A 115,343-nucleotide genomic window follows, 5' to 3' on the forward strand; every position below is an offset into this window, starting at 1 on the left:
GCATGGGGGCGGCACCTTATTCCCCACCCCTCTCCCCTCCAAGGGGTTTCACGTCGGGGTGTCGTCCGGTGGCACTTCCGGCGTCACCGGCGCGGGGGTGGCTGTCCCCTCCTCGGGGGTGGGGGCCTGGCCCTCCTCGGGGCCCGGAGGCGGACTGGCGGCGGCCTCGCGCTTGAGGCGCTCCAGGGTGACCTGGGCCGCGCACTGCTCCGCCTCCTTCTTGCTGCGCCCCGAGGCGCGGGCGAAGGGCGCCTCCCCCAGCGACACCTCCACCTCGAACACCTTCGAGTGCTCCGGGCCCGCCTCGGACACCACGCGGTAGCGCGGCGACACCTTCAGCTTCTCGTGGGCCATCTCCTGCAGCAGCGTCTTGTAGTCCAGGCGCCCCTGGCCGCTGGAGACCTCGTCCAGCAGCTCCGCGAAGCACTTGTCCACCAGCTGCGCGGCGGTCTCCAGGCCCGCGCACAGGTAGATGGCGCCGAAGACGGCCTCGAGCGCGTCCGCCAGCACGGAGTTCTTCTCGCGCCCGCCCGACAGGCTCTCGCCCCGGCCCAGGAGCAGCAAGTCACCCAGGGGGACGCTCCGGGCCACGCGGGCCAGGCCGTCCTCGTTGACGATGCGCGCGCGCAGCTTGGTGAGGTCGCCCTCGGGCATGCCCGGGAAGCGGTCCATCAGCCGGTGGCTCACGGCCAGGTTCACCACCGAGTCCCCCAGGAACTCCAACCGTTGGTTGTCCTTGAGGTCCTTGTCCCGCGTCTCGTTGACGTAGGTCTTGTGGGTGAGCGCCTCGAGCGCGACCTCCCTGCGCGAGAACACGAACCCCAGCCGCTTCTCCAGGGCCTCCACCCGCTCCGACGGACTGAGCTTCTCCACGGACGTCTCTCACTCCTGCGGCGCGTCAGGGCCCACCAGCCTCACGGCCTCGGGACGCACCTTCAACAACGACGCCACCATCCGGACGATGCCGGGGAACTCATCCAGCTCGAACCGCCCCGCCCACACCTTGCCCTGGGCCCCCGCCAAGAGGCCCCGGAAGGTGCGCCCCGCGATCCTCGCGGCGGCGAAGCGGTACGGCCGGCCCTCCACCTGCAACTGCGCCAGCAACTCCAGGCTGCTCCGGGGCGGAACCAACGACTCCGCGCCGAACTTCTCCACGATGTCCGAGAAGCGCACCAGCCCCGCGCCCGTGGGCGTCGGTGGGGGACGGCTCGCCGGCTCGCCCAACAGGGCCGCCAGGTAGCCCGTCAGCGCCGCCCGCTCCCGGAACTCCGACAGCTCCAGCGTGTGGCCCGCACCGCCGGCCACGTCCACCTTCTCCCGCTGCACCCGGGCGATGCGGAAGTTGCCCAGCCGGTCCGCCGCGAGCAGGACCGACAGGTCCCCCTCCACCACGTCCGTCGTCAGCTCCAGCGTGTCCGGGTCCACCTTGGGCGACAGGCCCAGGACCTGGAGCTCCGCGGAGCGGCGCTGCACGTGGAAGATGTGCTCGTTGAACGCGTCCGACAGCAGCGCCTCGATGTCCGCCACGTCGCTCAGCGCGCCGATGAGGATGGGCGCGAGCCCCACCACCGCCGCCGGGGAGATGGGGATGAGCCGGTCCCCCATCACCTGGAAGGTCACCTCGGCGATGAACGCCTTGGTCACGGGATTGACGAGCGGCGACGACTCCAGATCCAGCACCGCCTCGGTGCCGGCCACGTCCTCACGGACTTGCAGCCCGAGTCCCTCCAGCCGTGCGGTGTCCATCAAGCCCCTTTGAAGGTCTCTCTCGCGATGATGGTGCGTTGGATCTCGCTGGTACCTTCGCCAATTTCACACAGTTTGGCGTCGCGGAGGTAGCGTTCAACCGGGAATTCACGGGTGTAGCCATAGCCCCCGTGGATCTGCACGGCCTTGGCGGCGGAGCGGGTGGCCGTCTCGGAGGCGAAGAGCTTCGCCATGGAGGCCTCCCGGGAGTACGGCTGGCCCGCATCGGCGAGCCTCGCGGCCCGGTGGACGAGCAGCCGCGCGGCGTCCGTCTCCGTCTTCATGTCCGCCATCATCCAGCGCAGGGCCTGGAAGTCGGCGATGGGCTGACCGAAGGCGGTGCGGTCCTTGGAGTAGCGCGCGGACTCCTCCAGCGCGCCCCGGGCCAGTCCCACCGCCAGCGCGCCGATGGTGATGCGGCCCTTGTCGAGGATCTGCATCGTGTCGATGAAGCCGTGGTCCACCTCGCCCACGCGGTTCGCGTCGGGGACCTCCACGTTCTCCAGCACCAGCTCCGCGGTGTCCGAGGAGCGCATGCCCAGCTTGCCGTGGATGGCGCGCTGGCTGAACCCGGGCATCCCCTTCTCCAGGAGGAACGCGGTGATGCCCTTCTGGCGCTTCTGGGGGGACGTCATCGCGAGCACCACGAACACGTCGCCCACGGTGCCCTGGGTGATGAACATCTTGGCGCCGTTGAGCACCCAGCCGTCGCCCTTGCGCACCGCCGTGGTCTTCATGCCCGACGCGTCCGAGCCGGAGCCCGGCTCCGTCAGGCCCCAGGCGCCCAGGAACTCGGCGGAGGCCAGCTTCGGCAGGTACTTCTCGTGCTGGGCCGGGGTGCCGAAGACCCGCAGGTGGCTGGTGCCCAGGCCGTTGTGGCTGGCCACGGTGAGGGCGAGCGAACCGTCGTAGCGGGCGATCTCCTCCACGGCCACCGCCACGGCGAGCGAGTCCATGTCCGCCCCGCCGTACTTCTCCGACACCAGGATGCCCATGACGCCGAGCTGTCCCAGCTCCCGCACCACGTCCATGGGGAACTTCTCCTCGCGGTCCCAATGGGCGGCGTACGGCTTCACGCGGGCCTCGCAGAAGTCGCGAAGCGAGGACTGGAGGGCGCGGTGACTGTCGGGAAGTTCGAAGTCCATGGGGGGCGGATCTATCGCAAAGGGTCCCCGCGCGGCGACCTTCTCGCACCGCCTGGAGGCCCGGGAAGCGCCCGGCGACATACCAGAAAGAGCCAGGGCTGGCTGCTCCCTCTCCGAGGGGGTGGGCCTGGGAGTGCGTCCAAACGGCGACGCGACGAACGACCCCCAGGGCGCGGGGGGTGGCGGCACGGGCTCCCCTGCCTACCTTCAAAGCACCAAGGGGTCTCGGCGCGCCCGCGACGCGGCCCCGACCACACTGGCCCTGGAGGGATGCATGTTCGCGAAGAAGAAGGCGAAGTGGACGGCGAAGGGATTGGCCAAGAGCGAGCTGTACCGCAAGTGGGTGGCCCACAAGCTCCTCGACGAGCTTCCCCGCGTGGCCAAGGACCGCTGGGATGACTTCGAGCCGGATGATGCGCTGCGCCACATCGGCCTGACGACGTACAAGCCGGCGCGCTCCGGCCTGGGCGGCCTGGGGCTGTTCCTCATCGGCGCGGTGGCCGGCGGCGTGGCGGCGCTGCTGCTCACGCCCAAGACGGGGGATGACCTGCGCACCACCGTCAAGGACAAGGCCATGGGCTACATGAACAAGCAGAACATCGGCCTGGCGCCCGAGAAGAGCGCCAGCGCCTGAGCCGGTGGCCGCGGGCCCCTCGCGAGCGGGGGGCCGGCAGCGGCCCGGCACTTCATGGGGCGGGGTCCGCGGACAACACGCGGGCCGCCGCCCTTCGTGCGTCCCGGCGGGCGTTGGCTGAGCGGGCGCGCCTCGCGTGGGGCCCGGCGCCGTGCGGGGCGGAGCGCGCGGGGGCCCTTCGCGCGCCGTCACCGTCCCTTGTAGATGGGAGCGCGCTTCTCCGCGAAGGCGCGCAGGCCCTCGAGGCGGTCCTCCGTCTTGAGGATCTCCTCGTACTTGCGCAGCTCCAGCGCGAGCGCGTCGTCGAGCTCCAGGCCCGTGCCCTCGTCGATGGCGTGCTTGGCGGTGGCGACCGCGAGGGGGGCGTTGTCCACCACGGACTCGGCCAGCGCGTGCGCCACCTCGAGCAGGTGTCCCTCGGGCGCGAGCCGGTTGACCAGGCCGATGGCGAACGCCTCCGCCGCGTTGAGCCGGCGCGCGGTGAGGATGAGGTCCTTGGCCCGGCCCGGGCCGATGAGGCGCGACAGGCGCTGCGTGCCACCACCGCCGGGGATGATCCCCAGCTTCACCTCGGTGAGGCCCAGCTCGGCCGCGGGGGCCGCCACGCGCAAGTCGCACGCGAGCGCCAGCTCGGTGCCTCCGCCGAAGGCCGCGCCGTTGATGGCGGCGATGAAGACGCAGTCGCTCTTCTCGATGGCGCGAAAGGTGCGGCGCAGGCCGTCGAGGAACGAGCGCACCTCGTCCTCCTTCATGCCCGCGCGCTCCTTGAGGTCCGCGCCCGCGCAGAACGCCTTGTCGCCCGCGCCGGTGATGACCACCGCGCGGACCTGATGACCCGACGACACGCGCTCGACGAGCGCGCCGAGCTCCTGGAGCATCGCGCGGCTGATGGCATTGCGGCGGCCCTCGCCGTCGATGGTCCAGATCTCGATGGCACCGCGTGCGTCGACCTTGAATTCCGGCATATCCGCTCCCCTTCCAGGGCCCGCCCGGCGGGCTGCCCTGGGACGCGGCAGAGTGCGGTGGGAAGGCGGGTCTGGCAAGGCGGAAACGGTTAACATTCCCGCATGCCTTCGCCACGCAACCTGCTCCGACAGCTCGCCCCGTGGGCGCATCATCTGCCCTCGGCACTCGCCCTGGTGGCCCTGGCCCTCGTTCCCCTGGAGGCCCTGGCCCGGGGAGGCGGTGGCGAACACTACACCCGAGGCAACTCCGACAGCCGGGATCGCGGCGGCGACGGCCTGCCCCTGTGGCTGCTGTTCGAGGCGTTCCGCCTGGTGTTCCGCTACCCGAAGGTGATGATTCCGCTGCTGATCATCGGCGGCGTCGTGTACTGGCTCTACAAGCGCAACCTCCACCCGGACGCCACCACGCGCAAGGCGTTGGACCAGTACGAGGCGCAGCAGCGCACCCAGGTCAGCTCCAGCGACGTGGCCGGCTGGGTCAACGCGCTGAAGCTCAAGGACCCCGCCTTCGAGCCCGGGCCCATGCTGGACCGGACGCGCCGGCTGTTCCTCGACCTGCAGCAGGCCTGGTTCCAGCGCGACATGACGCCGGTGCGGCCGTTCCTGTCGGACGCGACGTGGCAGCGCTTCGGCGTGCAGCTGAAGCTGCTCGAGGCCCAGGGCGTCCGCGACGCCATCACCGACATCGAGGTGCTGGACCTGCAGATCATCGGCCTGGAGCAGAGCGAGTGGTTCGACAGCGTCCAGCTTCGCGTGCACGCGCGGATGCGGGACACGGACGTGTCGGCGAACGACTCGGATGCGCAGGCCCTCCAGGCCGCGCGCAAGGCGCCGTTGGAGGCGTTCACGGAGGTGTGGACCTTCGTGCGCAAGCCGGGCGCGCAGACGCGCATCGGCGCGGACCTGTTCCAGGGCAAGTGCCCCAACTGCGGCGCGCCCTTCCAGGGTGGCGCGGCGAACAGCTGTGAGTTCTGCGGCGCGGTGGTCAACTCCGGCAACTACGACTGGACGCTGGCGGAGATCACCCAGGGCGTGGAGCACTCGCGCTACCACCGCTCCGTGGAGGGGCTGATGCAGGCGCGGCAGGACGACCCGGCCCTCAACCTGGAGATGCTCGAGGACCGCGCGTCGCTGCTGTTCTGGAAGTGGATCGACGCGCAGAGCCGGGGCGACACGACGGGGCTCACCAAGGTGGCCACGCCAGAGGCGCTCGGGGCGCTGGACTCGGAGCTGCAGGGCCTGCGTCAGCAAGGACGGCGGCGCGTGTTCCTGGAGTGCGCGGTGGGCTCGGTGGACGTGCGCACGCTGGAGGTGGACCCGCGCGGACATGACAAGGCGCAGGTGGAGATTCGTTGGAGCGCGCGCATGGGCATCGGCCCCGTCAACGAGCGCCCGCCCCAGCTCCCCACGCTTCCCCAGCGCTTCGTCTTCACGCTGGTGCGCAAGCACGGGGCGAAGACGAACACCGCGAACGGCATGTCCACGGACCGCTGCCCCCAGTGCAACGCCCCGCTGACGAACAGCGCGGCGACGACGTGCGAGTTCTGCGGGACGCAGCTGGCCAACGGTGAGCGGGACTGGGTGCTCGCGTCCGCGCTGCCGTTCGAGTCGTGGAACGCACGCGAGGACGCCAGCCACCGTGACAGGCCTCAGCGCGCGTCGGTGCCCCGGCCTCCGAGCGTCAACCGTCCCTCGCCCGCGGCCCCCGCGGCGGGTGCGGACACGGTGATGGACCTCCAGGAGCGGCAGCGGCTCATCTACATGATGGCCGCGATCGCCGCCGCGGACGGCACCGTCACCCCGGCCGAGCGGCGGCTCTTGAAGCTGTGCGCGGAGCGATGGAACGTGGAGTGGTCCCAGGTCGAGATGGCGCTCAACGCGGGGCCGCAGCTCTTCGACCGGCTGGTGGCGCGGGGCAGCCCCGAGGCCGAGGTCTTCCTGCGCAACATCGTGGAGATGGCCTTGGTGGACGGGCGCATCGACCGGAAGGAGCGGCGGATGCTGGAGTCCGCCGCCGCCCACCTGGGGCTCCAGGAGAAGCTGGCGTCGATGATTGGCGACCGGTGACGCGGCGGGGCGCCCATTCACCCTGAGCGCCGGTGCCCCTCGAAGTGCCCGCGGCTCCTCGCCCCCTCCGGGAGGAGCCGCACCGAGCCTCGGGATGGCTGGCGACCCCCACCCGCACAACCATCACTCAGAGTGAATCGCCTGCTCGCGCCGCTCCGGTGAACGCGGATCACCCCGGCCGTCGCATCAGGCACTGGAGCGAGAGCTCACCCGAGACGGCCGGGGCGGCCCGAACAGGCGCCTGTCCGCACGCTGACCCACACCCCGATCAATGATTACTGAGAGTGAAGTCCTCGACCCCGGACCCTACCTGCGGGAGCGCCTCAGGTCTGCGCGCGGCGAGACGCCTTCTTCTCGCGCTCGCCGAGGGCGGCCTGGAGGAACTTGCCGGCCAGCTTCCGGCCGATCAGCTCCTGGGCAATCTCCCCAGCCTCCACCAGCCGGTCCAGGTTGATGCCGGTCTCCACGCCCATGCCATGGAACATGAAGACGGCGTCCTCGGTCGCGAGGTTGCCCGCGGCGCCCGGCGCATAGGGGCAGCCCCCCAGCCCGCCGATGCTCGCGTCGAAGGTCGTCACGCCCGCGGACAAGCCGACGAGCGAGTTGGCCAGCGCCGTGCCCCGCGTGTCGTGCAGGTGCAGCGCCAGCTTCTCCACGGGGATGTGCTTGAGCAGCGCGTCGAGGATCTCCTCGGTCTGCCTCGGCGTGCCCACGCCAATCGTGTCCCCCAGGCTGAGCTGGTAGATGCCCGCGTCCACCAGGTGCCGGCAGATGTCCACCACGCGCTCCACCGGGACGTGGCCCTCGTAGGGACAGCCCCACACGGTGGAGAGGTAGCCGCGCACGCGCATGCCGGCCTGGAGCGCCGCCGAGGTGACCTCGCGCGCGCCGGCCATCGCCTCCGCGATGCTCTTGTTGATGTTCTTCTTGGAGTGGGCCTCGGACGCGGAGATGAACACCGCGGCCTCCTCCAGCCCGGCCTCCTTCGCGCGCTCCAGTCCCTTGAGGTTGGGCACCAGCGCGGAGAACACCACGCCCTCGCGACGCCCCACCAGGCGCAGCAGCTCCTCGGCGTCGGCGAGCTGGGGAATCCACTTGGGCGAGACGAACGAGGTCACCTCGATGCGCTTCTCGCCCGCGTCCACCAGGGCATTGATGAGCCGCGCCTTGTCCCGCGTGGGCAGCGTGCGCAGCTCGTTCTGCAGGCCGTCGCGAGGACCGACCTCGTACACGTCCACCCGCTTCGGCAGCTGGCCCAGCAGGTTCCCGCGCGCTCGTGAATGGGAGGTCTCAGGCATCTCGCAGCACCGCTCCAACAATCAGGTCGGCCGACAGTCGCGTCAGCGGCTCGCCATCGAGTCCGCCATGCACCCAGGAGATCGAAAACCCGGTGCTTTCCAACAGCGCGGTCAGTTCCGCAAGGGGATAGTAACGAATGGCGTAGGACGCAGACAGGACACGGCCGTCTCTCAAGGTGAGGGTCCGCCGCCCCTCGTCGCGCCCCGTCGCCACATCGAAGCGACTCTCCTCCGCCAACACGCCCCCGTCCGGAAGGGTCCGCTGGAACGCGGCGCCCGGTGACGCGGCCAGTCGCTCGTGCGGCACCGTGTGGAACACCAGGAGCCCTCCCCGCCTCAACGCCCGCGCCACCTGCCGGAGGATGTGCACATGCTCCTCGTCCGTGAAGGCGAACAGCGTGGAGTACCACGCATACGCCCCCGCCAGAGAACCCTCCCGGAAGGGCAGTGCCCGGAGGTCGCCGCGCACCACGGGGAAGCCCGGACGTCGCATCGCCAGCGACAACGCATCCCGCTCCAGCCCGATGACGCGCCCCGCCAGGGGGCCCGAGGCCTGGAGTCGCGCGGCATGGCGGCCATGGCCACAGCCCAGGTCCACCACGGGCTCGGGGCCGGGCACGTCGGCGAACACGCGCGCCAGGTAATCCGCCTCCCTCGCCGTCACGCTCTCGGACAGGAAGGGCAACGTGCTGCGCAGGTACAGCTCGCCGAAGAAGTCCACGCGCGCACGTCGGCGGCCGGGAAGCACGGCACCGCCCTCCTCTGCCGGGGGATGTAGCAACCCCGTCCCGCCGTCGCAACGCGGGGCGCCCGCCCTTTCAGCGCCCGGGCCCGAGCTTCGCGCGCAGCCGGCGCACGGCCTCGTCCAGCACCGCGTCCGTCTTGCAGAACGCGAAGCGAGCGAGCCCATGGCCCAGGTGGCGGTGCTCGGGGCCGTAGAAGACGCTCGGAGGGATGGCCGCCACGCCGACCTCCGACACCAGGTGCCGACAGAAGGCCACGTCGTCCGCGAAGCCCCGGCCGGAGATGTCCGTGAGGATGAAGTAGCTGCCCTCCGGGACATGCGCCTTCAGGCCCGCGTCGCGCAGCCCGGACAACAGCCGCTCCCGCCGGGCGGCATAGGCCGCCGACAGCCCGTCGAAGTACGTGTCCGGCAGACGGAGCGCCGCCGCCATGGCCGCCTGGAAGGGGGACGCGGTGGCGAAGGTGACGAACTGATGCGCGCGCTGGATGGCGTCCCGCAGCGCGGGCGGGGCAATCACCCAGCCCACCTTCCAGCCCGTGAGGCTGAACGTCTTGCCGCCGCTGCTCACCGTCACCGTGCGGTCCGCCAGCGAGGGCACGGTGGCCGGGCGCACGTGGCGCGCGGGGGCGAAGGTGATGTGCTCGTAGACCTCGTCGGACAGCACCTTCACGTCATGCTCGGCGCACAGCGCGCCGATGCGCTCGAGCTCCTCGCGCGTGAAGACCTTGCCCGTCGGATTGTGGGGCGTGTTGAGGATGAGCAGCCGCGTGCGCGGGGTGAAGGCCGCGCGCAGCTCGTCCCAGTCGAACCACCACTGCGCATGCGCCGCGTCCGGCGGCCTCAGGGGGACCCAGCGCGCCGTGGCGCCGACGAAGGTGATGTTCGCGTCGTACGAGTCGTAGAACGGCTCGAACGCGATGACCTCGTCCCCCGGGTCCACCAGGCCGAGGATGACGTCGAGGATGGCCTCCGTGGCCCCGCTCGTCACCGTCACCATGGTGTCCGGGTCCACCGTCTGGCCGTAGAAGCGGGCCGAGTGCTCGGCGATGGCCACGCGCAAGTCCCGCGCGCCGGTGCTCATGGCGTACTGGTTGACGCCGTCGTGGATGGCCCGCCGCGCGGCCTCCTTCACGGCCTCCGGCCCGTCGAAGTCGGGGAACCCCTGCCCCAGGTTCACCGCGCCGTGCTTCTGGGCCAGCGCGCTGAACTCGGAGAAGACGGTGGTGCCGAACCGCGACACGCGCTGCGACGACACGGACCTGGACATGGAGCGCTCCCGACGCGGCCGGCCTCGAGGGCCGGAACGTGCTCAGGGGCGCAGGATAGCGTCCACCGGGACGGAGCGCGCGGCCCTCTCGCTCTCGCGCTGCCGCGCCGCCCGCGTGAGCGCCGTGGCCATGCCCACCACCACCATCACCAGCGGCACCGCGCACAGCAGGTCCGTGGCGTAGTGGAAGCGCCCCGCGAGCGTCGCGAAGATGAGCCCCATGCCCGGCAGCAACATCACCCAGAACACCTTCCGGGAGAACCGCCACGCATAGAAGAGGACCAGCAGCGTGGTGCCGGTGTGGCCCGACGGGAAGCAGTCCCGCGCGAAGACGGGCCGGCGCATGATCGAATCCAGCCACGGCGTCAGCGTGCCCTGCAGCGGCCCATCGAACGCGTCGATGAAGAAGTAGCGCGGCCCCACGGCCGGCACCAACGAGTACGCCGAGTAGTTCAGGATGAACAACAGCCCCAGTCCCAGCAGGTACTCGTCGAACTCCGGCGAGGCCCCATGCGCGCGGCGGTACAGGCCGATGCCCAGCACCAGCGGCCACACGAAGTGGCCGTAGTAGCAGAGGAGCAGCACGTCGTTGAGCCAGCCGGGGATGACGTTCGCCAGCACCACGGAGGCCTGGAACCCGAAGATGCGCTGGTCCGCGGCCACCAACTGCGCGTCCCGCAGGAACGGGTTGAGCGTGTCCACCACGGGGGTGAGCCAACCGTGCGTGAGCACCGCCGCGGGCAGCAGCCAGAAGTCCGCCAGGATGGTCAGCCACCGCTGATGCGGGAAGCGGGACTCGAGCGTGCGCAGCACCAGGGGACCCGCCGCCATGGAGGCGAACAGCCAGACATGGTGCAGCGAGCCCAGCGTCCACCGCCCGGGGCCGAGCAGCACCAGCGCCGCGAGCGAACAGGCGATGACGATGATGAGGTCCACGGGCCCCAGACGGACCTGTGCCTCACGGGAACCCTTCACCGGGGCGGCGCCACGCAGCCCCTGGGCATTCGAGAGACTCACGCCGATTTCCGCTCCCCCGACGACCCAGCCTCGGACTCGGCCGCGTCGAGATCGAGACTCCGGACGACCGCGCCCTCCCGCGTGACGAGCAAGCCCTTGCGCTCCTTCCAGCGCTCCAGGAGGGCAAGCAGCGCGGGGAAGAAGACCGTGGTCCCCAGAAAGGTGCACACGACCCCGAGGAGCGCAATCTGTCCGATGCTCCGCAAGCCCTGGTGGTTGGCGATGAGCAGCGCGCCGTACCCGGCCGCGTTCGACAGCGTGGCGACCACGGCCGCCAGCCCCGTGTGCCGCACCACCTTGCCGAGCGAGCCGGGGCCCTCCTCCTCGTACCGGTGATACAGGTGCACGGAGTTGTCCACCGCGATGGCGAGCAGGTTCGGCAGCACCACCGCGTTGATGAAGTTGAGCTGCACGTCGAACAGGTACATGCCGCCCGCCAGGCACGTCATGCCCAGGAACAGCGGCCCCGTCACCAGCAGCGTCCGCTTCAGGCTGCGCAGGCTCACCAGGATGACCAGGAACACCGCCGCCGCGGCCGCCCAGAGGATGAGCGGACCGTCCGCGCTCACCAGCGCGAAGATGCGCGAGGCGATGCGGTTGCTGTCCAGCACCGACATCTCCACGCCCACCGCCTTCGCGCCCTCCACCACCTGGTCGATCTGCGCCGCCCAGCGCGTGAGGTCCTTGGTGTCGTAGTTCGACACGGAGGGGAACAGCAGCAGGAAGGTGCCCTTCCCGTCCGTCGCCTCGAAGCGGCGGCGCACCTCCACGGGCAGCGCGTCCAGGCCGTACGGCTTCGCCTCCACCATCCCCTGGAACTCCTTCAGCCGCGGGTCCTCGTACGCCGCCTCGGGCAGGCCGCGCAGCAGCGTGCGGATGCCGGTGATTTCGACGCCCCGCCGCTCCACGTCTCCGGGCACCAGGTCGTTCAGGGAGGTGGTGCGCAGGAACACGGAGTCCGCGCCGTTCTTCTGCTTCACCTCGGCGATGATCTGCTCGACCTTCGCCGCCTGCCCCAGGTCATCCACCAGGAAGATGGCGGGGTTGAGCGGCTGCCCCAGCTGCTCGGTGACGTGGTCATCCAGCCGCGACGCCGGGGAGTCGCCCTTCAGCTTGCGCATGTCCGTCTCGAAGCCCAGCCGGGGCGCGATGGAGACGGAGAACGCGGCGAAGCCCACCACGGCGAGCGCAATCAAAACCAGGACCGACGTGGGCCACCGGCGCCACTCCCGCTCGGGCTTCGGCGGGGCGACGGGGGCCGCCTCCGACGCGGGCGCCGCGTCCACGCGGGCTGGCCGCAGCCGCTCCGCGATGGCCAGCAGCGACGGCCCCAGCGCATAGGCCGCCAGCACCGCGAGCAGCACGCCCAGCCCCGCCAGGAAGCCGAACTGATTGAAGGCGTGGAACTGCGCCAGCATCAGCACGAAGAAGGCCGCCGCGTTCGTCACCGCGGACGTCATCGCGCCGCTGAAGGTGCCACCCACGGCCGTGGCCAGCGCCTCGCGCGCGGACCGGGTGCGCCGCTCCTCCCAGTAGCGCATGCACAGGTGCACGCCGTACTCGATGCCCAGGCCGATGAGGATGGCAACCAGGAAGCCCGTCACCACGTTCAGGTGGCCGATGGCCAGCCACGCAATGCCGAACGTCAGCAGGATGCCCACGACGACGGGCAGGCCCACCACCGCCAGCGCCGCGATGCGCCGGGTGGCCAGGAGGATGAGGCCGATGGCGATGAGCGCGGACAGCGTGCCGGCGCGCGACAAGTCGCCGCGCATCACCGCGTCCTCTTCGATGCGGTTCTGGAAGTTGCCCGTCGCCTCCAGCGTCACCGCCGGATAGCGCTCCGACGAAAGCGTGCGACCCGTGCCCAGCGCCAGCTCCACGAAGCGGCGCGCGAAGTCCAGGTCACCCGCGGTGCCCATGGGCTTGAGCATCAGGTAGACCTCGGTGCCGTCCGCGTTCGCCAGGGACTCGTGCACCGGCGCGTTCGGCGAGTGCTTCTGTGCGATCTCCTCGAACGTGGGCGGCGGAGGCGTGGCCCCCAGGTCGATATAGAAGGGGTTGGCCTGCTGTCGCTCGTAGCGCACGCGCGCCGTCAGATCCGCGCGCAGCTCCGCCAGCGTCTCCGCGGGCAACAGCCACAACGCGTGCCGCTTGAAGAACTCCACGTCGTAGCTGTGCTCGACGTAGCGCACCTCGGGCAGGGCCTCCAGCCGCCCCTTCAGCTCGCGCGCGTAAGCCTTCAGCCGCTCGGGTGTGTCTCCCTTCGCGACGATGACCAGGTACCCGTCCCCACCCGCCTTCTGCGACACGCGTGTCAGGTCCTGGACTTCGCGGGCACCCTGGGGCAGCAGCTCCACGAATGAACCACGGAACTCCAACCGCGACGCCAGTGCCATACCGCCGGCGGCCAGCAATGCAGAGATCAGCAGCACGTACCAGGGCCGGGAGACCGCCGTCTGGATGAACCCCTCGAACCACCGTTGCCGCAGAGACCTGGCCACCGTCCACTCCTCGATTTTCGCCGGGCTTAGCAAATTCCCGGCCAGTCGTAGCCCCCTCAAACAACGGGCCTTCACAAAGCCTTCCGTCCCTCGGTCGACTGCTCACGCACGGAGGCGGGCGAGCGGCCATGTTTCCCATTATCCACTGGAAGACGATCTGCGTCGGCGGGGTGCCACCAATGCAACGGTGCTGTCAAGCCAAGGGGGCTTCGGGCCCCTCTCGCAAGGGTTCCAAGCAACGGTCCGCGCCTTGACACTGCCCCTCGGCCTCTTTATTCACGGCCCCGCGTCCCCCGAGGGAGGTCGACGGGCGCATGGTTGCCCCCGGCTCGGGAACGAGCCCTGCAAGGTGAGTGGCGACCGGCAGTGCCGCAAAACGCCTCTCTTGAAGAGGCCCCAAACCCTCCCCCGACGCAGACCTACAGAAAGAGCACCATGAGCGACGTCTTCGACAAGTGCAGCAATTGGAAGGACTACCGCATCGCGAAGGCCACCGGCCTCTACCCCTATTTCCGCGTCATCGAGGCGTCGCACGGCGCCACCGAGGTGGAGATCGAGGGCAAGCGGGTGATCATGGTCGGCTCCAACAACTATCTGGGCCTGTCCGCGGACCCGCGCGTCAAGGAAGCGGCCATCAAGGCGACGGAGAAGTTCGGCACCACGTGCTCGGGCTCGCGTCTGCTCAATGGCACGCTGGCGCTGCACGAGGAGCTCGAGGGACGGCTGGCGAAGTTCCTCAACCGCGAGGCCGCGGTGGTCATCTCCACCGGCTTCCAGACGAACCTGGCGCTGTCCTCCATCCTGGGCCGCCACGACATCGTCTTCAGTGATCGCCAGAACCACGCGTCGCTGGTGGACGGCATCCGGCTGTCGTTCTCGACGGAGCGCAAGTTCCGCCACAACGACATGGACCACCTGGAGCAGCTGTTGTCCCAGGCCGACCCCAACGCCGGGAAGATCATCATCACCGACGGCGTCTTCTCCATGGAGGGAGACGTCTGCAACCTGCCGCGAATCGTCGAGCTGGCGAAGCAGTACAACGCGCGCGTGATGACGGATGACGCCCACGCCATGGGCGTGCTGGGCGAGAAGGGCCGGGGCACCTCCGAGTACTTCGGCCTGGAGAAGGAGACGGACCTGGTGATGGGGACGTTCTCCAAGAGCTTCGCGTCGCTGGGCGGCGTGCTGGCCGGCCCCTTCGACGTCATCAACTACATCAAGCACAAGTCGCGCTCGGTCATCTTCTCCGCGTCCATGACGCCGGCGTCCATCGCGTCCGCGCTCAAGTCGCTGGAGATCATCGAGGCGGAGCCCCAGCGCCGCGCGCGCCTGCTCGACATCGCGGAGAAGATGCACAACGGCTTCCGCGCCATGGGCTTCGACACCGGCGTGTCCGTGACGCCCGTCGTTCCGGTGCACATCGGCGACCAGACGAAGTGTTTCCGCTTCTGGCGCGCGCTGCACGAGGCGGGCGTCTTCGCCAACCCGGTGATTCCGCCGGCGGTGGAGGCGGGCCACGCGCTCATCCGCACCTCGTTCATGGCCACGCACACGGACGCGCAGCTGGATCGCGTGCTGGACACCTTCGAGACCATCGGCCGCAAGCTGGGCGTGATTCCGCAGACGCGCCCCACCGTGTACGAGCCGGTGCAGATCGCCCGCCCGGGCACGTCCGTGCGCTCCAACAAGGCGAGCGAGAAGTGGGCGGCGGGCTCCGCGGGCATGCTGGCGGACAAGGGCGGCATCACCCTGGACCAGCTGTCGCGGATGTCGTCGCGCGAGGTGGCCGGGAAGATCTTCGACGCGGTGGAGCAGCTCACCTGGCGCGCGGCGAACCTGCAGCCGGAGGACCTGCGCCAGCTGCGCGCGGCGCCCATGAAGCTCTGGGAGAAGCGCGGCGAGCTGCCCGGCTTCCTGTTGGAGAAGGGCGCGCACTTCTTCCTGAAGAACGGCACCGACGGCAACTCCGCCGAGAGGACCTGATTCCACCATGGCCCTGCCCGCCGAGCCGCCCGCAGTACAGCCCGCCCTTCCTCCCCTCCCCTCGGACGTCCTGGTGACGCCCGTGCGGGACGCCGCGGCGCGGATGACGTTCATCCGCTTCCCGTTCTCGCTCTACACGGGCGACCCGAACTGGGTTCCTCCGCTGGAGATGGAGCGCAAGGACTTCCTGGACCCGAAGAAGAACCCCTTCTTCGAGTACGGCGAGGTGGAGCTGTTCCTCGCGTGGCGAGGCCAGGACGTGGTGGGCCGCATCGCCGCCATCCGCAACCCCCGGCACCAGGAGATCCACGGCACGAAGGAGGGCTTCTTCGGCCTCTTCGAGTGCGTGAACGACGCGGGCATCGCGCGGCTGCTGCTGGACGCCGCCGCGTCGTGGCTGAAGGAGCGCGGGCTGGACAGCATGATCGGTCCGGCCAACTTCTCGTCCAACCAGGACTGGGGTCTGCTGGTCGAGGGCTACGAAGTCCCTCCGGCCATCATGATGCCGTACAACCCGCCCTTCTTCTCCACGCTGATGGAGGCGTGCGGGTTGGTGAAGGCGAAGGACCTGCTCGCCTTCGATTTGTCCTCGTCCGCGGAGCCGCCGGAGAAGGTGGTGCGCATCGCGGAGAAGATGCGGCAGCGCGAGGGCATCACCGTGCGCCCGGTGAACCTCAAGGACTTCCCCGCGGAGGTCGAGCGCATCCGGGAGATCTACAACTCCGCCTGGGAGAAGAACTGGGGCTTCGTGCCCTTCACCGACAAGGAGTTCGACCACCTGGCCAAGGAGATGAAGACCATCGTCCGGCCGGAGCTGGTGCTCATCGCCGAGGTGAAGGGCGAGCCGGTGGCCTTCTCCATGACGCTGCCGGACGCCAACGTGGCCCTCAAGGCCGCCAACGGGCGCCTCACCACCTTCGGCCTGCCCATCGGCCTGACGAAGATGCTGCTGGCCTCGCGCCGCATCCATCGGCTGCGCCTCATCACCCTCGGCATCAAGGAGGGCTACCGGCGCCGGGGCCTGGACGCCATCCTGTACCTGGACACGCTGCGCACCGCGCACCAGTTGGGTTACTCGGGTGGAGAGATCTCCTGGACGCTCGAGGACAACCACCTCGTCAACCGCGCCATCGAGTCGATGGGCGGCAAGCGCTCGAAGACGTACCGCCTCTACCAGCGTTCGCTGTAGCGCCCAGGGAGTCCTCGCCGTGCGTTTCCTGCTCACCGGTGGCACCGGGTTCATCGGCCAGCGGCTCGCGAGCCGCATCATCGAGCGAGGCGACTCGCTCACCGTGCTCGTGCGTCCCAGCTCTCGCCGCGAAGCCCTGGCGGCGCTCGGCGCCCACTTCGCCGTGGGGGATTTGACCACGGGCGAGGGGCTCACCCAGGCCGTGCGCGACGTCGACTGTGTGCTGCACCTGGCCGGCGTCACCAAGGCCCGCGAGCCCGCGGGCTACTTCGAGGGCAACGCCAACGGCACCCGCCGCCTCGCGGAGGCGATGGCCGCCCTGCCCCACCCGCCCCGGCTGGTGTACTGCTCTTCGCTCGCCGCCGCGGGCCCGTCCACGCCCGAGCGTCCTCGTCGCGAGGAGGACCCACCGGCCCCCGTCTCCACCTACGGCCGCAGCAAGCTGGGGGGCGAGGAGGCCGTCCGCGAGCTCGCGGACAAGGTGCCGTCCGTCATCGTCCGTCCGCCCATGGTCTACGGCCCGGGCGACGTGGAGTTCATCCCCTCCGTCATCCCCATGGCGAAGCGCGGCGTCGCGCTCAAGAGCGGCTTCGGCCCCAAGCGCTACTCGCTCATCCACGTGGATGACCTGAACACCGCGCTGCTCGCCGCCGCCGAGCGCGGCCCGACGCTCGACAAGGCCGACGCGGCGCGGGGGGTGTACACCGTGTCCGACGGGCACGAGTACACGTGGGAGGAGGTCTGCGCCGCGGTGGCCCGGGCCCTGGGCCGCGCGCCCCCCACCGTGCTGCCCGTGCCCGACACCCTCGGCTATTTCCTGGGCCTGGGCTCCGAGGCCATGGCCCGCCTGCGCGGCACCGTCCCCATCCTCAACCGCGACAAGGTTCGCGAGATGACGTGCGCCGCGTGGACATGCACCACGGAGCGCGCCTCGAAGGAGCTGGGCTTCGCGCCCACCATCCCCCTGGACCAGGGACTCGTCGGGACGCTCCAGTCCTACGGCCACCCGGCCGCCGCCCGCTCCTGAGCCCTGGAACGACGAAGGCCGAGGCCCTCTCTCGAGGAGCCCCGGCCCGAAGCCACGTCGGCGTGGGTTCAGCTCACTTCGCGGGCGCCGCGGAGCCGCCGGTGCCCTTGGCGGACTGGGCCGCGTTCTCCTTCTCCAGCTGAGCCCGCTTGGTCTTCAGCGTGGAGAGCAGGCCATCGAACCCCTTGGTGCTCAGCAGCTTCTGGAACTGGCCCTTGTACGTGTCCACGAGGGACACCTCGTCGGTGACGACGTCGTAGATGCGCCACTCGCTCTTCGCCTTGTAGAGGCGGTAGTCGACGGGAATCTGGTCCTTCTTGAGGGTGAGCGTCGTGTCGACGGTGGCCTCGGAGTCCTTGATGGTCTCCTTGCCGTACTTCACGTCCGCCTGCGCCTGGCCGATGGCCTTCTGGGCGTAGGAGGCGCGCAAGAGGCCCGTCATCGTGTCGGAGAACTCCTTGCGCTGGGCGGGCGTGAGCGAGTCCCACGTCTTGTCACCCAGGGCGCGCCTGGCGAGCTCCTGGAAGTCGACGAACTTCTCGACGACGGTGGCGAGCGACTCGACGGTGGCGCCGGGAGCGTTGGCGGCCTTCTGGACATCCGCGTTCCCGGACTTGACGACGGTGAGGGGCGTGGGCGCCGCGGCCAGCAGGGTTGCGGCGAGCAGGGAAGCAATCATGGTTTTCGGCTCCGTGCAGAAGGTCGGTACAGCGGACAGGCGCGTGGCCCCGATTATTCACCCAGGGCCGGGGGCGTCCCGGTGACACGTGAGAGGGCCGCCATTCCCAACCGGACGTCGAACCAGCTCTTCGCCCGGTCGCCTGTAACCTGCGCATAGGCGGTGAAGGCGTCCACCAGGTCCCTCGTTTCGCCGGTGCCCAGGTCGAAGGCGGCGAAGGCGGAGGTCACCCAGCGACGGGCGCTCTTCTCCGCGTCGGTGAAGGCCTTGGCCTTGGCCCACGCGGCCACCAGCTCGCCGTGGACCTTGGTCACCTCCAGGCGGATGGCGGCGTGGATCTGCTTCTCCTGGGCGCGCAGCTTGTCGAGCTCCGCGCGCGCCTGATCCAGCTGCGCGTCCTTGATGGGGATGTCGAACGTCCCCCGCATCACCAGGCCGATGCCCGCCGTCCTGTCGTTGTACGGGTCATAAGCGAAGGGGCTGCGCTGCCGCGTCGCGCTGGTCGTGAAGCGGAAGTCGTAGAAGCCCGCGAGGCCGAAGTCCGGGAAGTAGCTCCGCTCGCGAATCAACACTTCGGACTCGCGCGCGACGATGCCCGCGGCGACCGCGGTGAGCTCGGGGCGGTACTGCTCGGCCAGCTCCAGCGCGCGCTCCAGCGAGGGGGGCTGCACCTCGTCCTCGAGCGGCAGGTCCTCCTCGACGACGGCGACCTCCTCGCCCGGCGGCGCGTTGGCGAGCAGGCCGATGGCCGTCATCGCGAGCGCGCGTCCCTGGATGACGTCCGCCTTGCGCGCCTCCACCACCTGCCGGAAGAAGCGGACCTTGTACGTGTCCACCTGGGATACCTGCGGCGACTCCTCCTTCAGGAGCGCGGCGATCTTCTCGGCGGCGTCCTCCAGGCGCTTGGACACGTCCTCCATCTGCTGGAGACCGGAGCGCGCCAGCTGATAGCTGAAGTACGCCTGCGCGGCCTGGAAGCCGACCTCGTCGCGCACGCGCTCACGCAGCGCCGCGCCGAGGATGGGCCCCTGGGCCCCGGCCTTCTCCAGCGCGGACAGCTTGCCGAAGGTGTAGAGGGGCAACACCGCGTTGCCGTTGGAGAACACCGTCACGCCCACCTTGCCGAAGTCGAGGTCTCCCTCGAGCGAGGCCTTGGTGGTGGGCGGACCGCCGAGGCCGTCGTTGCGCGCCTCGGGGATGGGGCCGCCCATGCCCACGGTGATTTCGAACTTGGGGAACCAGGCCCACCGCGCCTGCTTGTAGAGCGCCTCGAACTTGCGCAGCTCCGCGGAGGCCTCCTCCACCCGCAGGTCCGACGTGCGCGCGCGCTCCACCAGCTGCGCCAGCGTCAGCGGACCGGCCTTCTGCGGGGCCTGCGTGTCGGGTGCGTTGGCGACGTCCTGCTTCACCTGCTGCGCCTCGCGCGCGGGCTCCTTCATGGGAGCCGGAGACACCGTCCGTCCACCCGAGGGCGTCGTCGACGAGTCCACCGACTCGGGAGCAATCGTCGGAGGCCCGGGGGGAAGCGTGCCACCTCCGGAGCCCGTCGTCGGCGCGGGCGACTGCGGCCCCGAGACTCCAGACGTCGAGGAGCCAGGCCCCGGCGCCGGTGTCGAGCTCCCCGTGGTCGGCGTTCCGGACGTGCCACCGGCGGTCCCCGTGCCGGAGGTCCCGGATGTCGTTCCGGTCCCCGTGGTCCCTGGCGTCGAACCGCCACCCTGCCCCGCTGAGCCCGGTGTGAACTGCGCGGCCGACATCCCGGCCGCGAGCACCAGCGCCACTGTCACGCCTCGATCCAGGTGTCTGCGCATCACTCGGCCTCGTGCGGGCCCCATATCCGAGAACCCGGCGACGGCGCAGCATCTTCGTTCGCCGACGCACAGTCATTGACCAACTTCGTTCGCTGTCGAGAGTCGTCCGGCACACGCATCCCTGTCCCGCACCACGCCGTCGCACCGACAGATGCGTGATGCAGAAAAACGCAGCGGCGATTTCTTCAGGAGCTCCGGACCGCGGAGACACGAACGGACCGGAGGTCTCGGCGAGGTCCGGGGCCTCGAAAACGAAGGGCCCGCGGATCCGCGTCGCGTGACGGGAGGGACTCCAGCGCGCGCGCCGTCGACGGCGCCTCGTGACACCCGCCGGAAAAGCAGAAGGCCCGCCGGGTTTCCCAGGCGGGCCTTCCTTACTTCAGAGTGGAGCTAACCGGGATCGAACCGGTGACCTCTTGAATGCCATTCAAGCGCTCTCCCAGCTGAGCTATAGCCCCGTCTTTTGCTACCGGCCACCTTGGGGAGCGGCCCGACGTCGAAAGTGGGTGCCTTCTACCGCCTCTTGTTCCCAGGGCCAAGAACTGTTTGCGGCTTCGGTGCGTTTTTTCCAACCTTCAACCGCTCAGCGACTTCTTCCCCTTCCCGGAGGATGTCCGTCAGCTCGCGCGCGTGCGCCTCGGCCGCCTGCTCAGCAGCCTCGATGGCCTTGAGCGCGGACGCGAAGCTGGCCGGCAGCTCCAGCCTGCCCTTCTGGATCTGCCGGTAGACGAGCTCACCCAGCTCCTTGAGGGCGCGCTCCTTCTGGTCCTTCAACACGGTGGCCTTGGCGTTCGCCCGGGCCAGGTCCGAGTTGCGCTCCACCGCCTCACGGAGCTGCGCCAGACGGGCCTGCGCCGCCTGGAAGGCCTCGTTGATCTGCTTCACCACGTCGGACTGCTTCGGGTCGGCCGGCACGTCGGTGACACCCCTTGAAGAACCTACGGTGGCGTAGCGTGTGGCCTCGTGGACTGTCAACCCTGCCCGGTCCGCCGGAGCCTCGCCGCGAAGAAGCCGCCACCGGGAACGCGCGGAGGCAGCGCCTTGAGGTACGGCCCCTGCGCCGCGAGCGCCGCCCGTTCCGCTCCGAGCACGTCCGCCACCGGCTCCAGCGTGAACTCCGGGTGCTTCGCGAGGAAGCCCTCGACGACCGCTTCATCCTCGTCCGGCAGCACCGAGCACGTGGCGTAGACCACCAGCGCCCCGTGCTTCGCCTGCCGGCTCACCTCGTCGAGCAGCTCCGACTGGGTCGTCTGGTACTTGGCGATCTCCGCCGCGTTCAGCTTCCACTTCTGATCCGGCTCGCGCGCCAGCGAGCCTGTCCCGCTGCACGGCGCGTCGATGAGCAGCACGTCCGCCTCGGACAGCGGCAGCGGATGCGGGAAGGCCACCTGTCTCAAGGAGAAGTGACGCACGCGCTCCCGGGCCTCGGCCAGCCGGCGACGGGAGCGATCTCCCGCGAGCACCCGCCCCGAGGGGCCGACGAAGTCCGCCAGCGCCAGCGTCTTGCCGCCCGCGCCCGCGCAGACATCCGCCACGGTGAGCCCCTGCAGCGAGCCCCCCACCGGACGACACACCTCCGAGATGAGCTGGCTGCCCACGTCCTGGACCTGAAGACGCCCGGTCTTCATCATCCGCGTCTCGAAGATGCGGTGGCTCGCGTCCACCACCCGCACCGCGTCCGGCGACGCGAGCACCGCCTCCACGGCGACGCCTTCCTCCTGGAGCGCGGCCAGCACCGCGTCGCGAGTCCCCGGCGGCCGCACCCGGAAGTGCAACCCGGGCTCCTCGTCGAGCGAGGACAACAGCCCCTCGAGCACCGACTCCGGATAGGCCTGCGCCAGCTTCTGCACCAGCCAGTTGGGGAACGAGTAGCGCACCGCCAGCCGCTCCGCGTGGGTGTCCGGCAGCGGCGCCTCGGGCAGCGCGGACTCCACCACCTTCTGGAGGACCTCGTCCTTGAGGGTGCGCGGCCTCACCGGCCCGGGGAGCCGGACCTCCGGACCGATGCGCGTCCAGCCCTCACCACAGAAGATGCGCCGCCAGAGCGCGTACCGGACCAGCGCCTGGTCCTCGGTGAGCACCAGCTTCCCCGGGGGATGGCCCAACAGCTTCGCCGCCAGGTCCAGCAAACGTTGATGCCGGGACAGCTCGCGCACCACGAGCGCGGCGAACCGGCGCTCCTGGCCTCCGAGCCCGTCCGCGTCGCGCAGCGCATTGGCCAGCGCGGCCTTCAAGGGTTCGCCGCGCAACACCGCGATGTGCGCCTCGAGCGCCGCCGTCGCTCCCCGCCTCGAAGGACGACCGAGTCGCGCCGCCTCCAGCGGATGTGTGGGCCAGACAGTGTCCACGGATGCCAACCTGCCCTTTCAACCGTCCAGGCCGAGCGTGATGACCAGACACCCGGTGCTCGTACGCACCTCGGGAGAGTCCTCCGCGCCCACGAAGAATGCCGCCGGGGCCACGAACCGCGTCCCCTCGACGTCCAGCTCGCCCTCGAGCAACAGCGCCGCCTCGCGTCCCCTCGGCCGCGCCGCCCAGGCCCACTGGCCGCCCGCCACCAGCCGCACCCAGATGGCGCCACCCGCTCCGCCACCCGGCGACGCCAGGTGCACGCCGGGCGAGCACTCCACCCAATCACCCTCCGAGGGAACCGTCGTTCCCCGGGAGGCCGCCTCCACGCCCCGGTGCACGGCGAGGAAGCGCTCCACCAGTCCGAGGATGTCCTCGATCTGGAAGGGCTTCACCAGGATGCCGTCGGGCACATAAGGACGCAGCGCCCGCGCCACTTCCTCCGGGGACGCCGCGCTGACGATGGCCACCGCCTGGCGCCCCTTCCGAGCCGCCTCCAGCACGGCCCGCCCGCCCGCCTCGCTGCCGCCGATGCGCAGGTCCGTGAGCACCAGCTCGAAGCGCTCCTGGGAGAGGACCTCCAACGCCTGGGCCACGTCACCCACCGAGCGGACCTCCGCCAGGTCGGCGATCAACTCGCCCATTCCTTCCCGGAGGCTCGCGTCGTCCTCGACCAGCAGAACCTTCATCTCGGGGTTTCTCCGACGCCCCTGACGGGAGCACGTCCTCCACACTCCCGGGCAGGGGGGCCGCCCAGCGGATGCTGGCAGCCCGCCCCTCGCGGGAAGTGGCCCTCCCCGGACTCGAACCGGGACGCGGGGTCAGCCGCAGCGGATTTTGAGTCCGCCTCGTCTACCAATTTCGACAGAGGGCCGTTTGTTGCTGAAGCGGCCAGACGTATACCGCGATGGCCGCGCGGATGCATCCGAAGATTGCGGTGCTGCACGTACATCGCTATGAGGGCCCCCGCATGTACAACCTTCTTATCTCGCTGGCAGTGGGAATCGTGGTCGCGCTGCTGGTGAAGCTCGCCAACTTCTCCATCTGGGCCGGGCTCGTCCCGGGCCTCATCGCGGCCGTCGTCACCTTCTTCTTCCTGGGTCGCCGGGTCGCCGGGCAGATCCAGGCGCTCATGACGACGGTGCAGGCGGACCTCCAGTCCCAGCCCACGAGCAAGAAGGACGCCGAGGGCCGGGTGGATCGCGCGGTGAAGACGCTGGAGAAGGGCCTCGCCTTCGACAAGTGGCAGTTCATGGTGGGGCCGGAGATCCACGCGCAGATTGGAATGTTGAAGTACATGGTGAAGGACCTGGACGGCGCGCTGGTCCACTTCAAGAAGGGCAGCTCGCGCAACTACATGGCCAAGGCCATGGAGGGCGCCCTGTACTTCCAGCGCAATGACACCCCGGCCATGAAGGCGGCCTTCGAGGCGGCGGCCAAGAGCGGGAAGAAGGAGGCCATCGTCTGGGCGGTGTACGCCTGGTGCCTCCTGCAGAAGAAGGAGAAGGACGAGGCCCTCCGGGTGCTCGGCCGCGGGGTGGAGGAGAACCCCAAGGACGAGAAGCTCAAGGCCAGCCTCGCCCAGCTCCAGAACGACAAGCGCCTGAAGATGAAGCCCTACGAGCCCATGTGGTGGCAGTTCGGCCTGGAGACCCCGCCGATGATGCCCCCCATGGGTGGCGGTGGCGGCCGGCGCATGCAGTTCGTTACCCGACGTTGATCCGCGGCGACCGGACAGGAGTGGAGGGTGCTCCCACCCTCCTCCGTCCGGGAATTCCTACCGGTTCTCCACGACGCACGCTGGAACGACTTCCGCCCTCCTCCCCCTGGCGGCGCCGCGCGCGCGTGCAACCCCCTGAAATGACGTCCGCTCGGATGCCCTCCCCGAGGGCATGCAGCTTGCTCCTCGCCCACGCGCGTCGATGGGGGTGACTCCCCGTCGGCCAGGGCGATGGGCTTGGCGGCCGGAGGTCTCGGGTGAAGGTTGCGGGAGGCGGTGGGTGCTCGCGGGACCGGGAGGCGGCGGATGCGCCCGGGGCGCAAGGGCGGCGGGAGCACCTGGTGGGGCGTGGCGGCCGGGACCTCGGGTCCGCCAATCATCAGGAGCGCAACGAAGCGGAGAGGTTCATGCAACGGCGAGGGCGCACCTCGGAGCGGTCCCTCCTCCTGGTCATCGAGGACGACGCGAGCGTGCTGGAGAGCCTGTCGGACCTGCTCGCCTCGCGTTTCGACGTGCTGGGAGCGGCGGACGCGGGCGTGGGGTTGGAGCTGGCGAGGGAACATCGGCCGGACCTGGTCCTGCTGGACAGGTTCCTGCCCAGCGGGGATGGGCTGGCGGTCCTGGAGGCGCTGCAGGAGGACTCCCGGACGGAGTCCACCCCGGTCATCTTCCTGACCGGGGACGCGGACGAGGCCACCCTGGAGCGCTGCCTGGAGATGGGCGCCGTGGACTTCATCCACAAGCCGGCGAGCGCGAGGGAGCTCATGGCACGGATCGACCGGGCGCTGCGGCAGAGTGAACAGCAGCGGCGGCTGCAGATCCTCGCCCAGACGGATGCCCTCACGGGGCTGGCGAACTTCCGGGCGCTCACCGTGCGGCTGGAGGAGGAGCTCCGGCGGGCCCAGCGCTACGGCTATCCGTTGAGCGTGGTGGTCATCGACCTGGACCACCTGAAGGCCATCAACGACGGCATGGGCCACGACGTGGGCAACCGGGCCATCCTCGCGCTGGCCAACCAGCTCAAGGGCAACCTGCGCGAGTCGGACTTCGCGGCGCGCTTCGGCGGCGACGAGTTCGTGGCGCTCCTCCCCCACCAGACGGCGTTGGAGGCGGCGGTGTTCGCCGAGCGCATCCGCGCCGGGCTGCGCTCCGTGGGCGTGCAGAAGAGCGACGGCCGCCCCGCCTCCTTCGGGTTGAGCGTGAGCGTGGGCATCGCGGACCACACATTGGAAACACCCCGGGACGACACCGAGGGGCTGATGAAGGCCGCCGACGCGGCCCTCTACGAGGCCAAGCGCGAGGGGCGCGACCGGGTGGTGGTGTTCGGCCGTCCGGCCATGGCGCCTTCCGTGCAACGACACTGAGCGCGGGCACGACGCAGCAGGCGACGGCGGGAAGCAAGAGGGCGCGGATGATTCTGGGCAACAGGCTGACGAGCGGTTCGAGGGTTGCGGTCGTCGGAGGCGGTATCGCGGGTGCGGGGCTGGCGGCCTCGCTGCTCTTCAATGGCAGGGCGCGGGGGCTGACGCTCGATGTGCGCGTCTACTCGGGTGGCCTGTCGGAGCGCACCGCGCCGCCCGCCGTGCTGACGCCGGAGTGTCGCTCGCGGCTGGCCGCGCTGGGCTGTCGCATCCCCACCGAGTGGCGCGCCCACGAGCTGCGCGGCGTGGAGATCATCTCCGAGGGGCGGCGCGAGCTGCTCCCCTCCGCTCCCGGTGGCCTCTGGGTGGTGGACGGCTGGCCGCAAGGACAAGGCGGCCTGGCGCAGGTGCGGGACGTGCTGGCCACGGCGGCCAGCGCCCAGGGCGCGCGCTTCCTCGAGCGGCACGTGGACCGGGTGGAGCGTCAGCCCGCGGCCCCCGATGCGCCGGCGTCCGTGCGAGGCGCGGGCCCCCTGGTGGTCCGAGCCCAGGGAGGCGGCGAGCGCTTCCACGCGGTGGCCCTGGCGGGGGGCGCGGGTCCCCTGATGGGCGACAACTTCTTCCCGGGCTTCCGGCCGGCGCCGATGATGCCCGCGGTGCAGGCGCGGCTGCGGCATGCGTCGTCGCGGCTGGAGATTGCTCCGGTGGCGCGCCTCTGGGTGGCGCCGCTTCCCACGGTGGATGGGTTGTTCCTCCTGCCGGGCGCGGACTCCGTCTATGCGCTGGCCTTCGGGCCCGCGGTGACGCCCGCCGACCTGTGCCAGGCGCTGATGATGGCCTCGCGGGATGGGCTGCTCGAGGAGGGCTTCGAGCTGGCGGCGCTGGAGACCACGCGGCTGCCCTTCGGGCCCGGGCGCACGCTGGTGGCCCCGGGACAGATTGCCGTGGGTCCGGCGGCCTTCGGGCATCCGCTGCAGGTGGGGCTGTCGGAGACGCTGGCCTCGTGCAGCCGGGCCGCGGTGGCGCTGCTGGACGGCGGGCTGGATGCGGGGGCCCTGGAGCGCCGGTATGTGCGCGAGGGCCTGTGCGAGTTGATGGAGGACGCGTCGGCCGGAGCCCGCGCGGTGGGCTGGCTGCGACGCGCCGGCAAGCGGGCGCCCTCCGCCTTCGTGGCGGCGAAGGGGCGGCGCACGTCGGTGGGTGTCTATGGCGGTGGCGTGCTGGGATTGAACGCGCCCACGCCGCTGGCCCTGTTGGGCGCCGTGCGCTGGGCGGGCCTGCGCGAGACGATGAGCAACTGGCTGCGGATGTCGCTGGAGCCGGTGCCGCTGGCCATCCCGGAGCTGGAGCCGGACCTGTACTACGTGGTGGATGACGACGCGGATGCGCGCGAGGCGCTCACCGCGCTCCTGGAGAGCACGGGGGCCAAGGTCGTCTCCTTCGCGGATGAGCTCGCGTTGTTCTGCGCGGTGGCGCGGAGGCCTCCGACGGCCATCGTCCTCGACGTGGTGCTGCACTGGGTGGATGGGCTGCGCCTGTGCGAGGGCTTGAAGCAGCATCCCCTCACGCGCAACACGCGGGTGGTGGTGATGAGCGGGTTGAACCGGCCGCACGTGCGTCAGCGCGCGCTCGACGCGGGGGCGGAGGCCTTCCTGCCCAAGCCCGTGGACCCGGAGCTGCTGCTGCGCATCCTCACGGGCCGCCTCACGTCGTCCACCAGCGCGAACGAGGTGCTCACGCCCCTGCCCCCGAGCGACACGGGCGCATCGGACCGCTACGCCGCTTATTAGTCACGCGAGGCGTCGGCGCGAAACAAGAGGGCACGGCGACCGGGAGGTCACCGTGCCCTTTCGATTGAGATTCGGCGTGTCGGGTCTCAGGACGAGACGGTGGCGCCGCGCATCGCGCGACGCAGTTCCAGGGAGCCCGCCATGAGCGCGATGCCGCGCATGAGGATGGAGATTCCCACCAGGGTGCCCACCAGCCACACCGCGGAGATGGGCCACTGGGCCATCACGATGACGCCCAGCGCGATGGAGATGGCGCCATAGGCGAAGTCCCAGCCCCACCTCGGATAGCGGTCCATCAGCGACGTCACCACGTGGAAGATGCCGCTCGCGAAGAAGTACCCCGCGAGCAGGAGCGTCAGCGCCCCCAGGCCCGCGGCGGGTTTCATCAGGACGAAGATGCCGACCACGGTGGAGAGCACACCGTTGAGCAGGTAGAGCCAGAACGGTCCGCCCGACTTCCGCACGCGGAAGGACGAGACGATCTCCGCGATGCCAGTCCCCGCGAGCAGCGCGCCGAAGAGGATGACGGAGACCAGGCTGGTGATGAACGAGGACCCCAGCGCCACCAGGCCCAGAATCGCCATCAGCACGCCGAGGACGAAGGGAGGACCCCAAGCCGCCGAGGCAGCTCTTCCCCCTTCGCCTGAGAGGGTGTCACGTCTGAACTGTGTCTCCATGTCGCTCCGCTCCCGCGTCGAGAAAGGATTCAGCGGCGAACATGGGTGCCTCACGTCATGGGGACAACATCGCGCCTTCCCGTCCCCTCCCCTCCTCGTCTCTCCCTTGGAGGCAGGCTCCACCTACAGGGTCCGAGACACCGAGGCCTCACCCGGGTGACCGCGGCGCGAAGTCGCGGAGCGCGGCATACGGAGGCTGGACGAAGACGGCGCCCACCTCCTTCCGGAACCAGGTGAGCTGACGCTTGGCGTACCGGCGGGTCTCCTGCGCCGTGTCGTGAATGGCCTCCGCGACGCTCATGCGTCCCTCCACCACCGCGCGCGCCTGCACGTAGCCCACGCTGCGCATGGGGGCCGCCTCCGCGTAACCCCGCTCCATCAACGCGCGCGCCTCGTCCACCAACCCCGCGGCGAACATGGCCTCGGTGCGTGCGTTGATGCGCGTGTACAGGTCCTCGCGAGGAGGCTCCAGGACGAACAGGCGGAAGGGATATCGGTCCGGGAGGAAGGCGTGGGCCTTGCGGAACTCCGAGGCGGGCACGCCCGTCTGCGCGTGGATCTCCAGCGCCCTGACGACTCGCACCAGGTCCTGGGCCGGTAGCTTCGCGGCCGTCTCCGGGTCCACCGCCGCCAGCCTTCGGTGAACGGCCTCCCGTCCCTGCTCGGCCGCGAGCGCCTCCATCTCGGCACGCAGCGCGGGGAGCGCCCCCGGAGCCTCCACCACGCCATGCAGCAGGATGCGCAGGTACAGCCCCGTCCCGCCCACGACGACGACAGGCCGCCCACGGTCCGTGATGTCCGCGATGGCCGCGTCCGCGCGGCGCTGGTACTCGGCGGCCGAGAACGACTCCTGAGGGTCCACCACGGACAGCAGGTGGTGCGGCACCGCCGCGAGCTCCTCCACGGAGGGCTTCGCGGTGCCGATGTCGAAGTGCCGGTACACCTGCTGCGAGTCGGCGCTGACAATCTCCGCACCCAGGCGGCGCGCCAGCTCGATGCCCAGCGCCGTCTTCCCAGATGCCGTCGGCCCCGCGACCACCGTCAACACCGGCCCCTCACCCATGTCGCGATGCTCCCAACGCAGCCCTCACCACGGTGACAGCGGAGTCGTCCCGCGAGAACACCAACCGCGCGGACTCTACCTCGGACAACAACCGTCCCGCGGACGCCAGCATCGCGGCCCTGCCCGCCGGGGAAGCCTCGGGCAGCAACACATTGTGCACCAGCATCCGCCCCGTCTCTCCCCCACCCTGACGCTCCCACCGTGAGCTCGAATCCCACGCCAGCGTCCCCACCGCCCCCAGCCTCGCCTCACCAGGGAAGCCCACGTTCCACGGCGTCCCGGCGGCCCGCCACGTCCCAGGGGACTCCGGCCATATCGCGACCAGCTCGTCCGAGAGCAGTGACTCCCCCGCCCCCATCCACAGCCCCCCCAGCGTGCTCTTGCCAGCGCCCGAGTGCCCCGTGAACAGCGCCGCGACCCCGTCATGGACGAGCCCCACGCCGTGCACCAACAGGCCTCCACGCCGGGCAAGCTCCGCCGCCAGCATCACGCGAAGGACCACCTCCACGGGGAACCGCCCCGCGCCCACCACCGTGCCTCGCGCGCCACTCGCATCGATGCGGGCCGAGTAGTCCTCACCCTCGAGCACCAGCACGCCATCCTCCGCGCGCCAGGGTCTGGGAATCTCGCGCGTCACCGGCTCCGCGGACGGCACTTCGGGCGGACGCACCTCCAACCGGGAGGCGCGAGCCCCCACCGGAGGCTCGTCGACGATGAAGCCCGCGAGCGAGCGCCGGAGCAGCTCCTGGACGCGGGCTTCTGGAACATGAAGTCCCACCGTCCAGCCCGCCAGCGTGAGCCAGGGGCCGGACGTCTCCTGCGAATCATTGAGGCGGCCCGAGCGCCGGGGACCGGACGGGCCGGCTCCCGACGAGCTCAGGGCGTGCACTCCGACTCGCCGGGGATGTTGCACTGGGACATCGCCGCGAGCGCGACGAAGGGCTGCTCCCACAGGATGGCGGGCGCCTCGTAGCGAGGCGTGGCAGCGGACGCCGAAGACGTCTCCACCGCCGGGGACTGCGTGGCCGAGGGGGTCGAGGGATTGTTCACGGGAACGGTACCGGGAAGGCGCAGATGCGGCCGTCCTGAGAGCCGACGTGCAGTCGGGAGACAGTGGTGTCGATGGTCGGCGTGCCGATGAGCTGCGTGCCACCGATAGCAACCTGGCCGGAGTCCACGCCAGCAATCATCTCGAGCTGGTGCACGCGGCCATCGGAGCTGCCCGCGTAGATGCGGACCACGCCGGCCTGGTTGAGGGTGAACGTCCCGGACGGGTTCGCGATGGGCGTGGTCCACACGCGCGTGGGCGACGGCGCGCCGGGCGCCGAGTAGTCCCAGAACTCCACCGCGCCACTGGCCAGACTCGCCACGAAGCCGCCGCCGAGCGGGCGCACGAAGCTGGTGAACGCGGGCGTGCTCGGCGAGGGCCGGGTCCCCACACTCACATTCCACACGGCTTGCAGGGTGTTGCCGTCGACGGCATGCACCACGCCGTCGCTGTTCGTCGCGAAGATCTGATTCGCCACGCCGTTGCGCACCAGGCTGTGCTCCAGATCCCCCAGCGACAGGCGCCCCACCTCGGCGCCGTTGAGCGTGTTGAGCACGCGGAACGTGGCCGCGGCGCCGTTCGCCTTCGCGCCGATGAACAGCCGGTTGGTGGTGTAGTCGACCACCATGCCGCCGCTCACCATGCCCAGGTCTCCCGGCTGGTACGTGAAGACAGGCACGCCCGTCCGCGCGTTGAGCGCGACCACGCGGTTCTGCGCGGCGTTCGCCAGCCGCGTCGCGAAGAACGCCAGGTCCGTGTTCGGACGCGCGGCCTTGTACGCCGCGTTCGCGTAGTCGTGGAGCTGCGTCACCGGGAACGACTGGATGGTGCCGATGGGCGAGCCGTTGTTGTTCCAGCGCCACAGCACCGTGCCCGTGGTGGCGTTGAGCGCATAGGCCACGCCGCTCTGGTCCGCCGTGAGGATGTACTGACCCGCCAGGCCGTTGAGCGGCACCACCGGGAAGCGGCTGCCGATGAGCCCCGACAGGGGCAGCGGACGCCAGCGCTCCGCGCCATCCTCGGAGGGGTTCGTGACGTTCGTCAGGTTGGCGACGACCGAGTCATTGAAGGAGCTGAAGATGCCCACGCCCAGCTCGGTGATCGGCTGGAGCCGCGCGTCCAGGCCCACCGAGTAGCACCACAGAGGCGCAGAGCCCACGGGAGCCCGGGGCGTGGCCAGCAGCGCCACCGAGGCCGTGGGGCGATTGCCCGCCGAGTACAGCCCCACGTCATCCGAGTTGTAGACGCGGTAGTAGTACGTCGTGCCGTTGACGACGCTCGTGTCCGTGAAGGACGTCGCCGCACTGAACGACTCCGACAAGACGACGGTGGCGTTGCCCAGCGTCGCACCCGCCGCATACGTCCGGCCCGCGACGGGCGCCGTGTTGGGCGCGGCCCCCACCGAGCGCAGGATGAGCACCCCGTTGTGCACCGAGGGGTTGTCCCATGTCACCGTCACGCTGGCATCACGAGCCACCGCGGTGAGGCGCTCGACCTCCGGCGCCAGGCCCGTGGCGAGCACCATCGGCGTCTCGATGCGAGCGGAGGCGTCCGACGCGTAGGCCCCCGGGAGGTGCACGCGGTGACGGAACGCGGTGGGCGCGGTGACGTTGCCCACCGCGGAGTACGTCACCGTGAAGGTGCGCTCCTGGTTGGGCATGATGCGAACGGAGTTCAGCAGCGCCAGCCACGTGTAGCTCGCCGAGGCCGTGTCGTAATAGACCATCCACCCAGAGGGCGCGGGCGGGTTGCCATTGATGGCGAAGAAGTTCACCGGCGGCCGGAGCAGCTTGACCTCGTCGAGCGGCATCGTGCCCCGGTTCTGCACGGTGTACGTCACCGTCTGGTTGCCCTGTCCGGGCACCAGCACCGACGGGCTGGCAATCACCCGGTGCCTGACGACACGGCCCTCGGCCGAGCGCACCACCGGCGTCGAGACCGTGGCGCCGTTCAGCGTCGCGTCCGCCTGGACATCGAACGCATAGGAGGAGAACTCCTCGCCGGTGACGGTGTAGCTCCAGATGAAGTGCGCGGAGGCCCCCGGCGCCAGCCGCGCCACGCTGGCCGGGCTGGGACCCGACGCGAGCACCGCCTGCGCCGAGCCGACCAGCACCGGCGCCCGAGGCGTCACGTTCAGATACGAGCTCGTGGGCGACGAGTTGGTGACGCTCAGGCGGACCTTGACCGTGTCCCCCGTGAAGGCCTGGGTGCTGTCCACGTCGCCCGCGGCGGCCAGCGGCCCCACGTTCACCATGGGCGTGTCCGCGACGTTCGACGTGACGGAGGCCGAGCCGTTGCGCCCGCGGACGCTCGCCACCATGGTTCCAGCCGTCAGCGTCGTGGCCCTCGCGACGAGGATTCCCGCCCCGCGCTGGGGGATGGTCACCGCGAAGTTCCCGGGCTGCACCTCGACGACCTGGTACGTCACGCCACCCGCGCCCGCGCTCGGGCCCTCGGCCGTGATGTTGGTCTGGTTCGCGGTGGAGGTGCGGTTCTCGATGACCAGGCGCGCGGTGAGGTCCTCCCCCACTCCCATCGCGCGCGGGGTGATGTCCACGCGGGTCGACAGGCCCACGCGCTGCCACTCCGCGGCGTCCGCGGTGCGATTGGTGCCGAACGACAGGTTGCCGCACGCCTCGTGCGCGGAGAGCGCCGTCGTGAACTGCTGCCCCGTGGCGTTCGTCGCGCTGATGTTCGGAATCATCCGCAGCGTGAAGGTCGCCGTCTCGTTGTACATCAACCCGGCATCCGCGCCCGCGCAGTTGACCGGGAGGTTGTAGCGGACGTTGCGCGTCGCCACGTTGTGGGTGGCGATCCATCCATCGGGCGCGGGGCTCTCCAACAGCGTGTACCCCGTGGGCAGCACGAAGTTGACCTGGTTGATGGGACGGAACTGCGGCGAGTTGGCGCGCGTGTTGTTGCGCACCTGGACGCGCAGCTCGGACACCTCGTCCATCACCACGGTGGCCACCGCATCCCCCGGTCCGGGGAGCGTGGTGAAGACGGCGGCGCGCGTGGTGCTCTGCGCCAGCGCGGCCGAGGGCAGCACCAGCGCGGCGAACAGCGCGGCGAGGCGGGCGTGGACGGACTTCATGGGGGCGGGGCTCACGTCACGGCTCCAGGGTGAAGGCGGCCGTGGTCAGCGGCGCCCCGTCGAAGAGGAAGCGCACCTGCCAGGTGCCATGCATGGCGGAGGTGGCCACCGTCGTCCCGGCCACGGGCAGCGAGAAGCGCAGTGTCCTCGTCACCTCCGGCTTCGCCACCACCACCGTCGTCCGTCGCTCGTACGGGTGGCCGGCGGGTGACACGAACTCCACCTCCACCGTGCCCTTGTTGCGCACGCCCGTGAGCGTCAGGTCCACGTCCACCTGGGACACGTCGGACAGGCCTCGCGAGCCCCCCTCCACCACCTCGGCATGCCCTGTCAGGGGCGCGGGCATCGGCTCACCGACGACGGGCACCTCCGCCGCGGGGGGCCGGGCCGCCACGTCCTCCTCGCCCAGCACATCCGTCGGAGCCACCGGCGGCACCTCCCGAGAAGGCGCGTCCGTCCAGTCCGACACCTTGGGCGCCACGCCGCCCTCCGTACAGGCCGCCAGCAGCAACGCCGCCGCCGAGAAGCCCGCAATGCGCGCTCGCATCACCGTACCTCCTGAAGCTCTTCGATGAGGCCCATGCGGGCCAGTTCCGTCAGAAACCGCAACGTGTCCGCGAGCACCGCGCCCACGTCCATGGAGAACTCACGGGCCACCACCTCGGCCACCGAGCGCGCCGAGCGCGTCCCGTCACTGAGCTCCCAGATTCGCACCGCCGTCGCGTTGAGGCCCCGCAGCGTGCGGCCCTCCGCGTCCAGCAGCAGGAAGTCCGCGCCGAAGCGCTGCCCCTCCGCGCCCGCGCGACGCCGGGGATGACTGTCCCCTCCGAAGTCGCCGCTCATGCGCGCCCTCCCCGCCCCAACCACCGCGCCACCCGCCCACGCACCACGGCGCGCAGCCGCCCCAGCCGCGACGGCCCGCCATCCCACGCCGAGCCCAGCTCCACGCCGCGCCTTCGCACGCGCGCCACGCACCCGAGGATTCGCGACGCGGCGATGGGAGGATCCTCCCCCGCGGCGTTGTCCCCACGCAGCGACAGCACGCCCTCGCGCACCGCGCACACCCGATGGAGCACCAGCGCTTCGTCGAACCGCGCCAGCACCACCTCACCGAGGCGCGGCTCGCGAGACAGCGGCTCGACCCCCGCCACGTCTCCATCCCGCAATGACGGCCACATGCTGTCTCCCCGAACGGGAATCCAGCGCAAGGCCCGAGGCGGAGCGGAGTTGGGGGACTCACTCGACATTGACGGCGGAAGTCTACCGCACCAGCCAAGGTCACGCGACTGAGTCGCCCGGACTTCTCCCTGAATTTCCCGGAGGTTACAGAGCACCTCCGGGACTCAGCGGGATGTCAGGGATTCAACAAAATCCCTGACTGATACATCATGTCTTGATGATGCGCTGCACCACCTCGACGGCCGAATGCTCACGCACTGCGGCGGCGATGGCGTCCAGCTTCACGGGGATGGACGAGCCATCCGCCATCCGCTTGAGCTTCGCCTCGCCCGAGGTGCGCTCCTGCTCACCCAGCACGAGCGTGAAGCGGGCCCCGCTCTTGTCGGAGCGCTTCATCTGGCTCTTGAGGCTGCCCCCTCGGGTGTCGAAGTCGACGCGCAGGCCCTCGCGCCGCAGCTTGCTGGCCAGGGTGAAGGCCGTGTCCTGCGAGCCCGGGTCCGCCACCGCGATGAACAGGTCCGGTGACGCGCCGAACTTCCGGGTGCCTTCCTTCAGCAGCAGCACCAGCCGATCCAGACCGCACGCGAAACCCACGGCGGGCACGTCCGGTCCGCCCAGGCTCTTCACCAGCTTGTCGTAGCGGCCACCGCCGCCCACCGTGCTCGCGGTGCCGAGCGCCGGGTGAGAGGCGATGAACTCGAAGACGGTGCGCGTGTAGTAGTCCAGGCCGCGGACCATGCGCGGGTTGACGACGTACTTGATGTCCAGCGCCGTCAGCTTGCGCTGCACGTCGTCGAAGTGCGCCTTGCACGGCTCGCACAGGAACTCGAGCACGTTGGGCCCCTTGCCGGCGACCTCCTGGCACTTGGGGTTCTTGCAGTCGAGCACGCGCAGCGGGTTGGTCTCCATGCGGCGGTGACAGTCGCCGCACAGCTCCTCGATGTGCGCCTTGAGGTACTCCACCAGCTTCGCGTGGTACGCGGGCCGACAGGCCTCGTCCCCCAGCGAGTTGAGGTTGAGCGCGATGTCCTGGAGCCCGAGCGCCTGGAGGAACTGGGCCACCATGTCCATCACCTCGACGTCCTGGGCCGGCTCCTTCGAGCCGTAGGCCTCCGCGCCGACTTGATAGAACTGCCGGTAGCGGCCCGTCTTCATCCGCTCGTACCGGAACATCGGCCCCGTGTAGAACCAGCGCGTCAGCGGCTCCTGGTTCAGCATGGAGTGCTCGATGTACGCGCGCGCCGCCGGGGCCGTGCCCTCGGGACGCAAGGACAGGCTGCGGCCCCCCTTGTCGTCGAAGGTGTACATCTCCTTGCCGACGATGTCCGTCTCCTCGCCCACGCTGCGCACGAAGAGCGCGGTGTCCTCCACCATGGGCGTGCGGATCTCCCCGTAGCCGAAGCGCCCGAACAGCTCCCGGGCCAGCCCCTCCACGTGCTGCCAGATTTCAATCTCCCCTGGCAGGAGATCATTCATGCCCTTCACGGCGGCGAGCGTCTGACTCACGGCACCACTCCGATGCGCTGGCCCAACCGCAGCACGGCGTCCTCCTGCAGCACCGGGTCCCACTTCACGCGGCCCGGTTCGAACAGCAGGATGACGGTGGAGCCCATCTCGAAGCGGCCCAGCTCGCCGCCCTTCTCCACCTTGTAGCCCTCTTGATAGCGGTGCACCTTGCCCGGCTGGCCCGTGTGCGTGGTGACGTCGTCGTACGCCGCCTTGATGCGCGACACGCACGTGGCGCCCACCTTCACCACGGCGCACTTGCCCGCGGGCGTCTCCAGGTACGTCACCAGCCGCTCGTTCACGCAGAACAGGGACTGCTTGTTGAGCACCGACGCCGGGTTCACCGGCCAGAACTCACCGGGGATGTACGCATAGCCGGTGATGGTGCCCGCGAGCGGCGAGTGGATGCGGTGATAGTCCCGCGGCGACAGGTAGATGGTCGTCCAGGCGCCACCGTGGAACGGCTTCGCCACCTCGGCGTCACCCAACAGCTCGTCCACCGTGTACTCGATGCCCTTGGCCTGCAGGCACCGGCCCAGGTCCGAGTAGCCCACCTGCGACACGCGGCCGTCCACCGGCGACACCACGGACTTCGCGTCCGCGTCGATGGGGCGCAGCCCCGTCTTCAGGCCGCGCGTGAAGAACTGGGCGAACGTCGGGTAGTGCTCGATGGGGTGCTCGGCCTCCGCCATGTCCACGTTGTAGGAGCGGGCGAACGCGCGCATGGCCGCCTGGTGCACGGGCGCGGGCAGCGGGGCTCGAGTGGCCATGCCCACCACCGTCGACAGGGCCGACTTGGGCAACAGGCGCATCAACTTCATGAAGGTCTGGTCGTTCATGGGCGTCTTTGACTAACGGCCGGCGTCCGTCCCCGCGGGGGGCACGGTCCCAGCGTCCAGCGTCCGCGTCACCGTCGTCACGGAGCTCTTGGGCAACAACATCAGGACCCGACCTTGTTCGGTCAGCAGCACCGTGCCCACGTGGCCCGGGTACTCCAGGCGGCAGGCCGTGCTGTCGGTCATCTCCCACGCGTCCCGGATGCCCCGCCCCTCCACGTCGATGGGCGTGCCGCGCTTGAAGCAGCCGCGGAAGCCAGCCACCAGCTCGCTCGCCGGAGAGCCGACCTGGGGACCGCTGATGGGACCCGCGTCCGGGGGACCCGCGTCGGCGGGCTCCGCAGGAGGAGGCGGCGGCGGGGGCGCCAGCGTGGTGGAGGGCGCGCCGGGCGGAATCTCGCGGGCGCTGGCCACGGCCTTCTGGCGCGCGGCGACCTCGGCCTGCATGCGGGTGCGCTCGCGCTGGATGCGCTGGAGCAGCTCCTGCGCGGAAGGGGCGTCCAGGCTGTCCTGCGGCACGCGCTGGAGCTGCGCCTCGATGGGACCCATCTGCGGGTCCAGGTAGGCCTCATCCAGCTTCTGCGCGTACAGCTCGCGGAACTGGCGCGTGGCCTGCTGATACTCCGGCGACGACGGCTGCGGCTCGCGGCGGCAGGCCGACAGCAGCAACAGGAGGGAGGACAGCAGGGCCGCGAAGGGCCGGAGGGACACTCGGAGGACCTGGGGGCGCACGGACCCGGTTTATTTCATGTCCCCCGGCCCGTGCACAGTTTTCCGAAGGCGGTGCGTCAAACGCCGAGGAACAGTCGCTTGCCGAAATTGAGCGCCAGGTCCGCGTCGAAGATCTTCTGCGCCGCCGTCTCGATGTCGTACTCCACCCGGAGGTACTCCACCGTGCGCGCGTCCGTGTCGCAGATGACGAAGCAGGCCCGGTTGTCGTAGTCGCGCGGCTGGCCCACGCTGCCCACGGAGATGATGTACTTGTAGCCCTTGCGGATGCCGAACTTCTGGGCCACCACGTCGTTCACCTCGCCATTGCCGATGGCGAACGCGCGGCACAGGTGGCTGTGCCCGATGAACGTCACCTCGGGCAGCTCCTCCACGTAGGGCGTCAGCTCCCGCGCCTGCTCGAGCGCGAAGATGTACTCGTACGCCTTCGGGTCGATGGGCGAGCCGTGGCAGAAGCCCACCTCGCCGATGCGGTACGTGTACGGCAGGCTGCGCAGCCAGGCCATGTTCTCGTCCGTGAGGACGTTGGCGGACCAGTCCAGCGCGTGCCGGGCGGCGTCGTAGTAGTACGAGTAGTCCATCCGCCCCGCGACGGCGGCGTCGTGGTTGCCCAGCAGCGTCACCTCCGCCACCGAGCGCACCAGCTCACAGCAGGGATTCGGCGACGCGCCGTATCCGACGATGTCACCCAGGGACACGATGCGGTCCACCTTCTGCTGCTCGCAGACCCGCAGCACCTCGGTGAGCGCCTCGATGTTGGAGTGGATGTCGGAGATGACGGCGATGCGCATGGATGCCTCGGCTGGTGGGAGCCCGGCACTCAGCCGGCCCAGACCGCCTTCACGGGGTTCTTCTGCTGCTGAGAGATAATCCGCCGGAGCCGTCCCAGGGTTTCCGCGTCCACCGACTCGAACCGCAGGCCCATCCCCGGCGGGTAGGCCCGGTCCTCCTCTTCCCGCAGCCATACCACCGTGGCCGCCGTCTGCACCTCGGGATCATCCCCCGGGGTCAGCCGGAGCACCGCCTTCGCCCCTCGCTTCAGCGGCGTGCTCGTCCGCAGGAACAGGCCACCCTCGCTCAGGTTGGTGATGCGCGCGTACAGGGTGACATTGTCGGTCTCGCACCAACAGCGAAGCAAGGTCGGCACCCGCGCGGACTTTCGGTTATCGCTCAACCCTCTTCCTTCCCCGAGCACCCAAAAAGGAGGAAAGCCTAGGGACGGCCTGAATCCACCGTCAAGTTCGTGGGTGAGGCCGGACCCCACCCTGCCCGCCCGCCGCTCAGCGCTTCAGCGGCCCCAGGTCCTCGAAGTGGGTCAGCTTCTTGAACTCCGTGAAACGGGCGTGGATCTCCGGCTTGGTGACGTCCCGCAGGCGCTCCAGGCTGAACTTCTCCACCGTGAAGGACGCCATGACGCTGCCCATGACCATGGCGCGGCGCAGGACGGCCGAGTCCACCCCGGACGCCGCGGTGGCCACGGTGCCCATGAAGCCACCCGCGAAGGTGTCTCCGGCGCCCGTGGGGTCGAAGACCTCGGCCAGCGGGAAGGCCGGGCAGGCGAAGACGTGGTCCTTCTCGAAGAGGAGCGCGCCGTACTCACCGCGCTTCACCACCACGCGCTGGGGGCCCATGCCGAGGATGGCGCGGGCGGCCTTCACCACGTTGTGCTCGCCGGCCAGCTGCCGCGCCTCCGCGTCGTTGACGAAGAGCAGGTTGACCCGCTGGAGCGTCTTGAGCAGCGCGTCGCGGCTGCCCTGGATCCAGAAGTTCATCGTGTCCGCGGCCACCAGCTTGGGGTCGCGGACCTGGTCCACCACGCGCGCCTGGAGCTCCGGGTGGATGTTGCCCAGGAAGACGTAGGGCGTGTCGCGGTAGGACGCCGGCAGGTCCGGCGAGAAGGTCTGGAAGACGTTGAGCTGGGTGTCGAGCGTCTTCGCCTCGTTCAGCTCGTAGCCGTAGCGGCCCTTCCAGCGGAAGGTGCGGCCGGACTCGCGGGTCAGGCCCTCCAGGTCGATGCCGCGGCCCTTGAGGAAGCTGACGTGGGCCTCGGGGAAGTCCTCACCCACCACGGCGACGACGCGCACGGGGGAGAAGAACGACGCCGACGTGGAGAAGAACGTGGCGGAACCGCCGAGGACATCCTCCTTCTGTCCGAAGGGGGTTTCCACCGAGTCCAATGCGACGGAGCCGACGACGAGCAGGGACATGCGAGCTTCCTGGAAATGGCCGAGAAAGCACGGCTTCCCACCAGGACCCCGTGCCCATGCCGGGTACGTGGTTTCACGGCCGGCGTCAAGCTCGCCGCGCGCTGACGACGCTCACGGCGTGGGCAGGCCGGTGGCCGTGATGATGGCCTTCAAGTCGTCGTCGGTGAAGAACAGGCCACCGCCCACGAAGAAGTCGCGGCCGGCGATGAGCCGCTGGGTGACGACGTCGCGCTGCTGCGCGTTGAGCATGTCGTCCATGCCCGCAACGACGAAGAGGTGGTCGAAGGCCTGGGCCCGCAGCGTGGCGCGCAGCCGGGGGTAGCGCAGCTCGTCCGCCGCGAAGTTGAAGGCGTCCATCTTCAAGGTCAGCGCGTCGTCGAACAGGTGCAGGTCCGCGCCCACGCCGCCGGTGGACTCGATGAGACCCACGCGCAGGGTGGTGAAGTACCAGCGCTTGGCGAACTGGGCGCTGATCTTCAGGCTCTCCTTGGTCACCTTCTGGGTCTGGATGACCGGGTCGCCCTCCGACGGCGGGTTGGTCTGCACCACCTGGGTGGTGACGGTGCCGCGCGGGTCGTCGACAATCTCCAGCAGGTAGTACTTGTCCGGCCGGGGGATGAGGCGCAGGGACAGCATGTTCTTCGAGCGGCCCTGCGCGGCCAGGTAGGTGCTCTGGATGCCCACCTCCGTCTGGAGCTCCGTGAGGCGGGAGACCAGGTTGGACACGTCGCGCACCGTCTCGCGCACCTCGCGGCCCACGCTCTCGTCGGTGAGCAGCATGCCGGCGGTGCTCTCGCCGTCCTTCACCTTCTGGGTGATCTCCTCGAGGTTGCCCAGGGAGTTGTCCAGCTTGGTGAGCGTCTGCTTGAGGCTGGCGACGCTCTCCTTGAAGTCCCCTTCCCCGCTGCCGACGATGTTCTTGACGCTGGCGAGCACCTCGCGGACGTCGCGGGTGATGAACTCGATGTTGTCGACGATGCGGCCCACGTCGGCCTGGTTGCTCTGGGTAATCGTCCGCACGTCGGACGACACGCCCTCGAAGTTGGCCAGGATGACGTCCAGGCGGTCCGCGTTGCGGCGCACGGTGGCGTCCACCGAGTCCGACAACCGCACCAGGTTCTCCACGATGCGCTGGAGCGAGCCCGCGCCGCGCTCACCACCGAGCACCTCGCGCAGCGCGCCCGTCACCTGCTGGATGTCGGAGGTGATCTGCGACAGCGACTCGAAGATGGCCTCCATGCCCTGGCTGTCGATGACGCGGCGGATCTGCCCCTGCGACTCCAGCTTGGGCGCGTTCTCCGTGCCGGGGTTCAAGTCCAGCAGGTAGTCGCCCAGGAGCGACTCCGAGCGCTTGGTGAGGACCGCGTCCTCCCGGAGGTCCACGTCGTTGCGGATCTTCAGGAACACCCGCGCCCGCGTGCCCTCCAGGACGATGTCGTCAATCTCTCCCACCCGGATGCCGGCGATCTGCACGCGCCCGCGCACCGCGAGGCCGGAGGCATCCCGGAAGTAGGCCCAGACGCGCGTGGAGTCACTGTCGCTCAGGCCGCCCTCGCGCGCGAACAGCACGAAGCCGACGAAAAAGGCCCCCGCGGCGATGACCAGCAGGCCAACACGGAAAGGCGTAACGAGCTTCTTCACCTGATGTGACTCCGAGGGCGACCGGCCGGGCGCGACTCTAACGTTTTGCATCCGGAGTGCCACATTTTCCTGAAACCGGACCCGGCGGGGGCGACCCTGTCAATTCTTCCCGAACCACGTCTCCAGGAACACCTTCACCGCGGGGTGCTGGGACATGCGCAGCTGCTCCGGGGTGCCGTTCTCCACGATGACGCCCTTGGACAGGAAGGCGATCTGGTCCGCCACGTTGAAGGCGGAGGAGATGTCGTGGCTGATGACCACGCTGGTGACGCCCAGCCCCTTTTGAGCCGCGAGGATCATCTCGTCCACGGAGTCCGTGGTGATGGGGTCCAGGCCCGTGGTCGGCTCGTCGTAGAGGACGATCTTCGGGTCCAGCACCACCGCCCGCGCCAGGCCCACGCGCTTGCGCATGCCGCCCGACAGGTCCGAGGGGAACTTCGACTCCACCTCCCGCTTCAGGTCCATCAGGTCCAGCTTGGCGCGGACCTTGGCGTACAGCGCGTCCTCGGACAGCTTCGTGTGCTGGCGCAGCGGGAAGGCCACGTTCTCGAACACCGTCATCGAGTCGAACAGGGCCGCGGCCTGGAACACCATGCCGAACTTGTTGCGCACCCGCTGCAGGTCCTCGACACCCATGGGGACGATGTCCTCCCCATCGATGACCACCTGGCCGCTGTCCGGGCGGAGCAGGCCGATCATGTGCTTCATCAGCACCGTCTTCCCGGAGCCGGAGCCCCCGAGGATGACGCACGTGCTGCCTTGCGGCACGGAGAGGTTGATGCCGGTGAGCACCTTGTTCTCACCGAACGTCTTCTGCAGGTCCACGATTTGAATCATCGGCTTCGTGGACGCGCCGGCGTCGGGACGCGGAGGAGGACCGGAGGCAGCCATCAGTGCATCACGATGCCCACGAGGAAATCGAGGATGAAGATGGACAGCGCGCTCGCCACCATCGCCTCCGTCGTCGCCTGACCGACGCCCTTGGCGCCGCCCGAGGCGTTGAAGCCCTTGTAGCAACAGATGAGCGCCACCGAGAGGCCGAAGACCGCGCCCTTGATGACACCCTCGTACACGTCCGCCGGCTCCAGCCACGCCTGGGTGCGGGTCAGGAACGTGCCCGGGGAGATGCCCAGCCCGCCCACCGCGACGAAGTACGCGCCCGACATGCCCGTCGTGTTGAACAACATGGTGAGCATGGGGACCATGAACAGGCCGGCCAGCACCCGGGGGACCAGCAGGTACTGGACCGGGTTGACGGCCATGGTCTCCAGGGCGTCCACCTGCTCGGTGACGCGCATGGTGCCCAGCTCGGTGCACATGGCGGAGCCCGCCCGCATGGTGACCATCAGCGCGGAGAACACCGCCGCCAGCTCCCGCGTCAGGGTCAGCGCCACCGTGGGGCCCACCAGGCTCTCCGCGTCGAACATGCGGAAGGCCTCGGAGGTCTGCAGGGCGAACACCATGCCCGTGAAGAGCCCCGTCAACCCGACGATGAAGATGGAGCCCACGCCCACGAAGTCCAGCTGGGCGAACAGGTTGTGGAGCCGGTAGGGGGGCCGGACGCTCCACCGGGCCACGTCGAAGGCCAGCGTCACCACGCCACCAATGGAGCTGACGACGTCGATGAGGCCCTTGCCGAAGCTGGTCACCGTCTGGGTGAGCATCCCGGGCTCGCGAGCCGGCTTGCTGGGGGTCTGCGTGGTCATGCGTTCAGGCGCCTACTCTTACGTGGTGCGAAGGGGGGCACAAGCGAAGTGTTCCCGTGCGCGCGGACGACGAAGGGACTACCTCACTTCGAAGCGTTGCGTTTATGTTCCGCGCCCCTTTCCTTCATGCCCGGCTCCCCGTCAGGCGCGCCGGGCCGAGAACTCAGACGAACATGGCAACTCAAAAGGTCGGCGGCGAGGTGGACGCGTACTGCACCCGCTGCAAGCTCACCCTCGCGCACACCATCCTGGCGATGGTGGGAACGAAGATCGCACGGGTGCGCTGCAACACGTGCAACGGGGACCACGCCTACCGCGGGGCTCCGGGCACCACGGACCGCCCCACGTCCTCCAGCAGCAGTGGCAGCACCCCGCGCGCGAGCCGGGCGTCGTCCAGCGGCATCTCCAAGGCGGAGAAGATCATCATCTCCTTCGAGGAGCAGCTGGCGGGCAAGGACGTCGCCAACGCGCCCCGCTACAGCCCCAAGGACACCTACGCGGTGGATCAGGTCCTCCAGCACCCGACGTTCGGCGTGGGCTTCGTGACGGCGGTGCGGGGCGACAAGTTCGACATCACCTTCCGCACGGACACCAAGACGCTGGTGCACGGCCGGGGCGGCGCTCCCACCGAGAAGCCCACCTTCAGCCCGCCCGTCCGGCAGGCCTCCGGCCCCGCGGACAAGCCCCAGGCCGCCGCGCTGGACACCCCCGCCGAGGACGCTCCCGTCAGCGAGGGTTGACCAGAAAGAGCCTGGAGGGCGAAGTTCGGCGGAATCGCTCGTGCGCACCCGCTCACCGCCCTTCCTGGCTTTTCTGGTCTTGGCCCTGGCCGCGTCGTCGGCCATGGCCGTCCCGGTTTCGGGGAGGCCCGGGTTGGAGGTGCTCGCCTCCCCCACCCAGGTCGTCCTTGGGAGGGACAAGACGGTCTCCCTGCAGGTCAGCGTGCCTCCGGAGACGGGGGTGCTGCGGGTGGCGGCCTCCTCCGGACACTTCGCCGAGGAGCGGCTGTCGCACGGCGCGGTGCGCACCTTCCTGTGGACGCCGCCGTCCGTCCGTCATCCGCTGGTCGCGGTGTTCCTGTTCTGGGTGGAGGCCGCCGAGGGCCCGCCCGATGTCACCGTGCTGCGGCTGGCCTTGCTCGGGCAGACGACGCTCGACGTGGCGACCTCGCCCGGGGCCTCCGTCACGGTGCTCGTGGGGGAGACGCACTTCGGTCCGGTCCAGGCGGATGGGCGGGGCAAGGCGCGCGTCCCGCTGGAGGTGCCTCCGGGAGTCGATTCGGCGCGGGTGCTCGCCACGCGGGGTGAGCTGCACACGGATGCGTCCGCTCCGTTGGATGTCCCGAGTGTGAGTCCCCATGTCGCGGCCCTCTCCCCCGCACCCATGCCCGCCCAGGGCGGGTGGTTGCTCGTCGCGGGTGAGGGACCGCTGGATGTGGCGCGGTTGAAATTGCGCATCGAGGGCGGTCGGGCCGAGCCCACCGAGGTGGGTGACATCGCTCGGTTCCAGGTGACTCCGGATGATGACGCCGCCTCGGTGACGGCCGTCGTCCAGGGCGACGGGGGCGACGTGCGTGCGCACGCGGAGATCTTCCGGGTCCTCGTGACGAAGCCCGCCGTCGCCGTGGCGCCCCCTGCTCCCGTGGTCGACGCGTCGTGGCGTCCCGCGCTCCAGGTGCTCGCGGGAGGCGTGTTCGCGCGAGGCGACAACTCAGGGCCGTTCGGCGCGCTGGGGGTGGCGTTCACCGCGCCCTGGTGGGAGCGACGACTGGCGGGGGAGTTCGAAGTGGGCGTGCGGGCCGCGTCATTCCAGGGGACGGTGGGCGCGCTGGGCGCGGTGCGTTCGCAGGTGCTCGCGGTGCCGCTGCTCGTGTCGGCGCGCGTCGAGTTGTTACGCGGCGCGGCGCTGTCCCTGTACGGCCGAGCAGGAGGAGGAGTGGCGCCTTTCCGTCACCGACTCCAGAGCGACTTCCCGGCCGAGGTGAAAGAGAGCAAGCTTTCCGGCATGGGGTTCCTGGCCATCCAGGGCGCGTACCGATTCGGGCGCTGGAGCGCGCTGGGAGAGCTGCGGGGTGCGTGGGCTCCGGCGAGCACGCCGTGGTTGGACGCGCAGCTCGGCGGTGTTTCGGCGCTGCTGGGGATGAGGTTCGAGCCATGACTCGCGGGCTCGTGCTCCTGGCGCTGACGCTGTTGTCCGCCTGTGGCTCGAGCACGTCGCTGCCCGCGCCACGCATCGTCTCCATCAGGCCCGCCTCGGACACCGTCGGACGCACCGACCCCATTCTCTTGCAGATCGATGCGGCGTACCCCATCCGCCTGGACTACGCAGAAGGAGAGGTGCAGATCCAAGGCCGCATGCGGGTGTGGATCGGCGAGCACGAGGCCAGGGTGATCGCGCTGGACGCGCAGAGCCTCTTCGCGGTGGACCTCCCCGCGAACCTCGGCGCCGCGGGCTATGACGTGCGCGTGGCCCTTGCCGATGGGCGTGAGACCACCAGCCCCCAGGGATTCACGCTCTTGAGTCAGGACGCGGGCACACCGGACGCGGGCCCGGACGGCGGCATCCCTGACGGAGGCATCTACGTCGCGGACGGAGGACCCGAGCCGGAACCCGAGCCCGACGCGGGGCCGGACCCGACTCGTCCGATGAGCGAGGGAGACATCACCGGCTACGAGTTCGAGCCCATCTCGGACCAGACCATCGGCCAGCCGTTCGCCATCACCGTCCGCGCCGTGGGCCCGCGCGCCGCGGACTTCACGGACAAGGTCGACCTGTCCATCAGCAAGAACAACGGCGACGTGAGCCCCACCTCGTTGGACAAGTTCGTCGGGGGCATCTGCGTGCAGAACATCGCCATCGACGCGCAGGGCGCCAACGTGGTGCTGACGGTGACGGACCGCTTCGGCGTGCAGTCGTCATCCAACGCCTTCAAGGTGAAGTAGTCGCCTCGACCTGGCAGGGCGCTGGCCGAGGCTGCCTGCGTGCGCCATGTCTCCGGCAGCGGCGCATGCGCCTCACGCGGCATCACCGGCGCGGACGGACGTGCGCCACATCCGGCCTCGGCGCCACCCGCTCAGCCCAGCGTGCGCCGGAGCAGGTCGCGCGCGCGCACCATGTCCTCCGGCAGCGGCGCGTCCACCCCACGAGCCACCACTCCAGGCAGCGCGGGCCACTCCACCCGCGCGGCATGCAGGGGCGTGCGCTCGAGGACCACGCCGTCCCCCTCCCCTCCCAAATCCTTCTCCGTCAACGCCGTGTCGCGGCCGTACTGGTGGTCCATCAACAGCGGATGTCCCAGCGACAGCAGGTGCACGCGAATCTGATGCGTGCGCCCCGTGAGCGGCTCGGCCTCCACGAGCGTGGCCTGGTCGAAGCTCTCCACCGGTCGCACCCGCGTGCGTGACGGCTTGGCCTCCGCCTCCCCGGGCCTGGCCACCCGCATGCGCCCCTTTCGCGCGGCGATGAGCGGCGCATCGACGAGCGACGGCGCGTCGATGCGGCCCTCCACCAGCGCGAGGTAGCGCTTGCGCACCTTGCCGGCTTCGAACGCGATGGACAGCGCGCGGTGCACGGCCGCGTCGAGCGCGAAGACGAGCGCCCCCGACGTGTCCCGGTCCAACCGGTGCACCACGAAGATCTTCCTCCCGCGCTGCGCCTCCAAGGCATCGCGCAGCGAGGGCCCGCCGTCCCGCCCGGGGATGACGGGCACCCCGGGCGGCTTGTCCACCACCAGCACCCCTCCCCCTTCGAAGAGGATGCGAGGCTCGGTCACTCGTACTCCGACGCCGGCACGACGGTGATGGGGCCCAGGCCCTTCAACTGCTTCTTCACCGCGGCCGCGTTGCCCAGCACGACAATCGTGGGCGGCTCCGCGAAGCAGTACTTCTTCGCCACCGCCGCCACCTGCCGAGGCGTCACGGCCTTGAGCCGATCTCTGAACCTCAGCACCCAGTCATCCCCCAACCCGTTCAACCGGATGTCGGAGATGGCGCTGGCGATGGACTCGTTCGTCTCCGTGCGCAGCGGATACAGCCCGCCCATGTACGCCTGCGCGTCGCGCAGCTCGGCCGGCTTGAGGCCGGCTTCGCGCACCTTGGCGATCTCCCCCAACGACACGTCGATGATCTCCCGCGTCGACTCCGTCTTGGTGAAGGTGGACAGCGCGAAGATGCCGGCCGCGTGCATCGCGTCGAACCAGCAGCCGATGCCGTACGTGAGGCCCCGGTTGACGCGGACCTCGTTCATCAGGCGCGACGTGAAGCCGCCCCCCAGCGCGGTGTTCATCACCGCCGCCGGGAAGTAGTCCTCGTGCCCCGTGCGGTAGCCCGGGCCGCCCATGCGCACCTGGGACTGCGTCTGGTCCGGCTTGTCCACCACGATGACCCGGCCCGCCTTGGCCACCTTCTCGAGCGGCGGGATGACGGGCGCCTTGTCGGGGCCCCCCGTCCAACCGGCGAAGGCCTCCTCCGCCGCCGCGGCCACGCGCGCCGGGTCCACCGAGCCCACCACGACCAGCATGGCGACCTTGGGCCCCAGCCGCTCCTCGTGGAAGCGCACCACGTCCTCACGGGTGAAGGTGCTCACCGTCTTCACCGAGCCGCTCACGTTGTGCCCGTAGGGGTGCTTGCCCCAGAGCGCACGCACGAGGGCGCGGTCGGCGATGACGGACGGCTCATCCAGGTCGTTCGCGAACTGGGCCAGCGTGCGCTCGCGCGCATCGGCGACCTCGGACTCCGGGAACGTGGGCTCCCTCACCAGCTGGCCCATGACGCCCAGCATCTGCGCGAAGTGCTCCGCCGGGGTGGTGATGGCGACCGACAGCGTGTCCTCGCCCACGCCCACGCCCAGGCTGGCGCCGACGAACTCCACGGCCTCGTCGATGGCCTGCGCGTTCAGCCTCCGCGTGCCCCGCCGCAGCAGCTGGCCCGCGAAGTCCGCGATGCCGTGCTTGCCCGCGGGGTCCGTGGAGCTGCCGGCGCGAATCACCAACCGCATCGACACCAGCGGCAGCGGGCCACGCTCCGCGGCGATCACCTTCAGGCCGCTGGACGTGGTGACCTCATGCAGCGTGGGGAACACCAGCTCCCGGCTCGTCGACGCGACGGCGGCTGCGGTCTTCCGGGAGGAGGACTTCTTCTTCGCTGCCCGGGCCGGGGCCTTCTTCACGGCGCGGCGGGGGGCGGCGGACTTCTTCGAGGTGCGGCTCTTGCGAGAGGCCATGGAGTCTTTCTGGAGTCGGTCCGGGCTCACGCCTCGGAGGGCGCGGGCAGCAGCGTCACGACGGAGCGGCGCTCGGGGAGGAGGTACTTCTTCACCGCGGCCTGCACCTGCTCGCGGGTGATGGACGCGTAGGCGGACGGCAGCGAGAGCACGTGGCGCCAGTCACCCAGGAGCGCCTCGTAGTTGCCCATGGCGTGGGCGCGGCCGTTGTTCGTGCCCAGCTCGCGCAGGTGGTCCGAGCGCAGGTTGTTGAGGGCCTTCTGCAGCTCGCGCTCCGTGATTCCGTCACGCGCCAGCTTCTCCAGCTCCGCGTACAGCGCGGCCTCCGCCTTCTGCGGATCGGAGTCCGGCATCAGCTCCAGGAAGAAGAGGATGGTGCCCGGGTCGATGCGCCAGGACCAGTCCAGGCCCACGCCCACCACCACCTTCTGCTCGTACAACAGCGAGCGCGTCAGCCGGCTCCCCTCGCCCTTGGTGAGCACGTACTGCGCGACATCCAGCGCCAGCGTGTCCTCGTCACGGGCCGAGGGGCCCTTGTAGCCGATGACGACGGCGGGCGACTGCGCGGGGTGGCGCACCGTGGAGCGGCGCTCGCCGCGCTGCTCCGGCTCCGCGTTGATGACGGGCTGGGGCGCGGGGCCCCGGGGGATGTCGCCGTAGTAGCGGCGCACCAGCGCCAGCGTCTTCTTCGGGTCGATGTCCCCGGCGATGTAGAGGATGGCGTTGTTGGGCGCGTAGTAGGTGCGGAAGAAGTTCTGGCAGTCCTCGCGGGTGATGGCCTCGATGTCCGCCATCCAGCCGATGACGGGCCAGCGGTACGCGTGGGCCTTGTAGACGAGCGAGCCGAGCTCCTCGTCCATCATCCCGCCGATGTCGTTGTCCATGCGGACGCGGCGCTCTTCCTTCACCACCTCGCGCTCGCTGGTGAGCATCTCCTGGGAGATGCGCAAGGAGCGCATCCGGTCCGACTCCAGGTCCAGCACCGTCTCCAGCGCGTCCGACGAGAAGTCGTCGTAGTACACCGTCATGTCGTGGGACGTGTACGCGTTGGAGCTGCCGCCGTTGGACTCGAGCGTCTTGTCGAACATCTTGGGGCCGTACTTCTTGGCCCCGTTGAACATCATGTGCTCGAACAGGTGGCTGATGCCGGTGATGCCGGGGCGCTCGTTGCGGCTGCCCACGTTGAAGAAGGTGTAGAGGCTGACGACGGGGGCCAGGTGGTTGGCCAGCAGGCGCACCTGGAGGCCATTGGGCAGCGTGGCCTCATGCACGTCGAACAGCGACTGGAGGGACGGGTCCGCGGCGCGGGCGGGAGCCGACGTCTTCGAGGGGGCCTTGCGCATAGACCCCCACCGTATACAGGGCGCGGCTACAGGTCCACGACGCCTTCACGCAGGGCCATCACCACCGCCTCCACGTGGGAGTTGACCCCCATCTTCCGGTAGATATGAGACAGGTGCGTGCGCACCGTGCGTCGCTCCAGCGTCATCACCTGCCCCACCTCCGCGTTGGACAGGCCCTTGGCGACGTAGCTGAGCACCTCGAACTCGGTGGGCGTCAGCTTCCAGGGGTTGTCCGCCTTCTTCTCCGGCGTGGCGGGCTTGCCCTGGATGGACTGGAAGTAGTTCCAGAAGCGCCGGGCGATGATGGGCTCCAGGACGGTGCCGCCCCCCATCACGTCGTGGATGCCGGAGCGGATCTTCTCCGGGCCCACGCGCTTGACCAGGTAGCCGGACGCGCCCGCCTGGATGGCCTCGTAGACCTTCTGCTCGTCGTCGAAGGACGTGAGGATGAGGATCTCCACCTCGGGCGCCTGGCGCTTCACCTTCTGCGTCACCTGGATGCCGTTGATGCCCGGCAGCTCCAGGTCCAGCAGGACGAGCTGGGGCCGGACACGGACGATGTCCTCGACGGCGGCCTCCCCTTCCTGGCTGCTGCCCACCACCTCCAGCTCGTCGAAGGTGCTCAGCACCTTGAGCAGGTTCTTGAGCAGCTGCGGCTGGTCCTCGACGACGAAGATGCGGGTGCGGTCCATGGAGTCAGTCACCGTCGGGGCGCGGGGCGGAAGTCGACCACGATGAGGGGGGTTACCTTCCCTCGTCGGATCTGAACGGACAGGGGCATGCGCTCGCCCGTGGCGCGCGCGACCAGCTCCAGCTCGTGCTCGCCCACGCGCAGGGGGTAGCGCTTGAGGGGCGTGGTCCTGCTGATGAGCTTCCCGTCCAGGTACACCCTGGCGGGCTCGTTGGTCGTGAGGGTCAGGTACCCACGCTGCGAGGTGGGAATCGCCTTCACGGGGGCGACGTCCTCCTCGGGCTCCTCCGCGCGCAGCTCCGGCTCCCGCTCCACCACCGCGGGCTTCGGCGGAGGCGCGGGCCGGGGGATGGGGGTGGCGGGCGACGGCCCCGTGCCGAGGGGCTCGGCGGTCTCCTCCTCGGAGGGGGTCTCGGAATCGCCCAGGCGCCACGCGGCGACCAGGAACGTCGCGAACCCCACCAACGCCAGCACCCCGGCGATGGCGAGCCAGCGTCCCCGGCGCGCCTCCGTCGCGAGGATGAGCCGCGCGCGCGTGCTCGGCCGAGCCGGCCCGGAGCTCACGGGAATGTCCTGGGAGGTCGACGCCGGGACCGCCATGTCGGCGCGATGGCCCGGCTTCACCACCGCGGGCATCGGGTCCGGCAGCGTCTGCGGGCCCTTCTCCACGGGCGGCGGCGGACGCTTCGCACGGGCCGCCGCGCGACGACCGGCGACGGAGAACTCCTCGTCGTCATCCGACAGCGGCGAAGGCGCGGAGAAGTCCTCCACCACGCGCATGCGGGCGTTGCGCGCCGGCGGACGCCCACCGGCGGCTGCTCCTGTGCCCTGCTGCCCCTGCTGACGCCGAGGCTTGGGCGGCGCGGCGCCCGGAGGCGCATCCCAGTCCTGCTCGACCGCCGCGGTGTGCGTCCCCTCCGTCCAGTCCTCACCCTGCGCCGGGGCCTGTGCCTCGGGGGCGTCCTTCACGCGGGTCTGCGTGGAGGCGATGTCCTGCTCGTACTCCTCGGGTCGGTACTCGTCGAAGCCGGGGACGGACTCCTGGGTCTCCGCGCCGGCCTCGGACTCGGTGAGCGCGCGGGTGTACGGAGCGCGCTGGACGATGGAGGCCTCGGGCTCCTCGGCGCCCAGGTCGTCCATCTCCGCGCCGGAGATGGGCTCCAGCTGGAACGGCTCCTTGAACGGCGGGGCCGCGCTGGCGACGCTGACCTCGTTGGGGAACAGCTCGTTGACGAAGCGGCGCACGTCCTCGATGCCCGGCATGCCGCCGCTGGCCGAGAGGAAGTTGCGGAGCGCGTTGGAGAACTCGCCGCACGAGCGGAAGCGCCGCCCGGCGTTGGGCTCCAGCGCGCGGAGGATGAGCGGATCCAACCGGCTGTTGATGCGCCGGTCCAACCGGCTGGGCGGGGGCAGCGACTCGCTGCGCCGCGTGGAGACGCCGCCGCTGCCCGGCACCACCGGCTCGCGCTGGGTGAGCAGCTCGTAGGCGATGGCGCCCAGCGAATACACATCCGCCACCTCGGTGGCGGCCTCCCCTCGCGTCACCTCGGGCGCGCGGTACGTGCCTCGGCCGCGGCCCGCGAAGGACTTGCGCAGCTGGGGCACCGCGAGCAGCGCGCGCATGGCGCCGAAGTCACAGACGGCGGGTGTGCCGTTGCGCCCCAGCACCACGTTGCCGGGCGTGAGCGCGCCGTGGAGCACGCCGGCTTCGTGCGCCTTCTGCACGGCATCCAGCAGCTGGATGACGACGTAGAGCGCCACCGTGTACGGGAGGACGACCTCCTTGGTGTGCAGCCGCTGGAGCGCGGTGCCCAGGAGGTAGCCGTCGACGTCCTCGCGCACCACGGCGAGCCGCTGGCGCACGACGCCCATGTCCACCACGTGGAGGATGCCCGGGTGGCGCACGGGCTGGAGCAGGCGCGTCGTCTCGGCCAGGTCCAGCGCGTAGGCGGGGTCCGACGTCTTGGGGTGGAAGAGCTTCACCACCACTTCGCCCGAGGGAGCCTGGACGGCCTCGTAGAGCTCCGCGAGCTCTCCGGACTCGATGCGTCCCGTCAGACGGTAGGTGGCGCTCATCGCTTCTTTCGTGCCGGGCGGCGCCGACTCACGGCGGAAAAGACGAAGCCGCACCAGACGCACGACTCGCCGCGTCGGCCCGGGGGCAGCTCGAGAGTACAACCCGGACAGCGGGGACGCGCGCGTCGGGACGCGGGCGGCGAGGGCTCGGTCGCTCGTCGGGGCGACGCGCGGGGCGCGGGGCGGGCGGACGCGGCGCGCAGGCGGGCCTCGAGCCGACGCACCCGGTCCTCGAGCGCGGCGACCCGGTGGGCCAGGCGCGCATGGAGGTCCTCGGGCGCTTTCGAGGGCTGACGTCGGGCGGGCGAACGCATCGCGGTCCGCCAGCGTGCCATGGCCCAGCGGTGCCCTCAAGGACCGAGCCGTGGGCCCGTACGCGTGTTATGTGTCGACGTCCCGTGGCTCCAACCCTGTCACCCTTCCGTCCGATCCCGGGCGGGCCCTCGCCGGACCCGCTTCACGGGAGTTTTCGTTCTCCACTCAACCGCGCGCGCGCCGAGGCCGCCGAGCGCAATGCCCAGCAGTTGCTCGAAGATGAGACGCTGGCGCGGCTGCTCACCACCCGGCGCGAGCCGAGGGACTCGGTTCCGAGGGCGCGGGAGGTGTTCGTCAACCGCAACCTGCGCATGTCCGGCGTCGAGCTCATCGGCTTCGACATGGACTACACGCTGGCCATCTACCACATGCGCCGGCTCGAGCAGTTGTCGTTCGACATGACGCTGGCGAAGCTCATCGCCGAGTACCACTACCCGTCCGTCGTGGGGCACCTGCTCTACGACCATCACTTCGTGATGCGTGGGCTGGCGGTGGACCGGGTGAACGGCAACATCCTGAAGATGGACCGCTTCGGCCATGTGGGCCGCGCGTACCACGGGCTGCGTCCGCTCAAGCCGGAGGTGTGGCGGGAGCTGTACCGCAACAAGCGCGTGCGGCTGCGCAACCCGCAGTTCGCGTGGAACGACACGCTCTTCGCGCTGCCGGAGACGTGCCTGTTCGCGGGCATCATCGAGCTGCTGGAGTCGCTGGGCCAGAAGGTGGACTACGGCAAGCTCTACGACGACATCCGCGAGGCCATCGACGCGGTGCACCGGGACAACTCGCTCAAGCGCGAGGTGCGCAAGGACCTGGGGCGCTACGTGTTCCTGGACCCGGAGCTCGGGCCCGCGCTGCACAAGCTGCGCTCGGGTGGCAAGCGGCTGTTCCTGCTGACGAACTCCGCGTGGGACTACACGGACGCGCTGATGAAGTACCTGCTGGACGGGCAGCTGCCGGAGTACCCGAGCTGGCGCAACTACTTCGACGTGGTGGTGACGGCGGCGGGCAAGCCGGGCTTCTTCACGGATGGCCGGCCGTTCCTGGAGCTGGACCCGTCGACGGAGGAAGGACGTGTCCTCGGCGAGGCCACGACGTTGGACCGCGGCAAGGTGTACTCGGGCGGCAACCTGGCGCGCTTCGAGGAGCTGACCGGGTACCGTGGAGAGAACATCCTCTACGTGGGCGACCACATCTACGGCGACATCCTCAAGTCGAAGAAGTCGTCGCTGTGGCGCACGTGCATGGTGGTCCAGGAGATCGAGGACGAGATCACCTACACGGCCACGCGCCTGGAGGAGATCGGCACGCTCACGCAGATGGAGATCCTCCGCGAGCGCCTGGACGACGAGGTCAACCACCACAAGACGCTGCTCAATCTCCTGGAGCGTCGGTTGGACCGCGAGCCGCTGACGCCGGAGGAGCGCGAGTCGACGGAGGAGCAGCGCCGTCAGCTCAAGTCGGAGCTGGACAGGATGCGCCGCGCGCTGAAGGAGGCGACGGACATCGCGGACACGCTGGAGGAGGACGTCGAGGAGGGCTTCAACCCGTACTGGGGCCTGCTGTTCAAGGAGGGCAACGAGAACAGCCGCTTCGGCTACCAGGTGGAGCAGTACGCGTGTCTGTACACCAGCCGCGTGTCGAACTTCCTGCACCACTCGCCCATGCAGTACTACCGCTCGCCCAGAGACCAGATGCCCCACGAGCAGGCTGGAGCGCTCTCCGCGCGCCTGTCGCCCATGGGCGGCGAAGGACCTCCGAAGGGCGCGGGGAAGGACTGAGGCTCACTCCGCCTGGGGCAGCGCGGCCACCCTGCCCCAGGTGACCTCCGAGAAGCGCGAGGTCGGCTCCGGAGTGATGCCCAGCTTGCGCAGGTCATCCGAGTAGCGCGAGCCCTTCACCACCACCCAGCGGCGCGCCACGCGCCGGGCCTCCTCCAGCGCCTCCGCCGTCAGCGGCGCGTGCTCCGCGAAGCGCCGCAGCACCTCGAACGCGGGCTGCGCCTTCTTCGGCTTGCCGAACATCGGGTCGAAGAACACCACGTCGAACGACGCCGAGGGCAACCCCTTCAAGTACGCGTGCGCGTCCGCGTGGTGCACCTCGATGGCGCACGAGTCCGGCCCGCGCTCGAAGTGCCGCAGGCCCTCCGCCGCCACCGCGCACAGCGCGACGCTCTTCTCCACCCCCACCACGCGCCCGGACGGCCCCACCGCCAGCGAGGCCACCAGCGCGTCCTGCGCCAGGCCCAGCGTGCAGTCCAGCACCGCGTCCCCGGCGCGCAGTTCCGCCACCCGCACGAAGGTGTCCGGCTCCCCCGCGGCCAGCCGCATGCGTCGCAGGTGCGCCATGCCCGCATGGAACCCGAAGGAGCCTCCCGGCTCCCAGAGCGTCACGCCGTCGCCCCCCACCACCAGCAGGGCCTGCGCCTTGACGCCCAGCCACGGGGTGATGCCCTCCTTCGGCTTGCGCGGCATCCACGGCAGCCCCCAACGAGCCGCCACCGCCCGCGCCTCCTCGCGCAGGGCCTCGTCCACCTTGCTGCTCGTCGTCACCGCCAAAGGCACCGGTTGCATGAACGCCGCGCATCCTGCCCCAGGCCCACCTCAACGCAACGCATCAGGACGCAAGTCCGTCCTCTCGCGAATGTCGGGATTTAGACCCTAGTAGCTAAAATTTCCGAACATCATAGGAATTCTTGTCTGACCGGCCTAAACCTCTACTTCCTTCGGATGGTGGAGAAAGCCGAAGCCACCATGCGGAGGTTCCCCCTGGAGAACGCGCATGCGTAACAGAGCAACAGGAATGGCCGTGGCATTGCTGTTGGCGGGCCTCGCGGCGAGCACCGCGAGCGCCGCCACCTATGGCGCTCAGCCGTCTGGCTCGTCCGCCATCTTCTTCATCGACACCACGTCGTGGGCCGACATCCACTACAAGGTGAACAACGGTGGGCAGCTCAACTTCCGGATGGCCGTGACGAACGGTCGCAACCAGTACACGGTGGGCGGGCTGAACACCGGCGACGTCGTCGACTATTCGTTCACGTACTGGGACGTGGCGTGCAACTGCGCCTACGACACCGCCTGGGCGCGCTACACGCACTCCGGCACGCAGACACCGGACGCGGGCTCCGGGCCACAGGACGCAGGCCCTGGGCCACAGGACGCAGGCCCCGGGCCTCAAGACGCCGGCCCTCCCCCCGACGTGGGGAACATCGTCCCGCTCTTCAACAGCGGCACCGCGCAGGAGCCCGCCACCACACAGAACACGACCGCCGCGCTCATCACCCGCGTGGGCGACCGGGTCCGCGACAGGCACGCGCGCGAGTCGCAGTACCAGGCGTATGACCACTACCTCGGGCGCTACTTCGAGAACCGCACCTTCTGGCTCGAAATCATCGACGAGGTCGCCAAGGGCGGCAGTCAGATCAAGGTGAACCTGCACACCGTCTACCCCCACGACGGCACCAACTTCCGCGCCTTCTTCCGCGGCCTCAACACCGTGGCGGAGTACTTCCACAACGGCACCTTCGAGCGGGTGAACGACTTCCAATACACCGCCAGCGTCAACTTCAACGCCAAGGAGGGCCGCGCCATCCGCGTCGGCGACCGGATGGAGATCGAGGCCGGCGTCTTCCTTCGGCAACCGGTGGAAGGCCGCTTCAACTACTACGGCCGCGCCCTGCTCTACATCGTCGGCACCGCCGGCATCGTCCCGTTCGAGGGTCAGGGCGCCATCCTCGACTCGTTCCCCCTGCCGGAGACGGCCTGGCTCGGCGGCCGCACCACGCTGAACTACCCGTACTCCAACGAGCCCAGGAACCGGTTCCTCCAGATGGCGCTCAACATCGCGCCGGTGAACGCGCAGCCCTTCGTCGAGGGACGTCGCCTGCACCACACCGACTTCGGCGACGGCAGCCACTCGGAGCCGGGCAACCCGCTCTTCACCGCGCACGCGAACAAGCTCGGCCCGAACTACATCTCCCGCTCCTGCATCGCCTGCCACACGCAGAACGGCCGGGGCCTGCCGCCCGCGGTCAACACCACGCTGGGCAACTACGTGGTGAAGGTGGGTCGCGTCAGCGGCACGACGGTGACGGCGGACCCGTTCCTCGGCTTCCGCCTCCAGCCGCGCAGCACCAGCGGCACGCCCGAGGCGGACGTGCGCATCGCCAGCTGGACGACGAGCACCGGCACCTTCGCGGACGGCACGCCGTACGAGCTGCGCAAGCCGAACTTCAACTTCCTCAACGTCATCCCGACGAACCACTCGGCCCGCATCACCCCGCAGCTGGTGGGCCTGGGACTCCTGGAGGCCATCCCGGAGACGGCCGTGGCCGCGCTCGCGGACCCGAACGACACCAACGGCGATGGCATCTCCGGCCGCATGCAGGCCGTCGTCGACCCGGAGACGGGCCAGACGCGGCTGGGGCGCTTCGGCTGGAAGGCGGGCATCGCGCGGCTCAAGCACCAGGTGGCCGAGGCCCTCAACCGGGACATCGGCGTCACCAGCGCCGTGTTCCCCACCCTGGACTGCGGCCCCTCGCAGCAGGGGTGCTCGGGCTCCAGCCAGGAGCTGAACGCCACGGACCTGGACAAGATGGTCCGCTACGTGGCGCTGCTCGGCGTGCCCGCGCGGCGCGACCTGCGCGACACCCAGGCCCAGCGCGGTGAGACGCTCTTCCAGAACGCCGGCTGCGCGAAGTGCCACGCCACCGGCTTCACCACCAGCGCCTTCCACCCGAACGCGGAGCTGCGCGGCCAGACGATTCGTCCGTACACGGACCTGCTCCTGCACGACATGGGCGCGGGGCTCGCGGACAACCTGCCCGAGGGCATCGCCAGCGGCGCCGAGTGGCGCACGCCTCCGCTCTGGGGCATCGGCCTCACGGCGGGCGTCAGCGGCGGCGAGGCGTACCTGCACGACGGCAGGGCCCGCTCGCTCACCGAGGCCATCCTCTGGCACGGCGGTGAGGGACAGGCCGCGCGCAACGCGTTCGCGGGCATGAACTCCGCGGACCGCGCCGCGCTGCTGCGCTTCCTCCAGACGCTGTAGCCAAAGCACCACCCCGGGCTCGGGGAGTCCGCCACACGCGGGCTCCCCGGGCTCGAGGGACTCAGCCCTCGACGGCCTGCAGCTTCCGTCCCCCCTGCATGATGGCCACGGTGACGGACTGGTTCCGGCCGTTGCGCTTGGAGTGGTAGAGGCACTGGTCGGCCAGGTCGATGAGCTGCTGCTTCTCCATCCCGTTGTCCGGGAAGGTGGCGATGCCCAGCGACATGGTGATGCGCAGCGGGCCCATCTCCGTCTGGAAGACCTCCGCCTTCACCGCCTCGCGGATGCGCTCGGAGATGGTGTACGCGCCCTTGGCGTCCGTCTCCGGCATGACGATGACGAACTCCTCGCCGCCGTAGCGGGCGACGATGTCCGTGTCGCGCGCCATGGACTTGATGATGCGCGCCACGCCCTTGAGCACCTGGTCGCCCGTCGGGTGGCCGTAGGTGTCGTTGACGCTCTTGAAGTGGTCCACGTCCGTGAGGATGACGGAGCACTTGCGCTGGTAGCGCCGCGCCTGCGCCAGGATTTCGTCCGCCTTCGTCTGGAAGGTGCGGTGGTTGAACAGGCCCGTGAGGCCGTCCGTCGTCGCCATCCGCTCCATCTGCTCGTAGAGCTGCGCGCGCAGCACCGCCTGCGCCGCCTGGATGGCGATGACCTCAATCATCCGCAGGACGTCCTGCTCGAAGTTCGCCTTCTTGCGCGAGCCCGCCACCAGCGTGCCCAGGATGCGGTCACCCGCCACCAGCGGGAAGATCTTCAGCGCGCCCAGGCCGCGAATCTGCGTCTCGTCGTCGAAGATGACCTGGCGGTCCATCGCCTTCAGGTCGCGGCCCGGCAGCGGCGCGCCGTAGCGCACCACGTTGGCGACCAGGCCGTTGTTGTCCTGGAACGAGCGCCCCTCGAGCGCCTTGCCCTGCGCCGTGACGCCCGTCATCCGCGCCACGCGGTGCATGCGCTTGCCCTCCACTTCAGACACCAGCGTCACCGCGCAGAAGTCCAGGCCCGCCAGCTGCCGGGTGCTCTCCAGCACCGCGACGAAGACCTGCTCGGGGCTGCCCGCGCGGTTGAGCTCCTCGATGGCGCGGAAGAACCGGTCCTTCTCGTCGCGCGTCTTGCGGATGTAGCTCATCACCCGCTCGACCTCGATGGAGCGCAGCACCTCGCCAGCGATGGTGCAGAGCAGCTTCTCGTCCTGGTCGCTGAACGGCTCGTTGCCCAGGCGGTCCGCCACGAGCACGCCGCGCACCAGCCCGCTGCCCTCGATGATGGGCACCGCCAGCAGCGCCTGCACGCCCGGGCCACCGCCGTCGTAGTACGAGACGCCCTTCAGACCCTGGGGCGAGTTCATCCGCACCGGCGCGCGGCGCTTGAGCACGCCGCCGATGATGCCCTCCCCTGCCCCGAAGCGATCCCGCTGCACTCGGTCCGAGCCGGAGCGGCAGTCGTAGAGCTTCAGGCTCCGGTCATCCGACGTGAGCAGGAACGCCGCGCAGGTGTGCGTGCGCAGCCCCGTCTCGGCGATCTCCAGCGCGGCGTGCACCGCGCCTTCAATCTCCTTCACCGAGGCGACGAGCCACTTCTCGTCGGAGCTCATGCCGCTGAAGCTGTCCTGCGTGCCGGAGCTCACCAGGCGGAAGGTGCGCGCGCGCTCCTCCACCTCGCGGATGCGCTTCTGCACCGCGTCGCTCTCCGCCCGGCGCGCCACGGCGATGCGCGAGGCGAGCACCAGGTGGTACAGACCCGCGAAGAGCACGAGGAACGCCGAGTGCGTCGCGAAGCTGGCCGGGTTCGGCCACGGGCCGCCCATCGTCACCAGCCCATCGAACACCAGCGCCACGCCCAGCAGCGTCAGCCCCGCGTTGCGCGGCAGGAAGGCGACGAGGAACGCCATCAACAGGTAGACGATGGGGAACAGCTCGCCGCCGCCGATGGCCACGACGATGAAGGCCGCGGCGATCAACCCGCCGCCCAGCTCCAGGTCGTCGCGCAGGTCGATGACCGCGCCCACCGAGCCGCGCATGGCCCGGCGCCACGCCGCCACGCCGATGCCCACCAACAGGAACAGCACCAGCCCGGCCTCGGTCCACTCCAGGGTGTGCAACCCCCGGAAGCCTCCACGCGACAGGTGCACGAAGGTGGACAGGCCCGCCACGGCGGGGATGAGCCGCACGACGTGACGCAGCAACTTCCCGGGCGACGGAAACGTGCTCAGCGACGTCATGGGGACTCCAGATGAAAGACGAGTTCGCCCGGCTTCACGTAGCCAAGCTCTTCACGGACGGCCCGCTCCAGCGCGGCGGGGTCCTTGCGCAGGGCGGCGATCTCCTGGCGCAGCGCCTCGTTCTGCGCGTCCAGGGCGGCGTTGCGCTGCTGCAGCGCGCTCACGTCCTGACGCAGGGAGAGGTAGCGACGGAAGCCCTTGGCGTCCGCCACCGACAGCAGGCTCAAGGCCCCCGCCACACCCACCGCCACACCCAGGAGCTTTCCGCGAGCCGTCATGAACGCCACGGACGGTACCAGCGAGCCTTGCCCCCGCAAGTAATCCGCTCCAGCCCTGTAGCAGCCGACGCGGCGTCACTCGCGCGCACCGCAAGCCGCGCGACTCGGAGCCGTCAGTCCTGCTTCAAGAGCTTCTCGATCGCCTTCGCCACGTCCGCGTGCCCCTCCACGCCCTGCCACCCGGCCACCGCGCGGCCCCGCCTGTCGAGCAGCACGGTGGTGGGCAGGCCCTTGATGGGGCCGAACGGACTGCGACCATCGATGATGCGCTCGGACGCGAGCAGCACCGGGTACGGCGACGCGTAGTGGTCCGCGAAGGGCTGCAGCACCCGCGCGCCCTCCAGGTCCATGCCCACGGCCACCACCTGGAAGCCCTGGGCGCCGTACTCGCGCTGGAGCGACTCCAACGTCGGCATCTCCGCCAGGCACGGGAAGCACCACGTGGCGAAGAAGGAGACCAGGACGACCTTGCCGGACAGCTTGCGCACGTCGTGACGCGTGGGCCCTACCGACGGCAGGGCCAGCGCGTGCAGGAAGGCCGGCCCCGCGTCCACCGGCCGCGACCCAGCACAGCCCGCCGACACGAAGGTCAGCAGGACGGCACAGGCCGCGACTCGGAGGACGGCCCGCATGTCACGCTTCCGAATCAGGTGGGCCGGCACCGCGCTGACACTCACGACACAAGCCGTACAGCTCCATCTTGTGCGACGTCACCGTGAAGCCGTGCTTGCGGGCCACCGCGTCCTGGAGCGTCTCGATGCGGTCGTTCTCGAACTCGACGATGGTGCCGCAGCGGGTGCAGATGAGGTGATCATGATGGTCCCTGCCCGCCGCCGCCTCGTAGCGCGTCTGGCCGTCACCGAAGTTGCGCGCATGGGCCAGGCCACACTCGTTGAGCAGCTTCATGGTCCGGTAGACGGTGGCCACGGAGACCTTCGCGTCCTGGGAGCGGACCTTGTTCCACAGCTCCTCCACCGAGAGGTGGCCGCCGACGGCGAAGAAGGTGTCGATGATGAGGCTGCGCTGACGCGTGCTCTTGAGGCCGTGTTGGGCCATGTAGCGGGCGAGCACCTCGTCCTTGTCCTTGATTTCTTCGTGGCCCTGCATGGAAATCCCTCGGTAGGAGGCCGACCTTGCGGTGCCCCTCCTCATCCTTGTTGTAACCGCGCCGAGCGAATCGCGCGCTTCCCGCCCCGCCCCAGGCTTCGGTCATCCTCGAAGTAAACTGTCAGCGACGACTGTTGGTCTCCGGACGTGGGGCATCTGATACCTCCAGCCCATACTGCCGGCAACGTCCGGCAGCCGGCGCCAGCAAGCCCTCCCCCCTCCGCTCGCCCCCCATCGCGACTTGCAACCGCCACAGGCTGTTTAGAATGGAGTCGGACTGGCTCATTGACACCTGTCTGGCCGCGAAGATAGAGGCATCCGCCCTCGTAAACGAGCATTTTTCCGCACCTTTCCAATGACCAGCCCCTGGCAGAGAAGACGACAGCCCGACGACGTTCCCACCCCCGTGGCGGTTGCCGTCTCGGATTTCTGCCGGCGCGCGAAGTCGCCGGCCCCCGCTCCGGAGGTCCGGGAAGCGCTCGCCTTGTTGGCCGAGGACGACGACTTCCGGGTCCGAGCCCTCACCGACGGTGAGCCCGAGACGTCCCCCCTCGGCCCCTTCGCCGTGGTGGACATCCTCCAGGGCACCGCCCCCGCCGTCGCCGCGCAGCGCCAGTCCTGCGGCTTCTACGACGTGGCGCGGGAGCTGGCCTACGTGCGCGAGCAGAAGACGCCCAAGCCCGCGCCCGCCGCCGACCCCGCCATCCCCACCTTCGCCACCCCCGCCCCCCAGCCCTCGGGCGACGGCGCGGCCAAGGCGGCGAAGAAGGGCGCCAAGGCCGAGGAGCCCTCCATCCTGGAGCGCATCGCGCCCAAGAAGCGCGTCGCCGTGGACGAGGAGACGACCTCGCCCATGGATCAGGACGAGGGGCACAGCTTCCTGCGCCGCGACCTCCCCCGCCCCCGCGGCCGGTTCACCCGCGTGGAGGCGCCTCGCACGCCGTTCATCGAGCTGACGCGCCAGAGCGGCAAGGACGTGCTGGAGGCCTCGCTGGAGGGCTCCGAGCACCGCTTCGCCCTGCTGCGAAATCTCTCGCACCGCTTCAACGGCTCGCGGGGAGACCTGTCCCTGGTGGATCTGGAGACGGTGCTGCGCGATCACGGCCTGATGGAGGCGCTGCAGGAGAAGGAGCGACTCCAGCTCCTGGATGCCTACACGCAGCAGCGCGGCGCCACGGGCCGGGTGGGCTGGGCGCTGGGCGTGAGCCCGCCGGAGCTGAACCGGCTGGTGTCCGCGGTGGGGCTGACCGAGGAGGTCGAGGCCCTGCGCGAGCGCTTCCGCCGGGAGGCGCTGGCCACGACCCACCTGACGCACCGGTTGGATCTGCTGGGGCGCGAGAAGTACCTCGCGGACCTGGGCATCCAGCGCAAGTTCAACGACTCGCTCCGCAAGGAGCTGGAGCGGCTGCTGCGGGACGAGGTCCCCACCGCCACGGACCTGCACGGCCTGGCCGAGGCCGTGGGCCGCAAGTATGGCTCGCCCGGCGAGCTGGTCTTCCGCGCCATCGAGCGCCTGGGGCTGGCGGAGGGCCTGCGCAAGCAGCTGCACTCCGGTGGCCCTTCCTCAACACCCTGAAGAGGCAAAGCACCCATGCCCATCTACGAGTACGCCTGTCAGAGCTGTGGAAAGATCATCGACGTGCTGCAGAAGATCTCCGACCCGACGCCCGCGGCCTGCACCGCCTGCGGCGCGGAGGGCTCGCTGACCAAGGTGGTCAGCCGCTCCAGCTTCGTCCTCAAGGGCGGAGGCTGGTACTCGGACCTGTACAGCTCCACGAAGAAGGACGGCGACTCGTCGTCCTCGTCCAGCTCGTCCTCGTCCAGCAGCAGCGCGTCGTCGAGCAGCACGCCGTCCAGCAGCGCCCCCGCCGCGTCGAGCCCCGCCTCCACGCCGGCGGCGGCCTCCAGCGACAAGAAGTAGTGCGCCAGGACGGGAGGGGCTGAAAATTCGCGCGGGGTCCGGGAGCGACGCACACTCGCGTCCCGTGCCCTTCCCTCCCTCCAAGCGTCCTCCCCGTCGCTGCGCCCTGTGTGGCCACCCGGAGCTCACGGATACGCGCGGGCTCGGCCGCTTCCTGCTCGTGCCGGACCCGCATGGCCGAGGCCCCGTGTGCCCGTCGCAGCGCGGCTGCCGTGGCGGCAAGCGGGACAGCTCGGCCGAGTCCACGCTGACGCAGGCCTCGCGCTGAGCTAAACCGGGACCTCCCGCGCCCTGTCGCGGAAGGTGCCCCGATGCTCGCTCGACGCCCCCCCTCCCTCCTGGCTGTCCTCGTGCTGACCGCGCTCGCGGCCGGCTGCGGCAACTACACCCGCATGGCGCCGGACGCCCGCACGTCCCTCCAGCGGACCCTCACCGGCCCCGACGCGGAGCAGTACCTGCGCCTGTCCGGCAACGTCCTGCCCTTCTTCGGCGACGGCACCAAGCGGCTGCTCACGCCCTACGCCCCCGAGGACGTGTTCCTGCTGGATGACAGCAGCGGCAAGCCCATCTCCCCCGGCGCGGTGGAGCGCACCCTGCCGGTGGGCACGAAGCTGCGCATCACCAAGGTGGAGTTCCCCACCGCGTGGGTGGTGGCCGAGCGCGTGCTCTACACCCCGCGCACCTGGCCATGGGTGTACCTGGCCGAGGACGGCGCGAAGCCGGACGCCCCGCCCCTCATCCTCGTGCTGCCGCCCAACCTGGAGCAGCCCAACGACTTCCGCGCGGAGCTGGAGAAGTACCTCTCCTCGCAGAACCCCAAGACGGTGTTCGAGGCGCTCGCCGTCCCCGTGCGCGACGCCATCCGGGAGAAGCGCCTGGTCGCCAACATGTCGGCGGACGCGGTGCGCATGGCCTGGGGTCCGCCGGAGCGCGTGCACCGCTCGCTGGAGGGCACCGCCAAGAACGAGGAGTGGACGTACCCGGGTGGGCGCCGCAAGGCCTTCCTGTCGGACGGCCGGCTCGCTCGCGCCGAGGAGGCCCGGGCCTCCGTGCTGCCCTGAGACGAGGCCGGGGCCTCCGTGCTGCCCTGAGACGAGGCCGGGGCCTCCGTGCGGCCCTGCCGCCGAGGCCGGGGCCTCCCGAGCCGCCCTGAGCCGCTGAGAGCCCCTACCGGCGACCGCCGCCGCCACCACCGCGGCGGCGCTTGCCACCACCGCCACCGCCGCCCTGCTTGCGGGCCGCCTGGGCCTCACCCGGGCGCGTCAGCCGGGGCAGCTCGCCGGCCATCACCGGCCAGAACTCGCCCTTGAGCAGCTCGGTGATCAGCTGAGCCTGCGACGTCACCGGGTTCTTGAAGAACGTGGCGCCGCGCCCCACCTCGTCCAGCGAGCCACGCGCGTCGCTGCCACCGGTGCACGGCAGCTTCAGCGCCTCGGCGGCCTCCACGGCCAGGTCATTGGACGTCTGCTTCACCCGGGCGTTGTAGCCCTCCACCGCGCACAGCACGTTGAGCGAGCGGACGTAGTCCATGGCCGGGTTGGGCGAATCCCTGTCGAAGGGCCGGGCGGCGACGATCGCGGCACCCAGGGCCTTCACCTTGGACAGACACTCCGCGGCGCTCCAGGGCTTCTCGCGGTTGCTGCCCCACATCTGCACGGGCTCCGGGGCCAGCTCCGGCTTCGGGAAGAAGCACAGGTATTGGCCTCGGTCCGTGACCAGCTCCAGCCCGACGAAGACCTTCACCTTCGCCTTCGCACCAATCTCGAACAGCTCGTCGCAGCCGTCCTGGGTGTTCGTCTCCGTGAAGGCCACCCCGTCCAGGCCGAACATCGCGGCCCGTTCCAGCACGGCGCGAGGGTCCAGCTCGCACCCCTTGGACAGGTGGGAATGGGCGTGCAGGTCGATGAGCATGGGCGCCGCTCCCTAACAGGCTCCCCTGGGACTGTCGAGCCCGTGCTGCCCGCCCTGTCCCTCTCAGGCGAACGCGTAGGACTGGAAGGTCCCCTGCTTGGCCTGCGTGTTCTTCTCCTCGTAGGTGCGGATGAGGTAGCCCATCAGCATCAGCGAGGACGTGTTCTCCAGCACCCGGGACGGGTCCTTGGAGATGAGATTGGCGCTGTAGTTGAGGAAGAACTGCGCCAGCTCCTCCCCCGCCTCCTTGACGATGAGCGCGTTCAGCGCGGTGGGCTCCATCGTCCGGATGGTGTTGATGAAATCAACCGCCAGATCCTTCTTGGTCTTCACGTCCACGGGCCTGCCCCCTTCCCCAACACGCCGCCACTCGTGGCCCCTGCCGCGAGCGCCCCCAAACGGGTGCGACCAGAACAATCTAGGCATGTCCCCCGCGCTGCAAACCCCCGCCACGAGGCCGCCCGCGCCCCACCCGCCAGGAAGCCGGGTTTTTGACACCTCTGAACACCCCGTGCGATAAAGCCCCCTTGTCCTGTGTCGGGACCGCACAAGGAGTGGCAGGCGATGTTCACGGGCGTGAAGGTCTTCTCCGCCACCAAGGCGAAGGAGCGCGAGGAGCTGGGTGAGAACGTCACCCGTTGGATGAAGAGCAACTCCGATCTGGAGATCGTGGATCGCGTGGTGGCCCAGTCATCCGATAACGAATTCCACTGCTACACCCTCGTGCTCTTCTACCGGCACGGGAAGCAGCAGCCGCCGTCGCAGCCGTAGTGACGGGCAGTCCCCGCGGCCCTCTCGGGTCCGCGGTCCGGAAGGGGGCGGCCCCCCTCCTCCTTCATCCCCGAGCGGCCTATTCGGCGCGAGGCACGTAGACAGCGACGCTGCGCGCAGGGACCACCAACTGGGTCTCCGTGCCGGCGAGCTGCAGCGTCCTCCCGCTGAAGACGTCCACGTACGTCGCGGCGCTGGCCGCCAGGCTCCCCAGGGGCTCCACCACCAGCGGGCGGTCCACGTCGCTCCGGTTGATGGCCACCACCGCGCCCTGCCCGTCCGGCAGCGAGCGCTGGTACACGTACAGGTCCTTCTCCACGCGCAGGGTGTGCCGCGAGCCCGTCTGCAGCGCCGGTGACGTCCGCCGCGCCTGACCCAGCTTGCGCACGTGCTCGAGCAGGTCCGCCTCCAGCGCGGTGAGCGTGGAGTCGAAGCGCATCAGCCGCCGGTTGTCGGGGTCTCCCGCGCCGGGCAGGCCCACCTCGTCGCCGTAGTAGATGAGCGGCACGCCGGGCTGGGTGAGCACGAAGGTGAAGCCGTACTTCGCCTTCTCGAACGCGGCCGCGTCCGTCACCGTGGCCGCCGGGCGCGCGCTGCTCCAGGGGTCTCCCCCCTCCCCGTCCAGCTGCTTCGCGGCCTGGGACATGAAGCGGGCCACGTCATGGTTGCCCAGGAAGGGCGAGTTGAGCGTGCCGGGCGCGTAGAAGACCTCGTTCTCGCGCACCGCCTGGTCCACGCGCTCCAGGCTCTGTCCGTCCGCGAAGGCCTCGCGCACCGGCCAGTACAGCGGGAAGTCGAACTGGCCATCCAGCTCACGGGGGCTGATGTAGCGGGCGATCTGCGAGCGGCCATCCGCGCCCACGAAGGTCTCACCCACCAGGTAGAACTCGGTGCCCGTCATCGCGGTGAGGTCGCGCAGGCGCCCGCGCAGGGTGCGGCCAGCCACCTGGTCCATGTGCTTCACCGCGTCCATGCGGAAGCCGTCGAAGTCCGCCGCCTCCAGCCACCACAGCGTGTCCGCGATGAACTGGTCCACCATGTTCGACGAGCGCCAGTTGAAGTCGGGCAGGTAGTCGGTGAACTTGCACGTCAGCCGCTTCTCCTCCCAATCGCAGTCCTGGCTGCCGCACACGCAGCTGGCGGAGGTGTTGAACCAGTCGTCGTCGCGGTGGGTGACCCAGTACGGGTGCTCCTGGTGCACGTGGTTGAGCACCAGGTCGGCGATGACGCGGATGCCCTTCGCGTGGGCCGCGGCGGTGAGGGCGCGCAACTCCTCGAGCGAGCCGAAGCGGTGCTGCGTGGTGCGCGGCTTCGTGGGCCAGTAGCCGTGGTAGCCCGAGTAGTACTTGCCGCCGGTGCCGATGAAGCGGCCCTCGGGGTTCTGGTCCACGGGCGAAATCCACAGCACCTTGACGCCCAGCGAGTCGAAGTAGCCGTCCTCCAGCTTGCGGGTGATGCCGGCGAAGTCTCCGCCCTGGTAGTTGGCGATGGGGTCCACGTCCGCCACCGGCCCGTCATTCTCCGCGCGGGCGTTGAGAAAGCGGTCCGTGAAGGCGAAGTACATCAGCCCCGACTCCCACCGGAACTTCTGGGGCTCCACCCAGAACGGCAGGTAGAGCGGCTCGGCCGCGCGGCCCGCGGCGTCCGTGGCCACCACCTTCACGTGGTGCTTGCCCTGCCCCAGCGCCTCCTCGTGCAGGGTGATGCGGCCCGTCTTCGCGTCGAACGCGTCGGGGCGGGGCTGGCCATCCAGCGTCACCACCACCTTGCCCTCGTCGGGGCCCGCCTCGTCGGTGCCGTCGACGTACGCCACGTCCACGTCCAGTACGCCCTGGGGCGAAGCGGCGAAGCGGCGAAGCTCCAGCACCGGCTGCCGACAGTCGGGCACCGTCAGGCGCGAGAACTCCTCCGCGCGCACCCAGCGGGAGTACGGATTCTGCGGGTCCATCACCTGCTGCTGGCCGATGACGAAGCGGTAGCCGTAGTCGCGCGGCTCCAGCCCCTCCAGGCGCGCGGTGAAGACGCCGTCCCCCCGGTCCGCCATGCGCAGCGCGGTGGAGGAGAAGCCATTCCACTCGCCCGCGACGGTCACCGCGCCCACGAGCGACTGCTGCGGCGCGTACGTCAGCATCACCTCGCAGGTCCGGACGGGAATGGAGTCTTCGGAGTCACCACAAGCCGCGGAGAGGAGCAACACCGGAAGCGCGAGCGAACGGACCATGCGGGAGTGCGTCATGCGAGCGCCTTTCTACGGGAGGCCCGCTCGGTTTTCCAAGCCCCCACCCGGCACCTTTTTGACTCACCGCATCACACCCCGGCATTGACGGGCACCGGACAGAGCGCTCCCACCTGCCCCTGGGGACAGGTGCCAGGGCCCCACCCACTGGGTATGGAAGCGTCCCCGGCGAATGGCGCCCCATCAAGATTCGCGGCCGCTCGGGCACACCTCACAGGAAAACCCATGAGCGCTTCCGGACTGGCCTCGCGTCTCGTCGTGGTCTCACTGCTGTGCTCGGCTTCGCCGACCTGGGCCTCGAGCCATCGGGAGGCACCCCTCATCAGCAACGATCCGGCGGCCGACGGCACGGACATGTACGCCTGGAAGCAGGGCACCAACCTGGTGCTGGTGGCGAACTACTACCCCATCGGGATTCCCTACGGCGGCCCCAGCTACTACCTGTTCGACGACAACGTCCTCTACGAAATCCTGGTCGACCAGACCGGGGACGGCGCCCCCGACGTGCGCTACCAGTTCCGCTTCCGCACGCAGATCCGTCCCAGCCCCCTCCCCTCGGTGGGGACGGTGGCCGGCTACAACCCCTACCGGGACTCGTTCCTCTACGCGTTCGCGGGCGTGAAGAGCGCCACCTCGCCGGAGATCCTCCGCTATCAGACGTACACGTTGACGAGGCTGGCCGGAGGCTCGCAGCAGGTCATCCTGAAGGACGTGCCGGTGGCGCCCAACAACGTGGGCCGACTGACGACGCCCGGGTATCCCCAGGCCACCGCCACCACCGCGGTGGACCCCATCACCCAGAGCGCCATCCAGGGCGGAGGGACCGGGGTCGCCGCCAAATACAAGGTGTTCGCCGGCCCTCGCGATGACCCGTTCTTCGTCAACCTCTCCAAGACGTTCGACTTCCTCGACTACAGCGGCCAGCCCAACCGCGACGACCTCGCCGGGCTGAACGTGCTGTCGATGATCATCGAGGTGCCCCTGACCGAGTTCAGCTCGCCCCACCTGGGCATCTGGACCACGGCCAGCCGGCCCAAGATCACCACCCGCCGTCCTGACGGCGGTGTCGACACCCAGGGCGGCTGGGTCCAGGTGTCCCGGCTGGGCAATCCGCTGGTGAACGAGGTGATCGTCCCGGTGAAGTTCAAGGACTTCTTCAACGCCTCCAAGCCCCAGAACGACCTGTCCACGCCCACCATCGTCGCCATCGTCACCAACCCCGAGCTGCCCCAGCTGCTCCAGGCCAAGGGCTTCATTCCCCTCGCGCCGCCGGCGCCGCGCACGGACCTGGCCACCATCTTCACCCGCGACACCCAGGGGCGACCCTCGGGGGAGATGCTCCACATCAACACCGGCGTGGACACCGCGTTCCCCAACGGCCGTCGGCTCACCGACGACGTGACGGACATCGCGCTCAAGGCAGTGGGCGGAGCGTTCTACACCACGTTCGCCGACGGAGGCCCCGCCATCCTTCCCGACGGAGGTGGAACGTTCGCGGCCGCGGCGAGCGGCCTCAGCGACGGGGTGAACGCCAATGACAAGGCGTTCCTCTCCACGTTCCCGTACCTGGCGGCGCCCCACTCCGGCAACCCCTGAGCCCCGCGCCATGGCCTCTCGACCTCTGCTGTCCCTGGGCGTGGCGGTGCTCGCCATCAGCGCGGGGGGGCTCGCCGCGTGGTGGCAGCGCCCCCCTCGCGACGAGGCCGGCGCACTCGCGCCGGAGTCCCCCGTGGCCCGCCTGACGCGAATGCAGCAGAGGGCATCGCCCGAGGACTCGATGGCCCAGGGGCGGCTCGCCACGCTGTGGATGACCGAGGCCCTGCGCTCCGGGAGCGAGGAGCAGGTGACACACGCGCGCCTCGCCGCCCGTCGTGCCCTGCTCGTGGACCCGGAGCGCGTGGACGCCCTCAAGGTGGAGCTGTTGCTGCTCCACCATGACCACCAGTTCCGGGAGCTGCGCGACGCGGCACGCTCCCTGACGACGCAGCACCCTCACGACGCCTTCTTCCAGGGGATGCTCGGAGACGCCGAGCTGGAGCTGGGGCGCTTCGACGAAGCCGAGGCCGCGTACACGCGAATGATGGACCTCAAGCCCTCTCACGCCACGTACACGCGCGTGGGCTATCTCCAGTTGATGCGCGGCGAGGTGAACGCGGCCCTCGACAGCCTCAAGCTCGCCGCGAGCTCGGTGGACCGGATGGACGGGAACAGCGTGGCCCGGGCCCTGTGCGAAATCGGTGATGTGTACCTGGCCCGAGCGGACCCGGACACGGCGATGGAGTACTTCGACGTCGCGCTGACCCATGCGCCTGGGTTGGGCCGGGCGCACGCTGGACGCGGTCATGTCCTTCGTGCGCGGGGGCAGGACACGGCGGCCATCGAGGCCTACCGCGCGGCCCTGGCGGCCTCCCCTCACGGAGGACATCGCGCCTCGCTCGCCGATGCACTCGAGGCGGCTGGACGGACGCCGGAGGCTCAAGCCGAGTACCAGCGAGCCCTCGCGGACAGCGCCGAGGATGCCCGCGAGCAGGCGCGGCTGATGCTGGACCTGGGCCTGGACATCGGCCGCGCGGAGACGCTCGCACGTGCCGAGCTGACGCGCCGACAGGATGTCCTCACGCAGGCGGTGTTGGCTCAGGCACTCGTCAGTGCGGGCAAGGTGGACGAGGCCCGTCCCCTGGTCGCCGCGTTCCTGCGCGCGGGGACCCGACATGCGCGGCTCGACCTCGTCGCGGGGCTCGTGGCCTCCGCGAGCGGAGAGCCGGTCGCCGCTCGCCAACACCTGGAAGCGGCCTTGAGGGGCTTCCCGCCCCTTCCGCCGCGGCAACAAGCGCGAGCCCGCGCGCTGCTCACGCCCCTCGCCGCCCCCGTCCAGGCCAGCGCTCGTCCCCCGAGCACCGCGGGCCCATGAGCCCACGCGGGCGGTGACGACCGCCGCGACGAGCATGGCCACTGCCGCCCAGGTCCGCGCCCGACCTCCGGGTACCGCGCGCCCATGAGCCCACGCGGGAGGTGCCGACAGTCGCGACAGGCCTGGCGACTGCCTCTCAGGTCCGCGCTCGACCTCCGGGAGCCACGCTCCCGAGCCCACTACCGCGGACTACTGCTGCGACGAGCCCGTCACCCCCTCGTACTCCTGGAGCGCGCGCAGCACCTTGCTCGCCTGGGGGTGGCTATTGGGCGCCAGGTCCAGGAAGAGGCGGTAGTGCTTCGCCCCCTCCTCCTTGCGCCCGAGCCGGGCCTCCACCGAGCCCAACAGCAGGTGGCACTCGTAGTTCCCGGACTCCACTGCGATGCACTCGCGGGCCTTCGTCCTGGCCGGCTCGTACTGCTTCGACTTGAGCAGCTCGCGCACCTCGGTCAGCAGCTTCTCGCCCGGGCTCTCGGGCTCGGGCGTCTCGTCGATGACCAGCGAAGACCCCGACCGGGGCGATGAGGGGCCCTTCGCGGAGCCCTGGCGCTGGGGCGGCGGAGGGGGCTCCGTCGGACGAGCCGCATCGGCGTCGGCCTGCTCCACCGCGCCCTTCGCGGACGTGATGCGGACCTCCACCTGGCCCTGGTTGTCCGTCGGATCATCGTCGACGAAGCCGCAGTGGAGCCCATGGACGCCCGTGATCGGGACGTCCGAGCCTTGCGAGAGGAGGAAGCGCCTCGCGCGGGCCGGAGGCGTCGCGGGACCATCGCGCTCCAGGGACACCTGCTGGACACAGGCCACCGTCACCACCGGCCCCTGCTCCGGGCCGCGGGTGAAGGCGCCCGAGCCCACCGACGACAGCGACAGCGTGTAGCTGTCCGTGGGGTCCATCCCGTCCAGCAGGAAGCTACGGCCCACGTCGGTGACCATCCACTCCGGGTGGATGAGCAGCTTACGCTCCTGATGGGTGCTCGTGTTCACCACGGAGACGATGCGCTCGGGCAAGTCATCCTGGGGCGTGGGCCCGCCCACCGTGAAGACCATCACCGACGCGGCGCCCGCGGGCGGCGTGTCACGACCGACGATTCCCACCGCCGCATCCGCCGCGATGTTCTTCCCCGTCAGCAGGTAGAAGAGGCTCGGCAGGGGCTTGCTCCGGTCCGCCGCGGTCAGCGCGGTCGACTCCATGACGCGGTAGGTGTGCGCCGGGTCCATCGCCCCCAGCGCCGCGCGCCCCGAGGACACCGCGAAGAGGTGCCGGGCCGCGTCCAACCGGAAGGAGGGAACGGGCATCCGGGCGAAGTCCACGCCCTCCTTCCTGGGCGTCGCCACCACCTGCTGCGCCGGCTTCGCGACGGGCGTCCCCGGCGCCACGCGAGGCGCGTCCGCGTCCTTCAGCTGCGGGCCAGGGAGGGGCGGCCTCGCCGGCCCCGCGTTCGCGGGCTTGTCCGGCGGCATCCAGTCCGCCTTCAGCCGGTCGAACGACGACCACAGCAGCACCAGCAGGATGAGCACCCCCGTGCCCACCACGACGTGGTGCGTGGAGACGCGGAAGCCGTTCTCGAAGAAGCCGCCCCGGTCCGGCGAGTTGCCGTCCGTGTCGTCCTCGTCCTCCGACAGGCCCTCACCGCCGTCGGGCAGCTCGCTCGGGTGGCTCTCCTGGGTCCTGGGCTCCGTGCGCAGCTCCGGGGCCGACAGCTCCGTGGGCCGGGGCAGCAGGTTGGTGGTGGCACGCCAGACGGACAGCTCCTCCACGAACGAGGCGGGGACCTTGGTGTCCTTGCCCAGCTCCGTCATGTCGGGCCGGAACAGCTCGCGCAGCAGATAGGCGGCGGACATCGCGGAGAAGCGCGGCGCGGCCTTGAAGAGGAACCCCGCGAGCGCGTCACCGAAGGCATGCGCCGACTCGAAGCGGTCCTCCTTCCGCACCGCGAGCGCCTTGTGGAGGATGGCGTCCAGGCGCACCGGCACGTCCGGCCGCACGTCCCGCGCACGCGGCATCGGCTGGCGCGTGTGCAGCTTGTGCAGCACCGCGTACTCGGGCCCCTCCAGGGGAAGACGGCCGCACACCATCTCGAACAACACCACCGCCGTGGCCCAGACGTCCGTGCGCGCGTCCACCTCTTCGCCCCGGGCCTGCTCGGGGGAGAAGAACAGGTACTTGCCCTTCACCACGCCGGGCGCGGTGTCGAAGCTGCGCAGCGAGCGCGCCTTGGCGATGCCGAAGTCGACAATCTTGACCTGGCCCTCGTAGCTGATGAGGACATTGTCCGGGGAGATGTCCCGGTGGACGATGTGCAGCGGCTCGCCCTTGTCGTCCGTGCGCGTGTGCGCGTAGTGCAGCCCCCGGCACATCTCCAGGGCGATGTACGTGGCGATGGGCACCGGCAGGCTGGCGAACTGCGAGCGCAGCGCGCGCTTCATCACCTTGTTGAGCGGCTGCCCGTCCACGAACTCCATGGCCAGGAAGTACTCGCCATCCACCTGCCCGAAGTCGAAGACCTGGGCGATGGCGCCGTGCGACAGCGAGGCGGAGATGCGCGCCTCGCTGATGAACATGGAGACGAACGCCTCGTCGTTGGCGTACTCCGGCAACACCTTCTTGATGAGGACTGGCTTGGTGACCCCCGCGGCCCCCAACAGCTGGGCCCTCCAGGTCTCCGCCATCCCCCCACGGCCGATTCGGGACTGGAGTTCGTACCGGCCAAACTGTTCGTGCTGCGGATTCGCCATTGCGGCTTAGGGTATCCCGGGGCATCCCGTTCAAAAAGGGTCGTCAGGGAATACCCGCGACCTCTCATCGCCCGAGGGGCGGGGGCGTTTTCCCTGAATTTGTCTGGCCATACGTCTGGAGGATTTCATTCACCGAGCGCGCCTCGGGGTGGTTGGGGTGGCGCTTGACGAAGGTCTGGTAGCGCTCGAGGGCGCCCTCGGTCCTCCCGAGCAGGAGTTGCATGCCCCCGGACAGGACGAGGCAATCGGGATGCTCGGGGGCAATGCGCAGACAGTCCTCGGCCAGCAGGAAGGCGTCGTGGTGTTGCCCGGCGCGGGCCAGCCGTTGTCCCTGGAGCGCCAGGCGCGCGGCCTCCTCTTGATTCGCGGGTGAGGGCCGGCGCGTCTTCTCCCATGGGGTGACGTGGACCTCGGCCTCGCCCTCGTTGTCGAAGCTGGCGTCGTCGATGAAGCCGCATCGCAGGCCCCGGATGCCTCGGACGCGGGCCTCCCGCCATTCGGAGATGAGGAACTGCAGGGGTTGCTCGGCGTGGGCGACGGGCTCCGCGGTGCTCGGGGCGTCCTCGTGGGGAGACCCTTCGAGGCAGGCCACCTGGGCGGCGGGCCCATGCGCGCGGCCTCGGAGGAACACGCCCTCCCCTCTCGGCGTGAGTGAGAGGGCATACGTCTGCCGGGCGTCGAGTCCCTTGATGAGGAAGCCCTTGCGGGCGGAGATGCGCATGGGCTCGGGGTGGAAGGTGAAGCGCTGCTGGTCCTCGGTGTTGACCTTGCGGAGGTAGACGGACTGGGGCGAGAGGTCCTCGCGCGTGGGCTCGCCGAGGGTGAACAGCGAGATGGCCCGGACGCCCTGGAGGGTGATGGGGTTGCGGGACACGATGCCCTCGCGGACCTCGGGGCGGACCGCGTCGCCGGAGAGCAGGAAGAAGACGAGGGGCTCCCTGCGCGGTGTGGGCTCGTGGATGAGCGGGTCGGCCGCCCCCTTGGCCTGCGTCATGCCCCAGAAGCTGTAGCTGGCCAAAGCGTCGAGGCGGGAGAAGGCCACCAGGTCGAGCGGCACGCGCAGGACGTGTCGCTTCGAGTCGAGCACGAAGGTCGTCTCCTTCGGGTACTCACCCACGGACTCGGGCGCGTCGGTGGGCGCGGTGCTGTCGGCGACGGGCGAGCCGTGGAGTGGCTCGGAGTCCACGGGTGGCGGTGTGATGGGGGACGCGGTGGTCGACCCACCAGCGCCTGGCTGGGGGCGGGTGGGGTTCGCGTCACCGGGCGCTGTGGGCGTGGGGATGGGTTGGGTCGGGGAGACATCCTCGGGCTCTGACTGCCTCGAGGCGATGAACGGGATGGCCACCGCGAGGACGAGCAGCACGGCGGCGCCCGCGGCGATGAGGGTTCGACGATGCCGCTTCGGGGCGGAGATGGAGGCGAGCCGGACCGTGGGCGCGTTCGCGGCGGGAACCGGGTTCTGCGCGACCGGGGACGCGTTCGCGGCGCGAGCCGAGGCCTCCTGATTCGACATGGGGGCGGTCCCGGCGGGCAGCGTGCGACGCGGCGGTGGCGCCGCGGGGACAGGCGCTGGAGGAACAGCGTCCGAGCGAAGCAACTCCGTGGGCGCGCTCGCGGCGCGTGTCGCGGCGATGGGGATTCCCATGGGCGTCGGGCCCAAGGTGTGGGTGCGACGTGGAGGCAATGAGGGAAGGCCCGGCGTCACGGGAACGGAGCCGGCGTGAAGCAGCTCCGTGGGTGCGCTCGCCGCACGCGACGCTGACTCCGGGAGGGCCATGGGCGCCTGGCCCAGGGGATGCGTGCGACGTGGCGGAGCGGAGGTCGCCAGGGGACCTGAGTGCCCCTCCGTGGACACGCTCGCGCCGCGAGTCGAAGTGTCCTCGACGAGCTGGGGCACCGGGCCCAGGGTGTGCGTGCGACGTGGCGGCGGAGCTGAAGCAGCCGGGGTCCCTGAGGGACCCTCCGTGGCGGTGTTCGCCGCGCGCGCCGACACATCCTGGATGACCATGGGCATCGAGCCCGAGGTCTGGGTGCGACGGGGCGACGACGAGGCAGGCCCTGGGACCGAGGGGAACCGCACCGTGGGCGTGATCACGGACGACGGGGGGTCGTGAACCGCCGAGGAGAGCGCGGCCGCGGTCTGGGTGCGGCGCGGTGGCGAGGCCGAGCCCTCCGACGAGGTCGAAGCGGAGACCGAGAACGCGGGCATCGTGTCATCGGCCGAACCAGGTAACGCGTTCGAGCTCTGAGTCCGACGCGGTGGCGTCGTCGATGAAAGTCCCGCCGCGGCGGTCATCGCGGCGAGCGAGAACTCCGGCAGCGTGGACTCGGGAGCATCGGGGACCACCGCGGGCAGTGAGCCCTCCGTGCGAGTGCGACGGGGCGGCGGCGACGATGAAGTCCCGGCGGGGCTCGATGCGGAGAGCGAGAACGCAGGCACCGTGAGCTCGGGGGCCTCGGGCTCCACCGCGGGCAGGGAGCCCGCCGTCTGCGTGCGACGTGCTGGCGACCGCGCCCCGGAAGTGTTGGCCGTGGACGCGGGTACCTCGCCCGACGTCTGAGTTCGACGCGGTGGCGAGGACGAGGGCCCTGGCGTCGTCGGGCTGGAGACCGAGGATGATTTCCCACCAGGAGGGCTCGGCGTCTCCCCCGAGGATGCCGCACCGCCAGGCATGGCACGGGGACCGGAAGTCACCGCGGACCGGGGCGGCGTGGACCGAGCCGCCAGCCCTGGCGTCGAGACGCGCGGCGTCGGTGCCGACGAGGCGCCACCGCTCACCGAGCGCTCCCCTGCCCCCAACTCCCCTCGCGTCGTCTTCGCATCCTTCGACGAAGGTCCAGGCGTCGTGGGCCGAGTGGACGACGCCGGCGGCGGACCTGACACCGCGGGACGCATCCCGGCCCCCACGCCGGGCGTCGTGGGACGAGCATCCTCGGGCGTCACATCCGGCAGCGGGGCTCGGAGTCCCGAGCCGGGCGACTCCTGCTCGCGCCACGTCGTCAGCTCCTCCACGAAGGCGGGAGGGACCCGGAGCTCGCGGCCGTCCTTCTGCAAATCCTCCCGGAAGAGCTCACGGACCAGGTACGCCAGGTTCATCGTCGAGAACCGGGGCGCGAACGAATAGAGGAACGCGGCCAGCGTATCGCCGAAGGCATTGGCGGACTCGAAGCGCCGCGCCACGTCCACCGACAGCGCCTTCATGATCAGCTCATTCAGCTCGGGGGGCAGCTCCTTGCGCAACTGGATGGGTGGCGGGAAGTCGCCGTGGGCCATCCGGGTGAGGACCACCGGCTCGGGGCCCACCACGGGAGGCTGGCCACAGAGCATCTCGTACAACACCAACCCCGTGGCCCAGATGTCCGTGCGCGCATCCACGTCGTGCCCCCGGGCCTGCTCGGGGGAGAAGTACAGGTACTTGCCACGCACCACACCGGGCTCCGTGTGGAAGCCGCGCAGCATGCGGGCCTTGGCGATGCCGAAGTCGACGATCTTGACCTGGCCCTCGTAGCTGATGAGGACATTGTCCGGAGAGATGTCCCGGTGGACGATGCCCAGCGGCACGCCCTTCTCGTTCGTGCGCGTGTGCGCGTAGTTCAGTCCCCGACACATCTCCAGGGCGACATAGACGGCCAGGGGAATGGGCAGACGGGGCAGGCCCATCCGCGCGCCACGCTTCAGGACGCGATTGAGCGGCTGTCCATCCACCAGCTCCATGGCCAGGAAGTACTGGCCATCCATCATGCCGAAGTCGAAGACCTGCGCGACGTTCCCGTGGGAGAGCGAAGCGGAGATGCGCGCCTCGCTGATGAACATGGAGATGAAGGCGTCGTCGTCGGCGAACTCGGGCAGGACCTTCTTGATGAGGACGGGCTTGGTGACTCCGGCGGCGCCGAGCAGGAGGGCGCGCCACGTCTCCGCCATGCCTCCACGGCCGATCAGGAACTGCAGTTCGTAGCGTCCGAACTGCTCATGTGGATCATGCGCCATGAGTGCCCCCCCGGGCCTTGCGCGGAAGATACGACAGGTCGCGAACGAACGCTCACCGCGATGGGTCCACCCCTTCCAGACCTGACAACAAGCCCTTCACGACCTCCGTCTGTGCATGCCGGGGATGCAGCTCGAGGAACCGGCGATAGAGGCGCTCCGCCTCGTCCGGGCGCCCCTCCAGCGTCGACGCCGTCGCGGACATGAGCAGACATTCCGCGTGCTGGGGGGCCATGGACAGACACTTCTCTCCCAGGGAGAGCACGGCCCCGGAGTCCCCGGACCGCAGCCGCTGCCGCATCTCCTGGACGAGCGCTCCCACGTCCACGTTCCGTGGCTTCTTCGAAGGTGGAGGTTTGGACGGCTCCTGCGCCTGCTTCTCGATTCGCATCCGCAGCGCGCCCGAGTTGTCGTCCACGCTGTCATCGATGAAGCCGCACCGCAGCCCGAGCACGCCGCGGACGCGCTGCTCGGTGCCGATGGAGAGGAGGAACTGGAGCAGGGCCCCTTCCCTCTCGGACCTGGGGGCATTGCGTGGCGCGGCCCCCGCGTCGGGCACCCACTGCGCGCAGATGACGGTGCGCGCGGGCCCGGCCTTGGGCCCATGGAGGAGCGCGTCTTGCTCGGTCGCCTCCAGCGTCAGCGCATACGTCACCATCGGGTCCAACCCGGTGAGCGTGAGCGCCCGCTTCAGGAGGAGTCCTTCGGCGTCCGGGTCGAAGGTCATCGCCTGGAACGCCTCGCGGGTCCGGCCGGCGAGGCGGATGTTGCGCCAGGGCGTGGAGCGGGGACTGGGCGGTCCCAGCCGGAACAGCGCGACCGAGCGAGCCCCCGAGAAGCGCATCGGGGCGATCGGCACCTGGCCGAGGCGGTTGGCCTCGGGGAGCTGGTCCGCGTCACCGGACAGCAGATGGAAGACCCGCGTCGGTCCATCGGCGCCGGGCGCGAGGACCTCGGGCGCCTCCTGCGTGGGTCCGCTCGCGTCGCCGAGCGCGTAGGTCTTCGAGGGGTCGAGGTCCACGAAGGCGTGGAACTTCGGAGGCACGATGATGACATCACGGTCCGCCTCGAGCGTCAGCTCGCGCACGGGATACGCGATGACGGCGGGAGGACGCAGCTCGCCCGCCACGGGTCGCGTGTCACGGCCCTCCGTCGGTGTGCTCGTGGAGTCCGAAGGGAGGGCTCGGGCGATCAGGACTCCGGTGAGCACCGTGCCGAGCACCCCGAGTGACGCGAGTCCCGCCACCCTCCATTTCCTGGAGAGCCACAGGCGCGACAAGAGCCCGAGCGCGCCGAGCACCTGGGTGGGCGGCTCACCGGAGAACCGCGAGGCATCGAGCACGGTCCGGTCCAGGTCGGGGTTCCGGGCCAGGGGCGTGGCGCCGGGGTACGGAGCGGCGGGGAGCTCCAGCGTCTCCCGAGGGTGCGGCTTCGAGGGAGGTGGACGGGCGCGGGCCTCGGAGGTGCGCCAGGACGCGAACTCCTCCTCGAAGGAGCGAGGGACGGTCAGGGTGCGTCCGTCCTTCTGGAGGTCGTCGCGGAAGAGCAGCCTGACGCCGTACGCCAGGTCCTGGGAGGAGAACGAGCGGGTCTGGGAGTAGAGGAACTCGGCCAGTCCCTCGGCGAAGGCGTGCGCGGAGCGGTAGCGGGCGTCGAGGTCCACCGACAGGGCGGACATGATGAGCGCGTCCAGTTCGGGGGGGAGACTGGGGCGAAGCTGCCGGGGTGGAGGGAACTCGCCGTAGGCCAGACGCAGCATCACCGCGGCCTGGGTGCCGGTGACGGGCGGTTGCCCGCAGAGCAGCTCGTAGAGCACGAGGCCGGTGGACCAGACGTCACTGCGGGCATCGACCTCGAGTCCCTTGGCCTGTTCGGGGGAGAAGTAGAGGTACTTGCCGCGCACGACGCCGGGCTGGGTCTCGAAGTCGCGGGCCATGCGGGCCTTGGCGATGCCGAAGTCGACGATCTTGACCTGTCCCTCGTAGCTGATGAGGACGTTGTCCGGGGAGATGTCCCGATGGACGATGCCCAGGGGGGCGCCCTTCTCGTCGGTGCGCGTGTGCGCGTAGTGCAGGCCCCGGCACATCTCCAGGGCGATGTACGCGGCGAGCGAAGGGGGAAGCCGAGGCAGCCCGAGTCTGGCGGCGCGCTTCAGGACGCGGTGGAGGGGCTGGCCATCGACCAGCTCCATGGCGAGGAAGTACTGGCCCTCGACGCGGCCGAACTCGAAGACCTGGGCGATGTTGCCGTGGGACAGCGTGGAGGAGATGCGCGCTTCACTGATGAACCGGGAGATGAAGTCCGAGTGGTTCGCGAACTCGGGCAACACCATCTTGATGAGGACCGGCTTGGTGACGCCCGCGGCACCGACGAGCTTCGCGCGCCAGGTCTCCGCCATCCCGCCCCGCCCCATGAGGGACTGGAGCTCATACCGGCCGAAGCGTTGGTTTCGTTCGGTGGACATGGGCGTGGGGCGCGGGTGCTCGGGGTCAGCTCATCGCTTGTGCTTGCTGTCGTACTTCTTGAGCAACTTCGTCACGCTCGGGCGGCTCGAGTGGTTGCTCGGCGCATGCTCGAGAAAGCGCCTGTAATACTGCGCTCCGATATCGGGCAGATTGAGTCGTGAGTAGGTGGTCCCCAGCACCAGATAACAATCAGCGTTGTATGGATCGAGTTTCACACACCACTCCGCGACGCCAATCGCCTCCCTATACTTCCTTGCACCCATCAGGTTCCGAGCATCGCGAACCACCTCGCGAATCGGGCTATTGGCGGGAATCGCTCGCTCCGACGAAACAGCTCGAGAGGCCGGGGCCTCCTGGTCGTAGATGACCTTGTATCCAGCAGGCGCCACTCTGGGGGGAGGCACACTGCCCGGTGCCGTAGCCTCGGCGCCTCCTGACGGTTGCACGGGCTGCTCCTCCGCGCTCTTCCGCGTGTACTCCTCGACCAGGGTCCGAGCGGTCGGCATGAGCGAATGACGAGGGTGACGGAGAACGAACCGCTGATACTGATTCGCGGCCTCCGTGAACCGCCCCGCGCGCGCAAGGCTCGCCCCGGAAGTCAGCAGACACTGGGGATGGTCCGGTACGCTGTCGAGGCATTGATTCGCGAAGTCCACGGCGTCCCGATAGGCGCCGCTATCGAGTGCACGTTGCGCCATCTTCCGAGCCTCCTCCGCAAGAACGGCAGCGGACCCAGGGCGTATGTCATCCAACTGCCCGGGAATCGGGTACGCGGGATTCATCAGGACCTCCGAGGACTGAGACAGCGGCTGCCCGAATGACCCGTAGATGCCTCCCCAGATGACACCCACGGCCACCGCGGCCCCCACCAGCATCCCCCGCCCCGTCGTGCGTGCGCGGAGCTCCGTCGGCGCCACGGGCGTCTTGTCCACGGCCGGAGGCGGCACCTCGATCGCCACGGGCGCCAACCCACGGGCCGGCGGCACCTGCGTCGGACGCTCCGCCTGCTGTCGCCACAGCGTCAGCTCATCGATGAACGACGGAGGCACGGACAGCTCACGCCCCTCCTGCGCCATGTCCCCCCGGAACAGCACCCGCGCCAGATACGCCAGGCTCATCGTCGAGAAGCGAGGTGAATGCGAATAGAGGAACCCCGCCAGCGCGTCCCCGAACGCATTCGCCGACTCGTACCGCGCCGACAAATCCACCGACAGCGCCTTCATGACGATGTCGTCCAGCTCCTCCGGCAGGCCTGGGTGCACCTCCCGAGGCGACGGGAACTCTCCGTTCGCCATCCGCATCATCACCGACGCCTGCGAGCCCGACACCGGTGGCTGCCCGCACAGCATCTCGTACAACACCAACCCTGTCGCCCAGACATCCGTGCGGGCATCCACCTCGCGCCCTCGTGCTTGCTCTGGTGAGAAGAACAGGTACTTCCCCTTCACCACCCCCGGCTCCGTCTGGAAGTTGCGCGCCATCCGCGCCTTCGCGATGCCGAAGTCGACGATCTTCACCTGCCCCTCGTAGCTGACGAGCACGTTGTCCGGAGAGATGTCCCGATGGACGATGCCCAGCGGCACGCCCTTGTCGTCCGTCCGCGTGTGCGCGTAGTGCAGCCCCCGGCAGATCTCCAAGGCGATGTACGTCGCGATGGGAATGGGCAACCGCGGCAGGCCCGTCGTCGCCGCCCGCTTCATGATGCGGTGAAGCGGGGCCCCGTCCACCAACTCCATCGCCAGGAAGTACTGCTCGTCCACCCGTCCGAAGTCGAAGACCTGCGCGATGTTCCCGTGGGACAGCGTCGCCGAGATGCGCGCCTCATTGACGAACATCGACACGAACGCTTCGTCCGCCACGAAGCCCGGAAGCACCTTCTTGATGAGGACGGACTTCGTCACGCCAGCGTCGCCCATCCACCGGGCGCGCCACGTCTCCGCCATTCCCCCTCGGCCGACCCACGACACCAACTCGTATCGGCCGAACTTGTCTCCGGGCTGCAAGGCCATATCAAGCGCCGACCCTACCACAGCCCTCTTGGATCGCTAACCTGTCCGGTTTTGCCCACTTACTGAAGTGCCCCTCGCGATCATGCGCGCATGGGTGGCAACCCAGCTGAAAGCAGGACGGGCCACGAGGTTCACGAGTTCGGGCAGCCCTGGGTCAACGATGCGAGTCGTAGGCCTTGAGCAAATCCGTGACACCTTTGCGACTCGGATGGTTGTTTGGGGCAAGCTCTAGAAAACGTCTGTAATGCCGTGCGCCCTCGTCGGCCTTGTTCAGTCGTGCGGAAACGATTCCCATGAGCAAGTGACAGTCTGGGTTTTCGGGCTCGATCCTCGCACACGCCTCCGCGGCAAGGTCCGCCTCTTTGTATTTCTGCGCCTTGATCAACTCCCGAGCCTTCAGAATCAAGTCACGGACCGGGCTATCAGGGGGATTCCAGAGTGAAGAGGCGGAAGCAGCGCCAGACTTCGTGACGGGCTTGGCAGGGGCGGCCTCGTCGTAGATGACCTTGTATCCAGGCGGAGCCTCTCGCGGTGGAGACGAACCTCCCGCAGGCGTCGTGCCACGGGCCGTAGCCTCGGTTTCTCCAGGAGGTTGCGCGGGCTTCTCCTCCGTCCTCTTCCTCGAGTACTCCTCCACCAAGGTCCGAGCCGTCTTCGAGAAATCATGCTCAGGGTGACGGTCGACGAACCGCTGATATCGACTCGCGGCCTCCTCGAACTTCCCATCTCGCGCATGGCTGGCCCCAGCAATCAGCAGACACTGGGGATGATCCGGTGCATTCTTGAGGCATTGATCCGCGAAGTCCGCGGCGCTCCGATAGGACCCATTATCGCGAGCACGTTGAGCCTTCTTCCGCGCCTCCTCGGCCAGCTCCGTGGCCGACATCGAGCGGGCGCTCTGTTCATCGTCGAGCCGCCCCGGAATCGGGTACGCGGGATTTACCGGCGCCCCCGAGGACTGCGGCGCCGGCACAGCTTGGGTCCATCCGAAGTACCAGAGGCCCCCTGCCCCGATGATCCCAACGGCCAACGCTGCCGCGAACAGGACCCCGCGATTGACTCCCAGCCCGACGACCTTGGTCGCGTGAGTCGGAACCTCGGGCCCATCATCCACGACCGGAGGCGGCACCTCGATCGCCGCGGGTAACAACTTCCGGGTCGCCCGCGGAGGCCGGGACTTCAAGTCCGTCTCGACCTGGGACATCACCTGCGAGACCACCGGCTTCGACCCACGGGCCGGCGGCACCTGCGTCGGAGTCTCCGCCTGCTGTCGCCACAGCGTCAGCTCATCGATGAACGACGGAGGCACGGACAGCTCACGCCCCTCCTGCGCCATGTCCCCCCGGAACAGCACCCGCGCCAGGTACGCCAGGTTCATCGCCGAGAAGCGCGGCGAATACGAATACAGGAACCCCGCCAGCGCATCCGCGAACGCGTTCGCCGACTCGTACCGCGCCGACAAGTCCACCGCCAACGCCTTCATGACGATGTCGTCCAGTTCCTCCGGCAGGCCCGGGTACACCTTCCGAGGCGACGGGAACTCCCCGTTCGCCATCCGCATCATCACCGACGCCTGCGACCCCGACACCGGCGGCTGCCCGCACAACATCTCGTACAACACCAACCCTGTCGCCCACACATCCGACCGCGCATCCACCTCCCGCCCTCTCGCCTGCTCCGGTGAGAAGAACAGATACTTCCCCTTCACCACCCCCGGCTCCGTCTGGAAGTTGCGCGCCATCCGCGCCTTCGCGATGCCGAAGTCGACGATCTTCACCTGCCCCTCGTAGCTGACGAGCACGTTGTCCGGGGAGATGTCCCGATGGACAATGCCCAACGGCACGCCCTTGTCGTCCGTCCGCGTGTGCGCGTAGTGCAGCCCCCGGCAGATCTCCAACGTGATGTACGTCGCGATGGGAATGGGCAACCGCGGCAGGCCCGTCTTCACCGCCCGCTTCATGATGCGGTGCAGCGGCGGCCCATCCACCAACTCCATCGCCAGGTAGTACTGCCCATCCACCCGTCCGAAGTCGAAGACCTGCGCGATGTTCCCGTGGGACAGCGTCGCCGAGATGCGCGCCTCATTGACGAACATCGACACGAACGCGTCGTCCGCCACGAACTCCGGCAGCACCTTCTTGATCAGGACGGACTTCGTCACGCCGGCGTCGCCCAGCCACCGGGCGCGCCACGTCTCCGCCATTCCCCCCCGACCGAGCCACGACACCAACTCGTATCGGCCGAACCTGTCTCCGGGCTGCAAGGCCATATCAAGAACCGACCCTACCCCACTTTCCCAGGTCCCCGAACTTCCCAGGTCTTCCCCGTGCTATGATCCCAACCGTGGCGAGTATGGGAGACGAGGATGGGGATGACGCGCTGGTCCGAACCGATAGCCTACCGGCACTCCGGAGCGCGCGCGTCCGGGTGAAGCTGGCGGTGCTGTCCGGGCCGGATGCCGGACGGATGTACCCACTGACGCCGGGACGCTACCGGGTCGGCTCCGAGGCGACCGCGGACATCGTCCTGCCGGATCGCGCCGTCTCCCGGCAGCACCTCGTCCTGGAGGTCCGGGACAACACCGTGCGCGCCACGGACCCGGGCTCGCGCAATGGATCCTTCTGCGAGGGCATGCGCTTCTCGGAATTGGAGGTTCGTCCAGGGGCCACGCTGACCCTGGGGACCACGGAGCTGCGCCTCATCGCCGAGGGCGAGAAGTCCAAGGCCCCGCCCCTCTCCACCCGCGGCAGCTTCGGCGGCCTGGTGGGCACGAGCCGCCGCATGCGGGAGGTCTTCACCCTCCTGGAGCGGATGACCCAGCAGGGCGAATCCGACGTCCTCATCCAGGGCGAGACCGGCACGGGCAAGGAGCTGTGCGCGGAGGCCATCCACACGCACGGCTCGCGCGGCAAGGGCCCCTTCGTCATCGCGGACCTCGCGGGAATCCCTCCCCAGCTCCTGGAGAGCGAGCTGTTCGGCCACGTGAAGGGCGCCTTCACCGGGGCCCAGGCAGATCGCGCTGGCGCCTTCGAGCGGGCCCACGGCGGCACCCTCTTCCTCGACGAGGTCGGTGAGCTGCCCCTCGAGGTCCAGCCGCGTCTCTTGCGCGTGCTGGAGCGCCGGCAGGTCAAGCGCGTGGGCGCCAACGACTACCGCACCTTCGACGTGCGCGTCGTCGCCGCCACGCACCAGGACCTGGAGGGCGCGGTGAAGCAGGGCCGCTTCCGGGGCGACTTGTTTCACCGGCTCGCGGTGCTGCGCGTCGTGCTGCCGCCCCTGCGCGAGCGCCCCGAGGACATCCCGCTGCTCATCGACACCGTCCTCTCGCGCCTGGGCAAGCCCCCCAGCGCCCTGTCCGATGTCACGCGCGCCTTGCTGACGCAGTACCCCTGGCCGGGCAACGTGCGCGAGCTGCGCAACGTGGTCGACCGCGTGGTCAGCATGGGCGAGGAGGCGCTGCCGGAGATGCCCGACCTGCCCGAGGCCCCGCCTCGCGCGAGGGCCTCCCAGGACGAGGAGGACGACGAGTCGACGCTGTCGCTGGCGCTCGACCTGCCCTTCAAGGAAGCCAAGGAGCGGCTCATCGAGGGCTTCGAGCGCGACTACCTGCGCAACCTCGTCGAGCGCTGCGAGGGCAACGTGTCCCGCGCGGCGCGTGAAGCGGGCATCGATCGCGTGTACCTGCGCAAGCTCTTGCGCAAGCATGGACTCGACTCAGGCGGCCCCTGAGCCAGGGAGGTGTCGCAAGCCCACTTCCCCACCCCGCCTCACAGCACGCGATGTGCGTGCGCCACGGTGAGAGGAAAAATCCACGCAGCCCGTGGCCGACCCGGAGCGCGCGGGGTCTCCTCGGTGAGAGGCCGTTATTTCCTCCGGACCTTTCGGAATCAGGTGGGGTTGGCGCGGGGCCAGCTCCCCAGACGAGGCGTCGGGACGGTACCCGGCGCCTCGTTTTTTCTTGGCGGGCACACGCCCCGCGCCGGCCACTGCTCAGTAGACGACGAGCGCCTGGGGGGCGTGGTAGCTGACGATGGTCAGCACCGGGATGCGCGGCGCCTCGGCGTCATCGTCGTTGCCTCCCGACGTCAGGCGCACCCCATCGAAGCGCGCGAGGAAGACGTACTCGCGACGCGCCTCGAGGAAGGGGTCCGCGACGGAGAGCCGGCCCAGCGCCTCGCGGCCCGTCTCGTCCGAGACGTTGTCGAAGTGCTTGCGCGTGGAGGAGACGGTGCCGCGCTCGCGCGTGCTGAGATTCCCACCCAGCCGCCCCGGCCCGGTGAGCTGCGTCTGCCCACCCAGATCACCGCTCGTCGTCGTCGTGGTGTCGAACGTCTCCCCGTAGCCCACCGGGGCATCCGACTCCACCGAGGCCAGCGTGTGCTCCACCAGCCACACCGTGGGCTTCTCCCCTTCCGAGCGCTGGTCCGCGACGCGCGCGCGCAGCATCACGTAGCGGCCCTTGTACGTGTCCGGACGCTCCACCGCCGAGGCGAGGGAGAAGATGGGAATCTTGCGCTCCTGCAGGTACTGGAGCTCGCCGGGCACGCTGCCTCCGCGCTGCGCCACCACGCGCGCGATGAGGTTCGCGGCCTCGGGCCGGACCTTCAGGTCCTCCGCCCACGCGCCGCCGAGCAGCGCTCGGATCTGCGTGAAGGGCGTCAGCTCGACGCAGGCCTTGAGGGCCGCCCAGCCTTCATCGCGAGACTCGGCCTGGACCCGACGCGCGGCGGCCTCGCACAGGGCCGGATTCGGATAGCGCGCGACGAAGCCCTTGGGGTCCGCGGAGGCGCTGGGCGGCGGGGCCTCGCGGGCCTTCTCGACGACGGGCGCGTCCTCGCGGGGCGGCGACTCCGCCCAGGTGACATGGGAGTGCGACGCGCCGCAGCCGGCGGCGAGCGAGCCCAACAGGGCCCAGGTGGGGAGAGTCCAGGGATGGTGGCGCATGGCGCTGACTCCTAGAGCGAGGCGGAACCAGAACGAGAGGCCCCAGCACGCTCCCGCGCGGTGGGCGACGTGGACGTCGAGGGCAACACGACCGAGCACACGTCCTCGCAGCGCTCGCTCAGGCACGCGAGCGTCGCGGGGGAGGTCTGCTGCTGGGACACGTCCGCGTAGCAGCGATCTCCCGTGCCAGGGCAGCCTCGGCGCGCGGCGCACTCACAACAGGGCGCGGCCACGGTGGCCATCAACTGCGCCTCCTGGAGGACCGTGGACAGGCTGCGGTAGCACGTGCGCGCCGTCGCCGCGAAGCGGCCCTTCGTGTCCACGATGGACACGCTGCCACCGAGCCCGCATCGGTCCGCGGCGGCGAGATAGCGCTTCTCACACATGGAGATGAGCGTCGCGTCGGTGACGCCCTCGCGCGCATTGCTCACCGTCTCCGTGCACAGCGCGCGGGAGATGTCCTTGAGCAGCTTGCGGTTGGCCGCGTCCTGCTCGGAGCTCGGCGTGCCCGGCGTGGCGTCGGACTCGAAGACACACTCCTTGCCTTCGCGGAGCGTGTCGACGGTACAGGCCCACGCCGTGGGGGAATCATCGGACACGGGCGGCGCCGAGAGCGCTTCCGGTGCCAGCGCCGGAGTCGCGGCGGGAGGAGCCGAACCCAACAAGAACAGGGAGACGATGAGCGCCTTCATGGACACGGCAGGTTAGGCGCTCGCGGCGCGCCACACAAACCAGACCCGGTGTCACTGTTCACCCCACACCTGGGCCTCCAGGACGACCCGCCGTGCACTTCCCCACGGCGGACCTCTTCGGTCATGGACGGGGAAGCTCCTCGCGATCCGAGATGAAGAGGTAGCCGAACACCACGACGCTGATGATGACGCAGGTCAGGGCGACCACGAGCATCAAGGACAGCCGGCGCCCCACCAGGACGCTCACATAGATTTCTCCGGCCACGACGAGGAGCACCATGGCGAGGATGGACAGGGCGCGTCGCCAGGCCTGTCGCGAGGTCGGGGGCCACCCACGACGCACCGCGCCCGAGGGACGCTCGGACAGGCGAGGACCGCGAAGGCTGGACGGTTCGGCTGGCATGACGCGGGCCCCTCGTCTCGATTCGACCAGGTGTCTCGCGCCCACGAGACGTGAGCACGAGACCCGCCCCCTCCGGCGGCGCGGCGTCAGCCAGGGGAACCTGTGTTGAACGTGGAGCGCCGCGCGACGACGCGCAACGGGACCGGAGGCGGCCTCGCGCGAGCCCCGGGCCCACCGCGCGGAGGGCCTCACGCCATCGAGGCGCTCCCCTGCTCCCATGTCGGCGCCCACGCGACGAACGCGCGCACCCACCCTTGCACCCTCACCGGGCCCGCTGGAATGGTGGGTCGATGCACGCCCCTCCTTCTGTTGAATGGACACCGTACGAAGCGGGAGCCTCGCTCGGCTGGGAGGGCTCGCAGGGTGGCACCATCGCGCGGGACGAAGAGGTCGCGGGGCAACTGCGACTCACGTACGAGCGCGATGACAGTCGCTCGTTCCATGCCGTCACCTGCTCCGTGACAGGCTGGTTGCTCCACCATCGCTTCTTCGACAACGCGGAGGCCGCGAGCGAGGCCTATGACGCGATGAAGCCAGCGCTCGAGGCGCTGCGCACCCACCTGCGCGAGGGCGGACCGGGTTCCCCCGAGGAAGCTCGACGCGGGGGGCCCCTGCTCGCGGACTTCCTCGCGCGCTTTGCCTGAAACAGGAGGGGTCGCGACATTTCGGTCGAGGCGACGTTGAGGAGAACGACCGTCCCCGCCGGAGCCCCCCTCATGTCGCCCAAGAAGAAGTTGTCCCCCCTGGACGCCAGGCTGCTCGCAGCCATCGAAGCCTCGAACGCCAAGGACGTCGCGAAGCAGCTCGCGGCGGGCGCCAACCCGAACACCGTCGATGGCAAGGGGTATCCCGCCCTGCACTCCGCGGCCAGCGAAGGCCGCCTCGAGGTGGTCCGCCTGCTGCTCGACGCCGGCGCGGACCTCCACGCACAGGACGCGGAGGGAGCCATCGCGCTCTCGTTCGCCACGGCGCAATCAGGTGACGAAGGGGTGGCGTTGGTGAAGCTGCTCATCGACAAGGGCTCGCACATCAACCATCGATGGAACGACGAGGCGGGCTCCACGGTGCTCACGGACCTGCTCGGCGAGGAGAACGAGGAGCCCTCGGAGGACATCCTCGCGGCGCTGCTGAAGGCGGGGGTGGAGCTCAATGCCCCCAATGGGCAGAACGAGACGCCCCTGATGCTGGCCGCGGAGTTCAAGGACCAGCCGAAGCTGACGGAGCTGCTGCTCGAGCACGGCGCCACCGTGGACACCGTCAACGAGCGCGGGTGGACGGCCCTGATGTGGGCCATCCGCGCTGGGAACGTGGGGGCGGTGGAGCGGCTCATCGCGAAGGGCGCCAACGTCAACCACCTCGCGACGGATGACGAGGGCGACACCGCCCTCACCCTCACCCTCAACGAAGACGAGCTCTTCAGCACCCCGTCGCCGCGAATCGTGAGCGCGCTGCTGCGCGCGGGCGCCAACCCGAACCAGCCCAATGCGCGGGGATGGACGCCGCTGCACCTGGCGGCCTGCATCGAGGACGTGGAGCCGCTCGAGGCGCTGCTCGCGGCGCGCGCGGATCCGAACCTGGCCAACACGGTGGGCTACTACCCCATCGACCTCGCGACGCGCCGTGGCTACACGAAGGTCATCGAGCGCCTGCTCGCGGCCGGAGGTCCCACGCGGGAGCAGGCCGCTCGCAAGCGCATGGACGGCATCTGGAAGCAGATTGGCGACTGGGCCGACAAGCACCACCCGGGCTACGCATCGCGGCTGACGGTCAACCGTCCCGCCACGTCCCAGCAGATCGCCGCATTGGAGAAGCGGGTCGGCAGGGAGCTGCCCTCGGACTTCCGCGCGTTCCTCCAGAAGTTCGGCGGGGGGGCCGGGACGTCCAGGGGGCTGTCCATCTCCGAGTACTACGTGCTGCCCACGGAGCACATCCAAGACGTGTGGAAGGGCTTGCGCGAGCACGTCGACAACGGCGTCTTCAAGAAGGCCACGCCCCACGAGCTGTCCGAGGAGCAGCAGTTCGTGAAGTGGACGTGGTGGCACCCGGGCTGGGTGCCCTTCGCTTCGGACAGTGGCGGCAACCTCTACTGCGTGGACCTGGAGCCCGAGGAGCATGGCAGCGTCGGGCAGGTGATTCGTTGGGAGATCCACGGCGGTCCCCTGGGCCCGTACGCCGACTCGATGGAGGACTTCTTCGAGGCGTATCTCCAGAAGCTGGAGAACGGTCGCTACGACGCCAGCGTGCTCGATTGAGCCCGGGACCCGGCATCACGCGCGCGACACCGGGACGGCGTCGCTGAGCACCTCGCCCGAGAAGCACACCTCGAGCCCGCCATACTCCGACGGGCTCAGGGTCAGGGCCCAGCCATGTGCCTGGGCCACGTCGTGGGCGATGTGCAGCCCGAGCCCCTGCCCCTCCGGCGCGCGTGTGCGGGCCGCGTTGCCCCGCATGCCCCGGGCGAGCAGCCGCGTGCGCTCGTCCTCGGGGATGCCCGGCCCGTCGTCGATGACGCGCAGGTGGAAGCGCCCCTCGCGGGTGCTCTCCAGCACCACCGCCACGTGACCCTCCTCGCGGCCGTAGCGCACGCCATTGCCCACGACGTTGCTCACGGCCTGCTCGATGAGCGTCACGTCTCCGAGCACCCGCACCGGCACCGCGGGAACGCCGCTCTCCAACGAGATGCGCTGCTGCCGGGCGATGGGCTGATGACGTCCGAGGACACGGCCCACGACGTCATTGAGGTCCACGGGTGAGCGTTGGACATGGGGAGCGCCGGCCTCCAGTCGCGTCGCCGCCGCGAGGTTGTGGACCAGGGAGGCCATGTAGTGGGCCTCGCTCATCGCGGAGGCCACCTCCGACGCGGCCACGCGCTCACCGCGTCCCACGCGCTGCTGCATCGCGGACAGGTGGCCCTGCAGCACCGTGAGCGGTGTCATCACGTCATGGGTCGTGTTGGCCAGGAAGTCACGCAGGCCCTGCTCGCGCGCCTCCTGGTGCGCCATCCGCGCTTGGATCTCCGCGCGGGCCTCCTGGAAGGCGCGCGCCAGGTCGGCGATCTCATCCCGGCCGCGCACGGCCACCGGCTGCTCGTAGCCGCTGCGAGCCGAGGCGCGCACGTCCTCGGTGAGCATGCGAATCCTCCGCACCACCGGCCCCAGCGCGAGCACGACGGACGCCACGACGGTGGAGACCAGCAGGCTCCAGTCCTTCAGCGGAGGCAGGGAGAGCAGCGAAGGAGAAGGCGGTTCCTCGCGGCGCGCGAGGATGAAGGCACACGGCCCCCCTTCCCACGGCATGCGCAGCAGCACCTCGAGCATGCGGCGTCCGTCCTGCTCGAAGCGGCGAACCACCGTCCCGTCGAGCGCCGCGGCCTTCATCTCCTCCGACAACGCAGGGGCCCTCGGATTGAGGGAGACGAACCGGGCGTCATAGGGGAAGTGCTCGACCCGCGCGGGCACACGTCCGCCATTGCCGGGGCCATCCCCCTCCCCCGGAGAAGGACGCCCGTCCTCGAAGAAGGAGGGACCGAGGCCACTCGGCGTGGACGAACCTGCGCGCCCACGAGCGTCGGGCCCATCCATGAATGCGCGCGGCCTGGCGCCATCGTCGCCACGAGGTCCACCCTGACGCGGTGGGCGCCCCTCCGCGCCTTCATCGGACGAACGGGGCGCAGGAGGTCGCCCATCATCATCACCACGCGGCGAACGGGGCGGAGGCGGTCGCCCATCATCATCACCCCCCGGTGCACGGGGCGGAGGCGGACGCCCATCCTCGCCACGACGAGGAGGCGGCGCGCCTCGCTCCGAGGGACGCGGGCGCCACGTCTCCGGCGAGGCCTCGCACCGCGAGCGCTCCACCTGCACGCGCGCCAGCGTGGCGGCCTCCAGCACCTCCTCCTGCGAGCGCTCCCGCAGCGATTGCTGGAAGTACGCCATCGCCACCACGACGGGCAGCACCGCCGCCATCGCCGTGAGCGCCAGGCGCAAGCGCAGCTTCACGAACCATCCCCCGCGACCAGCCGGTAGCCCACGCCCCACACCGTCTCCACGCACTGCGCCGGCGACAGCTTCCTGCGCAGCCGCGACACATGCACGTCCAGCGTCCGCTCCGTCCCCTCGCGCTCCGGGTCCAACACGTGCTCCACCAGCCACTGCCGCGTCACCGCCTCACGAGGCCTGCGCGCCAGCGCCGCGAGCACCTCGAACTCCACCCGCGTCAACTCCACGACGCGCCCCTCCACGCGCACCTCACGCCCCTGGAAGTCCACGCGCAGCGGCCCCAACTCCAGCACCGCCTCCGGCCTCTGCAACACCGGCCGGCGCAGCCGCGCGCGCACCCGCTCGATGAGCTCCTCCGGCCAGAACGGCTTCGTCAGGTAGTCGTCCGCGCCCAGCTTCAGCGCCCGCACCTTGTCCAAGGTGTCGTTGCGCGCGCTCAGGATGAGCACCGGCACCTCCGAAAAAAACCGGAGCGCCTTGAGCATGTCCAGCCCGTACGTCCCCGGCAGCATCAGGTCCAGCACCACCAGCCCCACGTCGGGGAGCTCGCCGGGCAGGAGCATCCGCCCCTCCGTCCACCACTCCGCCTCGAAGCCCGCCCCCTTCAGGTGCTCGACGATCTGCGCGCCCAGCCGGGCGTCGTCCTCCACCAGCAGGATTCGCTCCCCCATGTCCCGCTCGCCTCCTCTCCCTCCCGGTCACCACGGTGCCGTCACGAATGGATGAATGAAGGCCGACAGTAACCGGAGGTTCTTAAGACTCCCTTAACGTGGGGCCGGAATCCTCAGCCGCTCCGCCCGAGCACGTCCGCGAGCTTCTCCAGCGCCAGCCGCGCCCGCGTCTTCACCGTGCCCAGCGGATGCCGGGTGCGCTCGGCGATCTCCCGCTGCGACAGCCCCTCGAAGTAGGCCAGCTCCACCACCTCGCGCTGCTCGGGAGGCAGGGTCCACATCGCCGCGCGCACACGCACCCGGTCCTGCCCCGCGCCCAACGCGTCGTCGGGGGCCAGCGGCGTGGCGCTCGTCGGAGGCGGATGGTGCACCACGCTCTCGGCCACACGCGCGGCCGTCCCCTGTGAGCGCAGCCGGTCGATGGCGCGCGTCCGGGCGATGGTCGTCACCCACGTCTCCAGCCCCCCGCGCTCCGGGTCGAAGTCGCGCGAGCGCCGCCACACCTCGATGAACGCCTCCTGGAGCACCTCCTCCGCGTCCGCGCGCGAGGGCAACAGGCGCAGACACGCCGCGAACGCCCGGGAAGCGCAGCGCGCGTAGACGTCCCGCATGGCGGAGGCACTGCCCAGGGCCACCTGCTGGAGCAGGGCCCTGTCGGCCGCCGGGTCGCTCGCCCGCTGAGCAGTGGGTGAAGGAAGCGCCATGCCTTTCCCGGATACCGCAACCCGAGGGGCGGATCCCAGCTTCAAGTATGGGCAGCCGGGCACTCAGCCCCTTCGAGTCCACCGGGTGGGCGTCCTCGACCCCCATCCCTAACGTTCACGAGCCAACGCGGCCGCCGCGCCAGTCGTCCTTCATCAACGCACCCCGCGACACGCCGCCCGGCTTCACTCAACCTCAGACCTATAAGGGCCGCGAGCCGATATGAAAGAGCGAATCGGGAGCGTGTTCATCGAGGGCGTCCAGCCCCAGCTCGACGGGGGCCGTCACGCCGTCAAGCGCATCGCCGGGGACAGCCTCACCGTCCGCGCCGACGTCTTCAAGGAGGGCCATGACGTCCTCGTCGCCGTCGTCCGCTGGCGCCAGGTCTCACCCCAACAGGAGCAGAGCGACTGGGGCGAGGTCCCCATGCGCGCCCTCGGCAACGACGCCTGGGAGGCCGAGTTCCCCCTGGCTCGCAATGGCCGCTACGAGTACACGATTGAAGCCTGGTCAGATTTGTTCCGGACGTGGACCTCCGAGCTGAAGCGCAAGGTGGACGCGGGCCGGGACGTGAAGAGCGAGCTGTTGGAGGGCGCCGCGCTCCTGGAGGGCGCCGCCGCGCGCGCGAAGCCGGTGGACCCGGACGACGCGCGGGTGCTCACCGAGGCCGCGGTGCGCCTGCGTCAGCCGGCGAGCCCGGACCTCATCGCGGTGGCGCTCGCGCCGGAGCTGGCCACGGTGGCTTCCACGTATCCGGACCGGACGCTGGCCCGGCGCCATGAGCCGATGCTCCAGGTCTTCGCGGACCGGGAGAAGGCGCGCTTCGGGGCGTGGTACGAGTTCTTCCCGCGCTCGGCGAAGCGCGACGGCCGCACCCACGCGACCTTCCAGGACGCGGAAGTCTGGCTGCCGTACATCCAGAAGCTGGGCTTCGACGTGGTGTACCTGCCGCCCATCCACCCCATCGGCCGCACCGCGCGCAAGGGGAAGAACAACAGCCTCAAGGCGGGCCCCGACGACGTCGGCAGCCCGTGGGCCATCGGCGCCGCGGAGGGAGGCCACAAGGCGGTGCACCCCAGCCTGGGCACGCTCGCGGACTTCCGTCACTTCCTGCAGGCCGCGCAGTCGCACGGCATCGAGGTGGCGCTGGACCTGGCCTACCAGTGCTCGCCGGACCACCCGTACGTGAAGGAGCATCCGGAGTGGTTCCAGCGCCGCCCGGACGGCACCATCAAGACGGCGGAGAACCCGCCCAAGCGCTACGAGGACATCGTCAACTTCGACTGGATGGGCCCCGCGCGCGAGTCGCTCTGGGTGGAGCTGGAGTCCGTCGTCCTGCACTGGGTGCAGCAGGGCGTGCGGACCTTCCGCGTGGACAACCCCCACACCAAGCCCATCCAGTTCTGGGAGTGGCTCATCCGCCGCGTGCAGGACCGCCACCCGGACGTGCTCTTCCTGTCGGAGGCCTTCACCCGTCCCAAGGTGATGAAGGCCCTGGGCAAGGTGGGCTTCACCCAGTCGTACACGTACTTCACGTGGCGCAACTTCAAGGGCGAGCTGCGGGACTACCTGGAGGAGATCACCCGCCCCCCCGTGTCCGACTTCTTCCGCGGCAACCTGTGGCCCAACACGCCGGACATCCTGCCGGAGCTGTTGCAGAACGCGGGGCCCGGTGCATTCCGCCTGCGCGCGGCGCTTGCCGCCACGCTCTCCTCGGTCTACGGGATGTATTGCGGCTTCGAGCTGTGCGAAGGCCGCCCGCTGCCCGGCAAGGAGGAGTATCTGGACTCGGAGAAGTACCAGCTCGTCGCGTGGGACCTGGACCGGCCCGGCAACATCCGGGACTGGATTGCCAGGCTCAACTCGGCGCGGCGCACCCAGCCCGCGCTGCACACGTACGACACGCTGCGCTTCTTCGACTCCGACAACGAGCGGGTCCTCTTCTACGGCAAGCGCACGAAGGACGGCACCAGCACGGTGCTGTGCGCGGTGAGCCTGGACCCGTACGCCGCCCAGGAGGCGCTGTTGCGGCTGCCCCTGGACTGGCTGGGCGCGAAGCCCGACGAGACGTACCAGGTGCACGAACTGATGACGGACGAGCGCTCGTTGTGGCAGGGCTCCGATGTCCAGGTGCGCCTGACACCCGAGCAGCCCGCGGCCGTCTGGGCGGTGTACCGCTTCCGTCGCACCGAGCACGCGTTCGACTACTACGAGTGACACCCTGAGAGGCGTATGGAACTGGATCCCCTCTGGTACAAGAAGGCCCTCATCTACGAGCTGCACCTAAGAGCGTTCCACGACTCCAACGGCGACGGCCACGGGGACATCCCGGGCCTCATCGAGAAGCTGCCCTACCTCCAGGACCTGGGGGTCGACTGTCTGTGGATCCTCCCGCACTACCCTTCTCCCCTGCGCGATGACGGCTACGACATCGCGGACTTCTACGGCGTGCATCCGGACTACGGCACGCTCGCGGACTTCCAGCGCATGGTGGACGAGGCGCACAAGCGCGGCATCCGCATCATCACCGAGCTGGTGGTCAACCACACCAGCGACCAGCACCCCTGGTTCCAGGAGTCCCGGAGCGATCCGAAGAGCCCCAAGCGCGACTGGTACGTCTGGAGCGACACGGAAGACAAGTACAAGGGCACGCGCATCATCTTCACCGACACGGAGCGCTCCAACTGGACGTGGGATCCGGTGGCCAAGCAGTACTTCTGGCACCGCTTCTTCAGCCACCAGCCGGACCTGAACTACGACAACCCCCAGGTGCAGGAAGCCATGCTGGACATCATGCGCTTCTGGCTGAACATGGGCGTGGACGGCTTCCGGTGCGACGCGGTGCCCTACCTCTTCGAGCGCGAGGGCACCAACTGCGAGAACCTCCCGGAGACGCACGCCTTCCTCAAGCGCCTGCGCAAGACGATCGACTCGGAGTACCCGGGGAAGATGCTGCTCGCGGAGGCCAACCAGTGGCCCGCCGACGTGCGCGTCTATTTCGGCGAGGGCGACGAGTTCAACATGGGCTTCCACTTCCCGGTGATGCCGCGCCTGTACATGGGCGTGCGCCGGGAGGACCGCACGCCCATCGTCGAGATCATGCAGCAGACGCCGGAGATTCCGGACTCGTGTCAGTGGGCCATCTTCCTGCGCAACCACGACGAGCTGACGCTGGAGATGGTGACGGACGAGGACCGGGACTACATGTACCGGGAGTACGCCACCGACCCACGCATGCGCATCAACCTGGGCATCCGCCGCAGGCTCGCGCCGCTGATGGACAACGGGCGGCGGCGCATCGAGCTGATGCACAGCCTGCTGTTCACCCTGCCCGGCACGCCCGTCATGTACTACGGCGACGAAATCGGCATGGGGGACAACATCTACCTGGGCGACCGCAACGGCGTGCGCACGCCCATGCAGTGGACCGGAGACAGGAACGCGGGCTTCAGCCGGGCGGACTACGCCAGGCTCTACGCACCCGTCATCGCGGACCCGGTCTACGGCTATCAGTCCATCAACGTCGAAGCGCAGGAGCGCGTGAAGTCCAGCCTCCTGCATTGGGTGAAGCGGATGATCCGCATCCGCCAGCGCTACCCGGTGTTCTCGTTGGGGAAGCTGCGGTTCGTCTCCCTGGAGAACCGCAAGGTGCTGTCGTTCGTGCGGGAATGGGAGGGCCAGACGGTGCTCGTGGTGTGCAACCTGTCGCGCTTCTCGCAGCCAGCGGTGCTGGACCTGCGGGAGTGGGAGGGCATGGTGCCCGTGGAGTTGATTGGCGACACACCGTTCCCGCGTATCAGTGACCTGCCCTATCAGCTGTCGATGGGGCCCTTCATGTTCCTGTGGTTTCGGCTGGACCAGCCGGTGCCCGGAGGGAGCCGAGCATGACGACCTTGGACCTGACGAAACTGCCCGACCACCTCAAGAGCCAGCGTTGGTTCTCCGGCAAGGCCTGGCCCATCAAGCAGGTCAGCGTGGTGGACCACGCCAACCTGGACGCCATCCCCTGCAACCTGTCGCTCGCCGTGGTGGAGGTCGTCTACGAGCTGGGGCAGCCGGAGCGCTACCTCCTGCCGGTGAAGCCGTCGTCGGACGGCATCAAGGACGCGCTCGAGGACGACGGGTGCCTGCGCGCGCTGTTCGACCTCATCCGCGACGGCGCGCAGATTCCCTCCGCCTCCGGCCGCGTGGTGGGCGAGTGGATGGGTGGCCCCGAGGGACTGTTGGGCCTGACCTCCCCCGTCCCCGTGCGGCGGCTCCTGGTGGAGCAGAGCAACACGTCGGTGGTGCTCGGTGAGAAGGTCATCGTGAAGATCATCCGCAAGCTCGAGGCGGGCGTGAATCCCGAGTACGAGGTGGGGCGCTTCCTCGCCACGCGCACCTCGTTCCGCGCCACGCCCGTGCTCCTGGGGGCGCTGCGGCTGGAGGGCGCCGCCGGGGCCACGCTGGCGCTGGCGCACCGGTTCGTGCCCGACTCGGTGGACGGCTGGAAGTACACGCTGGACCGGATGCGCCAGGCGCGGCCGGTGGGCGACCGCTTCCTGAGCGAGATGGAGGAGCTGGGGGCGAGGCTGGGGGATTTGCACCAGGCCTTCGGCTCGGCGCCCGCGGACGACGCGGCCTTCGCGCCGGAACCGCTGCTGCAGGAGGACCTGCAGCGCTGGAGCGCGTCCATCGTGGGTGAGCTGGGCGTGACGCTGGCGGAGGCGGGCCGCCTGCATGCGGACCTGGAGGGGCGGCGCGAGAAGCTGGTGGAGTACGCGAGGCGGCTCGCGCAGGTGACACCGTCCGGGCAGAAGATTCGCATCCATGGAGACCTGCACCTGGGGCAGGTGCTGCGGGCCAACGACGAGTGGCTCATCTTCGACTTCGAGGGGGAGCCGGCCCGCAGCTTCACGTCACGACGGGAGAAGTACAGCCCGCTGCGCGACGTGGCGGGGATGATCCGCTCGTTCGACTACGCGGAGGCCACGGTGGCGCTCGAGGGAGGGACGCCTCGGGGACGGGTGGGCCCCAGCCGCGATGCATTCCTGACGGGCTATCGCAAGGTGACCCAGGGAGCGGCCTTCCTGCCCTCGGACGACGCGGCATTCGACACGATGTTGCGCGCGTTCGAGCTGGAGAAGCTCCTGTACGAAGTGAGGTATGAGATGGCGAACCGGCCCGATTGGGTGCGCATCCCCGTCGAGGCCCTCATGCGGATGGAGGAAGGCCAGTGAGGAAGCCCGCGGAAAAGGCGCAGGTCGACGCGGAGTTGCAGCGCGTGGTGGAGCTGCGGCACCCGGAGCCCCACTCCGTGCTGGGCATCCATCCGGACGGTGACGGCGTGGTGGTTCGCGCCTTCCGTCCGGAAGCCGTCGCCATCCACGTGCTCCCGGAGTTCGGCGGGCGCGTGCCGATGAACCACCGGCTGGGCGGCGTCTTCGAGGCGCGGGTGAACGGCCGCGACAAGACCTTCAGCTACCTGCTGGAGGTGGAGTACCCCGGCAAGCGCGTCTTCACGCTGAGAGACCCCTACAGCTTCCTGCCCACGCTCGGGGAGATGGACCTGTACTACGCGGGCGAGGGGCGCCACGAGCGGCTCTGGGAGCGGATGGGCGCGCACCTGAGTCACCACAACGGCACGCGGGGCGTGGCCTTCGCGGTGTGGGCGCCCACGGCCGCGGGCGTGTCCGTGGTGGGGGACTTCAACAGCTGGGATGGGCGGCTGCACGCCATGCGGCGCATGGGCGCCTCCGGCATCTGGGAGCTGTTCGTCCCCGAGGTGGGTGAAGGGGCGCGCTACAAGTTCGAGATTCGTCCGGGCCAGGGTGGACCCCGGGTGTTGAAGTCGGACCCGTTCGCGTTCCGCACGGAGGTGCCTCCGGCGACGGCGTCGGTGGTGCACGACCTGGGGCGGTACGACTGGGGGGATGCGCCGTGGTTGGAGACGCGCGCGAAGCACGAGGACGTCGCGCACCAGCCCTGGAGCGTCTACGAGGTGCACCTGGGGAGCTGGCGCCGCGTGGTCGAGGATGGCGACCGGCCGATGACGTACCGGGAGATGGCGCCCGCGCTGTCGGAGTACGTGAAGTCCATGGGCTTCACCCACGTGGAGCTGTTGCCCGTGTCGGAGCATCCGTACGGCGGCTCGTGGGGGTACCAGGTCAGCGGGTACTACGCGCCCACGGCGCGCTTCGGACATCCGGATGACTTCCGCTTCCTGGTGGACCACCTGCACCAGGAGGGCATCGGCGTCATCGTGGACTGGGTGCCCGGACACTTCCCCCGGGACGCGCACGCGCTGGGCGAGTTCGACGGCACCGCGCTGTACGAGCACGCGGACCCTCGCAAGGGGGCGCAGCCGGATTGGGGGACGCTGGTCTTCAACTTCGGCCGCAACGAGGTGCGCAACTTCCTCATCGCGAACGCGCTGTTCTGGATCGAGGAGTACCACATCGACGGACTGCGCGTGGACGCGGTGGCGTCGATGCTCTACCTCGACTACAGCCGCAAGCAGGGTGAGTGGATCCCCAATCGCTGGGGTGGCCGCGAGAACGAGGAGGCCATCCAGTTCCTGCGCGAGCTCAACGACACCGTGCGCCGCAAGCACCCGGGCGTGGTGGTGATCGCCGAGGAGTCCACGGCGTGGCCGAAAGTCTCCGCGCCGACGAGCGAGGGCGGCCTGGGCTTCCACTTCAAGTGGAACATGGGGTGGATGCACGACACGCTGTCGTACTTCTCGAAGGACCCCATCTACCGGCAGTACCACCACAACCAGCTGACGTTCGGGCTGCTGTATGCGTTCAGCGAGCACTTCATGTTGCCGCTGAGCCATGACGAGGTGGTGCACGGCAAGGGCAGCCTGTACGGGCGGATGCCGGGAGACCCGTGGCAGAAGCGGGCGAACCTGCGCGCGCTGTTCGCGTGGATGTGGGCGCATCCGGGCAAGAAGCTGCTCTTCATGGGTGGCGAGTTCGGCCAGCCGGCGGAGTGGAACCACGACAAGAGCCTGGACTGGCACCTGACGCAGGACCCGGGGCACGGAGGCATCCAGCGGCTGGTGGCGACGCTGAACCGTGTGTACCGGGAGCTGCCGGCACTGCACGACGCGGACAGCGAGCCGGTGGGGTTCCAGTGGTTGCAGCCGGACTCGGCGTCGTCGAACGTGTTGGCGTTCGTGCGGCGCTCGCGGCAGCCCGGGCGTCACGTGGTGTGCGTGGCGAACCTGTCGCCGTCCGTGCGTGAGAACTACCGCGTGGGCTTCCCGTTGCACGCGAGCTACGCGGAGGTGGTCAACTCCGACGCGGGAGAGTTCGGGGGTTCCAACGTGGGGAACATGGGACAGCTCCATACGGAGCCCACGCCGTGGGATGGACAGCCCGCGTCCGCGCTGATCACCCTGCCCCCGTTGTCCGTGCTGTGGTTCACGCCGGGCTGAGACTTCCGTGGGCGGCGCATGTTTCACGCCGCCCACGCGATGTCTGCCTATTCAACAAGACAATCGCAGACAATTTATGTTTGTCTATGATTGATTTGCCATGCTCCGAAAACCACTAAACATCGGAGCATGTAGGCATCGCCCTCGTTACGGACGCCCTCGCGCCCGCGAAAACCACTAAACATCAGAGCATGTAGGCATTGCCCTTGGAATGGAGGGATTTTCAGGTCGCGCCGAGGCACTGATAAAGCGTGCATGTAGGCATCGCGATCAGGATCGCAGGTGATCGCGAGCACGACCGATTGCGTGCGCGGACAGGGGTGAAGAACCCACCTACACTCAAGAGCAGCGAGTCGAAATCTCGAGTGATTCCAGGCGGATACCACCCAACACCTGAGAATGACTGAACAAATCGAGCGGACTCTGTCGCGCAAGCAACCTGCATGTTCGTTCATGTAGGCATGGCGATCCTGATCCGACAGTGATCCTCACGCGCCGCACCGAACTTCGGGTTGAAAAGAAACCTACCAAAAGTAAGTTACTGGAAGTACCCAACGGCCCGTCGGTGGCCTCGGCCCGGAGCTTCCGCCATGCATGCCCTCATCGTTGTCGCGCATCCCGAATCGACGTCGCTCACCCACGGCATCGCGGCGCGGATTGGGGCTGGGGTGGTGAGCGCGGGGCATTCATTCGAGGTCGCGGACCTGGCGGCGGAGGGGTTCGATCCAAGGTTCAGTGAGGGGGACCTGGCGGTGCATCGAAGGCAGGAGACGCCGCCTCGGGATGTCCTGGTGGAGCAGGCGCGGATCGACCGCTCGGACACGTTGGTGTTGGTCTACCCCGTGTATTGGTGGTCGATGCCGGCGTTGATGAAGGGCTGGATCGATCGGGTGTTCTCGAACGGCTGGGCGTTCGACTTCGGGTTGGACACGGGGTTGGAGAAGAAGCTGCGGCACCTGAAGGTGCACCTGATCGCCATCGCCGGCGCGGACCTGCGAACCTATGCGCGGCACGGGTACTTCGGTGCGATGAAGACGCAGATCGACCACGGCATCTTCGACTACTGCGGAGCCAAGGTCGTCACCTCGGAGCTGCTGGTCGACTCGGAGACCCAGGCGCCCGAAATCCACCTCGCGGCGGCACAGGCACTCGGGAAGAAGCTCTTCGGCGCCACGGGGCAGGCACAGAGCACCACTGCGGCCTGAACCGGCGCGCACAGTCCCTGGATGCACAGCGTAGATTCGGGCTGCAGTCCATTGAGGATGTGACGATGGGACGCTGGTGATGGATTTCGAGAAGCTCATCGAACAGTTCGCACTGAACGTGGCAGCGCAGACCGAGGCCATCTTTCGGGGGGATGCCAGGACCGGGAACAAGCACGCCAGGAAGTACGGCGCCGCCGTCGACACGCTCCTCGCCCACGGCAACGAAGGGCGCGATGCTCTCCTCGTCCTGCTCAAGCACGAGAGAATGGATGTGCGCGTGATGGCGGCCGCGCATCTCCTCCGCTATCGGACAGCCGAGGCCAAGGCGGTCTTGGAAGAGGCCGCCAAGGGCAAGGGGCTTGTCCCCTTCGGAGCGCAGCAGGCCTTGAAGCGCTGGGAAGAAGGAACCTGGGCGCTCGACCCGGGGTAGTCCGCTCAGGACGCGGGGCGATAGCGCACGATTCGCAGGGAGCCGAGCACGCCGCGGAACGAGGTGATGGACGCGATGCGCTCCTTCCCACCCACCTGTGTCCATTCGAGCACGTGGACGCTCATGCGCCCTCCACGGTCCTCGGTCACGAGCACGGCACTCGCCTTCTTGCCCGAGTAGTGGACCATCGACTGCCGGAAGGTCCGATGGACTTCGCGATTGCCGGACTCCTGTGCCAGTCCTCGCAGGAAGACCCTCGGCGTCGTCGCGTCCCACAGGACGAACTCTCCGCCCCGGAGCCTCTGCTCCAGGCTGGCGACGACTTCGCGTGCCGTGGTGACTCCGGGGTCGCTCCCGCACTCACCCTCACAGCCGTACGCCTCGCCGTCACTGCGCTTCGCACACGCCTCGACGCAGGACTTGCTGACCTGCGCTTGCTTCTCGCGAGCCTCCTCGAGCGACTCGCGCACACCTTGGGAACGGTCGTCCGCGATGAAGCTGGCGTCGTCCAGGTGGAACAACCCGGCGGCCTCGACGAGCCCCTCATCGTTCACGACCGCGAGCGCGGTCCTCGCCGCCGCAAGCTGGGCCGCATCATCCAGGGCTGACACCTCCATCCAGGACTTCCGCGCCTCGGAATCGTCCGACTCGAGGTCCACCTTGTCGAACAGAGCCGCGGCCTCCCGAGCCACGACCAGCGCCGTGCCATGGCTCCCTTCCTCCGGGAACTTCGCGAGCATCTGCGCCGGCGTGTCCTGGGACCACGCAAGCGTCCGCGCCCACAAGGTCTCCACCTCGAAGCGCGGCGCCCAGACCACCTTCGCCTGGGTGTCGTTGCGCGCGGCCGCCTGCTTGCGCTCGAACGCGAACGTACGGACCTTCTCGTACGCGGCGGCCTCCGCCTCCGGCCGGTACGGGTCATCCCCCTCCACGTAGACCCGCAGGTCGCTCAGGCAAGTGTCCTCGTACTTGGAGCCGGGATACGTCGTCACGAGCGTGAGCCGGACACCCTCGACCGTCGCGGGCACGGGCAGCCGCACCTCCTGCCAGCCCTGCACGTCGATCAACTCCACCTCCAGCGGCAACCCGGTGGTCCGGGCACCTGTCTCCCCCTGCACCAGCGGCTCGAACCGCACCTTGCGCGGACGCGCGTTCGCTTTGAAGAGCTTCGCGGACTTCTGGTAGCCGTTGCGCACGAAGATGCGGTAGCGCTTCGCCTTCGTCAGCGCGGGGCCCCACCACTCCAGCGACGCCCCCTCCCCTCGCCCTTTCACGCCCTCCACCCACGCCGTGGCTGGATCATCGTCCGCGACATAGAGCGGCAGATAGTTCTGCTCATGCTTGTTCCAGCCGCTCTCCAGGAACGAGGACGCCGTCACGCGGCGGGGATGCAGCCGTTGCGCGGTCCCCGCATCAGGCTCGAGCATTAGGGACGGCGCGGCGGCGAGCAGCAGCGACAGCAGCATCATCGGGGCGTCCCTTCGTCCAAGGCTGGCTGACAGGCTACTCCGCATCGCGAAGGGACATCAGCAGCACCCGGTCCCAACTCGGCTCCACCGCCGAAGCCGCGGCGAGCAACGTCAGCGCGATGCCCGCCGTTCCCTCCAACAGCCCCGGACGCTCCACCCACGCGGGCGCCCCCCGCGCATCCTGCCCCCAGAAGGCATACCCCCCGATTCCTCGCCCCGGCTGCCACGAGCGCAGCACATGCTCCAGCCACCGCCGCGCCGCGCTCTCGAAGAGTTCCTCCCCCGTGGCCTGATGGAACCGGTTGTAGATGTGGAGCAGCCCCGCCGAGCCATGACACAGCGGAGCGTCCTTCACGCCCGAGTCCTCCAATGGGCGCATCGCCGCATCACGAGCCAGCTCCAGCGCGTCGGACTCCCAGCGGGACTCACCGACATCACGGGCCGCAGTGAACAGCACCAGCGATACCCCAGGGTCTCCGTAACACCACGCGGCGCGCGCAGGCCGCGGCGTCCTGCCACGAACCACCTGGTGCGGAAATCGCCGGCCCACCTGTGGCAGCCGCTGCGCCATCACCCAGGACCACACATCGTCCAACAAGCCTCGGGCCGCGGACTCCGCCACCCCCGCCCTCACGGCCCCCGCCAGCACCGCGATGACTCCCGGCACGCCATGCGCCACGCCCAGGTCATGGCCACCCTCGGGAGACTCACGCCGCCAGGTCTCCCCCAGCCGAGCCACCACACCCTCCAGGCAACGCCGTGCCTCCACCCGAGGCAGCCGCTCCAGCGCATACACCCCCAACCCCACCAACCCCGAGAGCAGCTCCACCGGCCCCGTCCAAGGAGCCACGACCAACCGCTCCGCCAGCGCCGCGTCCACCTCCTCCAACGCGTCGTCGCCCTCCCCCAGGTGCTCCAACGCCCACGCCACGCCACTCACACCCGAGTGCAGCGACATCCCCATCGGACGTGACGCCACCGCCTCCATCGCGTCATCCAACAACCCGCGCGCCACACCCGCGAAGTCCTCGGAGGCGTCCACCTTGTCCAACCAGGCGAACAGCAGCGCCAACCCCGAGTCCCCCGACGCCAGTGATGCATCGGGAGCACGACCCGGGAGCATCTCCGCGAGCGCCCGCGCCAACCCATGAACGACCCGGAGCACCTCTTCCCGAAGCGCGCCCTCCACCAGGGGCCGCCACTTCGCGGAGCAGTCCACGTCGCCGCTCATGTTTCATGTCTCAAGACGTCTCGCACCACACAAACCCATCACAGACAAGTGCACCGGGTCTGAAACAACACCGGACCTGATACATCCTCGACCCAGCTCGCGCGACAGGGTGCCCAGCCAACAACGGGCTGACCGGGCACCCCAGGCCTTCGACTCCCGCATCACGGTGAGCACCGCGACACGGAAAGACGACTACGGATCGATCTGACCGGCGACCTCGGGCGAGGTCTCGATCACACCGCACTTGCCCGAGGGGAAGTTGGTGTAGGGGTTGGTGGTGCCGGTGCCACCGACAACGCCATCCAGCATCTGCAGCGCACCCTCGTCCATGGAGCGCAGCGTCTCGCGGTGAAGGGTGAGCTTGCGCTTCGCGGCGACCGTCTTCTTCGGCTCGTTCACAAGAACTCCTGATCAGTGAGGGGGACGACGACACGGGTTTCACGTCACGAAACATGACGCGGTGCAAAATCCGCCACGGTGAACGACCGCAGCGGACCACTTGACTCCTAACTCAAACAATCAAGTCAAGAAAAGGTGGGTCATAAAGAAATGGGCGGATTGACGGATGACGCGCACATCCATTATCCGGAGACTCACGACACAGTCCGTCACCCAGAGACATCCTTGACCGCCGACGCCCGCTCCCCCTCCGTGCGGAAGGCCCCCTTCCGACATGACGGATTCCTCGCCATCCGCACGCCCCTGCTTCCGCTGGACGTGCTGGTGGCGTGGGCGCGCGGACTCGAGGCGCCGGGAGCCCGCCCAGAGGAGCTCGAAGCGGCGATGACGCGAGACCGCGTGCTGCTGCGCCAACGGCTGCGCGCGCACGTGGACGACCCGCTGGTGCGCGAGGCGCTGTTCATCGCCTCGCCCTCGCTGATGGACAGCCTGCCGACCTGGCTGGAGTCACCCGAGTCCGAGGCGGGCCAGAAGGTGGAGCACACCCTGGTGCGCTACCTGGCGCGCATGGCCGGTCGCGCCACCCCGTTCGGCCTGTTCGCCGGGCACGCGGTGGGCGGCCTGGGTGAGACCGCCTCGCTGCGCATCCAGGGGCGCGCCGATGTGCGCCGCCACACGCGGCTGGACATGGACTACGTGAGCGCCCTGGTGTCTCACGTGTCGCAGGAGCCCGAGGTGCGACGCGCGCTCCGCTACGTCCCCAACTCCAGTCTGTATCGTGCCGGTGGCCAGCTCCGGTACATGGAGTCCCGGCTGAACGGCCGCGAGCGCTCGTATCACCTGGTCGCGGTGGAGCCCGAACCCCACCTGGTCACCACACTGGAGAAGGCCCGCGGTGGCGCGCCACTCGCGACGCTGGCCGCCGCGCTGGTGTCGACCGAGGGGGTCTCCGAGGAGGAGGCCCTCGAGTATCTGGAGAGCCTGGTGCAGGCGCAGCTGCTGGTGAGCACCTGGGCGCCCGTCGTCACCGGCCCCGAGCCCCTCCCCTCGCTGCTGGAGTCCGCTCGGGACATCCCCGCGCTGTCGACCGTGAGCGAGCGACTCACGCAGGTCGCCACCACACTGGCCGAGATGGACTCGAGGCCTCCGGGGCTGTCGACGGCGACCTACCGCGAGGTCGCCAGGACGCTCGAGGCGCTGCCGGTCCCCGTGGAGCTGTCACGCCTGTTCCAGGTGGACATGTTCCGCCCCGCGAACGAGGTGCGGCTGCCGCGTCGGGTGTTGGACGAGGTGGTGCGAGGAGTGACGCTGCTCCAGCGCATCTCGCCCTCGGCGGGAGATGGAACCGCCCTGGGCCGTTTCCGCCAGCGTTTGCTGGAGCGCTACGAGGGACGTCCGGTGCCGCTGCTGGAGGCCCTGGATGAGGAGAGCGGCGTCGGCTTCATGACGTCACGAGGCCCGGGCGCGGGCACCGGGCCGCTGCTCGCGGGCTTCTTCTTCCCCGGGAAGGGTGGACAGGAGGGCCCCCGGTGGGAGCCTCGCTGGACGCACCTGCTCCACCGGTTGGAGTCCGTACGCCGCTCGGGCGCGTTGGAGCTGGTGCTGGACGAGGCGGACCTCCAGGCCCTGGAAGCGCGCCGACCCGCGCGACTGCCGGAGTCCTTCGGCGTGGTGGGCACGGTGCTGGCGGATTCACCGGAGGCCGTGGAGGCGGGGCGCTTCCGCTTCCTGCTGGAGAACGTGCATGGCCCGTCGGGAGCGCTCTACCTGGGGCGCTTCTGCCATGGCGACGCGGAGCTGGAAGCAGCGGTGCGGCGCTACCTGAAGGCCGAGGAGGCGCTGCGACCCGAGGCCCTCTTCGCGGAGGTGGTGCACATGCCCGAGGGCCGCGTGGGCAACATCCTCTGCCGCCCCGCGCTGCGCGAGCACGACCTGGTCTTCCTGGGCCGCTCCGGCCTGCCCGAGTGCTCACAGCTCCCGATGACGGACCTGTGGGTGTCCGTGGAGGGCCACCGCATCGTGCTGCGCTCGGGCCGCAACGGGCGCGAGGTGGTGCCTCGGTTGACGAACGCGCACAACTTCGGCGCTCGCGGCCTGGGGGCATACCGCTTCCTGGGCGCGCTGCAATCGCAGGACGTCGACGCGCTCCGGTTCGAGTGGGGCCCCTTGTCGGATGCGCCCTTCCTTCCGCGAGTGGTACACGGACGACTGGTGCTGTCGCCCGCCACGTGGCGGGTGCGCGGCGACACGTTGAAGGCCTGGGGTGCGGCGCGAGGCGTGGCGCGCTTCGAGGCCGTGCAGCGCCATCGCGACGAGGCACGCCTGCCGCGGTGGGTCTGCCTGAGTGACGCCGACAACCAGCTCCCGGTGGACCTGGACAACGTGCTGAGCGTCGAGTCCCTGGTGCAGGTGGTGAAGGCCCGCCCGTACGCGACACTGGAAGAGCTGCTGCCCGGCCCCGGAGACGTGTGCATCGAAGGCGAGACCGGGCGCTACGCACACGAGGTGGTCATCCCCTTCCTCCGTCACGCGCCGGAGTCACCTCGGCCCGCCACGACCCACACCGTCGAGGCGTCCGGGGTGCGCACCTTCCCGCCCGGCTCGGAGTGGCTGTACGTGAAGCTGTATGGCGGCACCGGGACGTTGGACCGGCTGCTGCGCACCACGTTGGGCGAGGCGATACGCGCGGCGGTGGCCAGCGGCGCGGTGGACCGCTGGTTCTTCATCCGCTACCACGACCCCGAGCCCCATCTGCGTCTGCGCTTCCACGGCGCACCGAGGCGACTGGACACGGAGGTGTGGCCCCTGCTGCGCGACGCGTGTGCACAGGCGCTCGCATCGGGTGAAGCGTGGCGGCTGCAGCTCGACACGTACGAGCGCGAGGTGGAGCGCTACGGAGGCCCGGCCGGGATGGAGGGCTGCGAGGCCGTGTTCCAGGCGGACAGCGAGGCGGTCCTCGCCTTGCTGGAGGCGTACGCCGGCGACGCGGGCGCGGAGGCCCGGTGGCGGCTGGGCGTGAAGGGCTTGGATGCGTTGCTCGAGGACCTGGGTCTGGACCTCGATGCGAAGCTGGAAGTGATGCAGCGACTTCGCCGGAGCTTCGGCGCGGAGTTCAAGGTGGAGCGACACTTCGAGGCACAGCTGAGCACCCGGTTCCGCAAGGAGGCGCGCGCGTTGGAGGCGCTGCTCCAGGCGTCCCCCGACACGGAGGGCCCCTGGCAGCCAGGGCTGCGCGCCCTCCAGCGCCGGAGCGAGGCGATGCGTCCCGGGGTCGAGCGCCTGCGGCACGCCGCAGCGGAAGGCCGGCTCACCGGAAGGGTGGAGACGTTGGCGGAGAGCCTCCTGCACATGCACGTCAACCGGCTCTTGCCCGCGGACCAGCGTGCGCAGGAGCTCATCCTCTATGACTTCCTGACCCGCCTGTATCGTTCTCGCCGGGCACGGACGACGAAGACATGAGCGACGCGCAGCCGCCCCCGCAGAAGCTCTTCCGCCAGGAAGCGCTGGAGCACCACGCCCGGCCCGAGGCCCGAGGCTCGCTCCTGCGCGTCATGCCCGGGTGGACCCACGCCGTCTGGTGGCTCGTCGTCGCGCTCGTCGTGGTGGGCGGCGTGGGGCTCGCGCTGGTGGACATCAACGACTACGCGCGGGGCCCGGTGCTGGTGCGCATCAAGGGCATGGAGGAGGTCACCTCCACCGCCGGAGGCCGCGTCAGTCGCGTCCTCGTGCGCCGAGGCGAGCAGGTGCGCGCGGGCCAGCCCCTGGTGGAGCTGTACGCGGGAGGCGAGACGGCGGACCGGGAGCGGATGAAGGAGGAGTTCCGCTCGCGGCTCGCCATGTGGTTGCTGGAGCCACTCAATGTCGACTCCAGACAGGCCCTGACCACGCTCCGCGCCCAGCTCGAGCTGACCGAGGCCCGGATGGGTGAGCGCGTGCTGAAGGCCCCGTGTGATGGACAGGTGGGCGAGGTGCGCGTGCGCGAGCAGCAGTTCCTCACCGCGGGCGAAATCGTGGTGTCGCTGGTGCGCGGCGGCGCGGAGGCCTGGGCCGTGGCCCTGGTGCCCGGACAGTACCGTCCCATGCTGCGCCCGGGACAACCGCTGCGCATGGAGCTCACCGGCTTTCCGTATGCGTGGCAGTCGCTCCAGGTGGCCTCCGTCAGCGACGAGCTGGTGGGCCCCGCCGAGGTGCGCCGCTATCTGGGCCCCGGCGTCGGGGACGCCATCACCGTGGAGGATGGCCCCGTGGTGTTGGTGGAGGCGCGGCTGCCTCGGGAGACCTTCGAGTCGGATGGCGAGACCTACGCGTACCACCCCGGCATGGCCGGCGAGGCCTGGGTGAAGGTGCGCGCGCGCAATGGTTGGCTGACGCTGCTGCCGGTGCTGGAGCTGCTCGGGAAGCAACGTGACTGAGCCCACCCCTCCCCCTTCGTTCTTCGAGCGCTTCCCCGCGTTGCAGCGGCTGGGCGCGCGCTTCAGCCGTCGTCGCATCCCCGTCGTCACGCAGATGGCGTCCACGGACTGCGGCGCGGCGTGCCTCGCCATGGTGCTGGGCTATTGGGGCCGCCACGTGAAGCTGGACGAGGTGCACGCGGCGGCGGGCCTCGCCATCCGGGGCATCTCCGCCCGCGCCATCCTGGAAGCGGGCCGGCGCTTCGGCCTGGTGGGCCGCGCGGCCCAGGTCGACATGGACCAGCTCGACCTGCTGGAGCCGGGCGCGGTGCTGCACTGGGAGTTCCGGCACTTCATCGTCTTCGAGCGCCTGACGCGCGCGGGCGTGGAGGTGGTGGACCCCGCCTTCGGTCGACGCCTTGTTCCGCTGGAGCAGTTCCGCAAGTCCTTCACCGGCGTGGCGCTGCTCTTCGAGCCGTCGGAGACCTTCGAGACGGCGGCGCCTCGCCGAGGCCCCAACCGCTACCTGCACCTCCTGTTGGAGGAGCGACCCGCGCTGCTGCGCGTGGCGGTGATGTCGCTGTTGCTCCAGCTGTTCGCGCTGGCGCTGCCGTCCCTGACGGGCGCGGTGGTGGACCGGGTGGTGCCCAGCGGAGACGTGCCGCTGTTGGCCACGCTGGGCGCGGGGATGGCCGCGCTGGTGGTCTTCCAGTTGCTCTCGTCGCTCGTGCGCGCGCACCTGCTCCTGCAACTGCGCACGCACCTGGATGCGCGGCTGACGCTGGGCTTCCTGGACCACCTGGTGCACCTGCCGTTCTCGTTCTTCCAGCTGCGCTCGGCGGGCGACCTGATGAACCGCCTGAACAGCAACACCACGGTGCGCGAGCTGCTCACCGCGGGCACGCTGTCCGGGTTGTTGGATGGGAGCCTGGTGCTGCTCTACCTGGGGCTCCTGTTCGCCGGCAGCGCGCAGATGGGCGCGCTGGTGACGGTGCTGGCCCTGCTGCAAGGCGCGGTGTTCCTCTTCTCCAGTCGACGGCAGCGCGAGCTGATGGCGCAGAACCTGGAAGTGAGCGCGTCGGCGCAGAACTACGAAGTGGAGCTGTTCACGGGCGTGCAGACGCTGAAGGCGATGGGGTTGGAGGACCGCGCGGTGCAGCACTGGTCCAACCTCTACGTGGACGTGCTCAACGTGTCGCTGGAGCGCGGCCGGGTGTCGGCGCTCACGGACTCGCTGACCGCGACGCTGCGGATGGCGTCACCGCTGGTGGTGATGGGGCTGGGGGCGCTGCTCGTCATGGAGGGTCAGCTCACGCTCGGACAGATGCTGGCGCTCAACGCCCTGGCGGCGGGTTTCCTGCTGCCCGTCTCGAACCTGGTGACGACGGCGTTCCAGCTCCAGCTCGTGAGCAGCTATCTGGCGCGCGTGGATGACGTGCTGGAGGCACCGGCCGAGCAGCTCCCGGGAGAGCGTCGCCGCAGCCACGAGGTGGCGGGGCGCATCCAGGTGGAGGGCGTGTCGTTCCGCTACGGGCCCCACTCGCCGCTGGTGGTGCGGGACGTGTCGGTCACCATCGAACCGGGACAGTTCGTGGCCATCGTCGGCGCCTCGGGCGCGGGCAAGTCCAGCCTCGCGCACCTGCTCCTGGGGTTGTACCTGCCCAGCTCCGGCGTCATCCGGTACGACGGCGTGCCGCTGCAGGAGCTGGAGCTCAAGGAGCTGCGGCGGCAGATGGGCGTGGTGTTGCAGAACCCCTCATTGTTCCGAGGCGACGTGCGACGCAATATCGCCTATTCGGACCCGCAGCTGCCGCTGGAGGCCGTGCAGGAGGCGGCGCGGCGCGCGCAGGTGCATGACGACATCTCGGCCATGCCCATGGGCTACGAGACGGTGCTGAGTGAGATGGGCACCTCGCTGTCCGGCGGACAGCGGCAGCGACTGGCTCTGGCGCGCGCGCTGGCGGCCAACCCCTCCATCCTCCTGCTGGACGAGGCGACGAATGCACTGGATGCCCGGACGGAGCGGGCGGTGCAGGACGCGCTGGCGGAGCTGCGCTGCACGCGGGTGGTCATCGCTCATCGACTGAGCACCGTTCGCGACGCGGACCTCATCCTGGTGATGAAGGATGGCCAGCTGGTGGAACAGGGAACGCACGCCGCGCTGATGGAGAGGCGCGGGAACTACTTCGAGCTCGTGTCCGCGCAGGACCGTCCCCACAAGGCCGCGGGGTAGGCGCATGCGCTTCGCACCGGACGTCATCCTGGACCTCACGCCGCTGCCGGACGGCGTGGGCGGAGTGCCCTTCACCGAGCTGTTGAACGGGTTGCTGCGCGAGGGCTTCGAGCCCGAGGGCTCGCGGCGCTTGCTGGAAGAGGCGTGTGCGAGGCTGGGGCCGGGGCTGCTGCGCCCCGGGGGCGTGGATGACGGTGGCTTCCTCGTGGAGTCGCCGGTGCTCTTCCCCGAGCAGGGCCCCTGGTGGTGGGTGCTCCAGCAGGGCGAGGAGCGCTGGCACACGCGGTTGGCGGTGGAGGACGTGTCGGCGGTGGCGGAGTTCCTGCGCGCCACGGCGCTCGCATCGACGTTGGAGGAGGTGCGCGAGGCGTGGCCCTTCGATGAATCGGGCTGGCGGGACTCGCTCTTCGCGGCGGGGCCGCACCCCACACCCTGGATGGAGCCCTCCGGTCCGGGCATCTACCGACGCGAGCACGCGAGTGTGCTCATCCGCTCGCGGACGACGTCGGTGCTGGTGGATCCGATTCCGCTCCAGCGGCGGATGAATCACATCGGACAGGCGCCGGGAAATCTCGCGCACGGGTCCCTCGGCGCGGTGGCCATCACCCACGGGCACGTGGACCATTGGCATGTGCCGTCGATGCTGTCGCACCTGACGGATGCGCGCGTGCCGGTGCTCGTGCCGCGCGTGCCTCGCCCCAATCTGCTGACGATGCAGGACTTCGCCCAGGTGCTGACCACGTGTGGCCAACGTGCCCTGGCGCCCCAGTGGGGCGAGACGGTGCACGTGGGGGACATCCGCGTGGATGTGCTGCCGTTCTACGGCGAGCAGCCATCACCGGACGGACCGCCGCTGGTCGAGGGACTGCGGAGCTGGGGCAACTGCTACCGCTTCACCACCGAGGACTTCAGCTGCCTGTTACTGGTGGACAGCGGGACGGACCCGGAGGGACGCATGGAGGCGGTGGTGGAGCGCTCGCGCCGGGAGCTGGGGCCGGTCGACGTGGTGCTCTCCTGCCAGCGGGAATTCCTCTCACCCTTCTTCGGAGGGTTGAGTCACTACTGGGCCGCCCTGCCCTGGACGAGGCTGCGCGAGCTGTACGCGGACCATCTCGCCGGACGCCTGCGCAGTGCCACGGCCGGGCCCACGGGCGTGGCCGAGGTGTGTGCCGTCGCGGGAGCTCGGTGGTTCCTGCCCTATGCGAACGGCTTCGAGGGCGTGGGACGCGCCATCCAGGACGTCGGCTGGGGACTGGGAGAGCCGTCCGAGGTCGCCTGTGGCGCGGCGGTGCGTGACCACCTGCGGGTGCTGGGTGTCGACACGAAGGTGTTGGACTGGAGCCCGGGGGACGTGGCGCGCTTCGAGCGCGGCGAGTTGCAGTTGGACGCCGCGCGCTGACGGCCTGGGGTCACGGCGTGGTGGCGACACGACCTCGCGCGCGCGCGCCGCGCTGGAGGTGCACCTCGGCGACCAATCCACTGGCCAGTTGGCCGCGCTGTGCTTCGGACACCTGGAGCACGGCCTCGGCCTTCTGGTGACGCGAGGAGAGGTCGATCTCCGGCGACATGCGGTCCACGACGGCGGTCAGCTCCATGCCCACGGCGGGCAGTCGCACCCGCACGGTATCGCCAGGACGCACGCTCGGGGCCAGCTGCTCCGGGACGGCGAAGCGCAATCGCAGCTGTTCGCTCACCAGCCGGATCACCGGCATGCCCATGCTGACGCGCATGCCCGGCGTCAGGTACTGCTCGGTGACCGTCCCCGTGAAGGGGGCCTTCAGTCGGGCCACGCTCACGTCCCGCTCGGCCTGCGCCGCGCGCGCCGTGGTCGAGGCCAGCTGAGCCTGCGCCAGTTGGAGGTCTGCTTCCGCCAGCGCCACGTCATTGAGCGCGGTCTCCTCGGCCTGGGCGGCGGAGAAGTCACGGATGCGCTGCTCACGAACGAGGCGCTGTCGGGCCTGGGCAACGACCAGGACGGCGCGGTGCACGACGGCCTCGGAGGCGCGCATGTTGGCCTGACGGGTGCCCAGCTCCAGCCGAAGGGGCTCCGCGTCCAGCGCGGCGACGAGCTCTCCGGCTTGCACACGCTGCCCCAGGTGAGCCTTGACCTCACTCAACTGGCCCTCCACCGCGAACACCAGGTCCAGCACCTGACTGGCCACGACCACACCCAGCAGCGGACGCGGCGCGGACAGCACCTGCTCCGCGGGGCCCTGCTCCGAAGCCTGTGCCTGGACGCTCGCGCAGGACACCCACAACAGTCCCGCCAGCGCCCTTCCCTTCCCAAACCTCTTCGAATGACTGGAGCCCATGCCGTTCGCGCAGTGTAGTCCAAGCGGCGGGATTGGGCAGTGGGGCGCTCGTGACGCCTCAGCTCTTGGTCTGATACAGCGCGATGATGTCGTGGATCTGGTCCGTGACGTGCCGCAGTCCATCCGCGGCCGCGTGCGTGGTCTCCAGCCGGGCCATGGAGGTCCGCATCAGCTCGGTCTGGTCCGACACCGCGTTGAAGATCTGCGCCACGCCCGCCGACTGTTGACTCACCACCGCGGAGATCTGCCGGACGGAGTCCGCGTTGTTCTTCACCAGCGAGGACAACGTCCGCAGCTGCTCGCCCGAGTCGCGGATGCTCTCGATGCCTCGGCTCATGCGCTCGCCGCCCTGACGGGTGATCTCCACCACGCTCTGGATGCGCGTGCGCGTCTCCCCGAGCACCACCCGCACCTGCTGCGTCGCCGCCACGGACTGGCCCGCCAGTCCGCGAATCTCGCGCGCCACCACCGAGAACCCACGCCCGGCTTCACCCGAGCGGGCCGCCTCGATGGCCGCGTTGATGGCCAGCACATTGGACTGGTCCGCCAGGTCCTGCACGGAGCGGGTGATGCCCGCGATGCGGTCCGTGTGCGACGCCAACGAGCGGATGC

Annotated in this window: 94 protein-coding genes and 2 tRNA genes (2 of these 96 only partly in view); 33 read left to right on the top strand and 63 right to left on the bottom strand. The window is 69.7% G+C overall.

Going from position 1 to position 115,343, the window contains the following annotated elements:
* The 4 genes in view from LXT21_RS23315 to LXT21_RS23330 are tightly spaced (at most 44 nt apart) and all read right to left on the bottom strand, a layout consistent with a single transcriptional unit that may run on beyond the window.
* Positions 1 to 4: the 5' end (the start) of a peptidylprolyl isomerase gene (locus LXT21_RS23315; RefSeq protein ID WP_254040372.1), read on the bottom strand. 716 nt of this gene lie to the left of the window's left edge; only the first 4 of its 720 coding nucleotides appear in the window; its start codon is at positions 2 to 4; the stop codon falls past the left edge of the window.
* 44 nt (positions 5 to 48) lie between these two features.
* Positions 49 to 873, bottom strand: coding sequence for a ribonuclease III (gene rnc, locus LXT21_RS23320; RefSeq protein WP_254040373.1), 825 nt, complete (start codon positions 871 to 873; stop codon positions 49 to 51).
* Between the two features lie 9 nt (positions 874 to 882).
* A complete protein-coding gene (locus tag LXT21_RS23325) occupies positions 883 to 1,746 on the bottom strand; it encodes a hypothetical protein (protein WP_254040374.1) in 864 nt (287 codons plus the stop codon).
* The gene (locus tag LXT21_RS23330; protein WP_254040375.1) at positions 1,746 to 2,891 is read right to left on the bottom strand and encodes an acyl-CoA dehydrogenase family protein; all 1,146 of its coding nucleotides are present in this window, start codon (positions 2,889 to 2,891) and stop codon (positions 1,746 to 1,748) included. The genes LXT21_RS23325 and LXT21_RS23330 overlap by 1 nt, the downstream gene beginning before the upstream one ends.
* Before the next feature lie 274 nt (positions 2,892 to 3,165).
* On the opposite strand from LXT21_RS23330, the gene LXT21_RS23335 reads away from it, so the two are divergent.
* On the top strand, positions 3,166 to 3,525 hold the full coding sequence (locus LXT21_RS23335; RefSeq protein ID WP_254040376.1) for a YtxH domain-containing protein: 360 nt from the start codon (positions 3,166 to 3,168) through the stop codon (positions 3,523 to 3,525).
* Positions 3,526 to 3,713: 188 nt separating this feature from the next.
* On the opposite strand, the gene LXT21_RS23340 is transcribed toward LXT21_RS23335, so the two are convergent.
* A complete protein-coding gene (locus LXT21_RS23340; RefSeq protein WP_254040377.1) occupies positions 3,714 to 4,490 on the bottom strand; it encodes an enoyl-CoA hydratase-related protein in 777 nt (258 codons plus the stop codon).
* 102 nt (positions 4,491 to 4,592) lie between these two features.
* Between LXT21_RS23340 and LXT21_RS23345 the strand changes: the two genes are divergently transcribed.
* Positions 4,593 to 6,557: a TIM44-like domain-containing protein gene (locus LXT21_RS23345; protein WP_254040378.1), complete on the top strand. Its 1,965-nt coding sequence runs from the start codon at positions 4,593 to 4,595 to the stop codon at positions 6,555 to 6,557.
* A gap of 323 nt (positions 6,558 to 6,880) precedes the next feature.
* On the opposite strand, the gene LXT21_RS23350 is transcribed toward LXT21_RS23345, so the two are convergent.
* From LXT21_RS23350 to LXT21_RS23370, 5 genes are all read right to left on the bottom strand, one after another.
* Positions 6,881 to 7,855: a hydroxymethylglutaryl-CoA lyase gene (locus LXT21_RS23350; RefSeq protein WP_254040379.1), complete on the bottom strand. Its 975-nt coding sequence runs from the start codon at positions 7,853 to 7,855 to the stop codon at positions 6,881 to 6,883.
* A complete protein-coding gene (locus LXT21_RS23355; protein WP_323394879.1) occupies positions 7,848 to 8,576 on the bottom strand; it encodes a class I SAM-dependent methyltransferase in 729 nt (242 codons plus the stop codon). Before LXT21_RS23355 ends, LXT21_RS23350 begins: the two co-directional genes overlap by 8 nt.
* A 97-nt stretch (positions 8,577 to 8,673) precedes the next feature.
* Positions 8,674 to 9,867, bottom strand: coding sequence for a methionine aminotransferase (locus LXT21_RS23360; RefSeq protein ID WP_254040381.1), 1,194 nt, complete (start codon positions 9,865 to 9,867; stop codon positions 8,674 to 8,676).
* A 42-nt stretch (positions 9,868 to 9,909) separates the two neighbouring features.
* Positions 9,910 to 10,842: a phosphatase PAP2 family protein gene (locus tag LXT21_RS23365; protein ID WP_407667023.1), complete on the bottom strand. Its 933-nt coding sequence runs from the start codon at positions 10,840 to 10,842 to the stop codon at positions 9,910 to 9,912.
* A 38-nt stretch (positions 10,843 to 10,880) separates the two neighbouring features.
* Positions 10,881 to 13,388, bottom strand: coding sequence for an efflux RND transporter permease subunit (locus LXT21_RS23370; RefSeq protein ID WP_254040382.1), 2,508 nt, complete (start codon positions 13,386 to 13,388; stop codon positions 10,881 to 10,883).
* Positions 13,389 to 13,823: 435 nt separating this feature from the next.
* Between LXT21_RS23370 and LXT21_RS23375 the strand changes: the two genes are divergently transcribed.
* The 3 genes from LXT21_RS23375 to LXT21_RS23385 are packed head-to-tail and all read left to right on the top strand — an operon-like array spanning position 13,824 to position 17,587.
* Positions 13,824 to 15,371 (top strand): aminotransferase class I/II-fold pyridoxal phosphate-dependent enzyme, encoded by a 1,548-nt coding sequence (locus LXT21_RS23375; protein ID WP_254040383.1) that lies wholly within the window; start codon positions 13,824 to 13,826, stop codon positions 15,369 to 15,371.
* Positions 15,372 to 15,378: 7 nt separating this feature from the next.
* Positions 15,379 to 16,560 carry a GNAT family N-acetyltransferase gene (locus LXT21_RS23380; protein ID WP_254040384.1) on the top strand — a complete coding sequence of 394 codons (1,182 nt, stop codon included), beginning with the start codon at positions 15,379 to 15,381 and terminating at the stop codon, positions 16,558 to 16,560.
* 19 nt (positions 16,561 to 16,579) lie between these two features.
* Positions 16,580 to 17,587 carry an NAD-dependent epimerase/dehydratase family protein gene (locus LXT21_RS23385; RefSeq protein WP_254040385.1) on the top strand — a complete coding sequence of 336 codons (1,008 nt, stop codon included), beginning with the start codon at positions 16,580 to 16,582 and terminating at the stop codon, positions 17,585 to 17,587.
* Positions 17,588 to 17,660: 73 nt separating this feature from the next.
* On the opposite strand, the gene LXT21_RS23390 is transcribed toward LXT21_RS23385, so the two are convergent.
* The 7 genes from LXT21_RS23390 to LXT21_RS23420 all read right to left on the bottom strand — a co-directional run bounded on the left by LXT21_RS23390 (position 17,661) and on the right by LXT21_RS23420 (position 23,300).
* Positions 17,661 to 18,266: an MlaC/ttg2D family ABC transporter substrate-binding protein gene (locus tag LXT21_RS23390; RefSeq protein ID WP_254040386.1), complete on the bottom strand. Its 606-nt coding sequence runs from the start codon at positions 18,264 to 18,266 to the stop codon at positions 17,661 to 17,663.
* Positions 18,267 to 18,319: 53 nt separating this feature from the next.
* Positions 18,320 to 19,705, bottom strand: coding sequence for a TolC family protein (locus LXT21_RS23395; protein ID WP_407667018.1), 1,386 nt, complete (start codon positions 19,703 to 19,705; stop codon positions 18,320 to 18,322).
* Between the two features lie 757 nt (positions 19,706 to 20,462).
* Positions 20,463 to 20,535: transfer RNA gene (locus tag LXT21_RS23400), tRNA-Ala, on the bottom strand.
* A 55-nt stretch (positions 20,536 to 20,590) separates the two neighbouring features.
* Entirely contained in the window at positions 20,591 to 20,992 is a 402-nt protein-coding gene (locus tag LXT21_RS23405; RefSeq protein WP_254040388.1) for a hypothetical protein, read from the bottom strand.
* Positions 20,993 to 21,048: 56 nt separating this feature from the next.
* Complete coding sequence (locus LXT21_RS23410) at positions 21,049 to 22,329, bottom strand: RsmB/NOP family class I SAM-dependent RNA methyltransferase (protein WP_407667024.1); 1,281 nt, start codon at positions 22,327 to 22,329, stop codon at positions 21,049 to 21,051.
* A 114-nt stretch (positions 22,330 to 22,443) separates the two neighbouring features.
* On the bottom strand, positions 22,444 to 23,115 hold the full coding sequence (locus LXT21_RS23415; RefSeq protein WP_254040390.1) for a response regulator: 672 nt from the start codon (positions 23,113 to 23,115) through the stop codon (positions 22,444 to 22,446).
* A gap of 99 nt (positions 23,116 to 23,214) precedes the next feature.
* Positions 23,215 to 23,300 (bottom strand) — tRNA-Leu (locus tag LXT21_RS23420).
* A gap of 96 nt (positions 23,301 to 23,396) precedes the next feature.
* On the opposite strand from LXT21_RS23420, the gene LXT21_RS23425 reads away from it, so the two are divergent.
* From LXT21_RS23425 to LXT21_RS23435, 3 genes are all read left to right on the top strand, one after another.
* A complete protein-coding gene (locus LXT21_RS23425; RefSeq protein WP_254040391.1) occupies positions 23,397 to 24,146 on the top strand; it encodes a tetratricopeptide repeat protein in 750 nt (249 codons plus the stop codon).
* A gap of 407 nt (positions 24,147 to 24,553) precedes the next feature.
* Positions 24,554 to 25,510: a diguanylate cyclase gene (locus tag LXT21_RS23430; RefSeq protein ID WP_254040392.1), complete on the top strand. Its 957-nt coding sequence runs from the start codon at positions 24,554 to 24,556 to the stop codon at positions 25,508 to 25,510.
* Positions 25,511 to 25,557: 47 nt separating this feature from the next.
* The gene (locus tag LXT21_RS23435) at positions 25,558 to 27,297 is read left to right on the top strand and encodes a response regulator (RefSeq protein ID WP_254040393.1); all 1,740 of its coding nucleotides are present in this window, start codon (positions 25,558 to 25,560) and stop codon (positions 27,295 to 27,297) included.
* Between the two features lie 86 nt (positions 27,298 to 27,383).
* Here LXT21_RS23435 and LXT21_RS23440 read toward each other — a convergent pair whose 3' ends face one another.
* From LXT21_RS23440 to LXT21_RS23520, 17 genes are all read right to left on the bottom strand, one after another.
* Entirely contained in the window at positions 27,384 to 27,974 is a 591-nt protein-coding gene (locus tag LXT21_RS23440) for an HdeD family acid-resistance protein (RefSeq protein ID WP_256571888.1), read from the bottom strand.
* A 148-nt stretch (positions 27,975 to 28,122) separates the two neighbouring features.
* Entirely contained in the window at positions 28,123 to 29,037 is a 915-nt protein-coding gene (gene miaA, locus LXT21_RS23445) for a tRNA (adenosine(37)-N6)-dimethylallyltransferase MiaA (RefSeq protein ID WP_254040395.1), read from the bottom strand.
* Entirely contained in the window at positions 29,030 to 29,926 is an 897-nt protein-coding gene (locus LXT21_RS23450; RefSeq protein ID WP_254040396.1) for a hypothetical protein, read from the bottom strand. The genes miaA and LXT21_RS23450 overlap by 8 nt, the downstream gene beginning before the upstream one ends.
* The gene (locus LXT21_RS23455; RefSeq protein WP_254040397.1) at positions 29,914 to 30,087 is read right to left on the bottom strand and encodes a hypothetical protein; all 174 of its coding nucleotides are present in this window, start codon (positions 30,085 to 30,087) and stop codon (positions 29,914 to 29,916) included. The genes LXT21_RS23450 and LXT21_RS23455 overlap by 13 nt, the downstream gene beginning before the upstream one ends.
* Positions 30,084 to 33,194, bottom strand: coding sequence for a PQQ-binding-like beta-propeller repeat protein (locus LXT21_RS23460; RefSeq protein ID WP_254040398.1), 3,111 nt, complete (start codon positions 33,192 to 33,194; stop codon positions 30,084 to 30,086). Before LXT21_RS23460 ends, LXT21_RS23455 begins: the two co-directional genes overlap by 4 nt.
* Position 33,195: 1 nt before the next feature.
* Positions 33,196 to 33,726: a hypothetical protein gene (locus tag LXT21_RS23465; protein WP_254040399.1), complete on the bottom strand. Its 531-nt coding sequence runs from the start codon at positions 33,724 to 33,726 to the stop codon at positions 33,196 to 33,198.
* Positions 33,726 to 34,022: a PqqD family protein gene (locus LXT21_RS23470; protein ID WP_254040400.1), complete on the bottom strand. Its 297-nt coding sequence runs from the start codon at positions 34,020 to 34,022 to the stop codon at positions 33,726 to 33,728. Before LXT21_RS23470 ends, LXT21_RS23465 begins: the two co-directional genes overlap by 1 nt.
* Positions 34,019 to 34,426, bottom strand: coding sequence for a S24 family peptidase (locus LXT21_RS23475; protein ID WP_256571889.1), 408 nt, complete (start codon positions 34,424 to 34,426; stop codon positions 34,019 to 34,021). Before LXT21_RS23475 ends, LXT21_RS23470 begins: the two co-directional genes overlap by 4 nt.
* 139 nt (positions 34,427 to 34,565) lie before the next feature.
* Positions 34,566 to 35,834, bottom strand: a complete 1,269-nt coding sequence (hisS, locus tag LXT21_RS23480; protein WP_254040495.1) for a histidine--tRNA ligase — start codon at positions 35,832 to 35,834, stop codon at positions 34,566 to 34,568.
* Positions 35,835 to 35,860: 26 nt separating this feature from the next.
* Positions 35,861 to 36,703 carry an archaetidylserine decarboxylase gene (asd, locus tag LXT21_RS23485; protein WP_254040402.1) on the bottom strand — a complete coding sequence of 281 codons (843 nt, stop codon included), beginning with the start codon at positions 36,701 to 36,703 and terminating at the stop codon, positions 35,861 to 35,863.
* 12 nt (positions 36,704 to 36,715) lie between these two features.
* A complete protein-coding gene (locus LXT21_RS23490) occupies positions 36,716 to 37,411 on the bottom strand; it encodes a hypothetical protein (RefSeq protein ID WP_254040403.1) in 696 nt (231 codons plus the stop codon).
* 77 nt (positions 37,412 to 37,488) lie between these two features.
* Positions 37,489 to 38,220 carry a metallophosphoesterase family protein gene (locus tag LXT21_RS23495; RefSeq protein WP_254040404.1) on the bottom strand — a complete coding sequence of 244 codons (732 nt, stop codon included), beginning with the start codon at positions 38,218 to 38,220 and terminating at the stop codon, positions 37,489 to 37,491.
* Between the two features lie 29 nt (positions 38,221 to 38,249).
* Entirely contained in the window at positions 38,250 to 38,603 is a 354-nt protein-coding gene (locus tag LXT21_RS23500; protein ID WP_254040405.1) for a TIGR02266 family protein, read from the bottom strand.
* 106 nt (positions 38,604 to 38,709) lie between these two features.
* The gene (locus LXT21_RS23505; protein WP_254040406.1) at positions 38,710 to 39,636 is read right to left on the bottom strand and encodes a PfkB family carbohydrate kinase; all 927 of its coding nucleotides are present in this window, start codon (positions 39,634 to 39,636) and stop codon (positions 38,710 to 38,712) included.
* Positions 39,637 to 39,747: 111 nt separating this feature from the next.
* On the bottom strand, positions 39,748 to 41,277 hold the full coding sequence (locus tag LXT21_RS23510) for an MlaD family protein (RefSeq protein ID WP_254040407.1): 1,530 nt from the start codon (positions 41,275 to 41,277) through the stop codon (positions 39,748 to 39,750).
* A 99-nt stretch (positions 41,278 to 41,376) separates the two neighbouring features.
* Positions 41,377 to 42,168, bottom strand: a complete 792-nt coding sequence (locus LXT21_RS23515) for an ABC transporter ATP-binding protein (protein WP_407667020.1) — start codon at positions 42,166 to 42,168, stop codon at positions 41,377 to 41,379.
* Positions 42,168 to 42,983: an MlaE family ABC transporter permease gene (locus LXT21_RS23520; RefSeq protein WP_254040408.1), complete on the bottom strand. Its 816-nt coding sequence runs from the start codon at positions 42,981 to 42,983 to the stop codon at positions 42,168 to 42,170. Before LXT21_RS23520 ends, LXT21_RS23515 begins: the two co-directional genes overlap by 1 nt.
* Before the next feature lie 173 nt (positions 42,984 to 43,156).
* Between LXT21_RS23520 and LXT21_RS23525 the strand changes: the two genes are divergently transcribed.
* The 3 genes from LXT21_RS23525 (at position 43,157) to LXT21_RS23535 (ending at position 45,925) form a co-directional block, all read left to right on the top strand.
* Entirely contained in the window at positions 43,157 to 43,723 is a 567-nt protein-coding gene (locus LXT21_RS23525) for a hypothetical protein (RefSeq protein ID WP_254040409.1), read from the top strand.
* Between the two features lie 103 nt (positions 43,724 to 43,826).
* The gene (locus tag LXT21_RS23530; protein ID WP_254040410.1) at positions 43,827 to 45,140 is read left to right on the top strand and encodes a hypothetical protein; all 1,314 of its coding nucleotides are present in this window, start codon (positions 43,827 to 43,829) and stop codon (positions 45,138 to 45,140) included.
* Positions 45,137 to 45,925 carry a hypothetical protein gene (locus LXT21_RS23535; RefSeq protein ID WP_254040411.1) on the top strand — a complete coding sequence of 263 codons (789 nt, stop codon included), beginning with the start codon at positions 45,137 to 45,139 and terminating at the stop codon, positions 45,923 to 45,925. The genes LXT21_RS23530 and LXT21_RS23535 overlap by 4 nt, the downstream gene beginning before the upstream one ends.
* A 131-nt stretch (positions 45,926 to 46,056) precedes the next feature.
* On the opposite strand, the gene LXT21_RS23540 is transcribed toward LXT21_RS23535, so the two are convergent.
* Genes LXT21_RS23540 through LXT21_RS23560 form a run of 5 tightly spaced genes read right to left on the bottom strand, consistent with a single transcriptional unit; the run spans position 46,057 to position 52,313 of the window.
* On the bottom strand, positions 46,057 to 46,755 hold the full coding sequence (locus tag LXT21_RS23540; RefSeq protein ID WP_254040412.1) for an RluA family pseudouridine synthase: 699 nt from the start codon (positions 46,753 to 46,755) through the stop codon (positions 46,057 to 46,059).
* Positions 46,752 to 48,203 carry a M16 family metallopeptidase gene (locus tag LXT21_RS23545; RefSeq protein WP_254040413.1) on the bottom strand — a complete coding sequence of 484 codons (1,452 nt, stop codon included), beginning with the start codon at positions 48,201 to 48,203 and terminating at the stop codon, positions 46,752 to 46,754. Before LXT21_RS23545 ends, LXT21_RS23540 begins: the two co-directional genes overlap by 4 nt.
* Before the next feature lie 26 nt (positions 48,204 to 48,229).
* Positions 48,230 to 49,546: a M16 family metallopeptidase gene (locus LXT21_RS23550; protein WP_254040414.1), complete on the bottom strand. Its 1,317-nt coding sequence runs from the start codon at positions 49,544 to 49,546 to the stop codon at positions 48,230 to 48,232.
* Positions 49,547 to 49,572: 26 nt separating this feature from the next.
* Positions 49,573 to 50,238: a response regulator gene (locus LXT21_RS23555; RefSeq protein ID WP_254040415.1), complete on the bottom strand. Its 666-nt coding sequence runs from the start codon at positions 50,236 to 50,238 to the stop codon at positions 49,573 to 49,575.
* Between the two features lie 8 nt (positions 50,239 to 50,246).
* Positions 50,247 to 52,313: a serine/threonine protein kinase gene (locus tag LXT21_RS23560; RefSeq protein WP_254040416.1), complete on the bottom strand. Its 2,067-nt coding sequence runs from the start codon at positions 52,311 to 52,313 to the stop codon at positions 50,247 to 50,249.
* 383 nt (positions 52,314 to 52,696) lie between these two features.
* Between LXT21_RS23560 and LXT21_RS23565 the strand changes: the two genes are divergently transcribed.
* The gene (locus LXT21_RS23565; RefSeq protein ID WP_254040417.1) at positions 52,697 to 54,406 is read left to right on the top strand and encodes an HAD-IG family 5'-nucleotidase; all 1,710 of its coding nucleotides are present in this window, start codon (positions 52,697 to 52,699) and stop codon (positions 54,404 to 54,406) included.
* A gap of 3 nt (positions 54,407 to 54,409) precedes the next feature.
* Here the strand turns inward: LXT21_RS23565 and LXT21_RS23570 are convergent, their stop codons facing one another.
* A complete protein-coding gene (locus LXT21_RS23570) occupies positions 54,410 to 55,198 on the bottom strand; it encodes a class I SAM-dependent methyltransferase (protein ID WP_254040418.1) in 789 nt (262 codons plus the stop codon).
* A gap of 229 nt (positions 55,199 to 55,427) precedes the next feature.
* Here LXT21_RS23570 and LXT21_RS23575 point away from each other — a divergent pair, with 229 nt between their 5' ends.
* Positions 55,428 to 57,677: a di-heme oxidoreductase family protein gene (locus tag LXT21_RS23575; RefSeq protein ID WP_254040419.1), complete on the top strand. Its 2,250-nt coding sequence runs from the start codon at positions 55,428 to 55,430 to the stop codon at positions 57,675 to 57,677.
* Positions 57,678 to 57,738: 61 nt separating this feature from the next.
* On the opposite strand, the gene LXT21_RS23580 is transcribed toward LXT21_RS23575, so the two are convergent.
* From LXT21_RS23580 to LXT21_RS23595, 4 genes are all read right to left on the bottom strand, one after another.
* The gene (locus tag LXT21_RS23580; RefSeq protein ID WP_254040420.1) at positions 57,739 to 59,901 is read right to left on the bottom strand and encodes a sensor domain-containing diguanylate cyclase; all 2,163 of its coding nucleotides are present in this window, start codon (positions 59,899 to 59,901) and stop codon (positions 57,739 to 57,741) included.
* Positions 59,898 to 60,179 (bottom strand): FtsB family cell division protein, encoded by a 282-nt coding sequence (locus LXT21_RS23585; RefSeq protein WP_046718030.1) that lies wholly within the window; start codon positions 60,177 to 60,179, stop codon positions 59,898 to 59,900. Before LXT21_RS23585 ends, LXT21_RS23580 begins: the two co-directional genes overlap by 4 nt.
* A gap of 113 nt (positions 60,180 to 60,292) precedes the next feature.
* A complete protein-coding gene (locus LXT21_RS23590; protein ID WP_254040421.1) occupies positions 60,293 to 60,811 on the bottom strand; it encodes a TlpA family protein disulfide reductase in 519 nt (172 codons plus the stop codon).
* Position 60,812: 1 nt separating this feature from the next.
* Entirely contained in the window at positions 60,813 to 61,286 is a 474-nt protein-coding gene (locus LXT21_RS23595; protein ID WP_254040422.1) for a Fur family transcriptional regulator, read from the bottom strand.
* 406 nt (positions 61,287 to 61,692) lie between these two features.
* On the opposite strand from LXT21_RS23595, the gene LXT21_RS23600 reads away from it, so the two are divergent.
* The 4 genes from LXT21_RS23600 to LXT21_RS23615 all read left to right on the top strand — a co-directional run bounded on the left by LXT21_RS23600 (position 61,693) and on the right by LXT21_RS23615 (position 64,268).
* Complete coding sequence (locus LXT21_RS23600) at positions 61,693 to 62,862, top strand: hypothetical protein (protein WP_323394856.1); 1,170 nt, start codon at positions 61,693 to 61,695, stop codon at positions 62,860 to 62,862.
* Between the two features lie 15 nt (positions 62,863 to 62,877).
* Complete coding sequence (locus LXT21_RS23605; RefSeq protein WP_254040424.1) at positions 62,878 to 63,207, top strand: FmdB family zinc ribbon protein; 330 nt, start codon at positions 62,878 to 62,880, stop codon at positions 63,205 to 63,207.
* A gap of 64 nt (positions 63,208 to 63,271) precedes the next feature.
* Positions 63,272 to 63,475: a hypothetical protein gene (locus LXT21_RS23610; RefSeq protein WP_046713891.1), complete on the top strand. Its 204-nt coding sequence runs from the start codon at positions 63,272 to 63,274 to the stop codon at positions 63,473 to 63,475.
* A 43-nt stretch (positions 63,476 to 63,518) separates the two neighbouring features.
* Positions 63,519 to 64,268 carry a hypothetical protein gene (locus LXT21_RS23615; RefSeq protein WP_254040425.1) on the top strand — a complete coding sequence of 250 codons (750 nt, stop codon included), beginning with the start codon at positions 63,519 to 63,521 and terminating at the stop codon, positions 64,266 to 64,268.
* A 106-nt stretch (positions 64,269 to 64,374) separates the two neighbouring features.
* Here LXT21_RS23615 and LXT21_RS23620 read toward each other — a convergent pair whose 3' ends face one another.
* Both LXT21_RS23620 and LXT21_RS23625 read right to left on the bottom strand, forming a co-directional pair.
* Entirely contained in the window at positions 64,375 to 65,118 is a 744-nt protein-coding gene (locus LXT21_RS23620; protein WP_254040426.1) for a PHP-associated domain-containing protein, read from the bottom strand.
* Between the two features lie 63 nt (positions 65,119 to 65,181).
* Positions 65,182 to 65,457 (bottom strand): hypothetical protein, encoded by a 276-nt coding sequence (locus LXT21_RS23625; RefSeq protein WP_046713894.1) that lies wholly within the window; start codon positions 65,455 to 65,457, stop codon positions 65,182 to 65,184.
* Positions 65,458 to 65,682: 225 nt separating this feature from the next.
* Here LXT21_RS23625 and LXT21_RS23630 point away from each other — a divergent pair, with 225 nt between their 5' ends.
* A complete protein-coding gene (locus LXT21_RS23630; RefSeq protein ID WP_046713895.1) occupies positions 65,683 to 65,889 on the top strand; it encodes a hypothetical protein in 207 nt (68 codons plus the stop codon).
* A 79-nt stretch (positions 65,890 to 65,968) separates the two neighbouring features.
* On the opposite strand, the gene LXT21_RS23635 is transcribed toward LXT21_RS23630, so the two are convergent.
* On the bottom strand, positions 65,969 to 68,125 hold the full coding sequence (locus LXT21_RS23635) for an alpha-amylase family glycosyl hydrolase (protein WP_254040427.1): 2,157 nt from the start codon (positions 68,123 to 68,125) through the stop codon (positions 65,969 to 65,971).
* Positions 68,126 to 68,350: 225 nt separating this feature from the next.
* Between LXT21_RS23635 and LXT21_RS23640 the strand changes: the two genes are divergently transcribed.
* Both LXT21_RS23640 and LXT21_RS23645 read left to right on the top strand, forming a co-directional pair.
* Positions 68,351 to 69,721, top strand: a complete 1,371-nt coding sequence (locus LXT21_RS23640; RefSeq protein ID WP_254040428.1) for a DUF4331 domain-containing protein — start codon at positions 68,351 to 68,353, stop codon at positions 69,719 to 69,721.
* A 10-nt stretch (positions 69,722 to 69,731) separates the two neighbouring features.
* Positions 69,732 to 71,036, top strand: a complete 1,305-nt coding sequence (locus tag LXT21_RS23645; protein ID WP_254040429.1) for a tetratricopeptide repeat protein — start codon at positions 69,732 to 69,734, stop codon at positions 71,034 to 71,036.
* A gap of 189 nt (positions 71,037 to 71,225) precedes the next feature.
* On the opposite strand, the gene LXT21_RS45430 is transcribed toward LXT21_RS23645, so the two are convergent.
* The 5 genes from LXT21_RS45430 to LXT21_RS23670 form a co-directional block, all read right to left on the bottom strand.
* Positions 71,226 to 73,772, bottom strand: a complete 2,547-nt coding sequence (locus tag LXT21_RS45430; protein ID WP_323394859.1) for a serine/threonine-protein kinase — start codon at positions 73,770 to 73,772, stop codon at positions 71,226 to 71,228.
* Between the two features lie 64 nt (positions 73,773 to 73,836).
* The gene (locus LXT21_RS45435) at positions 73,837 to 77,694 is read right to left on the bottom strand and encodes a protein kinase domain-containing protein (RefSeq protein WP_407667021.1); all 3,858 of its coding nucleotides are present in this window, start codon (positions 77,692 to 77,694) and stop codon (positions 73,837 to 73,839) included.
* Positions 77,695 to 77,812: 118 nt separating this feature from the next.
* A complete protein-coding gene (locus tag LXT21_RS45440) occupies positions 77,813 to 80,221 on the bottom strand; it encodes a serine/threonine-protein kinase (RefSeq protein WP_323394863.1) in 2,409 nt (802 codons plus the stop codon).
* A 30-nt stretch (positions 80,222 to 80,251) separates the two neighbouring features.
* Positions 80,252 to 82,231 carry a serine/threonine-protein kinase gene (locus LXT21_RS23665; RefSeq protein WP_256571891.1) on the bottom strand — a complete coding sequence of 660 codons (1,980 nt, stop codon included), beginning with the start codon at positions 82,229 to 82,231 and terminating at the stop codon, positions 80,252 to 80,254.
* Positions 82,232 to 82,385: 154 nt separating this feature from the next.
* Complete coding sequence (locus tag LXT21_RS23670) at positions 82,386 to 84,500, bottom strand: serine/threonine-protein kinase (RefSeq protein ID WP_256571892.1); 2,115 nt, start codon at positions 84,498 to 84,500, stop codon at positions 82,386 to 82,388.
* A 62-nt stretch (positions 84,501 to 84,562) separates the two neighbouring features.
* On the opposite strand from LXT21_RS23670, the gene LXT21_RS23675 reads away from it, so the two are divergent.
* Positions 84,563 to 85,960: a sigma 54-interacting transcriptional regulator gene (locus tag LXT21_RS23675; protein WP_254040432.1), complete on the top strand. Its 1,398-nt coding sequence runs from the start codon at positions 84,563 to 84,565 to the stop codon at positions 85,958 to 85,960.
* Between the two features lie 261 nt (positions 85,961 to 86,221).
* On the opposite strand, the gene LXT21_RS23680 is transcribed toward LXT21_RS23675, so the two are convergent.
* From LXT21_RS23680 to LXT21_RS23690, 3 genes are all read right to left on the bottom strand, one after another.
* Entirely contained in the window at positions 86,222 to 87,175 is a 954-nt protein-coding gene (locus tag LXT21_RS23680) for a hypothetical protein (RefSeq protein ID WP_254040433.1), read from the bottom strand.
* A gap of 11 nt (positions 87,176 to 87,186) precedes the next feature.
* On the bottom strand, positions 87,187 to 87,867 hold the full coding sequence (locus LXT21_RS23685; RefSeq protein WP_254040497.1) for a hypothetical protein: 681 nt from the start codon (positions 87,865 to 87,867) through the stop codon (positions 87,187 to 87,189).
* A 121-nt stretch (positions 87,868 to 87,988) separates the two neighbouring features.
* Entirely contained in the window at positions 87,989 to 88,270 is a 282-nt protein-coding gene (locus LXT21_RS23690; protein WP_254040434.1) for a hypothetical protein, read from the bottom strand.
* A gap of 290 nt (positions 88,271 to 88,560) precedes the next feature.
* Here LXT21_RS23690 and LXT21_RS23695 point away from each other — a divergent pair, with 290 nt between their 5' ends.
* Together LXT21_RS23695 and LXT21_RS23700 are read left to right on the top strand one after the other, a co-directional pair.
* A complete protein-coding gene (locus LXT21_RS23695) occupies positions 88,561 to 88,914 on the top strand; it encodes a hypothetical protein (protein ID WP_254040435.1) in 354 nt (117 codons plus the stop codon).
* A gap of 72 nt (positions 88,915 to 88,986) precedes the next feature.
* Complete coding sequence (locus LXT21_RS23700) at positions 88,987 to 90,522, top strand: ankyrin repeat domain-containing protein (RefSeq protein ID WP_254040436.1); 1,536 nt, start codon at positions 88,987 to 88,989, stop codon at positions 90,520 to 90,522.
* A gap of 15 nt (positions 90,523 to 90,537) precedes the next feature.
* On the opposite strand, the gene LXT21_RS23705 is transcribed toward LXT21_RS23700, so the two are convergent.
* The 3 genes from LXT21_RS23705 to LXT21_RS23715 all read right to left on the bottom strand — a co-directional run bounded on the left by LXT21_RS23705 (position 90,538) and on the right by LXT21_RS23715 (position 93,643).
* Positions 90,538 to 92,268 carry a sensor histidine kinase gene (locus LXT21_RS23705; RefSeq protein WP_254040437.1) on the bottom strand — a complete coding sequence of 577 codons (1,731 nt, stop codon included), beginning with the start codon at positions 92,266 to 92,268 and terminating at the stop codon, positions 90,538 to 90,540.
* Positions 92,265 to 92,939 (bottom strand): response regulator transcription factor, encoded by a 675-nt coding sequence (locus LXT21_RS23710; RefSeq protein ID WP_254040438.1) that lies wholly within the window; start codon positions 92,937 to 92,939, stop codon positions 92,265 to 92,267. Before LXT21_RS23710 ends, LXT21_RS23705 begins: the two co-directional genes overlap by 4 nt.
* A 113-nt stretch (positions 92,940 to 93,052) precedes the next feature.
* Positions 93,053 to 93,643, bottom strand: coding sequence for a sigma-70 family RNA polymerase sigma factor (locus LXT21_RS23715; protein WP_254040439.1), 591 nt, complete (start codon positions 93,641 to 93,643; stop codon positions 93,053 to 93,055).
* 220 nt (positions 93,644 to 93,863) lie between these two features.
* Between LXT21_RS23715 and LXT21_RS23720 the strand changes: the two genes are divergently transcribed.
* From LXT21_RS23720 to LXT21_RS23745, 6 genes are all read left to right on the top strand, one after another.
* Positions 93,864 to 95,858, top strand: a complete 1,995-nt coding sequence (locus LXT21_RS23720; RefSeq protein ID WP_254040440.1) for an alpha-1,4-glucan--maltose-1-phosphate maltosyltransferase — start codon at positions 93,864 to 93,866, stop codon at positions 95,856 to 95,858.
* Positions 95,859 to 95,873: 15 nt separating this feature from the next.
* The gene (treS, locus tag LXT21_RS23725; protein WP_254040441.1) at positions 95,874 to 97,529 is read left to right on the top strand and encodes a maltose alpha-D-glucosyltransferase; all 1,656 of its coding nucleotides are present in this window, start codon (positions 95,874 to 95,876) and stop codon (positions 97,527 to 97,529) included.
* A complete protein-coding gene (locus LXT21_RS23730; protein ID WP_254040442.1) occupies positions 97,526 to 98,860 on the top strand; it encodes a phosphotransferase in 1,335 nt (444 codons plus the stop codon). The genes treS and LXT21_RS23730 overlap by 4 nt, the downstream gene beginning before the upstream one ends.
* Positions 98,857 to 101,061: a 1,4-alpha-glucan branching protein GlgB gene (gene glgB, locus LXT21_RS23735; RefSeq protein ID WP_254040443.1), complete on the top strand. Its 2,205-nt coding sequence runs from the start codon at positions 98,857 to 98,859 to the stop codon at positions 101,059 to 101,061. The genes LXT21_RS23730 and glgB overlap by 4 nt, the downstream gene beginning before the upstream one ends.
* 590 nt (positions 101,062 to 101,651) lie before the next feature.
* The gene (locus tag LXT21_RS23740) at positions 101,652 to 102,266 is read left to right on the top strand and encodes an NAD(P)H-dependent oxidoreductase (protein WP_254040444.1); all 615 of its coding nucleotides are present in this window, start codon (positions 101,652 to 101,654) and stop codon (positions 102,264 to 102,266) included.
* A gap of 79 nt (positions 102,267 to 102,345) precedes the next feature.
* A complete protein-coding gene (locus tag LXT21_RS23745; RefSeq protein WP_254040445.1) occupies positions 102,346 to 102,696 on the top strand; it encodes a DUF2019 domain-containing protein in 351 nt (116 codons plus the stop codon).
* 5 nt (positions 102,697 to 102,701) lie between these two features.
* On the opposite strand, the gene LXT21_RS23750 is transcribed toward LXT21_RS23745, so the two are convergent.
* The 3 genes from LXT21_RS23750 to LXT21_RS23760 all read right to left on the bottom strand — a co-directional run bounded on the left by LXT21_RS23750 (position 102,702) and on the right by LXT21_RS23760 (position 105,795).
* A complete protein-coding gene (locus LXT21_RS23750; RefSeq protein WP_254040446.1) occupies positions 102,702 to 104,165 on the bottom strand; it encodes an NADase-type glycan-binding domain-containing protein in 1,464 nt (487 codons plus the stop codon).
* 34 nt (positions 104,166 to 104,199) lie between these two features.
* Positions 104,200 to 105,396 (bottom strand): lanthionine synthetase C family protein, encoded by a 1,197-nt coding sequence (locus LXT21_RS23755; protein WP_254040447.1) that lies wholly within the window; start codon positions 105,394 to 105,396, stop codon positions 104,200 to 104,202.
* 192 nt (positions 105,397 to 105,588) lie between these two features.
* On the bottom strand, positions 105,589 to 105,795 hold the full coding sequence (locus LXT21_RS23760) for a hypothetical protein (RefSeq protein WP_254040448.1): 207 nt from the start codon (positions 105,793 to 105,795) through the stop codon (positions 105,589 to 105,591).
* 225 nt (positions 105,796 to 106,020) lie between these two features.
* On the opposite strand from LXT21_RS23760, the gene LXT21_RS23765 reads away from it, so the two are divergent.
* From LXT21_RS23765 to LXT21_RS23780, 4 genes are read left to right on the top strand one after another with little or no spacing between them, the layout of a single operon-like run.
* Positions 106,021 to 109,254: a lantibiotic dehydratase gene (locus LXT21_RS23765; protein WP_254040449.1), complete on the top strand. Its 3,234-nt coding sequence runs from the start codon at positions 106,021 to 106,023 to the stop codon at positions 109,252 to 109,254.
* Positions 109,251 to 110,207 (top strand): efflux RND transporter periplasmic adaptor subunit, encoded by a 957-nt coding sequence (locus LXT21_RS23770; RefSeq protein WP_254040450.1) that lies wholly within the window; start codon positions 109,251 to 109,253, stop codon positions 110,205 to 110,207. Before LXT21_RS23765 ends, LXT21_RS23770 begins: the two co-directional genes overlap by 4 nt.
* The gene (locus LXT21_RS23775; RefSeq protein WP_254040451.1) at positions 110,200 to 112,419 is read left to right on the top strand and encodes a peptidase domain-containing ABC transporter; all 2,220 of its coding nucleotides are present in this window, start codon (positions 110,200 to 110,202) and stop codon (positions 112,417 to 112,419) included. Before LXT21_RS23770 ends, LXT21_RS23775 begins: the two co-directional genes overlap by 8 nt.
* A 4-nt stretch (positions 112,420 to 112,423) precedes the next feature.
* On the top strand, positions 112,424 to 113,818 hold the full coding sequence (locus LXT21_RS23780; RefSeq protein ID WP_254040452.1) for an MBL fold metallo-hydrolase: 1,395 nt from the start codon (positions 112,424 to 112,426) through the stop codon (positions 113,816 to 113,818).
* A gap of 10 nt (positions 113,819 to 113,828) precedes the next feature.
* Here LXT21_RS23780 and LXT21_RS23785 read toward each other — a convergent pair whose 3' ends face one another.
* Both LXT21_RS23785 and LXT21_RS45230 read right to left on the bottom strand, forming a co-directional pair.
* Positions 113,829 to 114,671: an efflux RND transporter periplasmic adaptor subunit gene (locus tag LXT21_RS23785; protein ID WP_254040453.1), complete on the bottom strand. Its 843-nt coding sequence runs from the start codon at positions 114,669 to 114,671 to the stop codon at positions 113,829 to 113,831.
* 118 nt (positions 114,672 to 114,789) lie between these two features.
* Positions 114,790 to 115,343 carry the 3' portion of a methyl-accepting chemotaxis protein gene (locus tag LXT21_RS45230; RefSeq protein ID WP_267145421.1) on the bottom strand. It continues 946 nt past the right edge of the window, so the window shows 554 of its 1,500 coding nt (coding positions 947-1,500); the start codon falls outside the window, past its right edge; it ends in the stop codon at positions 114,790 to 114,792.

It is taken from the genome of Myxococcus guangdongensis (genome assembly GCF_024198255.1).
Taxonomy (GTDB): domain Bacteria; phylum Myxococcota; class Myxococcia; order Myxococcales; family Myxococcaceae; genus Myxococcus; species Myxococcus guangdongensis.

Bases quoted from the DNA above. Each gene is read 5' to 3' on its own strand.
- LXT21_RS23325 (WP_254040374.1), bottom strand. From the start codon at position 1,746: ATGGACACCGCACGGCTGGAGGGACTCGGGCTGCAAGTCCGTGAGGAC.
- LXT21_RS23330 (WP_254040375.1), bottom strand. From the start codon at position 2,891: ATGGACTTCGAACTTCCCGACAGTCACCGCGCCCTCCAGTCCTCGCTT.
- LXT21_RS23335 (WP_254040376.1), top strand. From the start codon at position 3,166: ATGTTCGCGAAGAAGAAGGCGAAGTGGACGGCGAAGGGATTGGCCAAG.
- LXT21_RS23340 (WP_254040377.1), bottom strand. From the start codon at position 4,490: ATGCCGGAATTCAAGGTCGACGCACGCGGTGCCATCGAGATCTGGACC.
- LXT21_RS23345 (WP_254040378.1), top strand. From the start codon at position 4,593: ATGCCTTCGCCACGCAACCTGCTCCGACAGCTCGCCCCGTGGGCGCAT.
- LXT21_RS23350 (WP_254040379.1), bottom strand. From the start codon at position 7,855: ATGCCTGAGACCTCCCATTCACGAGCGCGCGGGAACCTGCTGGGCCAG.
- LXT21_RS23360 (WP_254040381.1), bottom strand. From the start codon at position 9,867: ATGTCCAGGTCCGTGTCGTCGCAGCGCGTGTCGCGGTTCGGCACCACC.
- LXT21_RS23375 (WP_254040383.1), top strand. From the start codon at position 13,824: ATGAGCGACGTCTTCGACAAGTGCAGCAATTGGAAGGACTACCGCATC.
- LXT21_RS23380 (WP_254040384.1), top strand. From the start codon at position 15,379: ATGGCCCTGCCCGCCGAGCCGCCCGCAGTACAGCCCGCCCTTCCTCCC.
- LXT21_RS23390 (WP_254040386.1), bottom strand. From the start codon at position 18,266: ATGATTGCTTCCCTGCTCGCCGCAACCCTGCTGGCCGCGGCGCCCACG.
- LXT21_RS23395 (WP_407667018.1), bottom strand. From the start codon at position 19,705: ATGAAGGAGCCCGCGCGCGAGGCGCAGCAGGTGAAGCAGGACGTCGCC.
- LXT21_RS23415 (WP_254040390.1), bottom strand. From the start codon at position 23,115: ATGAAGGTTCTGCTGGTCGAGGACGACGCGAGCCTCCGGGAAGGAATG.
- LXT21_RS23425 (WP_254040391.1), top strand. From the start codon at position 23,397: ATGTACAACCTTCTTATCTCGCTGGCAGTGGGAATCGTGGTCGCGCTG.
- LXT21_RS23430 (WP_254040392.1), top strand. From the start codon at position 24,554: ATGCAACGGCGAGGGCGCACCTCGGAGCGGTCCCTCCTCCTGGTCATC.
- LXT21_RS23435 (WP_254040393.1), top strand. From the start codon at position 25,558: ATGATTCTGGGCAACAGGCTGACGAGCGGTTCGAGGGTTGCGGTCGTC.
- LXT21_RS23440 (WP_256571888.1), bottom strand. From the start codon at position 27,974: ATGGAGACACAGTTCAGACGTGACACCCTCTCAGGCGAAGGGGGAAGA.
- miaA (WP_254040395.1), bottom strand. From the start codon at position 29,037: ATGGGTGAGGGGCCGGTGTTGACGGTGGTCGCGGGGCCGACGGCATCT.
- LXT21_RS23465 (WP_254040399.1), bottom strand. From the start codon at position 33,726: ATGCGAGCGCGCATTGCGGGCTTCTCGGCGGCGGCGTTGCTGCTGGCG.
- LXT21_RS23470 (WP_254040400.1), bottom strand. From the start codon at position 34,022: ATGAGCGGCGACTTCGGAGGGGACAGTCATCCCCGGCGTCGCGCGGGC.
- LXT21_RS23475 (WP_256571889.1), bottom strand. From the start codon at position 34,426: ATGTCGAGTGAGTCCCCCAACTCCGCTCCGCCTCGGGCCTTGCGCTGG.
- hisS (WP_254040495.1), bottom strand. From the start codon at position 35,834: ATGAATGATCTCCTGCCAGGGGAGATTGAAATCTGGCAGCACGTGGAG.
- asd (WP_254040402.1), bottom strand. From the start codon at position 36,703: ATGAACGACCAGACCTTCATGAAGTTGATGCGCCTGTTGCCCAAGTCG.
- LXT21_RS23495 (WP_254040404.1), bottom strand. From the start codon at position 38,220: ATGCGCATCGCCGTCATCTCCGACATCCACTCCAACATCGAGGCGCTC.
- LXT21_RS23505 (WP_254040406.1), bottom strand. From the start codon at position 39,636: ATGTCCCTGCTCGTCGTCGGCTCCGTCGCATTGGACTCGGTGGAAACC.
- LXT21_RS23515 (WP_407667020.1), bottom strand. From the start codon at position 42,168: ATGGCTGCCTCCGGTCCTCCTCCGCGTCCCGACGCCGGCGCGTCCACG.
- LXT21_RS23520 (WP_254040408.1), bottom strand. From the start codon at position 42,983: ATGACCACGCAGACCCCCAGCAAGCCGGCTCGCGAGCCCGGGATGCTC.
- LXT21_RS23525 (WP_254040409.1), top strand. From the start codon at position 43,157: ATGGCAACTCAAAAGGTCGGCGGCGAGGTGGACGCGTACTGCACCCGC.
- LXT21_RS23530 (WP_254040410.1), top strand. From the start codon at position 43,827: ATGGCCGTCCCGGTTTCGGGGAGGCCCGGGTTGGAGGTGCTCGCCTCC.
- LXT21_RS23535 (WP_254040411.1), top strand. From the start codon at position 45,137: ATGACTCGCGGGCTCGTGCTCCTGGCGCTGACGCTGTTGTCCGCCTGT.
- LXT21_RS23545 (WP_254040413.1), bottom strand. From the start codon at position 48,203: ATGGCCTCTCGCAAGAGCCGCACCTCGAAGAAGTCCGCCGCCCCCCGC.
- LXT21_RS23550 (WP_254040414.1), bottom strand. From the start codon at position 49,546: ATGCGCAAGGCCCCCTCGAAGACGTCGGCTCCCGCCCGCGCCGCGGAC.
- LXT21_RS23555 (WP_254040415.1), bottom strand. From the start codon at position 50,238: ATGGACCGCACCCGCATCTTCGTCGTCGAGGACCAGCCGCAGCTGCTC.
- LXT21_RS23560 (WP_254040416.1), bottom strand. From the start codon at position 52,313: ATGAGCGCCACCTACCGTCTGACGGGACGCATCGAGTCCGGAGAGCTC.
- LXT21_RS23565 (WP_254040417.1), top strand. From the start codon at position 52,697: ATGTGTCGACGTCCCGTGGCTCCAACCCTGTCACCCTTCCGTCCGATC.
- LXT21_RS23570 (WP_254040418.1), bottom strand. From the start codon at position 55,198: ATGCAACCGGTGCCTTTGGCGGTGACGACGAGCAGCAAGGTGGACGAG.
- LXT21_RS23575 (WP_254040419.1), top strand. From the start codon at position 55,428: ATGGCCGTGGCATTGCTGTTGGCGGGCCTCGCGGCGAGCACCGCGAGC.
- LXT21_RS23580 (WP_254040420.1), bottom strand. From the start codon at position 59,901: ATGACGTCGCTGAGCACGTTTCCGTCGCCCGGGAAGTTGCTGCGTCAC.
- LXT21_RS23585 (WP_046718030.1), bottom strand. From the start codon at position 60,179: ATGACGGCTCGCGGAAAGCTCCTGGGTGTGGCGGTGGGTGTGGCGGGG.
- LXT21_RS23590 (WP_254040421.1), bottom strand. From the start codon at position 60,811: ATGCGGGCCGTCCTCCGAGTCGCGGCCTGTGCCGTCCTGCTGACCTTC.
- LXT21_RS23595 (WP_254040422.1), bottom strand. From the start codon at position 61,286: ATGCAGGGCCACGAAGAAATCAAGGACAAGGACGAGGTGCTCGCCCGC.
- LXT21_RS23605 (WP_254040424.1), top strand. From the start codon at position 62,878: ATGCCCATCTACGAGTACGCCTGTCAGAGCTGTGGAAAGATCATCGAC.
- LXT21_RS23615 (WP_254040425.1), top strand. From the start codon at position 63,519: ATGCTCGCTCGACGCCCCCCCTCCCTCCTGGCTGTCCTCGTGCTGACC.
- LXT21_RS23620 (WP_254040426.1), bottom strand. From the start codon at position 65,118: ATGCTCATCGACCTGCACGCCCATTCCCACCTGTCCAAGGGGTGCGAG.
- LXT21_RS23630 (WP_046713895.1), top strand. From the start codon at position 65,683: ATGTTCACGGGCGTGAAGGTCTTCTCCGCCACCAAGGCGAAGGAGCGC.
- LXT21_RS23635 (WP_254040427.1), bottom strand. From the start codon at position 68,125: ATGACGCACTCCCGCATGGTCCGTTCGCTCGCGCTTCCGGTGTTGCTC.
- LXT21_RS23640 (WP_254040428.1), top strand. From the start codon at position 68,351: ATGAGCGCTTCCGGACTGGCCTCGCGTCTCGTCGTGGTCTCACTGCTG.
- LXT21_RS23645 (WP_254040429.1), top strand. From the start codon at position 69,732: ATGGCCTCTCGACCTCTGCTGTCCCTGGGCGTGGCGGTGCTCGCCATC.
- LXT21_RS45430 (WP_323394859.1), bottom strand. From the start codon at position 73,772: ATGGCGAATCCGCAGCACGAACAGTTTGGCCGGTACGAACTCCAGTCC.
- LXT21_RS45435 (WP_407667021.1), bottom strand. From the start codon at position 77,694: ATGGCGGAGACGTGGCGCGCCCTCCTGCTCGGCGCCGCCGGAGTCACC.
- LXT21_RS45440 (WP_323394863.1), bottom strand. From the start codon at position 80,221: ATGTCCACCGAACGAAACCAACGCTTCGGCCGGTATGAGCTCCAGTCC.
- LXT21_RS23665 (WP_256571891.1), bottom strand. From the start codon at position 82,231: ATGGCCTTGCAGCCCGGAGACAAGTTCGGCCGATACGAGTTGGTGTCG.
- LXT21_RS23670 (WP_256571892.1), bottom strand. From the start codon at position 84,500: ATGGCCTTGCAGCCCGGAGACAGGTTCGGCCGATACGAGTTGGTGTCG.
- LXT21_RS23675 (WP_254040432.1), top strand. From the start codon at position 84,563: ATGATCCCAACCGTGGCGAGTATGGGAGACGAGGATGGGGATGACGCG.
- LXT21_RS23680 (WP_254040433.1), bottom strand. From the start codon at position 87,175: ATGCGCCACCATCCCTGGACTCTCCCCACCTGGGCCCTGTTGGGCTCG.
- LXT21_RS23685 (WP_254040497.1), bottom strand. From the start codon at position 87,867: ATGAAGGCGCTCATCGTCTCCCTGTTCTTGTTGGGTTCGGCTCCTCCC.
- LXT21_RS23690 (WP_254040434.1), bottom strand. From the start codon at position 88,270: ATGCCAGCCGAACCGTCCAGCCTTCGCGGTCCTCGCCTGTCCGAGCGT.
- LXT21_RS23695 (WP_254040435.1), top strand. From the start codon at position 88,561: ATGCACGCCCCTCCTTCTGTTGAATGGACACCGTACGAAGCGGGAGCC.
- LXT21_RS23700 (WP_254040436.1), top strand. From the start codon at position 88,987: ATGTCGCCCAAGAAGAAGTTGTCCCCCCTGGACGCCAGGCTGCTCGCA.
- LXT21_RS23710 (WP_254040438.1), bottom strand. From the start codon at position 92,939: ATGGGGGAGCGAATCCTGCTGGTGGAGGACGACGCCCGGCTGGGCGCG.
- LXT21_RS23715 (WP_254040439.1), bottom strand. From the start codon at position 93,643: ATGGCGCTTCCTTCACCCACTGCTCAGCGGGCGAGCGACCCGGCGGCC.
- LXT21_RS23720 (WP_254040440.1), top strand. From the start codon at position 93,864: ATGAAAGAGCGAATCGGGAGCGTGTTCATCGAGGGCGTCCAGCCCCAG.
- treS (WP_254040441.1), top strand. From the start codon at position 95,874: ATGGAACTGGATCCCCTCTGGTACAAGAAGGCCCTCATCTACGAGCTG.
- LXT21_RS23730 (WP_254040442.1), top strand. From the start codon at position 97,526: ATGACGACCTTGGACCTGACGAAACTGCCCGACCACCTCAAGAGCCAG.
- LXT21_RS23740 (WP_254040444.1), top strand. From the start codon at position 101,652: ATGCATGCCCTCATCGTTGTCGCGCATCCCGAATCGACGTCGCTCACC.
- LXT21_RS23745 (WP_254040445.1), top strand. From the start codon at position 102,346: ATGGATTTCGAGAAGCTCATCGAACAGTTCGCACTGAACGTGGCAGCG.
- LXT21_RS23750 (WP_254040446.1), bottom strand. From the start codon at position 104,165: ATGATGCTGCTGTCGCTGCTGCTCGCCGCCGCGCCGTCCCTAATGCTC.
- LXT21_RS23755 (WP_254040447.1), bottom strand. From the start codon at position 105,396: ATGAGCGGCGACGTGGACTGCTCCGCGAAGTGGCGGCCCCTGGTGGAG.
- LXT21_RS23770 (WP_254040450.1), top strand. From the start codon at position 109,251: ATGAGCGACGCGCAGCCGCCCCCGCAGAAGCTCTTCCGCCAGGAAGCG.
- LXT21_RS23780 (WP_254040452.1), top strand. From the start codon at position 112,424: ATGCGCTTCGCACCGGACGTCATCCTGGACCTCACGCCGCTGCCGGAC.